The sequence below is a fragment of the Nocardia sp. NBC_01499 genome (assembly GCF_045040275.1).
Classification (GTDB): domain Bacteria; phylum Actinomycetota; class Actinomycetes; order Mycobacteriales; family Mycobacteriaceae; genus Nocardia.
The window spans coordinates 57,672-173,014 of sequence record NZ_CP109426.1 but is presented as its reverse complement, the minus strand read 5'-3'; the positions used below and the strand labels follow the sequence as shown (position 1 = coordinate 173,014).

General features: G+C 66.7%; 104 protein-coding genes and 1 riboswitch (2 of these 105 cut by a window edge). Of the genes, 59 read left to right on the top strand and 45 right to left on the bottom strand.

Features of this window, described 5'->3' with window-relative positions; all coding sequences use genetic code 11:
- Nucleotides 1-59, top strand: the end of a protein-coding gene (locus OG203_RS00715; protein ID WP_405163679.1) for a serine/threonine protein phosphatase. It extends 1,027 nt beyond the left edge of the window; the window shows 59 of its 1,086 coding nt (coding positions 1,028-1,086); the start codon falls outside the window, past its left edge; it ends in the stop codon at nucleotides 57-59.
- On the opposite strand, the gene OG203_RS00710 is transcribed toward OG203_RS00715, so the two are convergent.
- Together OG203_RS00710 and OG203_RS00705 are read right to left on the bottom strand one after the other, a co-directional pair.
- The gene (locus tag OG203_RS00710) at nucleotides 16-1,260 is read right to left on the bottom strand and encodes a glycosyltransferase (RefSeq protein ID WP_405163678.1); all 1,245 of its coding nucleotides are present in this window, start codon (nucleotides 1,258-1,260) and stop codon (nucleotides 16-18) included. The two genes, OG203_RS00715 and OG203_RS00710, sit on opposite strands and share 44 nt — an antisense overlap.
- A 22-nt stretch (nucleotides 1,261-1,282) precedes the next feature.
- Entirely contained in the window at nucleotides 1,283-1,912 is a 630-nt protein-coding gene (locus tag OG203_RS00705) for a TetR/AcrR family transcriptional regulator (protein WP_405163677.1), read from the bottom strand.
- Nucleotides 1,913-2,047: 135 nt separating this feature from the next.
- Between OG203_RS00705 and OG203_RS00700 the strand changes: the two genes are divergently transcribed.
- Nucleotides 2,048-2,899: an alpha/beta fold hydrolase gene (locus tag OG203_RS00700; protein ID WP_405163676.1), complete on the top strand. Its 852-nt coding sequence runs from the start codon at nucleotides 2,048-2,050 to the stop codon at nucleotides 2,897-2,899.
- Nucleotides 2,892-3,494 (top strand): TetR/AcrR family transcriptional regulator, encoded by a 603-nt coding sequence (locus tag OG203_RS00695; protein ID WP_405163675.1) that lies wholly within the window; start codon nucleotides 2,892-2,894, stop codon nucleotides 3,492-3,494. Before OG203_RS00700 ends, OG203_RS00695 begins: the two co-directional genes overlap by 8 nt.
- Before the next feature lie 28 nt (nucleotides 3,495-3,522).
- Here the strand turns inward: OG203_RS00695 and OG203_RS00690 are convergent, their stop codons facing one another.
- The 3 genes from OG203_RS00690 to OG203_RS00680 form a co-directional block, all read right to left on the bottom strand.
- Nucleotides 3,523-5,055, bottom strand: a complete 1,533-nt coding sequence (locus tag OG203_RS00690; protein WP_405163674.1) for a protease pro-enzyme activation domain-containing protein — start codon at nucleotides 5,053-5,055, stop codon at nucleotides 3,523-3,525.
- 303 nt (nucleotides 5,056-5,358) lie between these two features.
- Complete coding sequence (locus OG203_RS00685) at nucleotides 5,359-7,158, bottom strand: HEAT repeat domain-containing protein (protein ID WP_405163673.1); 1,800 nt, start codon at nucleotides 7,156-7,158, stop codon at nucleotides 5,359-5,361.
- A gap of 532 nt (nucleotides 7,159-7,690) precedes the next feature.
- Entirely contained in the window at nucleotides 7,691-8,398 is a 708-nt protein-coding gene (locus OG203_RS00680; protein ID WP_405163672.1) for an SDR family oxidoreductase, read from the bottom strand.
- A 128-nt stretch (nucleotides 8,399-8,526) separates the two neighbouring features.
- Between OG203_RS00680 and OG203_RS00675 the strand changes: the two genes are divergently transcribed.
- A complete protein-coding gene (locus OG203_RS00675; RefSeq protein ID WP_405163671.1) occupies nucleotides 8,527-9,027 on the top strand; it encodes a winged helix-turn-helix transcriptional regulator in 501 nt (166 codons plus the stop codon).
- 59 nt (nucleotides 9,028-9,086) lie between these two features.
- Nucleotides 9,087-9,731 carry a phosphate signaling complex protein PhoU gene (gene phoU, locus OG203_RS00670; protein ID WP_405163670.1) on the top strand — a complete coding sequence of 215 codons (645 nt, stop codon included), beginning with the start codon at nucleotides 9,087-9,089 and terminating at the stop codon, nucleotides 9,729-9,731.
- Between the two features lie 74 nt (nucleotides 9,732-9,805).
- Here the strand turns inward: phoU and OG203_RS00665 are convergent, their stop codons facing one another.
- Complete coding sequence (locus OG203_RS00665) at nucleotides 9,806-11,179, bottom strand: serine hydrolase domain-containing protein (protein WP_405163669.1); 1,374 nt, start codon at nucleotides 11,177-11,179, stop codon at nucleotides 9,806-9,808.
- Nucleotides 11,180-11,375: 196 nt separating this feature from the next.
- Between OG203_RS00665 and OG203_RS00660 the strand changes: the two genes are divergently transcribed.
- The 7 genes from OG203_RS00660 to OG203_RS00630 all read left to right on the top strand — a co-directional run bounded on the left by OG203_RS00660 (nucleotide 11,376) and on the right by OG203_RS00630 (nucleotide 18,002).
- Entirely contained in the window at nucleotides 11,376-11,969 is a 594-nt protein-coding gene (locus OG203_RS00660) for a YdcF family protein (protein WP_405163668.1), read from the top strand.
- A 261-nt stretch (nucleotides 11,970-12,230) separates the two neighbouring features.
- Nucleotides 12,231-12,719, top strand: a complete 489-nt coding sequence (locus OG203_RS00655; RefSeq protein WP_405163667.1) for a DinB family protein — start codon at nucleotides 12,231-12,233, stop codon at nucleotides 12,717-12,719.
- A 245-nt stretch (nucleotides 12,720-12,964) separates the two neighbouring features.
- On the top strand, nucleotides 12,965-13,651 hold the full coding sequence (locus OG203_RS00650; RefSeq protein ID WP_405163666.1) for a hypothetical protein: 687 nt from the start codon (nucleotides 12,965-12,967) through the stop codon (nucleotides 13,649-13,651).
- Nucleotides 13,652-14,360: 709 nt separating this feature from the next.
- A complete protein-coding gene (locus tag OG203_RS00645) occupies nucleotides 14,361-15,371 on the top strand; it encodes a hypothetical protein (RefSeq protein ID WP_405163665.1) in 1,011 nt (336 codons plus the stop codon).
- A 108-nt stretch (nucleotides 15,372-15,479) separates the two neighbouring features.
- Nucleotides 15,480-16,163 (top strand): response regulator transcription factor, encoded by a 684-nt coding sequence (locus OG203_RS00640; RefSeq protein ID WP_405163664.1) that lies wholly within the window; start codon nucleotides 15,480-15,482, stop codon nucleotides 16,161-16,163.
- Nucleotides 16,160-17,383: a sensor histidine kinase gene (locus OG203_RS00635; protein ID WP_405163663.1), complete on the top strand. Its 1,224-nt coding sequence runs from the start codon at nucleotides 16,160-16,162 to the stop codon at nucleotides 17,381-17,383. The genes OG203_RS00640 and OG203_RS00635 overlap by 4 nt, the downstream gene beginning before the upstream one ends.
- Before the next feature lie 97 nt (nucleotides 17,384-17,480).
- Nucleotides 17,481-18,002 (top strand): DUF2231 domain-containing protein, encoded by a 522-nt coding sequence (locus OG203_RS00630; protein ID WP_405163662.1) that lies wholly within the window; start codon nucleotides 17,481-17,483, stop codon nucleotides 18,000-18,002.
- 9 nt (nucleotides 18,003-18,011) lie between these two features.
- Here the strand turns inward: OG203_RS00630 and OG203_RS00625 are convergent, their stop codons facing one another.
- Genes OG203_RS00625 through OG203_RS00615 form a run of 3 tightly spaced genes read right to left on the bottom strand, consistent with a single transcriptional unit; the run spans nucleotide 18,012 to nucleotide 21,041 of the window.
- Nucleotides 18,012-19,109, bottom strand: a complete 1,098-nt coding sequence (locus tag OG203_RS00625) for a glycosyltransferase (protein ID WP_405163661.1) — start codon at nucleotides 19,107-19,109, stop codon at nucleotides 18,012-18,014.
- A 28-nt stretch (nucleotides 19,110-19,137) separates the two neighbouring features.
- Entirely contained in the window at nucleotides 19,138-20,148 is a 1,011-nt protein-coding gene (locus tag OG203_RS00620) for an alpha/beta hydrolase (protein WP_405163660.1), read from the bottom strand.
- Nucleotides 20,109-21,041, bottom strand: coding sequence for a PIG-L deacetylase family protein (locus OG203_RS00615; protein ID WP_405163659.1), 933 nt, complete (start codon nucleotides 21,039-21,041; stop codon nucleotides 20,109-20,111). Before OG203_RS00615 ends, OG203_RS00620 begins: the two co-directional genes overlap by 40 nt.
- Nucleotides 21,042-21,256: 215 nt before the next feature.
- Here OG203_RS00615 and OG203_RS00610 point away from each other — a divergent pair, with 215 nt between their 5' ends.
- Entirely contained in the window at nucleotides 21,257-22,399 is a 1,143-nt protein-coding gene (locus tag OG203_RS00610; protein ID WP_405163658.1) for an alkaline phosphatase family protein, read from the top strand.
- A 169-nt stretch (nucleotides 22,400-22,568) separates the two neighbouring features.
- On the opposite strand, the gene OG203_RS00605 is transcribed toward OG203_RS00610, so the two are convergent.
- The 3 genes from OG203_RS00605 to OG203_RS00595 form a co-directional block, all read right to left on the bottom strand.
- Nucleotides 22,569-23,426, bottom strand: a complete 858-nt coding sequence (locus OG203_RS00605; RefSeq protein WP_405163657.1) for a hypothetical protein — start codon at nucleotides 23,424-23,426, stop codon at nucleotides 22,569-22,571.
- Between the two features lie 175 nt (nucleotides 23,427-23,601).
- A complete protein-coding gene (locus OG203_RS00600) occupies nucleotides 23,602-23,985 on the bottom strand; it encodes a hypothetical protein (protein ID WP_405163656.1) in 384 nt (127 codons plus the stop codon).
- A 456-nt stretch (nucleotides 23,986-24,441) separates the two neighbouring features.
- On the bottom strand, nucleotides 24,442-25,332 hold the full coding sequence (locus OG203_RS00595) for an alkaline phosphatase family protein (protein ID WP_405163655.1): 891 nt from the start codon (nucleotides 25,330-25,332) through the stop codon (nucleotides 24,442-24,444).
- Nucleotides 25,333-25,502: 170 nt separating this feature from the next.
- Here OG203_RS00595 and OG203_RS00590 point away from each other — a divergent pair, with 170 nt between their 5' ends.
- The 4 genes from OG203_RS00590 to OG203_RS00575 all read left to right on the top strand — a co-directional run bounded on the left by OG203_RS00590 (nucleotide 25,503) and on the right by OG203_RS00575 (nucleotide 28,529).
- The gene (locus OG203_RS00590; protein WP_405163654.1) at nucleotides 25,503-26,066 is read left to right on the top strand and encodes a superoxide dismutase family protein; all 564 of its coding nucleotides are present in this window, start codon (nucleotides 25,503-25,505) and stop codon (nucleotides 26,064-26,066) included.
- 46 nt (nucleotides 26,067-26,112) lie between these two features.
- Nucleotides 26,113-26,811 (top strand): histidine phosphatase family protein, encoded by a 699-nt coding sequence (locus OG203_RS00585; RefSeq protein ID WP_405163653.1) that lies wholly within the window; start codon nucleotides 26,113-26,115, stop codon nucleotides 26,809-26,811.
- 188 nt (nucleotides 26,812-26,999) lie between these two features.
- Nucleotides 27,000-27,713 (top strand): GAF and ANTAR domain-containing protein, encoded by a 714-nt coding sequence (locus OG203_RS00580; protein ID WP_405163652.1) that lies wholly within the window; start codon nucleotides 27,000-27,002, stop codon nucleotides 27,711-27,713.
- An 81-nt stretch (nucleotides 27,714-27,794) separates the two neighbouring features.
- On the top strand, nucleotides 27,795-28,529 hold the full coding sequence (locus tag OG203_RS00575; RefSeq protein WP_405163651.1) for a GAF and ANTAR domain-containing protein: 735 nt from the start codon (nucleotides 27,795-27,797) through the stop codon (nucleotides 28,527-28,529).
- A 167-nt stretch (nucleotides 28,530-28,696) separates the two neighbouring features.
- On the opposite strand, the gene OG203_RS00570 is transcribed toward OG203_RS00575, so the two are convergent.
- The 4 genes from OG203_RS00570 to OG203_RS00555 form a co-directional block, all read right to left on the bottom strand.
- A complete protein-coding gene (locus tag OG203_RS00570) occupies nucleotides 28,697-29,431 on the bottom strand; it encodes a hypothetical protein (protein ID WP_405163650.1) in 735 nt (244 codons plus the stop codon).
- Nucleotides 29,432-29,628: 197 nt separating this feature from the next.
- Complete coding sequence (locus OG203_RS00565) at nucleotides 29,629-30,339, bottom strand: hypothetical protein (protein ID WP_405163649.1); 711 nt, start codon at nucleotides 30,337-30,339, stop codon at nucleotides 29,629-29,631.
- Between the two features lie 934 nt (nucleotides 30,340-31,273).
- Nucleotides 31,274-31,414: a hypothetical protein gene (locus OG203_RS00560; RefSeq protein ID WP_405163648.1), complete on the bottom strand. Its 141-nt coding sequence runs from the start codon at nucleotides 31,412-31,414 to the stop codon at nucleotides 31,274-31,276.
- Between the two features lies 1 nt (nucleotide 31,415).
- Nucleotides 31,416-32,264, bottom strand: coding sequence for an IclR family transcriptional regulator (locus OG203_RS00555; protein WP_405163647.1), 849 nt, complete (start codon nucleotides 32,262-32,264; stop codon nucleotides 31,416-31,418).
- 147 nt (nucleotides 32,265-32,411) lie between these two features.
- On the opposite strand from OG203_RS00555, the gene hsaA reads away from it, so the two are divergent.
- Together hsaA and OG203_RS00545 are read left to right on the top strand one after the other, a co-directional pair.
- On the top strand, nucleotides 32,412-33,584 hold the full coding sequence (gene hsaA, locus OG203_RS00550; RefSeq protein ID WP_405163646.1) for a 3-hydroxy-9,10-secoandrosta-1,3,5(10)-triene-9,17-dione monooxygenase oxygenase subunit: 1,173 nt from the start codon (nucleotides 32,412-32,414) through the stop codon (nucleotides 33,582-33,584).
- Nucleotides 33,585-33,683: 99 nt separating this feature from the next.
- Nucleotides 33,684-34,622: a VOC family protein gene (locus tag OG203_RS00545; RefSeq protein WP_405163645.1), complete on the top strand. Its 939-nt coding sequence runs from the start codon at nucleotides 33,684-33,686 to the stop codon at nucleotides 34,620-34,622.
- Between the two features lie 164 nt (nucleotides 34,623-34,786).
- Here the strand turns inward: OG203_RS00545 and OG203_RS00540 are convergent, their stop codons facing one another.
- Nucleotides 34,787-35,263, bottom strand: a complete 477-nt coding sequence (locus OG203_RS00540; RefSeq protein WP_405163644.1) for a MarR family winged helix-turn-helix transcriptional regulator — start codon at nucleotides 35,261-35,263, stop codon at nucleotides 34,787-34,789.
- A 45-nt stretch (nucleotides 35,264-35,308) separates the two neighbouring features.
- On the opposite strand from OG203_RS00540, the gene OG203_RS00535 reads away from it, so the two are divergent.
- Nucleotides 35,309-36,859, top strand: a complete 1,551-nt coding sequence (locus OG203_RS00535; RefSeq protein ID WP_405163643.1) for an FAD-dependent monooxygenase — start codon at nucleotides 35,309-35,311, stop codon at nucleotides 36,857-36,859.
- A gap of 133 nt (nucleotides 36,860-36,992) precedes the next feature.
- Here the strand turns inward: OG203_RS00535 and OG203_RS00530 are convergent, their stop codons facing one another.
- Nucleotides 36,993-37,244 (bottom strand): hypothetical protein, encoded by a 252-nt coding sequence (locus tag OG203_RS00530; RefSeq protein WP_405163642.1) that lies wholly within the window; start codon nucleotides 37,242-37,244, stop codon nucleotides 36,993-36,995.
- Between the two features lie 427 nt (nucleotides 37,245-37,671).
- Here OG203_RS00530 and OG203_RS00525 point away from each other — a divergent pair, with 427 nt between their 5' ends.
- Complete coding sequence (locus OG203_RS00525; protein WP_405163641.1) at nucleotides 37,672-38,682, top strand: hypothetical protein; 1,011 nt, start codon at nucleotides 37,672-37,674, stop codon at nucleotides 38,680-38,682.
- Nucleotides 38,683-39,027: 345 nt separating this feature from the next.
- Here OG203_RS00525 and OG203_RS00520 read toward each other — a convergent pair whose 3' ends face one another.
- From OG203_RS00520 to OG203_RS00510, 3 genes are all read right to left on the bottom strand, one after another.
- Complete coding sequence (locus tag OG203_RS00520) at nucleotides 39,028-39,843, bottom strand: hypothetical protein (protein WP_405163640.1); 816 nt, start codon at nucleotides 39,841-39,843, stop codon at nucleotides 39,028-39,030.
- Nucleotides 39,844-39,865: 22 nt separating this feature from the next.
- On the bottom strand, nucleotides 39,866-40,201 hold the full coding sequence (locus OG203_RS00515; protein ID WP_405163639.1) for an SDR family NAD(P)-dependent oxidoreductase: 336 nt from the start codon (nucleotides 40,199-40,201) through the stop codon (nucleotides 39,866-39,868).
- 337 nt (nucleotides 40,202-40,538) lie between these two features.
- Complete coding sequence (locus OG203_RS00510) at nucleotides 40,539-41,651, bottom strand: FAD-dependent monooxygenase (RefSeq protein WP_405163638.1); 1,113 nt, start codon at nucleotides 41,649-41,651, stop codon at nucleotides 40,539-40,541.
- Nucleotides 41,652-41,785: 134 nt separating this feature from the next.
- Here OG203_RS00510 and OG203_RS00505 point away from each other — a divergent pair, with 134 nt between their 5' ends.
- The 3 genes from OG203_RS00505 (at nucleotide 41,786) to OG203_RS00495 (ending at nucleotide 45,351) form a co-directional block, all read left to right on the top strand.
- A complete protein-coding gene (locus OG203_RS00505) occupies nucleotides 41,786-42,484 on the top strand; it encodes a GntR family transcriptional regulator (RefSeq protein ID WP_405163637.1) in 699 nt (232 codons plus the stop codon).
- A gap of 203 nt (nucleotides 42,485-42,687) precedes the next feature.
- Nucleotides 42,688-44,379: an SMI1/KNR4 family protein gene (locus OG203_RS00500; protein ID WP_405163636.1), complete on the top strand. Its 1,692-nt coding sequence runs from the start codon at nucleotides 42,688-42,690 to the stop codon at nucleotides 44,377-44,379.
- Between the two features lie 555 nt (nucleotides 44,380-44,934).
- Entirely contained in the window at nucleotides 44,935-45,351 is a 417-nt protein-coding gene (locus OG203_RS00495; protein WP_405163635.1) for a hypothetical protein, read from the top strand.
- Nucleotides 45,352-45,637: 286 nt separating this feature from the next.
- On the opposite strand, the gene OG203_RS00490 is transcribed toward OG203_RS00495, so the two are convergent.
- The 3 genes from OG203_RS00490 to OG203_RS00480 all read right to left on the bottom strand — a co-directional run bounded on the left by OG203_RS00490 (nucleotide 45,638) and on the right by OG203_RS00480 (nucleotide 48,542).
- Nucleotides 45,638-46,519, bottom strand: a complete 882-nt coding sequence (locus OG203_RS00490; protein WP_405163634.1) for a cyclase family protein — start codon at nucleotides 46,517-46,519, stop codon at nucleotides 45,638-45,640.
- Between the two features lie 328 nt (nucleotides 46,520-46,847).
- Nucleotides 46,848-47,300 (bottom strand): nitroreductase/quinone reductase family protein, encoded by a 453-nt coding sequence (locus tag OG203_RS00485; protein WP_405163633.1) that lies wholly within the window; start codon nucleotides 47,298-47,300, stop codon nucleotides 46,848-46,850.
- Between the two features lie 315 nt (nucleotides 47,301-47,615).
- Nucleotides 47,616-48,542 (bottom strand): LysR family transcriptional regulator, encoded by a 927-nt coding sequence (locus OG203_RS00480; RefSeq protein ID WP_405163632.1) that lies wholly within the window; start codon nucleotides 48,540-48,542, stop codon nucleotides 47,616-47,618.
- Nucleotides 48,543-48,610: 68 nt separating this feature from the next.
- On the opposite strand from OG203_RS00480, the gene OG203_RS00475 reads away from it, so the two are divergent.
- Complete coding sequence (locus OG203_RS00475) at nucleotides 48,611-49,696, top strand: alcohol dehydrogenase catalytic domain-containing protein (protein ID WP_405163631.1); 1,086 nt, start codon at nucleotides 48,611-48,613, stop codon at nucleotides 49,694-49,696.
- A 153-nt stretch (nucleotides 49,697-49,849) separates the two neighbouring features.
- On the opposite strand, the gene OG203_RS00470 is transcribed toward OG203_RS00475, so the two are convergent.
- A complete protein-coding gene (locus OG203_RS00470) occupies nucleotides 49,850-50,473 on the bottom strand; it encodes a TetR/AcrR family transcriptional regulator (RefSeq protein WP_405163630.1) in 624 nt (207 codons plus the stop codon).
- 58 nt (nucleotides 50,474-50,531) lie between these two features.
- Between OG203_RS00470 and OG203_RS00465 the strand changes: the two genes are divergently transcribed.
- Nucleotides 50,532-51,971: a carboxylesterase/lipase family protein gene (locus OG203_RS00465; protein ID WP_405163629.1), complete on the top strand. Its 1,440-nt coding sequence runs from the start codon at nucleotides 50,532-50,534 to the stop codon at nucleotides 51,969-51,971.
- A gap of 188 nt (nucleotides 51,972-52,159) precedes the next feature.
- Here the strand turns inward: OG203_RS00465 and OG203_RS00460 are convergent, their stop codons facing one another.
- Both OG203_RS00460 and OG203_RS00455 read right to left on the bottom strand, forming a co-directional pair.
- Nucleotides 52,160-52,591, bottom strand: a complete 432-nt coding sequence (locus OG203_RS00460; RefSeq protein WP_405167740.1) for a pyridoxamine 5'-phosphate oxidase family protein — start codon at nucleotides 52,589-52,591, stop codon at nucleotides 52,160-52,162.
- Nucleotides 52,592-52,785: 194 nt separating this feature from the next.
- On the bottom strand, nucleotides 52,786-54,963 hold the full coding sequence (locus tag OG203_RS00455) for a malate synthase G (protein WP_405163628.1): 2,178 nt from the start codon (nucleotides 54,961-54,963) through the stop codon (nucleotides 52,786-52,788).
- Nucleotides 54,964-55,209: 246 nt separating this feature from the next.
- Here OG203_RS00455 and OG203_RS00450 point away from each other — a divergent pair, with 246 nt between their 5' ends.
- The 8 genes from OG203_RS00450 to OG203_RS00415 all read left to right on the top strand — a co-directional run bounded on the left by OG203_RS00450 (nucleotide 55,210) and on the right by OG203_RS00415 (nucleotide 61,960).
- On the top strand, nucleotides 55,210-55,950 hold the full coding sequence (locus tag OG203_RS00450) for an SDR family NAD(P)-dependent oxidoreductase (RefSeq protein ID WP_405163627.1): 741 nt from the start codon (nucleotides 55,210-55,212) through the stop codon (nucleotides 55,948-55,950).
- A complete protein-coding gene (locus OG203_RS00445) occupies nucleotides 55,947-56,996 on the top strand; it encodes an alcohol dehydrogenase catalytic domain-containing protein (protein WP_405163626.1) in 1,050 nt (349 codons plus the stop codon). Before OG203_RS00450 ends, OG203_RS00445 begins: the two co-directional genes overlap by 4 nt.
- On the top strand, nucleotides 56,993-57,676 hold the full coding sequence (locus tag OG203_RS00440) for a TetR/AcrR family transcriptional regulator (RefSeq protein ID WP_405163625.1): 684 nt from the start codon (nucleotides 56,993-56,995) through the stop codon (nucleotides 57,674-57,676). The genes OG203_RS00445 and OG203_RS00440 overlap by 4 nt, the downstream gene beginning before the upstream one ends.
- 2 nt (nucleotides 57,677-57,678) lie before the next feature.
- Nucleotides 57,679-58,968 (top strand): acyl-CoA dehydrogenase family protein, encoded by a 1,290-nt coding sequence (locus tag OG203_RS00435; protein ID WP_405163624.1) that lies wholly within the window; start codon nucleotides 57,679-57,681, stop codon nucleotides 58,966-58,968.
- A 93-nt stretch (nucleotides 58,969-59,061) separates the two neighbouring features.
- On the top strand, nucleotides 59,062-59,286 hold the full coding sequence (locus tag OG203_RS00430) for a hypothetical protein (RefSeq protein ID WP_405163623.1): 225 nt from the start codon (nucleotides 59,062-59,064) through the stop codon (nucleotides 59,284-59,286).
- A 47-nt stretch (nucleotides 59,287-59,333) separates the two neighbouring features.
- Entirely contained in the window at nucleotides 59,334-59,879 is a 546-nt protein-coding gene (locus OG203_RS00425) for an HNH endonuclease (RefSeq protein WP_405163622.1), read from the top strand.
- Between the two features lie 26 nt (nucleotides 59,880-59,905).
- Nucleotides 59,906-60,181, top strand: coding sequence for a WhiB family transcriptional regulator (locus OG203_RS00420; RefSeq protein ID WP_405163621.1), 276 nt, complete (start codon nucleotides 59,906-59,908; stop codon nucleotides 60,179-60,181).
- A gap of 111 nt (nucleotides 60,182-60,292) precedes the next feature.
- Nucleotides 60,293-61,960 (top strand): VWA domain-containing protein, encoded by a 1,668-nt coding sequence (locus tag OG203_RS00415; RefSeq protein ID WP_405163620.1) that lies wholly within the window; start codon nucleotides 60,293-60,295, stop codon nucleotides 61,958-61,960.
- A 137-nt stretch (nucleotides 61,961-62,097) separates the two neighbouring features.
- Here the strand turns inward: OG203_RS00415 and gcvP are convergent, their stop codons facing one another.
- The 7 genes from gcvP to OG203_RS00380 form a co-directional block, all read right to left on the bottom strand.
- Nucleotides 62,098-64,920 carry an aminomethyl-transferring glycine dehydrogenase gene (gene gcvP, locus OG203_RS00410; RefSeq protein WP_405163619.1) on the bottom strand — a complete coding sequence of 941 codons (2,823 nt, stop codon included), beginning with the start codon at nucleotides 64,918-64,920 and terminating at the stop codon, nucleotides 62,098-62,100.
- Between the two features lie 149 nt (nucleotides 64,921-65,069).
- Nucleotides 65,070-65,169, bottom strand: a riboswitch (glycine riboswitch).
- A 254-nt stretch (nucleotides 65,170-65,423) separates the two neighbouring features.
- Entirely contained in the window at nucleotides 65,424-66,017 is a 594-nt protein-coding gene (locus tag OG203_RS00405; protein WP_107656386.1) for a MerR family transcriptional regulator, read from the bottom strand.
- A 206-nt stretch (nucleotides 66,018-66,223) separates the two neighbouring features.
- Complete coding sequence (locus OG203_RS00400; RefSeq protein WP_069160942.1) at nucleotides 66,224-66,697, bottom strand: bifunctional nuclease family protein; 474 nt, start codon at nucleotides 66,695-66,697, stop codon at nucleotides 66,224-66,226.
- A gap of 251 nt (nucleotides 66,698-66,948) precedes the next feature.
- The gene (locus OG203_RS00395) at nucleotides 66,949-67,749 is read right to left on the bottom strand and encodes a MerR family transcriptional regulator (protein WP_405167739.1); all 801 of its coding nucleotides are present in this window, start codon (nucleotides 67,747-67,749) and stop codon (nucleotides 66,949-66,951) included.
- Nucleotides 67,750-67,842: 93 nt separating this feature from the next.
- On the bottom strand, nucleotides 67,843-68,328 hold the full coding sequence (locus OG203_RS00390) for an FHA domain-containing protein (RefSeq protein ID WP_405163618.1): 486 nt from the start codon (nucleotides 68,326-68,328) through the stop codon (nucleotides 67,843-67,845).
- 168 nt (nucleotides 68,329-68,496) lie between these two features.
- Nucleotides 68,497-68,895 carry a glycine cleavage system protein GcvH gene (gene gcvH / locus OG203_RS00385; protein WP_405163617.1) on the bottom strand — a complete coding sequence of 133 codons (399 nt, stop codon included), beginning with the start codon at nucleotides 68,893-68,895 and terminating at the stop codon, nucleotides 68,497-68,499.
- 81 nt (nucleotides 68,896-68,976) lie between these two features.
- The gene (locus OG203_RS00380) at nucleotides 68,977-69,546 is read right to left on the bottom strand and encodes a CDP-alcohol phosphatidyltransferase family protein (RefSeq protein ID WP_405167738.1); all 570 of its coding nucleotides are present in this window, start codon (nucleotides 69,544-69,546) and stop codon (nucleotides 68,977-68,979) included.
- Between the two features lie 257 nt (nucleotides 69,547-69,803).
- Between OG203_RS00380 and OG203_RS00375 the strand changes: the two genes are divergently transcribed.
- From OG203_RS00375 to OG203_RS00365, 3 genes are all read left to right on the top strand, one after another.
- Nucleotides 69,804-71,498, top strand: coding sequence for a GMC oxidoreductase (locus tag OG203_RS00375; RefSeq protein ID WP_405163616.1), 1,695 nt, complete (start codon nucleotides 69,804-69,806; stop codon nucleotides 71,496-71,498).
- A 75-nt stretch (nucleotides 71,499-71,573) separates the two neighbouring features.
- Nucleotides 71,574-72,971: a DUF2252 domain-containing protein gene (locus OG203_RS00370; protein ID WP_405163615.1), complete on the top strand. Its 1,398-nt coding sequence runs from the start codon at nucleotides 71,574-71,576 to the stop codon at nucleotides 72,969-72,971.
- 114 nt (nucleotides 72,972-73,085) lie between these two features.
- Nucleotides 73,086-73,967: a nuclease-related domain-containing protein gene (locus tag OG203_RS00365; protein WP_405163614.1), complete on the top strand. Its 882-nt coding sequence runs from the start codon at nucleotides 73,086-73,088 to the stop codon at nucleotides 73,965-73,967.
- On the opposite strand, the gene OG203_RS00360 is transcribed toward OG203_RS00365, so the two are convergent.
- Entirely contained in the window at nucleotides 73,968-76,367 is a 2,400-nt protein-coding gene (locus tag OG203_RS00360) for an ATP-binding protein (RefSeq protein ID WP_405163613.1), read from the bottom strand.
- 223 nt (nucleotides 76,368-76,590) lie between these two features.
- Here OG203_RS00360 and OG203_RS00355 point away from each other — a divergent pair, with 223 nt between their 5' ends.
- Together OG203_RS00355 and OG203_RS00350 are read left to right on the top strand one after the other, a co-directional pair.
- Nucleotides 76,591-77,271 (top strand): phosphatase PAP2 family protein, encoded by a 681-nt coding sequence (locus OG203_RS00355; RefSeq protein ID WP_405163612.1) that lies wholly within the window; start codon nucleotides 76,591-76,593, stop codon nucleotides 77,269-77,271.
- A gap of 132 nt (nucleotides 77,272-77,403) precedes the next feature.
- Nucleotides 77,404-78,252 (top strand): LLM class F420-dependent oxidoreductase, encoded by an 849-nt coding sequence (locus OG203_RS00350; RefSeq protein ID WP_405167737.1) that lies wholly within the window; start codon nucleotides 77,404-77,406, stop codon nucleotides 78,250-78,252.
- Nucleotides 78,253-78,310: 58 nt separating this feature from the next.
- On the opposite strand, the gene OG203_RS00345 is transcribed toward OG203_RS00350, so the two are convergent.
- The 3 genes from OG203_RS00345 to OG203_RS00335 are packed head-to-tail and all read right to left on the bottom strand — an operon-like array spanning nucleotide 78,311 to nucleotide 81,530.
- Nucleotides 78,311-79,945 (bottom strand): ABC transporter permease, encoded by a 1,635-nt coding sequence (locus OG203_RS00345; RefSeq protein WP_405163611.1) that lies wholly within the window; start codon nucleotides 79,943-79,945, stop codon nucleotides 78,311-78,313.
- Nucleotides 79,942-80,877 (bottom strand): ATP-binding cassette domain-containing protein, encoded by a 936-nt coding sequence (locus tag OG203_RS00340; RefSeq protein ID WP_405163610.1) that lies wholly within the window; start codon nucleotides 80,875-80,877, stop codon nucleotides 79,942-79,944. Before OG203_RS00340 ends, OG203_RS00345 begins: the two co-directional genes overlap by 4 nt.
- A complete protein-coding gene (locus OG203_RS00335) occupies nucleotides 80,877-81,530 on the bottom strand; it encodes a TetR family transcriptional regulator (RefSeq protein WP_405163609.1) in 654 nt (217 codons plus the stop codon). The genes OG203_RS00340 and OG203_RS00335 overlap by 1 nt, the downstream gene beginning before the upstream one ends.
- A gap of 106 nt (nucleotides 81,531-81,636) precedes the next feature.
- On the opposite strand from OG203_RS00335, the gene OG203_RS00330 reads away from it, so the two are divergent.
- Nucleotides 81,637-83,568, top strand: a complete 1,932-nt coding sequence (locus OG203_RS00330; protein ID WP_405163608.1) for an acyl-CoA dehydrogenase — start codon at nucleotides 81,637-81,639, stop codon at nucleotides 83,566-83,568.
- A gap of 32 nt (nucleotides 83,569-83,600) precedes the next feature.
- Here the strand turns inward: OG203_RS00330 and OG203_RS00325 are convergent, their stop codons facing one another.
- Both OG203_RS00325 and OG203_RS00320 read right to left on the bottom strand, forming a co-directional pair.
- The gene (locus tag OG203_RS00325; RefSeq protein ID WP_405163607.1) at nucleotides 83,601-84,902 is read right to left on the bottom strand and encodes an MFS transporter; all 1,302 of its coding nucleotides are present in this window, start codon (nucleotides 84,900-84,902) and stop codon (nucleotides 83,601-83,603) included.
- Nucleotides 84,903-86,165: 1,263 nt separating this feature from the next.
- On the bottom strand, nucleotides 86,166-87,626 hold the full coding sequence (locus tag OG203_RS00320; RefSeq protein WP_405163606.1) for an ABC transporter substrate-binding protein: 1,461 nt from the start codon (nucleotides 87,624-87,626) through the stop codon (nucleotides 86,166-86,168).
- A 255-nt stretch (nucleotides 87,627-87,881) separates the two neighbouring features.
- Between OG203_RS00320 and OG203_RS00315 the strand changes: the two genes are divergently transcribed.
- Nucleotides 87,882-89,240: an LVIVD repeat-containing protein gene (locus OG203_RS00315; protein ID WP_405163605.1), complete on the top strand. Its 1,359-nt coding sequence runs from the start codon at nucleotides 87,882-87,884 to the stop codon at nucleotides 89,238-89,240.
- Between the two features lie 58 nt (nucleotides 89,241-89,298).
- Complete coding sequence (locus OG203_RS00310; RefSeq protein ID WP_405163604.1) at nucleotides 89,299-89,931, top strand: glyoxalase; 633 nt, start codon at nucleotides 89,299-89,301, stop codon at nucleotides 89,929-89,931.
- A 12-nt stretch (nucleotides 89,932-89,943) separates the two neighbouring features.
- On the opposite strand, the gene OG203_RS00305 is transcribed toward OG203_RS00310, so the two are convergent.
- A complete protein-coding gene (locus OG203_RS00305; protein WP_405163603.1) occupies nucleotides 89,944-90,576 on the bottom strand; it encodes a TetR/AcrR family transcriptional regulator in 633 nt (210 codons plus the stop codon).
- Nucleotides 90,577-90,702: 126 nt separating this feature from the next.
- On the opposite strand from OG203_RS00305, the gene OG203_RS00300 reads away from it, so the two are divergent.
- The 3 genes from OG203_RS00300 (at nucleotide 90,703) to OG203_RS00290 (ending at nucleotide 94,755) form a co-directional block, all read left to right on the top strand.
- Nucleotides 90,703-92,343 (top strand): FAD-dependent oxidoreductase, encoded by a 1,641-nt coding sequence (locus tag OG203_RS00300; RefSeq protein ID WP_405163602.1) that lies wholly within the window; start codon nucleotides 90,703-90,705, stop codon nucleotides 92,341-92,343.
- 121 nt (nucleotides 92,344-92,464) lie between these two features.
- Nucleotides 92,465-93,991 (top strand): threonine/serine exporter ThrE family protein, encoded by a 1,527-nt coding sequence (locus OG203_RS00295; protein ID WP_405163601.1) that lies wholly within the window; start codon nucleotides 92,465-92,467, stop codon nucleotides 93,989-93,991.
- Nucleotides 93,992-94,098: 107 nt separating this feature from the next.
- The gene (locus tag OG203_RS00290) at nucleotides 94,099-94,755 is read left to right on the top strand and encodes a heme oxygenase (biliverdin-producing) (protein WP_405163600.1); all 657 of its coding nucleotides are present in this window, start codon (nucleotides 94,099-94,101) and stop codon (nucleotides 94,753-94,755) included.
- Here the strand turns inward: OG203_RS00290 and OG203_RS00285 are convergent.
- The gene (locus OG203_RS00285; RefSeq protein WP_405163599.1) at nucleotides 94,749-96,260 is read right to left on the bottom strand and encodes a sugar transferase; all 1,512 of its coding nucleotides are present in this window, start codon (nucleotides 96,258-96,260) and stop codon (nucleotides 94,749-94,751) included. The two genes, OG203_RS00290 and OG203_RS00285, sit on opposite strands and share 7 nt — an antisense overlap.
- A 493-nt stretch (nucleotides 96,261-96,753) precedes the next feature.
- On the opposite strand from OG203_RS00285, the gene OG203_RS00280 reads away from it, so the two are divergent.
- From OG203_RS00280 to OG203_RS00265, 4 genes are read left to right on the top strand one after another with little or no spacing between them, the layout of a single operon-like run.
- Nucleotides 96,754-98,040, top strand: coding sequence for a class I SAM-dependent methyltransferase (locus OG203_RS00280; RefSeq protein WP_405163598.1), 1,287 nt, complete (start codon nucleotides 96,754-96,756; stop codon nucleotides 98,038-98,040).
- Entirely contained in the window at nucleotides 98,037-98,813 is a 777-nt protein-coding gene (locus tag OG203_RS00275; RefSeq protein WP_405163597.1) for a glucose-1-phosphate cytidylyltransferase, read from the top strand. The genes OG203_RS00280 and OG203_RS00275 overlap by 4 nt, the downstream gene beginning before the upstream one ends.
- Nucleotides 98,810-99,460, top strand: a complete 651-nt coding sequence (locus tag OG203_RS00270; protein ID WP_405163596.1) for a PIG-L deacetylase family protein — start codon at nucleotides 98,810-98,812, stop codon at nucleotides 99,458-99,460. Before OG203_RS00275 ends, OG203_RS00270 begins: the two co-directional genes overlap by 4 nt.
- Nucleotides 99,461-99,462: 2 nt before the next feature.
- Nucleotides 99,463-100,509 carry an NAD-dependent epimerase/dehydratase family protein gene (locus OG203_RS00265; RefSeq protein ID WP_405163595.1) on the top strand — a complete coding sequence of 349 codons (1,047 nt, stop codon included), beginning with the start codon at nucleotides 99,463-99,465 and terminating at the stop codon, nucleotides 100,507-100,509.
- Between the two features lie 13 nt (nucleotides 100,510-100,522).
- Here OG203_RS00265 and OG203_RS00260 read toward each other — a convergent pair whose 3' ends face one another.
- Entirely contained in the window at nucleotides 100,523-101,074 is a 552-nt protein-coding gene (locus tag OG203_RS00260; protein ID WP_405163594.1) for a dTDP-4-dehydrorhamnose 3,5-epimerase family protein, read from the bottom strand.
- 55 nt (nucleotides 101,075-101,129) lie between these two features.
- Between OG203_RS00260 and OG203_RS00255 the strand changes: the two genes are divergently transcribed.
- Together OG203_RS00255 and OG203_RS00250 are read left to right on the top strand one after the other, a co-directional pair.
- On the top strand, nucleotides 101,130-102,242 hold the full coding sequence (locus OG203_RS00255; RefSeq protein WP_405163593.1) for a class I SAM-dependent methyltransferase: 1,113 nt from the start codon (nucleotides 101,130-101,132) through the stop codon (nucleotides 102,240-102,242).
- A 194-nt stretch (nucleotides 102,243-102,436) separates the two neighbouring features.
- Entirely contained in the window at nucleotides 102,437-103,075 is a 639-nt protein-coding gene (locus OG203_RS00250; RefSeq protein ID WP_405163592.1) for an MspA family porin, read from the top strand.
- A gap of 67 nt (nucleotides 103,076-103,142) precedes the next feature.
- Here OG203_RS00250 and OG203_RS00245 read toward each other — a convergent pair whose 3' ends face one another.
- Nucleotides 103,143-103,982 carry a glycosyltransferase family 2 protein gene (locus OG203_RS00245; protein ID WP_405163591.1) on the bottom strand — a complete coding sequence of 280 codons (840 nt, stop codon included), beginning with the start codon at nucleotides 103,980-103,982 and terminating at the stop codon, nucleotides 103,143-103,145.
- A 2-nt stretch (nucleotides 103,983-103,984) separates the two neighbouring features.
- Nucleotides 103,985-105,358 carry a polysaccharide pyruvyl transferase family protein gene (locus OG203_RS00240; protein ID WP_405163590.1) on the bottom strand — a complete coding sequence of 458 codons (1,374 nt, stop codon included), beginning with the start codon at nucleotides 105,356-105,358 and terminating at the stop codon, nucleotides 103,985-103,987.
- A 527-nt stretch (nucleotides 105,359-105,885) separates the two neighbouring features.
- On the opposite strand from OG203_RS00240, the gene OG203_RS00235 reads away from it, so the two are divergent.
- The 8 genes in view from OG203_RS00235 to OG203_RS00200 are tightly spaced (at most 6 nt apart) and all read left to right on the top strand, a layout consistent with a single transcriptional unit that may run on beyond the window.
- A complete protein-coding gene (locus tag OG203_RS00235; RefSeq protein ID WP_405167736.1) occupies nucleotides 105,886-106,947 on the top strand; it encodes a glycosyltransferase family 4 protein in 1,062 nt (353 codons plus the stop codon).
- Complete coding sequence (locus tag OG203_RS00230; RefSeq protein WP_405163589.1) at nucleotides 106,944-108,125, top strand: glycosyltransferase family 4 protein; 1,182 nt, start codon at nucleotides 106,944-106,946, stop codon at nucleotides 108,123-108,125. Before OG203_RS00235 ends, OG203_RS00230 begins: the two co-directional genes overlap by 4 nt.
- The gene (locus OG203_RS00225) at nucleotides 108,118-109,494 is read left to right on the top strand and encodes a lipopolysaccharide biosynthesis protein (protein ID WP_405163588.1); all 1,377 of its coding nucleotides are present in this window, start codon (nucleotides 108,118-108,120) and stop codon (nucleotides 109,492-109,494) included. The genes OG203_RS00230 and OG203_RS00225 overlap by 8 nt, the downstream gene beginning before the upstream one ends.
- Nucleotides 109,491-110,495 carry a glycosyltransferase gene (locus OG203_RS00220; protein WP_405163587.1) on the top strand — a complete coding sequence of 335 codons (1,005 nt, stop codon included), beginning with the start codon at nucleotides 109,491-109,493 and terminating at the stop codon, nucleotides 110,493-110,495. Before OG203_RS00225 ends, OG203_RS00220 begins: the two co-directional genes overlap by 4 nt.
- A gap of 6 nt (nucleotides 110,496-110,501) precedes the next feature.
- On the top strand, nucleotides 110,502-111,905 hold the full coding sequence (locus tag OG203_RS00215; protein WP_405163586.1) for a hypothetical protein: 1,404 nt from the start codon (nucleotides 110,502-110,504) through the stop codon (nucleotides 111,903-111,905).
- Nucleotides 111,896-113,176, top strand: coding sequence for a GNVR domain-containing protein (locus OG203_RS00210; RefSeq protein WP_405163585.1), 1,281 nt, complete (start codon nucleotides 111,896-111,898; stop codon nucleotides 113,174-113,176). Before OG203_RS00215 ends, OG203_RS00210 begins: the two co-directional genes overlap by 10 nt.
- Nucleotides 113,173-114,534, top strand: coding sequence for a glycosyl hydrolase family 28-related protein (locus OG203_RS00205; protein ID WP_405163584.1), 1,362 nt, complete (start codon nucleotides 113,173-113,175; stop codon nucleotides 114,532-114,534). The genes OG203_RS00210 and OG203_RS00205 overlap by 4 nt, the downstream gene beginning before the upstream one ends.
- Nucleotides 114,535-114,540: 6 nt before the next feature.
- Nucleotides 114,541-115,343 carry the 5' portion of a GNAT family N-acetyltransferase gene (locus OG203_RS00200; RefSeq protein ID WP_405163583.1) on the top strand. Its footprint extends 568 nt past the window's final position, so the window shows 803 of its 1,371 coding nt (coding positions 1-803); its start codon is at nucleotides 114,541-114,543; the stop codon falls past the right edge of the window.

Genomic DNA, 115,343 nt, shown 5'->3' with positions numbered 1-115,343 from the left:
GGTCAAGTGTGAGGATTAGCGCGGCTTCGGTCTATCGACGAGTTTCTCGACCGCGGTGACGACCGCTGCGGCACCGTCCTCTTCGGCGATCCGCGCGGCGAGTTGTTGCGCGTGTGTGCGGTGGCTTGGCTCGGTCAGCGCGGTATCGATAGCGCGGGCGAGTCGTTCGGCGGTGAGTTTCGGTCGTGGCAGCGTTGCCGAACTGACTCCGAGTTCGTGTAGCCGTCTCGCCCAGAACGGTTGGTCGCCGCCTGGCGACGGGATGGCGACGGCGGGCAATCCGGCGCGCAGGCCTGCGGCCATGGTGCCCGCTCCGCAGGAGTGCGCTACTGCCGCAACCTTGCTGAACAACCAGTCGTGCGGGACAGAGCCGATGGTGATGATGCTGTCGTCGACCACGTCGAGACTTGCCCCGCCAGCCTGAACCACTCCGCGCACTCCCACGGTGCGCAGGGCCTGTCGCACGATTTCCGATACCCGCGTCGCCTCACCCTTGGCGAGCATGAGACTGCCAAGGCCGAGAAATACTGGTGCAGAACCGGATTCGAGGAATGCAGCGAGTTCGATCGGCGGTTCCCATCCGATTGGCCGCCGCGGCCACCAGTAGCCGGTGACCTCGAGGCCTGGTCGCCAGTCGCCGGGGCGTGCCACGACATTGGGCGAGAAACCGTGCAGGACGGGCCATTCGGGGTGCGTGCGCTGGCGCCGCAGTGCGCGCTGCGACCGCCTCGGCACACCCAATCGGTCGCGAAACCCCGCGATGGTTTTGCCATAGATTCGATCGAACATCGCCGTGGCGAAGTGTCCGGCATTGCGATTGATGATCGGGCCCGCCGACCAGGCGCCCAGTAATGACGGCGGGAAGGCAGCGGTCGTCGAGAGGGGTTGCAGGCGCACACCGATACTGGGGATGTCGCGTGCTTCGGCGAGCGGATGCCCGGCGAGTTCGGCGAACGGCGACAGCAGCAGCAGCAGCAGCACATCGGCGAGTGCGGCGAGCACATTCCCGCCGAGCTTGCGCATGCCCTCGGGAGACACCATTTCCATGGCGGCTTTGCGGGGCTTGTCCGGGTCCATGTCATGGTCGAGTTCGAAGTCGACTGGTCTGGCTTGAAGTCCGCAGGCTGTTATCTCGTCGACGAGGTCCGGGGTCGCGGTCATGACCACGTCGTGTCCTGCCTCGCGGAGGCGGACCCCGAAGTCGGTCAACGGAACCAGGTCCCCGCGCGACCCGAACGCCGCTATCACCACGTGTGCCATGGTCACTCCCCTGTTGTGCGCGTTATCTGTTCTCGGCGGCGAGAAGGAAAGCGGTGACGAGCTCCTCGCCATAGGCGCGGACGTCGAAGTCCGGGTCGGTGGTCGATTTCAGTAGCGCGCCGCCGATTGCGCTACGCACCGCCAACGCCATGGAAACCGTTGACAATGAACGGAACTCACCCGAATCGACGCCGCGTTCGAAGATCGTTTCCAGTTCCAGTTTCGCCAGGTCGGTCAGCTGCTCGGGGGCCAGCTCCACACTCAGTTCGTGCAGGCGTCGCCCATCGCGGCTGCGGTAATTCGAGGCGATCTCGGTCAACGCGATTTGGTGCGAGCGATGGGTGGTGATGTGTTCGGCATGAGCTCGAATGTGGGCCGTGAGTTTTCCGGCCGCGGTCGTTTCGCACGCAACGACGGGCAGCATGATCTCGATGACGGATCGGTAGCACTCGGCAACGATCGCGGCGACGAGTTCGTCCTTGTTCCCGAAGTGATACAGCACCACGCTCATCGCGACACCGACCCGGTCGGCGATCTTACGGACCGACGCCTGGTTATAGCCGAGTTCCGCGATCGCCTCGATTGCGCTGTCGACAATCTGGGAGCGGCGCGCCACCTCGGTGAACGTGGCCTCGCCCTCTCTAGATCGCATGATCTAACTATAGATCGCATGATCTAGGAGCATCGTGCAATCGGCAGAAGCGGCCCCGGCCAGGGGTTGACGCCCGCGGCTAATGCGATTAGCTTTGGTGGCTAATGCAGTTAGCTTTTCTCGGAGGGTAAGACCATGACGCAGTATGTGGACATCGACGGCGGGCGGATCGCGTACGACGAGATCGGCACCGGCCCGCTGGTGGTGTTGTCACACGGGATGGGCCTGGACCGGCATGCCTATCGGCAGCTGATCCCGCTGCTGATCGGCGCCGGATACCGGGTGGTCAACACCGATATGCGCGGCCACGGCGAGTCGAGCATGAACTGGACCTCGGTCACCGGCAAGGAGGCCATCAGCCGGACCGACGTGGCCCAGGATCTGCTCGCGGTCATCGAGAAGCTGGGCGGTGGGCCTGCGGTCATCGTCGGGAACTCGCTCTCGGGCGGATCGGCCACCATCGCTGCCGCGCGGCGGCCGGACCTGGTGCGGGCGATCGTGGAGATCAACCCGTTCACGCTGACCCAGAAGACCGATATCGCAGCGCTGCTCACCAACTCGCGCCACCGGCGCGGCATGGTGCCACTGATGGGCACGATGATCTTCAAGAGCGTCGGCCAGTGGCTGAAGTACCTGAGCGTGGCCATTCCGGTCAGGCCCGCCGACTACGACGAGTACCTGGCCGCGGTCGCGACGAAGTTGCGCGAGCCGGGTCGGATGGCCGAGTTCATGAAGACCGGTAAAACGACGCCCGCGGACGCGGAAGCTCAGGTGCCCAATGTAACTCAGCCCACGCTGATCATCATGGGCGCTGCCGACCCCGACTTCCCGAGCCCGCAGGCCGAAGGCGAACGCATCGTCGCCGCACTGCCGGCCGGGTTGGGCAGCCTCGCCGTGATCGACGGCAGCGGACACTACCCGCAATTCGACGCCGCCGAGCGGACCGCCGAGGTGATCCTGCCATTCCTGAAGGAACACCATGCCTAGGGTTGGCCTGAGCAAAGCCGACGTCGTCGCCGCGGGCGCGACCCTCGCAGACGACGTCGGTTTCGCCAACCTCGCGCTCGGCACGCTGGCACAGCGACTTGGTGTGCGCACCCCCTCGCTGTACAAGCACATCGACAGCCTCGCCGACCTGCGGCACGGCATCGCCGCCCTGGCCATCACCGAACTCGACCAGCGGGTCCGCGACGCCATGCACGGTCGCTCCGGAACCGAGGCGCTTGCCGCGTTCGCCGACGCCTTCCGCGACTACATCGTCGCGCATCCCGGCCGCTACGCCGCCACCATCGGCGAGGCCTACACCGGACCGGAAGATCCCATGCTGCACGCGGGTTCACGGATACTCCAGTCCCTGGAAGCAGTCCTGCACGGCTACGGCGTCGACGAGGCCGACATGGTGCACGCGATGCGCTCGCTACGCGGCGCCCTGCACGGATTCGCCACCCTGCAAACGTCCAATGGCTTCCAGTGGAGCGAAGATTCCGACAACAGTTTCGACTGGATGATCCGGTTCATCGACCACGGGCTCACCCAAATCGGCTCGCGCCGAACCGATCTCCACGGACAGATCGCCGACTGATCCGTGCTTGCTGGCCGCTCGGTGCGCGCTATTCGCCCAGCACCCTCAGCAGCTCGGTACCCACCGGAACGCCGAGTCCGCTGCATGCGTCCCAGCCGGGGCCTGCCGAATAGGAGCCGTTGCTGCCTTTGGTGATGTCGCGGAAGCCCGGCGCGGCTCGGCCTTGGGTCGCCCCCTTGTAGATCGCCGTTTGTAGCAGGCCCTGCTTGCGGCCGAGATCCTGGGCGAACCGGCACACCAAACCGGCCCACAGCGGGGCGGACGCGCTGGTCCCACCGACGACTTGGGTGGCGCCGTTCACGTAGATCCGGTAGCCGGTCTGCGGATCGGCATCGGCGGCGACATCCGGTACACCACGCCCGGAGCCCGGCACGCCGACGTTGCTCTGCCAGGATGGCACGGGATAGATGGTGCTGACGCCACCACCGGTAGCTGAGCTCGGTCCGTCGTTCCAGACGGTCTCCGACTTCACGCCACCGCTCGAGTCGAGTTGTAGCGTGGTGCCGCCGACGCCGAGCACATAGGGACTCGAGGCCGGATAGTCGACGTGATCGGCACCGTCGTCGGCACCGTCGCCGCTGCCGCCGTCGCCCGCCGCGACGGACACGGTGACGCCGAGTGCGTTGCCGTCACTGAAGGCGGCGTCCATTGCCTGACGGCCCTGTGTGGACCACGATTGCTCGGGGCCGCCCCAGCTGATGCTCACCACGGTCGGCGTGGGAGTGGCATGTACCGCCTGGCTTATCGCGTCGATGAAACCCTGTTCGCTGTTGGGCGCGAAATAGACCAGCTGAGTTGCCCGGTTCGCCATGGCGCCCAGAACCTCGATATCCAGGGTGGTCTCGATGGTGGCACCGTCGGTTCCCGGGCTGTTCGCGGCACCATCCACGCTCACCGCGGTGACGCTCGGCGCGTCGAGGCCGGCGCTGGTGAAAAAGGCGCTCAGGTCGTCGGTGGAGAAGCCGCCGCCGAATTCGAGGATGGCTGCCGTCTGGCCGGAGCCGTCCCCGGTGGGGAAGCTGTATACCGTCGCCAATTGCGTTGGCACGTAAGACGCCGCCGGACTGACGGCAGTCTGCACATGCGGTCGGGCCACTGGTCGGGTGTCCATGCCGAGTACAGCGACGACGACACCGTCCAGCACGGCGGGCAGACGCAGGTCTCCGATACGAACGCGGAAATCGATGGCGTTTCCGGTCACCGGATCGGTGCCGCGAACCGTACGCAGTTCGGTGTCGAACAGCTGCTGTGCCACCGAGGTCGCGGCCACCGCCTGCACGCGGCGCGACGGGATGTCCTGGTCGACGATGCGCGCACCCGCGGCCGTGAGTGTCGAAGCGACCAGCGTCATGTCGGCGGGATCGGCCCCGTACTGCGCGGCGAACTCGGCCGAGGCCACCGTCTCCGGACCAGAGATCAACCGGTCGGGCAAAGGCTCTCGACGCCGCAGCACGAGGGTGAATCCGATCGTCTCGTCCGGGGCCACCGGACCGAGGTCGGTGACACCGGCGATCGAGGGAAGCGAGCTTCCGGGTAACAGCACATCAGTGGAATCTGTCATGATTTCTTTCTTTCCAAAAGATTCCGGGATCCTGACAGAACCGGTTGTCCTGCAACAGGATCCACCAAGTCGGCAGGGCTTCCGCGCAGCCAGGTAAATCGTGAGTTGCCATGCTTCCGAACAGAAGAAGAACAGATAACATCACCTTACAACTACGCGGCACGTTGGCACCCCGATCGAGCATTTGCCTATCAACGAATCCAGCTCGACCACAACATGTTCCACCATTGCGCGGTAGATCACCGGCCGGTCGCGGCGGCGCCTCGGCGTCGGGCGCGCTGAGGCCGTGCCGGCAGCGCAGAGTCAGCCGTCGAGGCGGCGTGCCGCCTTGGCGGCCGCGTTCCGCACCCGGGGATCTGGGTCATCGAGCAGGCGGTCGAGTACTGCGCGTTGTGTGTGGATACCGCGTGTCGCGATCACATGCGCCGTCGCCGACCGCACCTTGGGGTCGAAATCCTGTGCTGACCGTTCGATACGGTGCGGCATGGTCCAGTCGCGCCGGTGGCCGAGCAGCCGGATGAAGGCGCGGCGCAGTCCGGGGTCGGCGTCCCATGCGCCATGGCCCGGAGATCGGAACGGCCCGGTCATGTCGGCGATGGCACGTCCGGCCGCACTCCGGACCCGCGGCGCACCAGTACTGAAAAGCCGCCACAGGGTCGGCTCGGTGCTCGGATCGGCGATCCGGCCGAGCGCACGCGCCGCATCCGCGGCATGCCGGGTGTCGCACAGCCGGATCAGCGCCGTGCGGGCGCGCTGGTCGCCGTGCCGCACCAGGATCCGGGCGGCCCGGTCACGGACGACCGGGTCGGCATCGTCCATGGCGACGATCGCGGCCCGCACCGCCGCTGTGGTGCTGATCCGGGTGAGTGCGCGCAGGCTGTGATCGCGGGCCTCCGCCACCCCGTCGACGGCCGTCTTCGTCAGAGTCTCGACCGCGTCAGCGGAACCGATCCGGCCAAGGGCGTCGATCCCGGGCGTCCAGTCCGGATGGGCACGCAGTCGTCGGCAGATCGCCGGTTCGGCCTGTGTCGCACGGAGTTTCCCCAGCGCATAGGGTGCCTCATACCACCATTCGCGCTCATCGAGTTTCGCGATGAGATCCGGAATGTGCGCCGCGCCGTAGGTAACCAGCCACTGCGGATCCTCGCGCCACGGCGGGTCGAGGGGCGACAGTGGTCGTTCGCTGAGGGCTTGCTCGGCAGCGGGTCCGCCGATCGTGTACAGCCTGCGGGCCGCTGCGACGCGACACCAGCGCCAGTGCGGCTCGGCGCGCCGCACTATCCGGCCGAGAGCGGCGGCCTCGGCGGACTCGGCAATGGTCGGTGGCAACCCGGTGATCGCGGCTTCTACAACCCCGGGTCGCTCGTCGGTGAGCCGGCTTCGGCGGCGGTCGGCGTCGGGGGTCGCCCTCGTCGCGATCATCGCCTCCCAAAGGTCTTGCGAATCCCACCATTTGTCGGCGAGTCCGGCAGCGTGCGGCGCGCCGCTGGCGGTGTAGATGGCGCCGCGGATCGCGGTGCGGCAGCACTGGCGAAGTTCGGTCTGATAGCCGATGAGCAGCGTGTCGAGAACCCACGGATCTCGTTGCGCCGCAACCTGTCCAGCGAACTCATGCCAGTGCTCTGCCGACCCGGTCGGCGCTGGCACGATCGCGGGTGCCGCGGCGAGCGTGTCCGGTGACGAGGGCGGCAGTCCCAGTTTCTCGCCGAGCAGCCGGTGAGCAGCACACCAGTGCCGATATCGAGACGGCGCGGCGCTGGCCAACTCCGTCAACTCCACGAACCGGATCACCGCTGCCGCGCGCCGGGCGCAGATCCGCCCGATGTACTGGATCGGTAGCTCCTGGGGCCGCTGCCGCAGCATTTCCACAATCTCGACCACGCTGGGCGGGACCCCCCAACGCAGCAACTCCGCCGCACGAACTCCGGCGGTGGGGGCCGCCGACAACCATGCCGCCCACCTGATCGTGGTCGCATCAGCTTGGCTTATCGCGCTGGCTCCGTTGGCAACCCGCCCGACGTACGCCAACAACAGTTGTCCGTCGTACCACAGCCAGCCCTCGTAGATGCGCGCCGCGATGCGCCGTATTCCCTTGTCGTCCACAAGTTCCCATTCAACCCGGTCTCGCGGAATCCGGTACTGCGCTTCGTCGCATCACGTAATCGGCATGCGCGGGCGTTGAGAAGCTGTGCCAGCCAAACCATTCCGGGCACGCGCGCCACACGGCGATATCGCATGTTTTGTCGCCGCGCCGCGTTCTGTTGTCTACGTCGGGATGGCGGGGTTGAGCCGCGATCAGCGATGCGGTGGGTACGGCCGCCTCGGAAGCGCTCAGGTGGCAGACCGGCGCCGATACTTTCGCCATGGATCGTTCTGGCCGAAGTCCTCCCCTACCGCTGCTGCCTCGCCCCCGTGCCTGTTCACGACGTCCCCGCCGACCTTCGCGCGAACGTGCTGGTTCGGCCACTCAGCATCGAGTTGCTCGGCTTCGATGACGGCACCTGAACTGCGGCGGCCACCCTCGCTAAACCCGCGTAAAGGTCCGGACATGCGCGCCTCCAATGGAGATAGACGACTGATGGGTAGTGAGCGCGTACCCGGCGGAACGGATTCCAACCAGTTCAGACGACGTAGTTCAGCCCACGACCAGTTGCGGGTACATGGTTTCGATCGGCGCCGCGAGGTTCTGCTTGACCTGCGCGCTGAGGTCGTCGGCGAGGATTTCGAGTTCACCCGCTTCGACGCCATCGAGCGCGATGCGCACGATATCGGCCGGGTCGTTCTTCGGCACGTCGAGGCGGGCGGTCATCGGGGTGTCGGTGTAGCCAAGGTGCAGTCCGACGACCAGCGTGCCGTGCGGTGCGAGTTCGAGGCGAAGGGAGTTGGTTGCCGACCACAGGGCGGCCTTCGAGGCGCTGTAAGCGTTGCCGATGCCGATCCAGCTGAGCACAGACAGCACGTTGACCAGTACCCCACCGCCATTGCGGCGCAGGATCGGCGCAAGCGTGGTTGCCACGTCGAGGGCGCCGAAGAAGTTGGTGTCGAACAGGCCGCGGATATCGTCGGCGGCGGCTTCGGACAGCGCGCCGGGAGAGCTGGCGCCCGCGTTGTTGATGACGACGGTGACATCGGACGCGATCTCGGCGGCGGCCGCGACCGAGGTGTGATCGGTGACGTCGAGGGCGAGCGGCACGACGCGAGAATCGTTCCACCCGCGCGGATTCCGGGCACTGGCATAAACCTTGCTTGCGCCGCGAGCGAGGGTCTGAGCGACGAACTCTTGCCCGAGTCCGCCGTTGGCACCGGTGATGAGTACGACGGAACCGTCGATGTTGTGCGTCATGACCACGCTTCCCTTTGTCAGCCGATCGACCAGATTCTCTGACTTGCGCTTTGCAAGTCAGATATCGGACGCTAACATGGCTACTTGTCACTTGCAAGTAGCAAGTCATGAGCCGGTGGAGGTGCGAGATGCCCCGTAAGGACATGTCGTCCGGCCCCTGCCCGATCGGGCGTGCGGCCGACGTCCTCGGTGACCGATGGTCGCTGATGATCATGCGCAACGCCGTGCTCGGCCGGACGCGCTTCGACCAGTTCCGCGGCGATCTGGGGATCGCCGACAACATCCTCTCCGCCCGGCTCGCCCGTCTCATCGACGCCGGATTGCTGACGAAAGAGCCCTACCTCGACGGCAACCGGACCCGCCAGCACTACGTCATCACCCCGGCGGGCGTTGCCTTGCGCCCGGTCTTCGAGGCCTTGTCGGTGTGGGCCTGCGAGTTCGTCAATCCCGAGGAACCGGCGACCATGGCCAACACCGTGCACATACCGTGCGGTCAGATCAGCCGGGATCGGCATTACTGCGACACCTGCGAGACCGACATCGAAGACGGCGACGTCGCATGGTTGATGCCCTGGCTCTCCGCATCACCTGTTCCGCTGGCAACCGCCGGGCCGTCCGCAGCGGGCTGAGACACCGGGTGCGACGTCCTGCCGAGGCAGGTCGGGCCGGGGCGGGAGAAGATAAAGGTATGCGCACTCAGTTCCACGACAGTTTGGATCAACTCGCCGCGCAGCTGCAAGTGCTGTGTCGGTGCGCCAGGAGCGTGCTCGAGGCCGCAACCAGCGCACTACTGGATGCCGACCTCGCCAAGGCCGAGCACGCCATCGATATCTGCCGCGATATCGATACCCAGCGCGACGATTGTGAAGCCGCCGCGGTTTCGCTGCTGGCGTTGCAATCCCCCGTCGCCGGCGAGCTGCGTCAAGTCGTCACGGCCATCCAGGTTGTCGGTGACCTGGCAAGGATGGGCACGCTCGCCGAACACATTGCCAACGTCGCCCGCCGCCGCCACCCCGAGCACGCGGTCCCCGAGTCGGTGCGCCCGATCGTGGCGCGGATGGGCGCGGCCGCGATCGCCATGGCCACCAGCGCCGACGAGATCCTGTGCTCCCTAGACCCCCATGACGCGGCCGGTCTCGACGACCAGGACGACATCATCGACCGGCTGCATCACGATCTGCTCACCGCGGTACTCGCCGACGACTGGGCCGAAGGCACCACCGCCGCAGTCGATCTCACCCTCGTCGGGCGCTACTACGAACGCTTCGCCGACCATGCGGTGCAAGTCGGACGCCGCACCGTCTTCATGGCCACCGGCCAGACCCCGGACTAACGGCCGACGGATCAGCAACGCGCGAGCTTTGGACGAATCCGCGCCGACGCCAGCGTCGCGCGACCGCTGATGCCCTAGCCCCGAGCCTGCCGGCCCGCCGGGTCGACACCACCGGGGATGGGTTCGGCCGGTTCGTAGGGTGCGCGGGTGAACACATAGCTCACGAGTTCGAGGCGCTGTGCGGCGTTGTCGGGGCCACGCACGACCTCCATGCGCTCACCGGCGTAGTAGCCATCGAGTCCGGTCCACGAGCCGTCGGCCTCGGGGCGGAACCGGGACTCCCGCCCGCCATGCGAGAGGGCCTTGAGCTCCAGCAGGCCATCGGCCCGCAGGTGCAGCGCGATCGAGGCGGTGCCCCAGTACCAGGTTCCGGTGAGCGCCAACAACTCTGGGTCAACGGTGGGGGCGGGCAGCCATTCTTCGGGCAAGGCCGGTTCGTGCTCGGCCAGGATGTCGAACATCGCGCCGTCCAGTTTGCCCCGGATGCCGCCGTAGGTGGTGTTGGACAGAAACAGCACGCCGGTGCGGTCCTTGGGGTCGGCCCAGACGGTGGCGATGAAGCCGGGCATGGCGCCGGTGTGGCCGGCCAGCCGACGCCCCTTGCGGCGCAGCAGCTGCAGGCCGAGTCCGTACCCGGACTGCCACTCGTCGCCGTCCTGGACCGTGGCGGGCTCGCGCATCTCCGCCACTGTGTCGGCGGCGAGCACATCGCCGCCGTCACCACCGACGAACGCCGCCCAGCGGGCCAGGTCGGCCACCGTTGACCACAGCTGGCCTGCCGCTCCCATCGCCCCGTTGTCGTGCGATGGCTCCGGCAGCGCCACGTCCGCCCACGGGTGCACCGCCCTGCCGGTGGCGTGCGGGGCGGCGGGCAACACTGTGGTGCGGTCCATGCCGAGCGGGACGAGCACCTCGGCACGCAGTGCCGCGAACCAGCTTTCGCCGCGCAGCTGGGCGACCAACTCACCGAGCGCGGCGAAGCCGACGTTGGAATAGTGGAACCGCCGGCCCGCCCGGTGCAACAGTGCTTTGCTGCCCGCGTCGCTGTCCAGGCTGTCGGCGAGCTCGGCCCAGTCCCCGCCCTCGGTGCGCTCCCACCAGTCGCCGGGCGACTCCGCGCGCAGGCCGGAGGTGTGTGAGAGCAGTTGTGCGACAGTCCGATCGCCCAGCGGTGCGCCGGGCACATGTTTGTCCAGTGGGTCGGCCAGGTCGAGTTTGCCTTCGTCGCGCAACCGCAGCACCACGGCGGCCACCATCGACTTGGTGATCGATCCGATGCGGTACTGCGTGTCGGTGGTCGGCCTGCTCCCATCGACCCGGCCCCTGGCCCCCGACCAAGCCAGCTGTCCGTCCCGCACCACCGCGGCGATCAGCGAGGGCACCCGGTACTCCGCTTGCTCGACGGCGACCCGGTGCAACAACGCCCGCTCGGTCGATGGCAACAGCATCCTGCGATATCCCTTCACTCGGACGGACCATCGGGCCGCTGGGCGATATCGGCAGCGCCGTGGTGAGTCGTCCTCAGCGTAACGCCGGTCCGGAGGCAGTTCCCCGCGTGCCACCGGCGATAACGTTGTGCCGATGGAGGGTTCGGCTACCGCGACAACACGGCTCGGAGCGGGATTCGGCAAGTAGAGTCGCCGCATGAGGCGCGGGACGGCATTGGCGGTGGCCGGGGCGACAGTGCTGGTCTGGGGCGAATGGTTGAACTGGCGCTGGTCGCACGCTCTCGTGGCACACAAGGGGGGCAGTTCCGAGGCCGTGGTCGTGTTGGGGTTCAAGAACCGGCAGGCGAGGGCGAACCTCGTCAACCGGTGGCGAGTCCGTGCCGGTCTTCGCTCCATCGATGGGCTGGACACTCGCGTGATCTTCAGCGGGGGTGCGACCAGCGGCGGCGCTACCGAGGCTCAGTTGATGGCCGACTACGCGAAATCGGTGCTCGGGTTCGACGGCACAATGCATCTCGAAGAGCAAAGCAGGACAACGTGGGAGAACATCACGAACGTGATCCCCTTGCTCGAGGACGTCGACCGCATCAAGATCGCCTCCCAACCAGCTCACGCACTCAAGGCCCGCGTGTACCTGCGACGGCAACGCCCCGATCTCGCCGAGCGGCTCGTGCTCGCGAACGACTACCGCCCCGGTGAGTGGTTGATCGTCAAACCGCTACTTGCCCTGTACGGGCTTTGGGCATTGCATGGTCTCGAGGCCGACGATCGTTCATGGTCGAAACACTAACCGTCAGAACAAATCCCGCGCGGTCGGCAGTTCTGCAATCCGGGCCGGAACGGCAAATCCCAATGGGCAGCGGCCGGGCCGAACGCACCACAATGCCGCCGTACGGGCGATCCGCCGGGCCGCCGTCGAGGCTCCAGAACGATTGGCCGCCAACCTATCTCGGATGTCCGGAGCTGCCGAGTTGCGGAGAATTTCGGTGCCGCCATATCCTTCGCCCGGCGAGCTACGCCGATTCAACCCGACCACAGGATCGAGTCGACAATGACCTGGTCGAGACCACGAAACACCATCGGCGATGAACGTCGGCTGCTCGAGCAGATGCTCGACCGCAACCGGGCCGAATTGGCCAACACGCTGCGCGGGCTGTCGGAAGAAGATGCCCGCCGCCGCCTCGTCGCATCGCTGACCACCCCGATCGGACTACTCAAGCACGCTGCGGTCGCTCAGCGGATCTGGTTCCAGCACATCCTGGCGGGACTACCCGAGAGCGAATGCGACGGGGGTACGACGCCGGGCGATGCCAGTTTCGTCGTCGGCGAGAACGAAACGGTGGCCGACGTGATAGCCGAATTCGACCGGGGCAGCGAGCGTTCCCGAGTGATCGCCGCCGACTTCGACCTCGACGACATCCGGACCCACCCTCGCCTCGGCGAGGTAAGCCTGCGGTTCATCTACCTGTTCCTGATCGAGGACTTCGCACGTCACGCCGGGCACGGTGACATCCTGCGCGAGCAGATCGAACATCCGTAAGCATTGTGCGACACGGCAATCCGACTATGGATCGAGGATGGACTTCCTGCCGACGCGCTTGTGTGCAATGTGGCGGGTGCGAGGATTCGGATGGAGTATGGCGGGTTATGAGAGACGAACTGCTACAGCACTGTTGGCGGCTGACGAAGTATGACCCTGCCGACCGCGACGAGAACGGCGCATACATCGGTTCGGCGGACGTGCACAGCGATCATGGTCCGGTGGAGGCGGCGTACTTGGCCGCTGTGGCGGCGTTCGCGGAAGACTCGCGCGTGCACGAGCTCGAAATCCGGGAGCCCGAGGTGGCCTGGATGGTCACTTTCGGCGTCGAGGCCCCCGTCGCGGACTTCGGCCTGAATGGGCTGTTTCCCGACTGGCGGTCCGGGTTCTACGACGGCGCACGGGTTTCGGTGCCGGTGGCTGTCGAACTGGTTCGTGCGATGTTGCGCGACAACGGTGCCTGGTGTCGGCTGGAAGTCGAAGACCGGTTTCTCGTCCACGTGGGTTACGACCAGTACGTGTACTTGGGCAGTGTCGATCCGTGCGAACGAGCGCAGGCGCGGGCGGTCGATCTGGGACTTTTTGTAGAGCCGATCAAGCAGTCGCCGTACGCGGCAGACGACGCGGACTACGCGAATACCGTTGTGGCAGACGATGAATTCTGGAACCGGGTGAAGGCTGCTGTTCCTGTCGGCGGCTCGCTGATGCTCGCGGAGGCGCATGTTGCGAACGACTGGCGTCGGCATCGCATCACCTCGCAGAACCTAGCCCAGGTCCGATCCGAGCTGGGTCCGCGGGCAGAGGTACGAATTTGGGAGCCTTCACCCGACGATGACGACATCGAAACCCCTTGGCCCTTACTGTTCATCGGCGTTCTGCCGGATGCGGATGGGGTGCTGCGGCGCCGCCGAGCGCGGTTGCTGGACGAATGAATCTCGGCTGCCGCGGTTGTTTTGCGCACGACTTGTCGAGCAGCGTCGCCCGCACGAGCCGCACAGCCGAGCTGCTCACTACGGTGCCATGCCCCACCGTCCGCTGAATCCGGGCTCGATCCTGATCACAACGCTGAGGCGACGCATGCATTTCGTGGCTGGAATTCTGCCGCTGTAGCGCGCCATTCGTACCATGCTGCGGCGCGAGTGGCCGAGCGCTCGTTCGAAGCTCAGCCACAACCGCAGGACTTTGGCCGCGGTGGGGTGCACGCGGCAACAGGATTGTTCCACGAGTGATTGTTAGGTCAGCTCCATGCGAGTTAAGGAGCTGGAATGCGTTGCGTCACAGGGCAGTTAACCGTCCGCTGGTTTTTCTGATCAGTCCCGTCGGTACCTGATCAACGGTGCGTCGCCGATCGAGACCGCCGATGGCAAGTCCGCTACTGCTGCGACAGACCTTCGATTCAGCTAAAGACGAAGCGGCAGTTGCCTTTTAGCTCACCTCTCCGACTACGCAGGTCTGCCGAACATCCCCGATGTCGCGTCCCGTGCGGGCCCGGAACGGCCGCGCGACACGCCGGAAGGCAACGCGCAGAGATCATCTCGACAGCGGCAGTGGCGCTCGTCACGTCCCAGCAACGAGCTGGCGGTCCGCACGGCTTATAACGTTGAGGAGTCGAAACGGTAACGATGCGAGCAGATAGGAACGATGAACGAAGAGCAGAAAGGCACCACTGACAAGAAGGACGGCATCAAACCGTCGCAGGTCACCGCGGCAGCCCTCGCGGCGGTCACCGCGGCTTTTCTGGGATCGACGCTGGGTGTGGCCGGCACGGTGGCGGGTGCCGGGATCGCGAGCGTGGTGTCCACGGTAGGCGGCGAGCTGTACCTGCGCTCGCTGAGCAAGACGAAGGCGGCGGCGCAGCGCACCAAGGAGGCGGCGCTGGCGCTGACAGACTCGAATACCCGGCAGCAGGCCGCGCCGGTCCAGCAACCACCGCAGATGCCCGGACAGCGCTCCCGTCCGATACCGCAGAACTGGGCGGGGCGTCCGAACGACATGCCGCCGGGAGTCAGGCAGCAACCCCCGTGGGTGCAGCGGCAGCCCACGTACCACCGGGCGCCAGGAGCCAGTGCCGGACGGTCCGTCGACGGTGAACGCACCGTGATCATTCCCCAACTGAATCCCCAGTCGCCGGGCAAGGGCACCGAAACCGGTGAAGAGCAGGCGCCTCGCCGGAATCGCCTGCACTGGCCGCTGATCATCGGCACCAGCGTGGTGGGATTCGCCATCGCGATCCTGGCGATCACGGGCTTCGAGGGCGTCACCGGGAAGTCGATCTCGGGCGACCAGGTCACCACCGTCGGCCACCTGTGGAGTGGCGTCGGGGGCGGCCAGCCCGACACGCCCCCGACGACCGGAGACGAGACCGTGCAGCCAACCCAGAGCCGGGTGCCGACGACCACGACCGCGCCGAACAGCAGCGACGGCAACAAGCAGCCGACGACGAGCCCGACGAAGTCATCGACACCGTCGACGAGCGCACCGACATCATCGACACCCTCGACAAGCGCACCACAGTCATCGGCACCCTCGACAACCGCGCCGGAGCCATCGAACACATCGCGGACCCCGAACTCACCGCGGAGCAACAGCAGCACCGCCCCGGACGGTGGAAACCAACGTCCCGGCTCGGATGGCGGCACCGGGGACTACTGAGCTGCCCGAATCCCCCTCGTGCGTACCTATTCTTGGAACGCTCTGAGAATTCGCTCCAGGGACTCCGCATGAGAAACGTTGCGGGGGAATCGGTGAGACGCTGGCAGCATGCTCGCTACGGACATCGCCGGACCTCGGGTGTTACTGGTCGAAGACGACCTTCGACTCGCCGAGCTGGTGTCGATGCTGCTTGTCGATGAGGGGTACCGGGTGGAAACCGCCTCGGACGGCCAACGCGGCCTGCACCACGGGTTGACCGAGGAGTTCGAGGTCATGATCATCGACCGGGGACTGCCGGTGCTGGAGGGATTGGACCTGTTGCGCGTACTGCGCGAGCGCGCTGTCACCACGCCCGTCCTGGTGCTCACGGCTCGCGGTGCGGTGGCCGACCGGGTGGCGGGCCTCGACGCCGGGGCGGAGGACTACCTGGTCAAACCGTTCGAGATCGCGGAATTCCTTGCGCGGGTGCGGGCTCTGCATCGTCGGCACCTCGCTGTCGCGGCGTCGATTCCGATCGGTGCGCGTGCGCTGGTGCTGGCGAATCGCACGGTGACTGATCCGCGCGACGCCAACGACGAGGTCACATTGTCCGAGCGCGAGTGCGGACTGCTCGCGATTCTCGCCCGGTCACCCCGGCAGGTGTTCACCCGCGCGCAGCTGCTCGAGCTGGTCTTCGATCGGGCCGACACCATCGGCACGGTCGACACTTACGTGCACTATCTGCGCCGCAAGCTCGGCAGGGAGGTCATCGACACCGTGCGCGGGATCGGCTATCAGCTCGGCCGCCGATGAAGCCTCGCCGACGCGATAGGCAGGCCGCGATACCGACCGAACGAACCGTGCTACGACGCACCGCGCGGGCGGCCGCCGTGCAGTCCGCGCTGACCCTCGCCGCGGTGCTTGTCCTGGTCGGCGTCGTGCTCTACGGCGCGGACGCACACATCCAGCACCGCCAGATCGATGACCAGCTCTCGCAAGTCGCCGCGACCGTCGACGATGTCGACGACCCGCCGCCGGGAATGGCGATCGCTATCGGCGAGCCGAACGGCCGGATCGCCGTCAGCCCACACGCGCCACCGCCGACCGCCGCCGCGGCGACCGAACCGACCGGCTACCGAAACGCGCACGCCGACGGGGTGGACTACCGGGTGCTGGTGGTCGACCAATCCGGTCAGCGAATCGCGGTGCTGCTCGATCTGACGCCCTGGCAGCAGGGCAGGCAGCGGCTGCTGCTCGCCCTGTTGGCCGCCGAGCTCGCCGGTCTGGCCGCCGCTGCCGGTGTGGCCGTTGTGCTTTCGCGCCGCGCCATCCAACCCTTGGCCGACGCGCTCGCCGTGCAACGCCACTTCGTTGCCGACGCCTCACACGAACTGCGCGCACCACTGACCGTGTTGCACACCCGCGCCCAGCTACTGGCCCGCCGCACCGATCTCGACGCGGCGTTGCGCACCCAATTGCGCGGGCTGGTCGTTGACACCCGCGCGCTCGCCGACGTCGTCGACGACCTACTGCTTGCCGCGTCCGCGCGGCACGAGCCAGGCCGCCGTGAGCGGGTCGATCTGGTCCTGCTGTGCCGTGAGGTCCGCGAAAGTGTTGTCGCAGAGGCTGATTCCCGCGGTGTCGCCGTCGATATCGTTGGCCGTCCGGCTGCGGAACTGGTTGCCGACGGCGTCCGCCCGGCGCTGCGGCGTGCGGTCTTCGCGCTCGTCGACAACGCACTGAACCACGAAAAGCGCGGGGGCACCATAACTTTGCGCATCGATCGAGCCGGGGACGAGGTGTGCGTGACGGTCGCCGACACCGGCGCGGGGCTCGACCCCCGCAACGCCGAACAGCTGTTCCGCCGCTTCGCGCACGGTGACGGGCACAGCGCGGGCGTCAGAGCCCACGGGATCGGCCTCGCGCTGGTCCGCGAGGTCGTCGAGGCGCACGACGGGTACCTCACCGTCGGCGGCGCCCCCGGCCGGGGCGCGGCGTTCACGATGCACCTGCCCGGCGCCGCGGCAGGTTGAGCATCGGGTTGTGTTGGTTCCCAGAATCTTCGAAGAACCGGGCAATACGCTGCGCTCGACCGACTGTCATGCATCGCGACCAAGGAGTTGTGCCGTTGTGGGACCCACCACGATCAACGGGCTACCTGCCCACGTCCTGTTCGTTCACATTGTCGTGGTGATGGTGCCGCTCACCGCGCTGCTGCTGGTCCTGTCGGTCCTGTGGCCCGCCGCGCGGCGGCGGCTCGGTGTCATCACTCCGGTGGCGGCGTTGGTCACGCTCGTCTCCGTCCCGTTGACCACCAACGCCGGTGAGTGGCTGGAACACAACACCGCCCGCGACCCGCTGATCCGAGCGCACGCCCATCTCGGTGATCAAATGCTGTACTGGTCGGCAGGGGTGTTTCTGCTCTCGGCCGCGTGGTGGGCCATGCACAACGAGCAGATCCGTCGCCGGCTGCGGCGGCCTGCCGATCGGTCGACGCACTCCGCCGCGAGCAAGACCATCGCCATTGCGGTGGCGGTCGTCGCGGTCGCGGTGTCGCTCGGCTCGGTGGTCGAGGTCTACCGGATCGGCGACAGCGGCGCGAAAGCCGTTTGGCACGACCGGGTCGACTCGGTCGGATCGGCCGATCAATAGCGGTTGTGATCAGTGTCCGACTAGACCTGCCAGCCGGGTGGCGACGGTCGCAGGGGCGGGCATCGCGGCGATTTCAGCGGCGATGAGCTGTGCGTTGGCGGCGAGGGTCGGGTCGGTGATGAGGGTGGTCAGGTGCTGGTGGGTGATGCGCTTGGCGGGGATCGCGAGTCCGGTGCGGCTCGAGGCCACCAGGGTCGCGTTCCAGCCGCGGTCGCCGGGGGCTGGCGTCGCGATCTGCGGGATGCCCGCGGCCAGGGCGGCGTAAATAGAGCCCGCGCCACCGTGATTGAGCATGCCGGTGCAGTACGGGAGGACATCGCTCAGGACTGTCCAGCCGACGGTGCGGACGTTGTCGGGCAGCCGGTGGGCGCGTTCGAGTGGGCGGTTGGGTCGGACGACCACGAATTCGGCATCGACCTGCGGTGCCGCGCGGATCAGCGAGGTCAACATCGCGTCGGGCCCGTCGCCGAGCATGGTGCTGCGAGTGACGAGGATGCGCGGGCGTGTCGGTCTGATGCGCAACCAGTCAACGGAGTCCGGCGCCGGCAGGGAGTACGGCACGTAGCGCATCGGCCAACCGGGGACCGTCACCAGGCTCGGCGGCGCGACCGACAGCACTGCGACGCTTCCGGGCACCTTGGCGCCCAACACTTTCAGCGTTTCGCACGTGATGTCCTCGCCACGGTCGAGTGCGATGTTGTGCAGCACCGTCGGTGCGCCGACGGCAGCGGCGGCGATGGCACCAGAGGCGGCGAAGGGTTCGTGGATTACCAGATCCGGCCGATAGCGGCGGGCAAGCGCGATCAACGCGGCGCTCATCGGGCGGTTGATGCGCGCGAACAGTCGAGCGCCCGCGCGGGCGTCGGCCATGCCCGACAGCGAACGCAGTGCCGCGTGCGGATGCACAAGGTAGGCGCGCACCGACGACCGAGCCAGATTCACCGCGGGCGCCACCGACTCGACGGCGAGTTCGGTGCGCAACGCGGTGGCGGCGTCGCCACCGGTGGCCAGCAACACATCGTTGCCGGTCGATTGCAGATGCAGGGCGAGCGCCATCATGGGGAACGCGTGACCGATCAGCGGGGTGGCGACGAATAGTACACGCACACTTGCCCTTTCGTCCGATCGCGGATAGCTAGCGAGGTGGCGCCAGCGCGCCAGACAACGTCGGCCAACTAGCGGCGAGCTGATCTACCCAATACGGCCAACTGTGCGTCCCCTGCGGGGTGTAGTCGTAGGTGGCCGCGATCGCGGCCTCTTGCAGGTGGGCTTGCAGCGTTCGCGTGCACTGCGCGGTCACGGCTTCGAGCAGTCCACCATTGACAGCGACATCGGGCAGGTTCGGGGTGTCGAGGGTTTCGTGCGGACCCGAAAGACCGGAGCCCGCCGACAGATACACCGTTTTACCACGCAGCGCGGAGGCATGGGCCACGACGTCGTGCGCTGCCCAGTCCGCGTCGTCGGGCGGTCCCCACATGTCCTCGGCATCGCCGCGCTTGGACCCGACGATATACCGCGTCGCAGTCTGCCCAAGCTGGTCGCTGGTTTGGTAGCAGCCGCTGAAGGCAGCCACCGCGCGGTACAGCGGACCGGAGCGCTCGGTCAGCGCCAGCGCCGCGTGTGCGCCCATCGACGGCCCGGCGATCGCATTGACACCATTGCCGTTGAAGGCTTTGTCCAACAGAGGTGGCAATTCGCGCGTGAGCAGCGTTTCCCATTTCTGCCGTCCGTGGACCGGGTCGTCGTTGTGCCAATCGGTATAGAAGCTGCCCGCACCGCCCACCGGCAGGACGACGGCGACGTCTTTGTCGGCAAAGAACTCGACAGCACCGCCCTGCGTAGTCCAATCGTTCTCATCCGGCCGGAGGTTGTCGCCGCCTTCGAGCAGATACACCGTCGGATGCGGCCGCGTTTGATCCGCGGGAAGCAGCACATCGACCTGCACATCGCGACCCATCGCCGGCGAATCGACATACACCCGTAGCCACCGGTCGGTGACGGCGTGAATCCGATCGATGCGCGCCTCGAAGGTATCGGCGTGGCCGACCGGCGCCACGACAAACGCCGCGCCGAACACCACCGCGGCGAGCGGGCGCAACCAGCCTGTCACGGTGTGCGTTGCCCGGCAGTCGAATACCGGCGCCATATCAGTTCACCGCCGCGTCGTTCATGGCTACGTCGAATCATCGACACAATGGCATCTTCCCCGCCGAGCACCGCGGTCTGCGACCGATACTGACGGACCGCGTCGAACTTGATGTCCGCTACATCTTTGCTCAGCACGACAGCGACGGCACTCCACCGCGTCGCGCCGACCCGACCCGACCGTTCGACGAGTGCGTCCGCGGAAGGCCCTCGCACCAGCAGCGACATCGCTTCGAGGGTGATTCCGCTGCCGGGCCGGGCCAAGCCGGGCGCGCCGCGCCAGCCGAACCGAGCGGTGCGCGCGACCGGATGGCGCCGACGGCAGCATTCGGAGAGTGCGTTGAAGTCCTCGTAGTACACGACGCGCTCGTCACCATCGGTGCTGGCCGCGGCCGCGCACATCGCGGCGGCAGCCACCGTGACATGGTCGATGTGATTGCCGATACCCAGCGGCGCGAAGACCACAATGTCCGGGCGAGTAAGCAATTCGATGATCACCGCCTCGATCTCCGCAACGTAGGACAGATCTGCCAATCGGCGGGGAGAACGAAACAGCGGCAGCGGACCCGACGGCAGCGGTTCCCGAAACAGGCGCTCCCGGAAGCCGAGCCGTCGCCCGGCTATCCCCCACACCGCCAGCGCGCGATCGTCCTCGGCCCGCCGGACACCGTAATCGGTGAACGCACGCCGACGCTTACCCTCGACCGATATCGGCGCGCCGTCGGTGAACACGGTCACCACCTCGACCGGAATCCCGGCGCGAATACCTTCGGCGATCAGGCCGCCCACCGCGAGAGCCGCGTCGTCGAAATGCGGCGACAAAACCACGATTCCCGCGGCGCCACAGCATATTTCGGACAGGGACACTCGCAACGGGCGACTACTTCCGGGCATTCGTGCCCTCCCGCCGCCGATCCTGAACACTTCGCTACCAGCTGCCACGGCCGATCCCGGTACCGGCTTCGAAACGGCAGCCGGAAACTGAACGCGACAGCTCCACAGCCAACCGTACCGGCCGCGACCAGGGCTCGAGGCCGGATGATCGACGTGGTCGCCAAGGTTATCCGCAGCGCTGTCATCTGCAGCCATTCGCGACTAGGCTTGCGTGTATGTCGCCCGCCAGTTCGGCAGCACACGTGGTCATCATGGTTCAGGAAAACCACACCACCGACAACTACTTCCGATCAATGCGACCCTTCGGAGCGAATGTCGCAAATGATTGGCCGGTCTCCCCGAATCCACCCGCCGCGGACCATCCGCACGACCGCCACGCCTACGGGAAATGGTTGGCGGCTCAACGCGCAGGCACCACCACCCCGGCGCAGCATCTCCAATTCGACACCACCGCGGTGCTGCCGTTCTATGCCTATCTCGCCGCGACGGGGGCGTTCCTGGAAAACCATTGCTCGGGGTTCGGCACGAATTCCACACCCAACCACCTGCTCCTCGTTGGCGGGCAGTCTCCCACCCTGCGCAACCCACCCCAGGCGGGCACTCAGCCGGTGTGGGATATGCCGTCACTGCCTGGCCACGCCGCCGACCACGGCCTGACGTGGAAGGCATACACCGGCAATTCCGGCTACCCGGTCGAGTTCTACAGTCAACTCAAAGGTTCCGCGAACATCGTGCGCGACAACCGATTCGCCGCCGACGCCGCCGCGGGCACGCTGCCTCGACTGTCCATGATGTGGCACGACACCCCCGCCGACGAGCACCCACCCGCCGATGTGACCCTCGGCCACAACGCCATCTGGCAGGCCGTCGACGCCGTCGTCGCCGCCGGGCTGTGGGACGACACCGTGTTCCTGCTCACCTGGGACGACTGGGGCGGCTACGACGACCACGTCGCCACCCCCGACCTGGAGCACACCGCCGACGGTGTGCAACTCGCCTATGGGCCGCGGGTTCCGCTGCTGATGTTCGGCGGGCACGTCACCCCGGGCATCGATAGCCGCTGGTGCTCACACGTCAGCGTCACCAAAACCGCGCTCGACCTGCTCGGACTACCCCCGCTCGGGGTACAACGAGTCGACAACGACCTCGGCCTCGCCGACCTGGTGAACCCAGCCAACCACGCACCCGCACCACCGCGCTACGGCACCACCATCACCCAACCGACCCCGCCAACACCGCCGCCAACGCCCAACCCCCTCCCGCCGCCGGGCGGCCCGAGCACACCCGTCGGCCCCGTGCTGCTACGTGACGGCACCACTCTCCCACCACCCGACGACGTCCACCTAGGGTCGCCATAACCCCGGCACCAAAACCCTTAGCAGCCAGACGATTCCACCAGCCGAGGCGCATGGTGCAGGACGGCGGCAGCGAATACGACGACGCCGGCCCACGCCACCAAGTCGCCCGGGACGGTATTCACAACGTCCGCACCCCCGGATTCGAACTGGGCTGCTGTTCGAGACTGTATTACCCGGTGCCCGGCGCCCCCTTTGTCGTGTCGGAACTACTCACGAGCGCGGCATCGGAGGCGCGGACGGTCGTTGCGGTGCGACGGGCGCGGTAGGCGAATCCGATGCCGCCGATCAGAATCGCCAGCAGCACGGCCGATGTGCCGTAGGTGCCGAACCCGAGCCCGCCGCTGGCACGCGGTTTGGATAGGAAGTCGCCCATCGTCGCGCCCAGCGGCCGGGTCAGCACGAACGCCATCCAGAACAGCAGCACGCCGGAAACAGGGGTGAGGTAGTGCGCGGCGAGGATCGCCGCCATACCCGCGGCGATCAAGGCGCCGCTGCCCCAGTAGCCCAGTCCTGAACTGTCGGAAAGGTAGTCGCCCAACGAGGTGCCCAAGGTGTTGGACAACAGGATCGCGGCCCAATAGAGGACTTCGCCACGGAAGGTGGTGATGTTCTCGACATCGAAGGTCTGCCTGCTGACCTTCCAGACGGTGAAGACGAGCGTCAGCCCGGCGATGAGCACGATCGCGCCACCGCCGTAGCCGAGCCCGCCGTCGGTCGACGTGCCCGAGCCGGGCCCCCGGTTGATCAGGTCGGACATGGTGGTGCCAGCGGTGCTCGTCGCCGCGATCACCGTCCAGTACAAAGCGGGATGAAATCGGTTGGCCCGCAACTGCGTTGCCAGACTGACCACGAAAAGCGCCAGGAACAGCAGCGACGCCTGCGCGTAGCCGAGCCCCAGTGTCTGCGCGAGCAGGTCACCGCCGGTCTCGCCCAGCGTGGTCGCGGCGATCTTGAGTAGCCAGAACATCGCCGTGATCTGCGGCAGTTTGTAGTCGACGAGCAGTGTCCGAACCGAACTCCGCACCATCCACGCGCTCCATCCCTAGTGCCGGAACTATCCCCTGGACCAAACTTCCGCGTGCAGTGTGCAGTAGCTCCGCTGAGAGCACGCTGAAAGTGTGCCACCCGACACTCAGGTCACTCGGGCAGGTGCTAGCCGAGCCGCGGATGGTTTCGATACTGGGCGGTCCGGTAATTGGTCACTATTTGCCGGTGGGATGGCCGACTGTCGCCAGTGCGGCGGTCCAGTCGGTCGCGATCGCGCTTTGCGCCTGGGCGAGCGGCACTTTCCCGCTGCAGACCAGCGCGTGCAGGCTGTTCTCCACCTGGTCTTTCGGATTGTTCACGCCATCTTTGGACTGGTGGCCCGGCGACGGTGGCTCGACCCAGAGGTTGCGCGCGTCATTGGGATCGCCGCCGAGTTCGAGCGAAATCAGGTGGTCGTACTCCGCCTGGCGTGGATCGCCGGTGTAGCTGTAGGACTGGGCGTTGGCCTTCTTCTCCGCGTCGGTGATCGCCTCGGAGGGACGAATCGACTTGGTGTACCCGGATTTACAGATCGTGTTCGCGAGATTCGACTGCGTCACTTTCGGATTCGACGCCCCCGGTGTACACGCGGGATCCGGCAGCGGTTGACCGGCCGGTGTCAACCGAACGTGGCAACTCCCCGGTGCGGGCTGGGGCTGCACCGTGTAGTTCGTCGGACCTGGGCCGACCGGAATACCTGCCGCGGCAGGCGCCGCCGGCGAGGGGCCCGACCCGAGTTCAGGGGCTGGCGCGGAATTCGTTGGTGTGCAAGCGCTGATCGACAACGCGACCGCCAGCGCAGCCATAGCCAGGACCGGAGGAGGGAGTCGCCGGGGTATGGGAGCGAAGGACCAGCCGTTCGTTGCGCCGGTGTATTGCCCACTGTTGAAACCCATATCATCCTCCGGCTCAATTATGCGATAGCCGAGGCAGATTCGCGACATGCCAGCTGCGCCGAGGTGCCGAAACCGGGAACGACACGCACCGGTCCTGGCGGGCGGCCGATTGGGCATCGTTTATCGTGGCGCGCCTGCGGCGGTCCGCCATACGTCGGTGATCGGGGTTGCGTTGGCCGCGTTCGCCAGCGGCGGTAAGCCGTAGGCGTTTTCGAAGGTGCGTAAGACCGAGTAGTGGTCGATTCGCTCGTTGTATCGGCCGGGATTCACGCCCGCGCCGTAGAAGATGGTCGGGATGCGGTTGACGCCGGTGCCTTCGTCCTCGTCGAAGGTGACGACCAGCAGGCTGTTGTTGGCCTTGGCCCACTCCGCGTAGCCGGACAGGTTCTGGTTCAGCCACCCATCGCCGGTGGCCACTGGGCAGTCATGGATGTCGTTGCACATGTTCGGCGATACGAACGAGACGGTGGGCAGCTGGGCGTAGTCCGAGGGAAACGCCGAGTACGGCACATTCGACGTGGCCGCGACATTGTCGAAGTTCACCCAGCCGTTGTGTTTGCGCCGGTAACTGCCGCCGCTGCCGCTGCACCCGGTGTAGCCGGCGTTCGGCATGTCCTCGGAGTAGCCGATGAACCGAAGCCCGGCCTTGCCGAGCTGGTTGCCGAGGTTGTCGACGCCCTTGAAGTTGTGCGGGCAGCTGTCGCTGGTGACGCCCTGGGTGTCGCCGGAGAACAGTGCGATGTAGTTCGGCTGGCTGGGGTGGGTGATGGCGTGCGAGTCGGTGAACAATGCGCCGTTGTCGGCGAGCTTGTTGAAGTAGGGGGCGTCGGTGCTGCCGATGACGGCGTCGTACCCCTTGTTCTCGAACATCACCATGACGATGTGATCGAACGTCGGGACGGTCGTGGCGTCCGCACCGGCAGCGGCCGGGTTCAGGGCGGCCGATGCGGCCAGGGCCACGGCCCCGGCGAGGACGGAAAACACTTGGGCGAGTTGGGGAATCCGTACCATGACGCTCCTCGCGACGGTGGCGATCCGCGATCGCCGTAACCAGCCTCGCGCGTCGCCACTTCCGCGTCCAGCCCGGCTCGAGTGGGGAAGTCGTGTGGTGCCAGTCCGGTGCGGCGATTCCCCAAACGGACGCATTGACGTGGTCTGTTCCCTCGGCGGAGCCTGATCGCATGAATTACAAGCCATTCGTCCTCGGCGCCATTGCCGCCGCTCTGCTGACTCCTGCGATACCCGCGGGTGCCTGCGGACCCGTCGTGACCGAGGGCACCTTCGCGCCCTGGCAGGACGGCGCCGTCGCCGTCACCTACGATCAGACGCTCGCCCCCGCTGGCAGCCATGCCAAGGTCGTCATCGACAGTGACGACGAGCAGACCACGGCCACCCTGACCGTCACCGGCCTGCTCCCCAATCGCGTCTACGGCTCACACGCACACCTGAAGTCCTGTGGCGCGAAACCAGCTGACTCCGGCTTCCACTATCAGAACGTGGAGGACCCGAACGCCAAGGGCAAGATGTCCATGGACGCGAAATACGCCAACCCGCACAACGAGCTCTGGCTCGACTTCACCACCGATGAGCACGGCAACGCCACCCAGGTATCCACCGTCGAGTGGACCTTCCGCAAGAGCGAACCCGCCTCGATCGTCGTGCACGAGAAGAAGACCGACACCACCGACGGCAGCGCTGGCATGGCCGGCGCCAGGGTCGCCTGCCTGAGCATCCCGCTCCCCTGAGTCAGCGCCGGGCGTGGGTGCGTCAGCGCTCTGCTAGCGTCGCCGCATGCGGGCGAAGCTGGATCGACGGACCATGTTCGCGGCGTTGGGCGCCGGGGCCATGACGATCGGGCTGACCGCCTGTGGTGGTGGCGCGAAGCCTGCGCGGGGCACCCCGGCACCGATCCCGGCGGGTGTGGGTGCGCTGCCGGATACGGTGATGATCATCCGGCACGCGGAGAAGCCGACCGGTTCGGGCGGCCCGCGCGGCGTCACCGAGGACGGCGACAAGGACAAAGAATCCCTCACGGTGCGGGGATGGGCTCGGGCCGGGGCGCTGGCAGAACTGTTCGACCCCAGGGCCGGAGACGGCTCCCCCGCTCCGCTGCGTGTGGGGTTGTCCAGGCCCGTAACGCTTTTCGCTTCGAATCCGGGTGGTGACGGCAGTAAACGTCCGCAACAGACCGTGACCCCGCTCGCGCAAGCGCTGTCCGTCTCGGTGGACACCCGGTTCGCGAAGGGGCAGGAGGCCGAACTCGTCGCGGCACTGCCTGGTACCAACGGCCCGGTGCTGATCGCCTGGCAGCACGAGAGCATCGGCGCGATTGTCGAGCACCTGGGTACGGTCGATCCCACTCCGCCGAAATCCTGGCCGGGCGAGCGTTTCGACATGGTGTACGTCTTCACCCACCGCGGCGATGGCTGGGGTTTCACCCAGATCCCCGAAATGCTGTTGGCCGGAGATTCCCCGACGCCGATCTCGTGACCCGGACGGAAGCCGTCGGCGCCGGTTCTGCTGGGGGTAACATCAAGGCTGCTGTTGCCACGACTGCCCGCCCGGCGTTCGATGTCGCCGAATGGAGGCGCGTTTGACTTGGCCGGTCCATACCCGATAGTAATCGGCGGAGGCATCACGAAATCCGTTGGGGCCATGACGATCTCCGAGTCGGCGTCATGACTGCCGTTGAGCCGTCACGATTCTTCGCGGCGTTGGCGACGGTGCCGGATAACGTCGGCGGGGCGGGACGGATATGCCAGGCATGCTTGCGGGTGCTGGCGTTCGAGCGGGCGGCGATCGCGGTGAACGTCGAGAGCACCGGATGGGAAGTGTTGTGCGCCAGCGACTCTGTCGCCGAGCGGATCGAAGGGCTGCAAGCGACAGTGGGTGAAGGCCCCGGTATCGAGGCGGCGATCAGCGGGATCCCGGTGTTCGTCGACGACTTCGCGCTGATCTACCGGCGGTGGCCGTTACTCGGTGCGGCACTGGACCTTTCGGACCGCGGCGCAATGTGCGCGTTGCCCTTGCAGGTCGGCGCGGCGCAGGTGGGCGTGCTTGATCTTTATCACCACGAGCCAGGGCTGGAACGCGCGGATTGGGCAGCGGCGTTTTCGGTGGCGAGGATGGTCACGGTGATCCTGCTCGGGGACGGCCACGCCGACGGAAACGGCGCGGATGTGGCGTTGGGATCGTGGTGGGATCCGCAGCCGCGCGCTCAGGAGATCCACCAAGCCAGCGGGATGATCGCCGCCCAGCTCTCGATTTCCGTGCGGCAGGCGTATGGGCGGTTGCAGGCACGCGCGTTCGCCGACGATCGCACGCTGGCCGACATCGCCCACGATGTGGTGACGCGCCAGTTACGGTTCGACCCCGCCGCCGAGGAGTCCTGATGAGCACCCATCGTGCCGAGCGGCACGCAGACCACCTGCCGGAATTCCCGCAGGCCACAGCATGATGTAAAGGAGGATCTGATGGCGGAGCGCGAAGGTCCGTTGGTAAAGGCGTTCGTGGAACTGGCAGACACTCTCGTCGCCGACTACGACGTGATCGAACTGGCACAGCGGCTGGTCGACGACTGCGTGCGACTGTTGGCAGTCGACGCTGCGGGCATCCTGCTGCGCGCGCCCGAGGGTGGATTGCAGGTGCTTGCCTCGACCAGCGAGCAGACCAGGCTGCTCGAGCTGTTTCAGGTGCAGTCCGAGGCCGGACCATGTCTACAGGCCTACGGCACGGGGAAAGTCGTTGTCGTCGAAGATCTTTCGGAGCTGGTTGACCGGTGGCCGGCATTCGCCGAGCGTGCGCTCGCGGAAGGGTTTCGCGCGGTATGCGCGGTGCCGATGCGGCTGCGCGACGAGCGAGTCGGCGCGTTGAATCTGTTCTCCACCGCCACCGGGGCGCTGACGGCGGCGGATCTGACCGTTGGGCAGGCACTGGCCGACGTGGCCACGATCGGGATCCTGCACCAGCGTGTGGTGACCCGCACCGAAGTGGTCAACCGGCAACTTCAGCTGGCGTTGAACACCCGGATCATTATCGAACAGGCCAAGGGCGTGCTCTCCGAACGCAGCGGACTGAACATGGACGATGCCTTCAAGCAGCTGCGGACCTACGCGCGCAGCAACAACCTGCGCCTGTCCGACTTCGCTCGTGGCATCGTCGACGGCACCGCCGATGCGGGCATAGTGATCCACCGACCGGCACCGTAACTTCGTCCCGGCGCGAATCATGTTGACACGCAGCGACTATGACCGGTCGGCGGTGTGCGGGTAGCACCTGCCCAGGTGGCCGGGTTGTGAGCCAGGCGACGCCGGTTTCGGTCACACCGCACGACCAGGCGGTGTGACCGGGGTCAGGTTGTCGATCGCCCTCCTACTCAGCCGTGTGTACCGGCCACGCATCCGGAGCCGGCACCCGGTAATCCACCGTTGCCGCCACCGAGGGAGCCGTGTCCGCCATTGCCGCCATTGCCGCAACTACCGGCGATGCCCGCGCCGGTCCGGGTGCCTGAGGCGCCGCCCGTACCGCCGTCGCCGCCATGGCCGGTCGTGACGGTTCCGCCATTGCCCCCGGTTCCGCCGTTGCCGCCATTGTTGGAGGCACCGGTTGCGGCACCCCCAGCTCCGCCGATGCCACCGAGGCCGCCTTGACCGGCATTGGCAGCTCCGCCTGCCCCGGCTACGCCGCCGGCGGCACCGGGTCCGCCAGCGGCTGCTCCTGCCCCGCCTGCCCCGCCGATGCCCCCTTTACCGCCGGGGCCCGAGGCACCGGATCCGCCGATACCGCCTGCTCCGCCTACTCCGCCGAGGGATCCAGCGCCCGCGCCGAGGCCACCGGCGCCACCGGCCCCACCGGCACCACCGGTTCCGAGCAGGATGGCAGCGCCGCCGTTGCCGCCGCGGCCGCCAGGGCAGCCGAGGCCGCCTGCGCCACCAGGTTGGCCGGCCTGGCCGTTCGGGTTGACTGTCGTGCCCGCGGCGCCGTTGGCGCCGTCGAGGTTCGGGCACGCGGCAAATGCCGGTGGCGCCACGGCGAGCATGGTTCCCGCGCTGAGTACGAGGCCGCCCACGAGGGCGGCGATGCGGGTTCGGGTGGTGCGAGTTGTGGTCATGGTGGTACTCCATCTGGTTGAAAGTTCGCGTTCTGCATGCCGTGGCGAAGTTCGCCGCAGGCGATGCAATTCGGCACAAAATGTGGTTTCGCTGATTTTCAGGACCGTCATGCGATGGCCTGTTGGAGTCGCCGACCGGCGGTGCCTGGCCACACCGCGTGGTTGCGGTGTGGCCGGCGTTATCTATCTGGGCCGAATCAGCAGGAACCGCTGCCGCTGCCGCCGCCGCCCGGAGCGCCGTTCGGCACGCCTATGCCGCCCGCGCCGCCCGCACCGCAATGTCCGAGGGTGCCGGTGCCGGTTTTGGCTCCGCCGTTGCCGCCGCCACCGCCTGCGCCGCCGGTCCCGGCGGGACTAGCTCCGCCGTGACCGCCGTTCGCAGCGGCACCGCCGTTGTTGCTGACACCGGAGGCGCTGCCGCCGTCACCGCCACGGCCACCTTTACCGCCGGTATCCGGTTTTTGGGCGTCGCCGCCGATCCCGCCGGCTCCGCCGGGAGCGCCGCCGCTGCCTGCGACAGCGCCTGCGCCGCCAGCACCGCCGTCACCGCCAGCACCGCCGGATCCCGCGGTGGGTCCACCGAGTCCGCCGTTGCCGCCGAGCCCGCCGTTGCCCATGAGCCCGAGCCCGCCGACGCCGCCGTTGCCGCCGGAGCCACCTGCTCCGCCGCCGTAGCCGGCTCCGCCATTACCGCCGTTGCCGCCCGGACAGTTGGCGGTGCCGGGACTGCCGTTGAGTCCGGCGTTGCCGGCTGGGTGCGACGCCGTGCCTGGGGCGCCGTTGGCGCCGTTGATGGGTGAGCAGGTGGCGAATGCCGGTGGGGCTATTGCGATCATGGCGCCTGCGCTGAGTACGAGACCGCCGAGGAGAGCGGCGACGCGTGTTCGGGTGGTGCGGGGTGTGGTCATGGTAGTGCTCCATTGCTAATGCGGATGTCGGCGTACCGGCACCGGCTTGGTGCGCGCTCTTTCTCATGCCGAGGCGAAATGTCCGGCATTTCGGGGAATTCTCCGATTCGATATGGAGAAGTATGTGAATACGCCGCGCTAGAGCGTATTCACCGGCTTGTCCCGTTCATCTGACGAGCCGATCCATGCCGAGTCGTCTCCGTCAGCGTTGCCGGAGAACGGAATTCGTCATGGGATGTCGTTCGCTGATGTTCAGCACTGCCCTGGCCTGATGGCATTATCGAGGCCATTTCGGACGGCCGCTCGGCCGAGTGTGCGCTTGCCGCACACCTCAGGTGGGGATCCCTTCGAGGCGGGAGCACCACAATATCGGCGAAATGAAGTACTGAATTTACGAATTAACCACCCATGCTCGAACTCCTCTGGCGACAGCGAAAACAAGCCTGATACGGCCGAGGTCTGGGGCGGTGAACTCACCCTACGCCACCCAAGCCGAAATTACTATGAAGTCGGCACCAGCACAGCCACTTCCGAGCTCATATCACCAATTCCATGTGGACGCAAATAGTTTCATACCACTGAAGGGCGGCGAACCTGTTCGGCAAATATAAGAGGCGTCCCTGCTTCGAGTCCGCCCATCGCACCGCTATCCCCCGCGGCACCGCCGCCGTAGCCGGCACCGCCTCTACCGCCGTTGCCGCCTGGACAAATGAATTCACCGGCCCGCCCGGTTAGCCGACGAGTCAATTCACGTTCGCCAATTTCATCAGCGTTGCGGGATAATAGGATTCGGCGATTGATGGTCGCAGATGTTCAAGAATATTATGCCGGGTAATGTCACAGCATAGGCATATCAAGCACGGACATTTACGAATCAATCACTCAAACTCCTCTGCCGACAGCGGAACAAACCATACTTTGCCGGGGTCTGGAGCTAATGGTCCCGCTCCGGCATGCCAGCGACCGCCAGACCCGGGTCCTCAACGAAACGGGCGATCTCGGCGAGACCGAGCGGCGGCAGCGTGACTGCGCGCACCGGCTCCGGCTCGATGCCGCGAAGCCCTAGGGCCTGCACGCTACTGCCACTCTCTGAAGCGCAGCCAGGTCAGCGCCGCGGCGATGTCGGGATCGGCGGGCGGTGTGGTTTCGGGTTGGTGCTGCCCGTATCGGCGCCGGGATTCGAGCAGCGACGCCCAGATCGTACGGGCGCACTGCCCGGCCAGGGTCCCCATGCGCGCGAGGTCGACGTGAGTCCCCTTCCAGGACAAGGAGATTGCGGCCAAGGCCGGTCCGGATCCGCGCAGCGGTGCGGCCGCGCACAGCACGCCGTGGAAGGTTTCCTCGCGGTCGAAGGCTACACCTTGCCGGTGAGCTGCCGTCAGCTCGCTGTGCAGCGAATCGGCCCGGACAATGGTGCGGCGGGTGCGCGGGACGAGGTCGCCGGCCGGTGGTCCGGCGGTACCGCGATGGCCGAAGGCGAGCAGGATCTTGCCCGCCGCCGTGCAGTGCACGGGCAATCGGGTGCCGATCTCCACCGGCAGGGTCGAGCGGCTCGGATCGCCGATCTGATCGAGATAGAGCACCTCGGCGCCGTCGATGACCGACAGGTGCGCCCAGTGGCCGGTGGCGTGGTGCAAGGAAATCAGGTGCGGCAATGCGGCGCGGCGCAGCTGGTTGTGGCGGGAAGCGTAGGCGCCGAGTTCGAACAGGCGCAGCCCGAGGTGATATCGGCGCCCCTCGCGCTCGAGCCATCCGAGGGTGACCAGCTGATCCAGGAGCCGGTGCACCGTGCTCTGGGACAGCCCCGTGCGGCGCACCACCTCGGTGAGGGTGAGCGTGGCCACCGAACCCTCGAAGCAGCCAAGGATCTGGGCCGCCTTGTCCAGCAAGGACGGTGCGGCCGAGGGGTCGACTGATCCCGACATCGTTGTGCCCCTTGCTCTTCCGGTCAGTGGGAGAATACCGGTCTTCCGCTGACCGGGAGAAAACCATTTCGTGCCGTCTGCACGATCCGTACCGTTCGCCTGGCTCGCACTTCGCGAGCGGCGGTAACGAGCATCCGGAGCAGACCTATGAGTGAACACGACGTCCTATCCGCGGTTCGCGGGCTGACCCCCGCGGTACGCGAACGTGCCGCCGAGGCCGAAGCCGCACGCTGCATCCCCGTAGCGACGATCAAGGAGTTGACCGAGGCGGGGGTCTTCCGCCTGCTGCAGCCCCGGCGCTACGGCGGCTACGCGGCCGACCCGATGATCTTCCTGTCCTGCCTGCGCGAACTCGCCCGCGCGTGCGGTTCCACCGGCTGGGTGACCGGTGTGCTCAGCGTGAACACCTGGCAGCTTGGTTTGTTCGACGTCCGAGCCCAGGACGATGTCTGGGGCACCGATCGTGATGCGCGGATCTGTCTTTCGCTGGCGCCCGTGGGAAAGGTAGCCGTCGTGCCGGACGGCTACCTCCTGTCAGGGCGGTGGAGTTTCGCCTCCGGATGCGATCACGCCGACTGGGTGCTGCTCGGCGCCATCGTGCGCGACGATGCGGGCAACCCGGTCGGCATGCGTACCTTCCTGCTACCCAGCTCCGAGTTCCGCATCGATCCGGTGTGGGACACCGTCGGGCTGCGGGGCACCGGCAGTAACGACATCGTCGTCGAGGAGGTCTTCGTGCCAACGCACCGGACTATCTCCGCCAGCCAGGTGACCGCTCCGGTGCGTCCGGGGCACGCCGTCAATCCCGAGCCGGTCTACCGGCTGCCGCTGGGTTCGCTGTTCACCACGTCGATTTCGGCACCGATCGTCGGCATGGCCGAGGCGGCCTATGAGTCGTATCTGGCCGCGATGCGGCACCGCATCCGGATCAGCGGCCGGGGCACACCGGCCGCCGAGGACCCCTTCGCGCAGATCCGGGCCGGCCGTGCGGCGAGCGAGATCGACGCCGCGTGGCTGCAGCTGTCGCGGAACATATCCGAGATCTACGACTGCGCCAAGGAGGGCAACGAGCCGCCGATCCGGTTGCGCACCCGGTTGCGCCGTGACCAGGTGCTGGCCACCGAGCGCGCGATGGCCGCCGTCGATCTGCTGATGGCGAACGCGGGCGGCGGCGCCATGCGCACCGGCGACCACGTGCTGCAGCGGGCCTGGCGCGACGTGCACACCGGCCGCGGGCACACCACCAACGATCCCGAGCGGGCGCTGGTGTTGTTCGGCCGCAGTGAGTTCGGGTTCGACGTCGAAGACCCGATGCTGTGACGGCGCGGCATCTATCAGGAGACCTGATGCATGGGCGCAACTCCGGCCCCGGCAGCGAATCGCCGTCCGTGCGACAAGCGAAATAACAAGGGAGACACCATGACACAACGCCTGCTCACCCATCTCCGGCACGTCGATCTTGCCATACCCGACTACCGGCGCCAACTCGAGTTCTTCTCGACGCTATGGGGACTCACGACGGTCGCCGAGGACTCCGGGATCGCCTTCCTGGCCGCGGCGGGCTCACCCGAGCAATACGTCGTGCGATTGCGCCAGGCCGAGGACAAGCGCCTGGATCTCATTTCCTTCGGTGCCGCGACCACGGCCGATATCGATGCGCTCGCCGAACGACTGCTGGCGGCCGGCGAGCGGTTGATCTCACGGCCGGACACCCTCGGCACACCCGGCGGCGGCTACGGTTTCCGGTTCTTCGACATCGACGGCCGGACCGTGGAGGTGTCGGCGGACGTCGCGACGCGAGCGCATCGCAAAATCGAAGAGCGCGAAGCCATTCCGGTCCGGCTGTCGCACGTGGTGGTGAACAGCCCGGACATCGTCGCGACCCGGACCTGGTACGAACGGCACCTGGATTTCGCGCTGTCGGACGCGATCGGCTCGCCGCATACCGGCGACGTCATGAACTTCCTGCGCATCAATCCGCAACACCACAGTCTCGGCATCGCCGCGGGTCCACACGCCTCGGTGCACCACGTCTCCTTCGAGCTGCGCGGGTTGGACGAATTCATGCGGGGCACCGGCCGGCTGCTCCGCGCGGGCACGCACCTGACGTGGGGACCCGGCCGACATCTGGCCGGGGACAACACCTTCTCGTACTTCACCGATCCGCACGGCAACACCATGGAGTACACCACCGAGATGGAGGAGCTGGACGAAGACATCTGGCATCCACACCAGTACACCTTCCTCGACGAGGAAGTGAGCGATCAGTGGGGCACGGCGAATCCGATGAACGAGGCGCTCGGTAAGGAGCTGCACAACGACGTCGACCGCGGCGTGTTCGTTGCCCCGCCCGTGTAGGCCATGACCGTCCCGAGCCTGCCGCGTCACACCGGCACCGAGGAGCTCACCGGCGCGATCGCCATCCTCGACGCCGTTCACCATCGACTATCCCTACGAATTCACTTGGCAGGCCGTGGAATTCCTCCGTACGGCCGAACTGACCACCGAGCAGCCGGAAGAGATCAGCCATCGGAACGCGGAGCGGCTGCTCCATCGGTAGCGGTGCCTTTCGTCCGGTCGAGGTTGTTGCCGACCCTCGTCAGCAGGTCCTTCAGGATCGCGATCTCGTCGGTGGTGAATCCGGCGACGGCCCGGTTGTCGAGGGCGGCCAGCCGGTCGTGGGCGTCGATTACCTGCGCGCGCCCTTCGGGGGACAGCGCGATCGTCTGGCTGCGCGCGTCGCGGGGGTGCGGCATCCGGCGGATGAGCCCGTCGCGGTCCATCCGGGTGAGCAACTGGGCCATCGAGGGCTGCTCGATGCCGGTGGCCTCGGCCAACTCCTTCTGGGTCAGCTCCACGTCCTCGCGCAGTAGTGCGAGGACGGGCACTTGGGCATAGCGCAGGCCGAGCGGTTTCAGCGCGGCGTCGCCGTCACGCGCGAGCGCGCGAGAGTTGCGGTTGATCAGCTGGGCCAGGCTGGGTGCGGCAATCGGATCCATATCCATCCTTTACATAGGTTCCTATCTAGTGTTACATAGGAGCCTATGTACTCTAACTCTTCAGTATCGGAAGCCCAAGTCGTCATCGCCGGCGCCGGTCCGACCGGCCTCATGCTGGCCGCCGAACTGCGGCTCGGCGGCGCCGACGTCATCGTGGTGGAGCGGCGCGCAGTCGGCACCGTCGGCGAGTCGCGCGCACCCGGCATCAACGCCCGCAGTATGGAGGTGTTCATCCAGCGCGGGCTCGGCGCGGAGTTCCTCAGCCGCGGCAAGGTCCTGCCGGGTGTGCTGTTCTCCGGAATCCCCATGGCCCCACACGATCTCGATCCCGGCTGGCCCGCCGCGCTGATTCTGCCGCAGCACGAGACCGAGTGGATCCTGGCCGCCCGCGCCGTCGAACTCGGTGTCCGATTCCTGTGGTCCACCGCCGTGGTGGACCTGCACCAGAACGACAACGGGGTCGACGTGATCGTCGAGGGACCTTCGGGCCCGGCCGAGATCCGTGCCGACTACCTCGTCGGCTGCGACGGCGGCCACAGCGCGGTGCGGCGGATCTGCGCGGTCCCGTTTCCCGGGTACGAGCCCGTCTCCTATTGGGTAGTCGGCGATGTTCAGCTGGATTCCCCGCCCGATGGCAACGGAGTCTTCGGCCGCAACGAGCGGATCGGCACCTATCAGATCTCGCGGGCCGAACCGGGGTGGTTCCGCCTGAGCCTGATGCGGGCCACCCCACCGGCCGACCGCAACGCGCCGGTCACCCTAGACGAATTGCGCGAGGTCATGCGCGACGGTCTCGGCACCGATTACGGCCTGAGCGCAGCGCGGTGGATGTCGCGATTCTCCGACGGCTTCCGTCAAATCACCGAATATCGCCAGGGCCGGGTCTTCCTGGCCGGCGATGCCGGGCACACTCATTCGCCGATCGGTGGGCAAGGCTTGAATCTCGGGATACAGGACGCGGTGAACCTCGGGTGGAAACTGGCCGCCGTGCTGAACGGTGCCGCGCCCGACTCGCTGCTCGACACCTATCACGACGAACGGCACCCGGTCGCGTCCGCCGTGCTGCAACTGACCAAGGCGCAGACAGCGCTGATCAAGCCCGGAGCGCAGCTGGACGCACTGCGCGTCGTCGCGGCGGACATGCTCGCGGTACCCGAGACCTGCCTGCGGCTCAGCGGGATTCTCAGCGGACTGAATCTGCGCTACCCGCTCGGCGACAGCCACCCCTTGCTCGGCCGTCGCATGCCCAATCTGACCCTGTCCACCGACCAGGGCAGCACCGAGGCGTTCGACCTGTTGCGCCAGGCACGACCCGTGCTGATCAACCTCGGTGCCGACGGATTGACCGGCACGCCGGCCCCGTGGACGGACCGCGTCGACTACATCGAGGCCCGGCTCGACCCCGCACCCTCGACAAGCAGCTGGGACCTACCCGTTTTCGGTGACGTCCCCGCCTGCGACGCGATATTCGTCAGGCCCGACGGCTACGTCGCATGGGTCAACCCCGCCGGAGCACTCGTCGCCAACGACGCCCTCAACGGCGCCCTCGGCCGATGGCTCGGCACCGCCGACAGCGCGGTGGCCGGCCGCATCTGAACGGCCAGCAGGAAGGCCTTGTTCGCGGCGAGGCAATACGGAATACGGAAGTCTCCGGAGGTCGAGACTGTCCCCGTACGCGAGTCTCGATCACGCCGAACAACTCGCACAGGCACGAAACAGGGACAGCAGTTCAGCTGGCGACGACCCGAACCTTCTCGCCGGCAACATAACTCGACTGCCGCTGCATTCCGGTAACGGTATCGGTCGTGCGAACCAGCACCTTCACCGAACCATGCTTACCCGCCTTGAACGAGCTGACATCGTCGACCCGCAACTGCTGGCCGACGTCGGCGACAATCACATCCCCGACACTCAACTCCGACGCCTGCTTCGAGGTCACCGGCAGCTCAGCCTCCGGCGATCCATCCGATACCTCAGTCACGAATTCTCCTCCCGAATCCCGCACTGCCTCGGCCCAGCGCGCACTACTCAGGCTACGTCGGCCACCCGACCGACATGCCGGAATGTGGTGCGCGCTGGCCCGCACGATCGCGTTCGTCGCGTGAGTTCCTCAGCGAGGCAGTCAGTTCGGGCGGATCGCAGCAAGCACCGGGTGGCTGAACGAACACCACCGAGTCGGGAACCGCGCCTACCCGGGGCGGCGTCCGCGGCTCGGATTCCTGAGCATCTTCTTCAGGAACGGTGCTGCGGCATGACCACCACAGCAACAGGCCCGCTTCTCGGCCTGCACGCATGCCGAACTTGTCGGTGGCTGATCGTAGGGTTCGCGGAATGAACTGGAGACCGCAGTTGGCGTTGTGGAGCGAGGACTGGATCTCCAGCAGAGATCTCGAGGAGCTGGTCGTTGTATGACTCGCACTACCCCGCCCCGTCCGGTCGATCTCGAGGCCGTCTTTCCTGAGCTGGCGCCGCTGGCCCGCACCGCGACTCGACTGCACCCGCGTCCGGGAGTCCCATCGCCCCAAGACAGTTCGATCGGCGGCCCACTGTTGTGGCCGGCGAACGAGCCATGGCCGCACTGTCGCGAGGACGCCCACCACACAGGACCGGTCCCGCTGATGTCGTTGGCGGACGTCAGGCTGCGACGGCGCCTCGAATTGGCCAGAGGCATCAGGGAGGCAGTAGCCAGACCCAGCAGGGAGGGCTGGGGATACACCACCGAGGAACGGGAGCTCCTCGAACGGATCCAGCCGCCGGACAAACCCGAGGGCCCCATCGCGATGCTGCCGGTCGCCCAGTTGTCCCTGCGTGATGTGCCCGGTCTGCGTCCACCCGAGGGTACGGATCTGCTGCAGGTGTTGTGGTGCCCCTTCGAACACGCCGACGGAATGCCAACGACCGCGGTGTTCTGGCGGTCCGCGGCAGCGGTCGACGAGGTCCTGCTCACCCCGCCGGAACCCGCGGCAGTATCCGACGCGGCCTACGTACCCGAGCCGTGCTTGATCCACTCGGAGCAGGTGATCGAATACCCGAACTCGCCCGAGCTCGAGAAGGAGCTGGGGCAACGACTGGACCGGTGGGCCATCGCCGAGTTCGGCGTCGAGTACCAGAAGTTGTGTATCGCGCCCGGCTTCAAGGTCGGCGGCTATGTCAATTGGGGCATGACAGATCCTTATCCGAACCTCTGCCCCACCTGCGGCACCCAGACCGAGCCGCTGCTGACCATCTCCGGCAGGGAGTGGTACTTCGACGTCCACCACTGGATCCCGTACGAGGACCAGGCCGCCAACCTCGCGTGGGGTCCCGTACAAGGCGGCCCGAAAAGCCCAACCCGGATCTGTGTCTCCGACGACAACGCCCAAATCATCCGAATCTGCCCGACATCACCTGAGCACTCACACACCCAAATGATGCAATAGGCAAACCCCGACCGATCGGTTCCACCTACCCTGCGCAACCCGCACATCGGCTACTACCGCTCACTCGTCCCGACTGAAGCCAGCGTGGATGAGTGCGATACAGAACGTCTTACGCTGATCTACAAATGTTGTCCGACGCGTCAGGTCAGGCCTGATCACGATCAATTTCACGACGTCATAGGGTCGCCGTATGCCACAGAGGTCCCGCCGCTCACGCTTCGTACACACGTACCCGGCAGTGTGAGCGCGCGACCATCCGACCAGCTGACGACACCAGAATCCGAACCGAGCCCGCAGCCGGAGCAGACGCGCGCAAGTCGGCTAGTTAGCCATTTGCTGTCAGGATCAGATCCCGGCCAGGATTTGATTTTCAGCATCCTGGGTCCAGCTGGCCACGAACAGCCCCGCATCGTGGGACACCGGATCGGATATCAGCTGCCCCGTGAGGTGTTGTCCTTCGGTTGCGCCAGCCAGTACCTGCCAGGGTGCCCTGCCGGAGGCTTTCAAAGTCTGCGACAACCGGGGATCGAGTTGGCCGAGGGCTGTGGCGTCCGCGCGCGCGAGGGACTGCGCGAGCATGGTGTTGTAGGTCCGCGCCTGGCCTGCCGCGCTGTCCTGAAGCTGCTCGGTGGCGGCTCCCTCTGCCAGGACGAGCATGACGACCTTTTGTTTTCGTTCGGCCAGTTCCTTACCCAGTGCCGCACATTCGCGCGGTGATGCGTCGAACGAAATCGACTGATACTCGAATCCTTTGACATACAACCCATCCGGACCGCTGGCAGTGGCCAGCCACAGCCCGATCGACAGCGACATCGGCAGTGGTAGTGATCCCCGGTTGCCCATGCACCAGGCGATATCCCAGGACCAGTCGATGCCGTAACGCCCAAGGCTGCCATACGCAGTGGCGCTGTCATACGCCATGGTCGCGTCGTCGCCGCCGACGATCACCAACACGTCCGGCAAGGTCGGATCGGTATGAAATTCCTCCGTCCTGCCGATCGCCCAACCGTCGGTTTCGTCACCGAATTTCGGGAACCGCAGTCGGCGGATCGATTCGACGCAGGCGGTGCGCAGCCCACCCCACAGGGCGGCCGCCGAACCGGCGACCTCGGGTATCAACATCGGCGGGTGCGGGCAGATGGCGGCAGCGATCAGCGGCACGGAACCTCCTGAAGATCTTGAGCTACAACCACCCTGGCACAGGCCACAGGTCGTCGGTGATATCGAGAAATCCGCCGAGATCGATTCTGTCCGCGTCCAGGCTGCCGACACTGTTGATCAGGATGTCGATCCCGCCCAGTTCGGTGAGCGCCGCGTCCATCAGGGTGGTCACGCCCCCCGGTGTGGCAAGGTCGGCGGAAACTGCTGCGACGGTGGCCTTTTCGAGTTCCGGCGTGATCGTTCGAGCACCCCCGACCACGAGGGCACCCTCGTCGGTCAGTGCCTGCGCAATGGCAAGCCCGATGCCACGGCTGGCACCGGTAACGACGGCGGTCTTGCCGGTCAATTCGAGATCCATGGGGTTCCCATCTTGAACTACAGGTGAAAATTTGCGCACTGCAACGGCAGCTAGCCGGGGTTGGGCGAGACCGGTATGCGCCAGGCGGTTCGATCAGCCGCGCCGCACAATCTACACTCCGATAGATAAAATTGACACTGTGTCAAAAATGGTCACCCGAGGTGCTCGAGGTCGCGAGCGGCGGAGCGGATGTCGGCGAGCACCGGCGATTGCGCGGACATCGCGTCCTCCACCGGGATCGCTGGCTTTCGAAGCGCTGAACGTCGCGCCGGGATCGACCGATCACCGCCGCCGAGATCGTTGCCGCTTCCATCGCCTTGTCGGTGCCCGACCGGAATCACCGCACCGGAGGCCACTGGCGGTTGCGGGCCTCGATCGCTTCCCTTGTTGCCGGAATGACCCGGTCCCGTGCCTGCGGAACGCCTTCCTGAGCGCGGTGCACCTGCGGTCGCATCGCCTGCTCGTAGCGGCCGAATGCTTGGCCGAGGTCTCCGTCGCAGGTGGCCCATTCACGGGCCAGGACGTCGGCGCCGATCATGGCCAGCGGCGTTCCCCGGCCGGAGAAGAACGACGGTGCGAATGCCGCGTCACCGAGCAGCACCACCCGTCCACGCGACCATCGGTCCATGTGCACCTGGCTGGCCGAGTCGAGGTAGAAGTCCTCGGACTGCTTCAGCGCATCCAGTAGCTCGGCGACCTTCCAGCCTTGCACGGCGGAGTACGTGTCGAACACGAGCTGCCGTTGTTGCTCGATGTCGTGGTAGTCGTAGGCGATCTCCGGAGACAGGAAGAGGAAGCCCCCGTACGTCCGCTCCGGGTAGTCGCCGATCAAGACCGACCGGCCGGGCACGCTGTACAGATAGGCCTCCCCGTCGGAACCGAGTTCGGCAGGGAGGGAAAGGATTCCGTAGTACACACCGAGGTGCCGCCGGTACCGGTCCTCCGGCCCGAAGACCAGCCGCCGGGTGTTGGAGTGGATCCCGTCCGCTCCCACCAGCAGCTCGTAGCGGCCGGCCCGGCCGCTGGCGAATCGGACCTCCACCGCATCGCCGGTGTCGGTCACCTCCTGGATGGAGTCTCCGTACACGAATGTGACGTTCGGGCCGATCGAGGCGTGCAGGACGTCGATGAGGTCGTTGCGGAAGATCTCCAGGTCGTCCGGGCTGTCCTGGGGAAGCTCGGTGGGCAGTGCGCCGACCCGCTCGCCGTTGTCGTCCACGATGTGGGTGAAAGCGCTCCGCTGGGCGGCGCCGGTCTCGTGTGCGGCGAGCGTGTCCCGGATGCCCATGTCGGCTGCCACGTCGAGTGCCGTGCCGCGCACGTCGATCGGCGCTCCGTTGCGGCGCAGCGCTGGCGCCCGTTCTACCACGGTGACCTCTGCGCCCCGCGCGCTGAACCGCTGCGCCGCGGTGAGGCCCGCGATGCTTGCTCCGCTGATCAGAATAGACATACTGACAACTCCTTCCAAGAATTGCATGCGATCTTATCTATCATGCATGAAACTGGTAGTGTGGTCGACTGTGGATGCCAGGGCGGAGTCCAGGCACGGCCGATACTCGAGTGGCGACCGATGGGAGAGCGATGATGTCGGACAGCGACCACACACGGCAGAACGTGCAGATCGTCGAAGACCTGACCACGTCGCTGGCCGACCGGATCGCAAACGGCGAGTTCCCGCTCGGTACCTGGCTGCGCCAGGCGAAGGTGGCGCAGGACTACGACGTGAGCCGGACACCGGCGAGCCTGGCACTGAGCAGGCTCGAGGCGATGGGCATCCTGGAACGGGTGCCCAACCGCGGATTCCGGGTCCGCTACCCGTCACCCCGGGAGATCATGGAGGTCTTCGAGGTACGCGCGGTGCTGGAGGGACACGCTGCCTACCTCGCGGCGACCCGGATCAGCGAGGCGCAGCTCCAACAGCTCTCGGAGCAGGTCGCCGGTTTCCGCCAGGCCGTGGCGAGGATTCGGGACGGCGCGGACCCCGAGGCTGTCAGCGCGTCGTGGCAGCAAGCACACAACACCTTCCACCAGATGGTCTTCGCGGCGGCAGGCAACAGCCAGCTGCACGAAGCGGCCGACGCGTTGTACCGCAAGCTGCCGCGCAAGACCTCCTGGCGAGTACTGCGGGGCGACCCGAGAGCGCTCACTCAGCACGCCAACGAGCACGAGTACATCACCACGGCCATCGAAATGCGCGACGGGGCAAAGGCCAGGGAGCTCACCATCGCGCACATCGAGTCGGCACGCGAGCTCATCATCGCCCACCTGTCGACTCCGGACTGAACCTTCCGGATCGGCACTGCCTGTTTTCAGGCAGTGCCATATCGTCAAGCTAAATCACATGCAATAGTGCACAGACTGCACGCGAGTGCCGCATCTGGGCCTACCTGACAGGCCCCGACAACACCCTGGTGTTCGAGAACGACCGTGTGCATTACCGGCCTCGAGCGGGCAACGGTGTCAGAGGTGGATGTGATGATCGGACGATGCACGTTAGCCCCATTGAAGAGTCCTGGCGACGGATCGACTCATGGCTCGCCGCGCACGCGCCGCGTACCTTCTCCTCTTTGCGCCCACCCGCCTCACAGGAGGCCATCAGCGCCGCCGCTACCGAGTTGGGGGTGGAGTTCCCCGCGGATCTGGTCGCGTATCTGCGCCACCACGACGGAGTCTCGCCCGGGGAGCGGGGTTTCGTCTCCCCGGAGGAGGGGGGTTTCAGCTTCCCCGGTTTTGAGCCCTACACCCTCGCCCAGATCCTCTCCTCGGGCCGGAGCCACCAGGAGTCGTGGGCCAGGTGGGAAGGGGACCCGCTGATGGAGGGCTTCTGGCATCACGATTTCGTACGCTTCGCCCGCGATATCAGTGCGGACGGGCTGGTCGTCGACTGCCGTCAAGGCGAGTCGTTCGGCGCGGTGGGCCACGAGCAGGAGGCCGAGGGCGTGAGCTTCGGGAACTGGGAAAGCCTCGCAGCCTTCCTGGAACAGATCGCCGACTCTCTCGAGCACGGAACCGCCATAACAGTGGTGCTACCGTATGTGCCCGTCGTCGACGACGGGATGCTGCTGTGGGAGTACGCCTTCGAACGGCGAGCCGAGCCTCGGTCCCTGTTCGACCTCGCGCTCGCCGACCCGGTCATCGCCGCGCCAGGCCGGACGACTTCGGACGCCACGCTGAACAAGACCTGGCCCAGCGGTTACGACAATTTCTGCCTGACCTTCGCGCAGGACTTGGACGAGACCGAACTCCTGCGCCGGTTCGGCGCGTTGCCCGAAACCCGGCGCCCACGATGGAGCGAGGTCGCAGCAATTCCAGACCAGCGGCAGGACCCTTGCGTGCGGCTGCCGGTGGTCCGCGTGGGAACCCACGGCGGTTGGGCGTTCGGCATCGAGGAAGGCCTTCTTCTTTTCGAGGGCACACGCGAGGAGGTGCTGCGCCGTGTGTCCCGTGGCACCCGCGCGGTGTCGGTAAGCTATCGAGGCGACGGCACGACCTCGCTATTCCTTTTCGACAACGGCGAACTGGTGACGAGGTACGACACCCGACCGCCCGTCCCCCACGGCGCGCGCGACCCGTTCGAGGTCTTCCCCGGCCTGCCGGCGCCCGTTGCGGAACCCACACCCGAGCAGCGGCGGGAACAACTGCTTGCGGTGTGTGACGCGGTCGTTCGCCACTGTGGCATCCCACTGCCACCGCCCGGCCTGGACGGTGAACTCGACAGCGCGCGGATCCTTCCCCTGCTCCCGGACAACAACTTCGGGTACCCGGAGAACAACTTCAAGACACCCGTGCCTGACCGGTTTGCCTCCCTCGTCGAGGCCGCGACGCCCGAGCGACTGCGCCGCGTACTCGCCACACAGATGTCGTCACTGGCCGCCGAGACCGGACTCGACACCTATGACGAGGTCACGGCCGCACTGGCCACGCTGAGCGAGGAGGATCACCAAGGCGTTACCGACGATTCCGCCCTTGACCTGCGGCTGCGCCGCGTGCTCGCCGAGGCCGAGGTGATATACGCCGACTGGAAAGACCGGTCCCTCTGGCAGGACCGCGCCATGGCCGCCCGCGCCCTGGTCGACGCGCTCAACCTGTCGGCCAGGGAAGCCCTTGGCTTGGTCGTTGGGCTGCGTCAGGACCCCCATTGGCGGCAGGAGTTTCGCAAGCAGTTGACCGACGACTAGCTTTGCTCATCGGACCCGCACTCTGTGTGACCGTTTGAGCGTGACGGACCGGTATTCGAGCTTCCGACGACGCAGCAGCGCAAGACATTCCGACCCAGCCCGGAGCGTCCGCATGGATTCCCGCGTCTTCGTGAACGGCTGGCGATATGCGATACACACAACGTGTCATCCCTGAAGTTCGGCCAGCCTCGTGGGACACGACCTCATCGTCGGCGAGCTCGAACTCCTCTAGGACATACTTGACCTGATACACCCGGAGCTCGGTATCGATAATCGTTCCAGAGAGCGTGACCGTGCCCGCCTCGAAATCGATGTCTTCCCAACGGACAGCGAGCGCCTCGCCAGGCCGGGCCGCCAGTTCATACGCCACCGCGCTGGTTCGGGAGGCGGCTCGGAGAAACCGCCGGTGGCAACACCGGCACGGCGCTCCGAGTCGACCTCACTTGGGCGCGGCGGTTCCTTCGACACTCCCATCCAGAATCATCTCAGGTTCGAATACGGACGTACGGTGAGCCAGACAGGCTGGTCCACCTCTCCGGAAGGAACGTTCTGTGAGTGTTCGTGGCGGTTGGAGTGGTCCGTGTTCTGCTGGGCGGTGCGGCAGTCGTGGCGGTGCTCGCTGGGGCTGGTCCGGCGTCAGCTAGGCCGATCTCTGAGTTCGAAGGCATCACGCTGGAGGTGGCTGAGGCGAAGCTTGACGGCTTTCAGCTCACTGTCACGGTCTCCTACACGTGTAATAGCAAGGCCAGGGCCCCGCTGTCGGTGGATGTCGAACAGCAGGGCGTGCAATTCAGTGACCTCACGTATGACGTGACGTGTGACGAAAAGCCTCGCTCTTGGACGGTCACACCCTTCGGTGAATCGTGGAAGGGTTTCAAGCCTGGTGATGCGCAGGTCACCATGAAACTCAATGAGGCCACCGGCGGCAGCGGTACAGGGATCGTGCAGACCAAGGTGGTCACTCTCGGCTGACCTCATCCGCCTGACAAGCGGAAGGCCGGGGGTTCGATCCCGGCCCCGGCCACGAAATCCCCTCGACCTATCGCCAGGTCGGGGGGATTCGGCAATCAGCGACCGAACAGGCGGTAATCGGCTACCGCGCGTTGGAAAGCCTTGTCCGCCAATATTTCTGGTCGATTGACCAACGCGCAGTATTCGGCATGTGAGTGTGTTGACGAGCTGCCTGACGACGGACCCTCGGAACGCAAAATGTGTCGATCGGTCCGTGACTTCCGCGGTGATCGACGCGGTTGCGCGATCAGAACACGGCGAGGGGATTGACCATGACGCCGGTCAAGCCATGGACGCGCGGCGGCCCGACGGTGAGCAGGAAGCTGTAGCGCTCGAGCTCCGCGCACAGCGCCGCAAGGTCGTCGAGCTGTGACCCGTCGATCAGCGGCATCGCCATTCGACCCAGTGCGACGCCGTGCAGCGGGGACGGTCCATCAGGGTCGAGTGCCGGGTAGGCGTCGCCCCTGTCGCCCGTGTAGAGGGCGACCCCGCGACGGTGCATCCAGCGCACCGCGTCGAGGCTGATTCCCGGAGTCGGTCTATCTGCAATCAGCGGGTCGGCAGGCCAGCCGAACCGCACCGCCAACGCATCACCCGACCGTACCTCGACGCCTTGCCGCTGCTCGGCGTCCTCGAAGTCGCGCGATGTCACCGCGTGCCCGGCCGGGAGCGACTCTTCGACAGCCAGATCGAGCAAAACCCCTCGCGTCACGATTCCGGCGGCGAAGGCCGTTGTCGAGGAGAAGGTAACGCCTGCGGCTGTCACGATCTGGTCCCTCGGACGACCGGGGTAGACCTCGTTGCCGGTCGACCAGTGCGCCAGCGCGTCGATGTGCGTCGACTTCGCGTGATGGTTCGTGACCAGCATCAGGTCGGCCGCGACGCCTACCCCGGTGTGGGACATCATCTGCTGTACGGGAGAGATTTCCACCGTCGTGGGCGCGAACGGACTGCTGATCATCGGGTTGGGCGTGATCGGCTGGGCCAGCGACGCCCATCGACCGGTCCGCACCTCGGCGGCGGCCTTCGCGCGCACGTCGTCGGTGATGAGGTTGAGTGTGCCGAGTTCGTCGTCGGATCCCCACCGGCCCCAGTTGTCGGGCAGGTCAAGGTCATTCGGATCGGCCATGCGGTTGGGGCCCCTCTCATCACGATCCACCAGGACGAGGTCGTCTGCCGTCGCGGCGCGCCACCCCGCAAGACAGGCGGCTCCGCGCGGCAAGATCGACAGTACTTCATCGAGCACGACCAGGATCGCGGCGGACGATCCTGCCGGACAACATGTTTGGCAGGATGGCGACTTCGGCCAACATCTTGTCGCCTGGCCTGGCCGCGGAGATCGCGTACGCCACGCTCTTCCTCTCCAGTGCCGAATCCTCTTGCATCACAGACTCCCGCTGCCTTTTCTCGATTTCGCGCACGCTCGAAACGCCCGCCCCGCGCGGCCAGGCCACGAATCAACTGATTCGGGTGATCCGCAGCACCGGGATCTGTCGCCGTGTCTTGGCCTCGAACTCGGCGAAACCCGGTTCGACGGTTATGGCCTTCGCGAGCAGCCGGGTACGCTCTTCACCCTCGGTGGGCGTCGCTTCGGCCCGGTAGCTGTCGGCACCGACCTCGACGGTGAGTTCCGGGTTGGCGACGAGGTTGTAATACCAGGCCGGATTCCGGTCGGAACCGGCGGCGGAGGCGACGACGAAAATGTCGCCACCGTCGGTGAAGTACACGACAGGGCTGATGCGCGTCAGGCCGGTCCGGGCGCCGACGGTGGTCAGCAATGCCAGATCGAACGTGGCGAATCGGCCGCCGACCCGGCCGCTGTTGGCACGGAACTCGGCGATGACTTCAGGGTTGTACTCGAACATTCCGTTCCTATCGTCGATTCGGATGTTGTTGCGGACAACGAGCATCCATCTCCTTGAGTGTCCTCACTGGACATCGCCCCGTATCCGGAGGGCGAGCCGGCCAGCGGACGGGACCGGTCCGGGACACGGCGTCGGTCATCAAGCATCATTTCCGACGGGCGGGCATTTGCACCAACTGGCGATTGGGCTTCAGGCAATCCAGCTTTCACCGTATCGCGCGGGTCCCCCGAACGCACCGCCCCGATGCTTGGGCACAGCTGCCGGTTTCCTGGCATGCTCTTGTCCCCGTTAACCTTTCGGCCTCGGGTAAGTCAGCGGAAGATCGACTCGAACGATGCTACGAGGACGAGCCGGCGGTCGTCACGGCCCGACGATCGATGTGATCGCCTGGGTGACTGCCGTGATCGCGGGTGTGGTGGCGCCGGGGAGCCGGGCCACGAGAACCCGGCGGATTTCCGGTGGCGCCCCCTGGACTCGTAAACCGATCACACCGGGTGGAAAAACCGGCGATAGACTTTCCGGAACGGTGGTCACACCGAATCCGCCGGCGACCAAATGCAGTTTCGTCAGCCAGTCGCGGGCACTGTGCACGATGCGCCCGCGCCCTGGCAAACCCGGCCAGACACCGAGCAGTGGTTCCGCGCTCGACGAGGGGGTGGCGATCCAGGATAGGTCGACCAGTTCGTCGACATGCACCCACGTGCGGCCCGCGAATATGCCGGTGGCCGAAGCCGCTACGAGAAGTTCGGTGTCTTGGGCTGTGGTGATGTGCAGGCGTGGCGACTCGCCGTCCGGTGGCCGGTGCGGTGGACGCGAGGACAGTACGGCGAGGTCGATCGAGCCGGTGCGCAACGCGCGAGTCAAGCTGGGTGTAGTGCCTTCGCGGGTGGTGACCCGTACCTGTGGCGCGAGCGCGGCAAGCCGGGCGAGCGCGCCGGGCAGGACCACCGCTCCGGCGCTCAGGAACAACCCAAGTCGCACCAACTCCGCGGGGGCAGCCTCGCCGTTCAGGTCGCGTTCTGCCGCGTCGATCGACGCCAGAATCGTTCGCGCATAACGCAACAGCGTCAGTCCGGGCCGAGTGAGCTGTACCCCGTCGGGCCGTCGTTCGAACAGAGTGGCGCCGGCGCTGCGTTCGAGGGCGATCGCCTGGCGGGAGACCGCCGACTGGGTATAGCCCAGCCGTTCGGCGGCTGCGGTGAAGCTGCCTGATTCGGCGATCTGGCAGAGCACCCGAAGATTCGCGCTCGACATGTCCATGCTGACTACGCATACCAGAGATGCCATATCCTCGCTTCCCGCATGCCCCTGTGCTGCCTAGCGTGGTGGAAAAGCGAAACAGGAAAGGCTTTCTCATGCGCGCAGCGACACTGACCGAGTTCGGTTCACCACTCACGGTGCACGACGTGCCCGATCCGGAAACCGGCAGCGGCGAGGTATTGGTCGAGGTCCTTGCGACCTCTGTGCCGCCATACGCGGCCGACGTGTTCAGCGGCGAACGGCGCTATCCACTCGAACCGCCCGTCGTGCCGGGAGTCGGCGGCATCGGTCGAATAGCGCGGGTGGGTCCGGATGCGACCAAGCTGCGCGTAGGGGACCTGGTCTGGTGCGACTCGACGGTACGAGCGCGCGACGACGCCCTGACGCCGGACATCACCCTGCAGGGGTGGAGTTCCCGCGGACCCGGCGGTGCCCAATTGGCCCGGTACCTGCACGATGGATCCTTTGCCGAACTCATGCGAGTTCCCACCGAGAACGTGTATCGGCTACCCGCGAGGGCGGCGCTCGATCCCGCACAGTGGTCAAGTCTGGCCGTCTACACCATTGTCTACGGTGGCTTGCTGGCCGGCGGGCTCGAGGCAGGCGAGACGATCTTGATCAGCGGGGCGACCGGCAATCTCGGCAGCAGCGCGGTAGCCGTCGCGCTCGCCATGGGTGCCGGGCACGTGGTGGCCCCTGGACGTAACCGGGCCGTTCTCGACCTGCTCGCCGATCGGTTCGGCCCGCGGGTGAGCCCGGTCGAACTCAGTGGACACGACGACACCGACCGCGCCGCGATGAGCGCCGCCTCCGACGGCCCGATCGACATCGTCCTCGATCTCCTACCGCCCCAAGCGCCCAGCGCGATTACCCAGATGGCAGCCATGACGGTGCGTGAGTATGGGCGGGTCGTATTGATGGGCGGCGTCGGCATGCTCGGCGGCGCCGACCTTGCCCTGCCCTACCCGTGGATCATGCGCAACTCGCTGACCATCCGCGGGCAGTGGATGTATCCACGCACCGCGAACGTGGGCATGATCCGCCTCATCGCATCGGGCGCGCTGGACCTCACCGCCGAACACCTCACCCGATTCGACCTCGACCAGGTCAACGACGCGGTCACGCACGCCGCAACCCACGGCGGCCCCTTCGACCGCACCGTCCTCACACCGAGTGTCTGAAGCCGCTGAACGCACTATTCCGCCGCGACCCGCGCGATCCTGGGGGCCGCGGCACCAGCCGACGAACACACTCGACTGCCGATGAGTGATTGTCCCGAATATTGCCCAGGGCCAGCGTTTCGAGTTCTCGGCTCGAGTTTGAGAGCGTGGGCTTCACCGGTTGACCGTGCGCGCGACGAAGCGGGTGATCACCATGGATGCTTCGGCCGGGTCAATGTCGCGGCGTGTCAGTTGCACCAGGAGGCCCTCGACGAGGGACAGTAGTCCACGCGCGTCGCGCAGCGCATCGTCGCGAGAGTGATGGGGAGTGCTCGTGTGCAGGGCCGTGGCGATCGCGCCGGCGAGTCGATCGGAACCGGCAGACAGGCGGGCCGACATCTCCGGGTTCCGGGCGGCTGTGTTCACCACGGCCAGCCATGCCATCACCTGTATCCGCCAGCTGTCATCGGGCTGGCCCGAGGCCGCTGGGTCGACGATGGCTCCAGGGATCATGCTCTGAAGCACTTCGCGCACAGTCGATTCGGCGTCTTGCGGGTCGGTGAGCGTGCTGAGTTGCTCGACGAGCCGCTCGTCGAGGACGTCGAGCACGCCCGAGACGGAGTAGTCGAGAAGGTCGTCGATCCCGGTGAAGTAATGCTGTAACGAACCGAGCGACAATCCTGCCTCCGCAGCGACTCGACGCATGCTCACCGCGTTCCAGCCTTCACGGAAGGCCAAGCGCCACAGCGCGGCCGCCACTTCCTCGCGTCGCTGCGTTCGATCGACGATCTTCGGCATCGAACCTCCTTTTTAGTACAGTGACTTATATCAGAGTTCTGTCGAAGGGAGAGACACGATGGGTGTCGTCGTCCGCACAGCGTGTGGTGCAGTACGCGGCGAACAGCGACAGGGGCATTCCGCCTTCTTCGCCATTCCCTATGCCGCGTCGCTGGTCGGTGTCCGCCGCTTCCAGGCTCCGGTTCCGCCACGGCGATGGGATGGTGTGCGCGACGCACGCGGGTTCGGCTCCTCGGTTCCGCAGCCGATTCTCTGGCACCCCGGCGACGACCCGGAATGCCTCACCCTGAACGTGTGGACCCCCGATGTCGGCACCTCCGGGATGCCGGTTGCGGTCTGGGTGCACGGCGGTGCTTGTATGGGCGGCACCGCGGCAACGACCGATTTCGATGGTGCGGCTTTCGCCACTGCGGGGATCGTCCTTGTCACACTTAATTATCGGGTGGGATATGAGGGGTTCGGCTGGGTCGAGGATGCACCGTGCAATAGAGGCGTGCTCGATCAGATCGCCGCGCTCGGCTGGGTGCGCGACAACATCGCTGCCTTCGGCGGAAACCCGGACGCGGTAACCCTGATCGGACAGTCGGCGGGAGCGTCGTCGGTCGTTGGTCTGATGGCCGGTGACCGCGAGCCGGGCCTGTTCCGGCGCGGGATCGCGCAGAGCCCGGGAAAGATCTTCGTGCCCGCCGACGAGGCTCGTGCCGTATCGGCGATGATCACCTCGCAACTGGGCATCCGACCCACGACGGAGGCGTTGGCAGCGCAACCACCCGAAGCGATTCACGCGGTACAGATGGCGCCGGTGGCCGCCATGGCTGCCGAACCGGACCGATGGACCCATCCGAACGCGCCCTACTCGATGATCATCGACAACGAATTGTTCGATGCCCCACCATGGCTCAGCTACCGAGCATCCGGAACCGGCCGCGAACTCGTCTGCGGGTTCACCACCGACGAAGCCCGAATGTTCACCGTGGATGCGGACCTGTCCGGGTCCGACCCCATCGAGACCGCCCGCTCCTGCGGCCTCGACGCGAGCGCCGTCCGGACTTACCGAACCGCGAATCCAGCCATCACCGACGACGAACTACACGCTCTGATCCTCTCCGATGCGCTGTTCCGGATGCCCTCACTGTGGTGCGCCGAGGCCGCTGCTGACGCGGGAAACAACACCTACCTCTACGAATTCGCATGGCCGAGCCCCGCCCGCAACGGCACACTGCGGGCCTGCCACGGCCTCGACGTCCCCTTCACCTTCGACACCCCACGCGGCCCGCTCGCCGCCGACCTCATCGGGCCGCGGATTCCGCCCGACTTCACCGACCTCTCGGCCGCAATGCGCAACGCGTTCACCGCCTTCGCCACGACCGGCGACCCTGGGTGGCCACGCTTCGACAGCACCGAACGAACCCGCCGCATCTGGAAAACCCCACCCGAGCTTGGCACCGACTCGCTGTCGACCTCCCGCCAGATCTGGCAGCGCGAACCCCGTGCATGACGCACCGCCACGCCACCGACCGCGAGCCGAACGCATCTCGTCGCGCTGACCGCCTGACGCGGCACCGACTACCGAATGGCACAGGAGCGCTCATGCCGCTATTCCTCCTTGTGCCTGGCCGCCCGTGCCAAGTCCTGGTCAGCTGATGACGTAGTCGGCGTCTCGTCTCGTCGCTGGCCGTGCGAGTATCACGGGCCCGTCATGAGTCGATTCGGTGTAATCACCAGCGGGACTGTGAACAGCTCAGCGAAGTCGCGTGGGGTGCCGAACAACGCACCGATGCGCTCTAGATACTTCGCGATATAAGCAGGATTCTGGTCGGCAGGCAGCGTGTCCATGCCAACCTGAGCGTCGCCCGCGATCCGGACGTTGCTGCGACCGATGTCGGTCACGTCCAGGCCGAATGCGACGTGCGGATTCGCCGCCAGGTTGCGCAGCTTCTTCTTGCTCGCCTGACTGTAGACGAGCACGGTCTCGTCGTCCTGGAGCAGGAACCAGACTGGCACGCTAGACGGCCGTCCTCGAGGGTCGACTGTCGTCAGCCATGCTATGAGGTTCGATCGAAGCCTTGCCTCGACTGTCTCGCGCTCGGGTGATGCCAGATGCTCTGTTAGCTTCATGGACGACAACTTACGTAAACAGACCGACATGAGTCGTGGACCAGCCTCTCCAACGCCGAGCGCGATTCCATCCCTTGATGATTCGTCACAGATGGAGATACGGAACCCGAAGAGGCCCCGCACTGGATATCTCCGGTGCGGGGCCTCGCGCTGAAAAGTGCTGCTACACGCTACTTTTCAAGCATTGAACGGCACTACTTGCAGGCCGCCTTGGCCTCACGGCGGCGACGGTGCAGGATCGGCTCGGTGTATCCGTTGGGCTGCTTGGTGCCCTCGAGGATCAGCTCCTTGGCCGCTTGGAAGGCGATGCTGCCCGCGAAGTCCGGTGCCAGCGGGCGGTAGCTCGGGTCGCCGGCGTTCTGCCGGTCAACCACCGGCGCCATCCGCTCCAGGCTGGCCACCACCTCGTCGGCGGTGACGACGCCGTGGCGCAGCCAGTTGGCCACGAGCTGGCTCGAAATACGCAGGGTGGCACGGTCTTCCATGAGCGCGATGTCCTCGATGTCTGGCACCTTGGAGCAGCCGACACCCTGGTCGATCCAGCGCACCACGTAGCCGAGGATCGACTGCGCGCTGTTGTCCAGCTCCTGCTTCTTCTCCTCGGCCGACCAGTTCGGCGCCGCGGCGAGCGGGATCTCCAGGATCTGGTCGACGGTCGCGCGGGGGCCGCCCTTGGCGATCTCCTGCTGCCGCTCCAGCACGTTGACCTGGTGGTAGTGGGTCGAGTGCAGGGTGGCGGCGGTCGGCGACGGCACCCACGCGGTGTTCGCGCCGGCCTTGGGGTGGCCGATCTTCTGCACCAGCATGTCGGCCATCAGGTCCGGCATGGCCCACATGCCCTTGCCGATCTGCGCCTTGCCAGGCAGCCCGGCGGCCAGACCGGTGTCGACGTTCCAGTCCTCGTAGGACTTGATCCACTGCTGGGCCTTCATATCGGCCTTGCGGACCATCGGCCCGGCCTCCATCGAGGTGTGGATCTCGTCGCCGGTGCGGTCGAGGAAGCCGGTGTTGATGAAGACGACGCGGTCGACGGCAGCCTGGATGCAGGCCTTGAGGTTCACCGTGGTGCGGCGCTCCTCGTCCATGATGCCGACCTTGAGGGTGTTGCGCGGCACGCCGAGCACGTCCTCGATCCGGCCGAACAGCTCGGTGGTGAACGCGACCTCGTCGGGGCCGTGCATCTTCGGCTTCACGATGTAGACCGAGCCGGTGCGGCTGTTCTTCAGTTCGGTGTCCCCGCGCAGCGAGTGGGTGGCGATGAGCGAGGTGACCAGGCCGTCGAGGATGCCCTCGGGGATCTCGTTGCCGTCCTTGTCGATGATCGCGTCGCTGGTCATCAGGTGACCGACGTTGCGCACGAACAGCAGCGAACGACCGTGCAGCACAAGGTCACTGCCGTCGAGCGCGGTGTAGACGCGGTCGGGGTTCATGGTGCGGGTGAAGGTCTTGTCGCCCTTGCTCACCTTCTCGGTGAGATCGCCCTTCATCAGGCCGAGCCAGTTGTGGTAGCAGAGGACCTTGTCCTCGGCGTCCACGGCGGCGACGGAGTCCTCGAAGTCCATGATGGTGGTGATCGCGGACTCGAGCACCAGATCCTTGACGCCCGCGGTGTCCGTGCTGCCGACGGGCGAGGCGGGGTCGATCTGGATCTCGATGTGCAGACCGTTGTGCTTGAGCAGCACCGAGGTCGGCGACGACGGATCACCGAGGTAGCCGACGAGCTGCGACGGATCGGCGAGGCCGATCTCGGTGCCGTCCTCTAGGCCGACCTCGAGCTCACCGTCAACGATCTTGTAGGAGGTGGAGCCGATGTGCGAGCCGGTGATCAGCGTCGCGGAGTCGTCGAGGAAGTTGCGGGCCCACTCGATGACCTTGTCGCCGCGAATCTTGTTGTAGCTCTTGCCCTTTTCCGCGCCGTTGGCCTCGGAGATGGCGTCGGTGCCGTAGAGCGCGTCGTAGAGCGAGCCCCAGCGCGCGTTGGCGGCGTTGATCGCGAAGCGGGCGTTCATCACCGGCACCACGAGCTGCGGGCCCGCGGTGGTGGCGATCTCGGTGTCCACGTTCTGGGTGGCGATCTGGAAATCGGCGGGTTCTGGGCGCAGGTAACCGATTTCGCCGAGGAAGCTCTTGTAGGCCGCCTTGTCGTAACCGGCGCCGGGGTGCTCGGCGTGCCAGGCATCGACCTTGCCCTGGATCTCGTCGCGCTCGGCGAGCAGCGCGCGGTTGCGCGGTGCGAGATCGTTGATGACCTGCTCGGCTCCGGCCCAGAACGCGGCGGAATCTACGCCGGTTCCGGGGAGCGCCTCGTTCTCGATGAACTCGTGGAGAACGCTGGCCACCTGAAGCCCGCCGACCTGAATCCGCTCTGTCATCTACTGCCTCACTTCTGAGAAAGCCGGGTGGGAAAGACGCATCCATGTTACCCGTGGGTAGTGATACCACCGCGTAGCGGGTCGAACGCGGCGTCTCGCCGTTGGAAATCCGGCGCGCCGAGCGTGAGGGGGTCTATCAGTCGGCGCGTTGCGGGGTGTCGGCGGTCGGCCTAACAACCCCTTGATTGTATCGTCGCGGGGATTTAATGTACTGATCGGAACATTTTCTGATCTGCAGGAGTGTGTGTGTCGCTCACGGACAAGGTCGTCGTTGTCACCGGCGGCAGCCGGGGACTCGGCAAGGAGATGGTGCTCGCGTTCGCCGCGGCGGGCGCGGATGTGGTGATCGCCAGCCGCAAACTCGACGATTGCGTGGCGCTGGCGGACGAGGTGAAGAACGCTCACGGTCGCCGCGCGCTACCGGTGGCGTGCAATGTCAGCGATTGGGCGCAGTGCGACGCACTCGTCGAGACCGTGTACGCCGAATTCGGCCGAGTAGACGTGCTGGTGAACAACGCGGGCCTCTCGCCGCTGTACCCGAGCCTGGATCAGGTCTCGGAGGCACTGTTCGACAAGGTGATCGGCGTGAATCTCAAAGGGCCGTTCCGGCTTTCGTCGCTGATCGGCACCAGGATGGCGGCCGACGGCGGCGGCTCGATCATCAACATCTCTTCGATCGAGGCGGTCCGCCCCGCGCCGTTCGCGCTGCCCTACGCCGCGGCCAAGGCCGGATTGAACACGCTCACCGTGGGTCTGGCGCAGAGCTTCGGACCGACGGTGCGGGTCAACACGATTCAGTGCGGCGCCTTCGCCACCGACATCTCCAAAGCCTGGCCCGACGAGGTGCGCACCCAGATCAGCTCACTCAACGCGCAACGACGAGTCGGTGAACCCAACGAAATCGTCGGCGCCGCAATATTCTTCGCCACGGACGCCGCTGCCTTCTGCACCGGCGCCACCCTCGCACTGGACGGTGGATGGCGATGAAAGCACTGACTTACCAAGGCCCGCGGCAGATCTCGTACTCCGACGTGCCCGATCCAACCCTCACCGCGCCGGACGGCGCGATCATCCGGGTCACCGCGAGCGGTATCTGCGGCAGCGACCTGCATATCTATGGCGGACACGGGTTCACCGACACGATCGGCTATAGCGTCGGGCACGAAGCCGTCGGCGAGATCGTCGAACTCGGCCCCGAGGTGCGCCGACTCTCGGTCGGTGACCGGGTATTGGTGTCCGCGTCGGCCGGGTGCAATCGTTGTGCGAACTGCCGAGTCGGCATTGTCGCCGCCTGCGAGCGAACTCCCGCGCCGATCGACGCCTGCTACGGCCTCGGCGGCTCGCTGCCCGGCGGGCAGGCCCAGCTGCTTGCCGTCCCGCACGCCGAAGGAAACCTGGTGCGGCTACCCGAGGGCGTGAGCGACGAGGCCGCCGTCGTGCTCACCGACAACGCCCCGACCGCCTGGTACGGGGCTCGGCGCGCCCGCATCGCACCCGGTGAGACCGTCGTGGTGATCGGACTCGGTCCGGTCGGGCTGATGGCGATCCAGTCGGCGTTCGCGATGGGTGCGGCCCGAGTGCTCGGCGTCGACCTGATCGCCGAACGACGCAAGCAGGCAGCCGAACTCGGCGCCGAGCCGATCGAGGCCGACGATCCGAAGCTCGCGATCCGCGAAATGCTCGGCGGCGGCGCGGATGTCGCGATCGAGGCGGTCGGCGCCGACGCCACCATCAAGTTGGCCATCAGCGCGGTCGGGCATCGCGGGCGGGTGAGCGTCATCGGCGTCAACCAGAACCGGGCCTACCCGTTCCACATGCCGCTGGCTCAGGTCAAGGAACTCGAATTCCACATCGGCCTGTGCTCCATCCAATACGAGCTGCCGACCTTGCTCAAGCTGACCGCGGCCGGTCGACTGCGCCCGGAAGTCGTTGTCACCCATCCACTCCCGATGTCCGACGGCGCGAACGCCTACCAGCTGTTCGCCGAGCGCGCGGACGGCGTGAGCAAGGTAGTGCTGGACCCGGCCCGATGAGTACGGCGGCGCGCAACGATGCGAGGCGAGGCGGTGGATCCGACATCGCCCCCGCACGCAGGCGCGGCCGCCCGCCCGCCGCCGAATCGACAGCGGGCGATACGCGCGAGCGCATCGTGCGCGCGGCGGTGGAACTGTTCGCGGAGAAGGGATTCCACGGCACCGGCGTCGCGGAGATCGGCGACCGTGCCGACGTGCAGCGCGGCGCGCTGTACTACCACATCGGCTCCAAAGAAGAACTGCTCTGGCAGATCCTGCACGACTACATTCAACTGATGCTGGTCGATGCCGAAGCCATCGCGGCCAGCGCCGACGACCCGATCACCAAGCTGCGCAAGCTGATCCACAGCCACGTCGGCCTGATCATCGATCACCGCCGCGAGGTCGCGATCCAGCTGCGCGATGTCACCGCGCTCAGCGGCGAACGCGGTACGCAGCTGCAGCAGATGCGTGATCGGGTGCAACACTGCTGGCAGCGGGTGATCGACGCGGGCCACGCCGCCGGGCTGCTGCGCACCGACGACCATGTGGTCACCAACAGCGTGCTCGGCATGCTGAACATGGTGACCTTCTGGTATCGACCGCACGGCGGGCACTCCCCCGCCGAGATCGCCGACATTCTCGCGACCACGTTCCTCGACGGCGTGGTGACCACGACCGACACCCACACGAAAGGCTGACCATGGCTTGGGATTTCGAGACCGACCCGGAGTACCAGAAGAAACTGGACTGGGCGGCGGAATTCGTCCGCACCGAGGTGGAGCCGCTCGACCTGCTGTACCCGAACCCCTACGACCGCACCAACAAAGAGGCGATGGCGCTCATGCGCCCGCTCAAGGAGCAGGTCAAGGAGCAGGGGCTGTGGGCCTGTCACCTCGGTCCCGAACTCGGCGGCCAGGGCTACGGGCAGATGAAGCTCGCGCTGCTCAACGAGGTGCTCGGCACGTCGGTGTGGGCGCCGTCGGTATTCGGTTGCCAGGCACCGGATTCCGGCAATGCCGAGATCCTCGCGCACTACGGCACCGCCGAGCAGAAGGCCAAGTACCTTGAGCCGCTGCTGGCCGGTGAGATCGGCTCCTGTTATGTGATGACCGAACCCACCGGCGGTTCGGATCCGACCACCTTCAAGACGCGCGCGGTGCGCGACGGCGACCACTGGGTGATCAACGGCGAGAAGTGGTTCAACTCCAACGCGCAGTTCGCCAGCTTCCACATCGTCATGGTGGTCACCAACCCCGAAGTCAGTGCCTACCAGGGCATGTCGATGTTCATCGTACCCGCCGACACCCCCGGCCTCGAGATCGTCAAGAACTTCCACGTGCACGGGTTCAGCGAACACGAGGGACACCTGCGGTTCACCGACGTCCGCGTGCCCGCCGACCACCTGCTCGGCGCCGAAGGCCAGGGCTTCATCGTCGCGCAGACCCGGCTCGGCGGCGGCCGCGTGCACCACGCGATGCGCACAGTCGCGTTGGTGCGCAAGGCCTTCGACATGATGGCCGAACGCGCCGTCTCCCGCCCGATGCGCAAGGGCCCACTGGCGGGTCTGCAGATGACCCAGGAACGCATCGCGGACAGCTGGATCGAGATGGAACAGTTCCGCCTGCTTGTCCTGCGCACCGCATGGCGCATCGACAAGGAACAGGACTACCTCAAGGTGCGCAAGGACATCGCCGCCATCAAGGTAGCCATGCCCAAGGTCATGCACGACATCGCCCAGCGCGCCCTGCACCTGCACGGCGCCATCGGCGTCAGCACCGACCTGCCTTTCGTCGACATGATGAACTACGCCGAGGTGATGGCGATCGCCGACGGCCCCACCGAGGTCCACAAGATCACCCTCGCCAAGGAAGTCCTCAAGGACTACGAACCGGGCGACCCGGTATACCCGAGCGGATACCGCCCGGCCCTGCGCGAAAAGGCGCGCGAGCTCGTCGCCCAACGCCTCGAACACATCGTCGGCAACCTGTAAAGCACGAACAACCGGACCTCGACGTGTACGTCGAGGTCCGGTGCCGTTAGCGCATTGGCAATATCGAAGGACCCTTCGGCGCAGCCGAAATAAATGACCCGACAGCGGCAGGTCCGTTATGTCACCATGGGATTCTACGACGATCACCGGGTAGAGGTGATCAACGAGCATGCGGAAAGGAGGAGGTGGCAAATGATTCCGAAGGACCCGATCCGGGCGAACATGGATGCGACACAACGATTGTCGACCGCGAAACCCGCATTCGGCCGACAGCTGTGCGGCGGACGCGAAGACGGCCACCTCCTGGCCGGTCACTGACCCGCCCCACCTCCTCGCTCGACTCCTCCCGAAACATGGTGATTCCCATGCCCTTCCGTCATGCCGCCACCCCCGCGGCACTCACCGCCGACAACTGGATACACACCGCAGTGCTGGTGCTCAACGCCTCCTACGAGGCGCTCACCGAGATCAGCGCCTACCGCGCCGTCGTGCTGCTGGTGGCCGGCGCCGCGGAGTCGATCGCTGACCGGGCGCCGCACTTCCAGATCCGATCCCAACACCACGAGCTACTGCTACCGGAGACCATCCGCCTGCTGCGCTACGTCTACATCGAGCACACCGCGCTGGTGCACGACGAGAGCCGGGCCACCCTGGCCGCAGTACTGCGCCGGGACAACCACCGCTGCGGCTACTGCGCCGCCTGGGCCCGCACCGTCGACCACATCCGGCCACGCAGCCGGGGCGGCCCGAACACCTGGAGCAACCTCGTCGCCTGCTGCGGCCCCTGCAATACGACCAAAGCCGACCGCACCCCGGAAGAAGCCGGTATGCGGCTGCTGTGGCAACCCAAAGCACCCAACCACCAGGTCAAGCAACAGCGGCGGATCTGGAAGCAGCTCGCCACCACCTGAAACAGCCGAGAAAGGAGAGGATCGTGATGACCGTTCACACTGAGACCACCGCGGTCGTGCAGCTGACCCTGGCGGAGCTGCTCCCGCTCTCGGACTCCCGAGAGTGGCATCGGGCCGCCTGCCGCGGTGACCCGCACCACGAGGCATGGTTCCCGTACCCGTCGCAGGACTTCGACTACGCGCGCGGTATCTGCGCGGGCTGCCCCATCCGTGCGGCCTGCGGCGAATTCGCCGCCCGCACCGGCCAGTCCGGGGTCTGGGGCGGCCACGAGTTCGACCGAGGACAGCTCGTCCGCCCATGAACGCCGCCGCCGTGTCCCGCCAGACACGGCGGCGGGCAGTTCAGCGCGGCTCGCCGCCGCACGCAAGACTCGCCGAGCCCGCAAACCGCAGGTGAACATAGACTGTGCACCGTGGGCACTCATCGCAGCGGAATCCGATCTCGGGGCGTCAGCAAAGGTCCGGTTATCGCAGTAGTGGCCATCTTGCTGCTCGTCGCGGGGGTCGTCGCGTGGTTTCAGCTACGCGACAGGGCAGCTACCGAGGACAGCGCGGCCGCGGCGGAGTGCGTTTCCGGTCCCGCGACGCTGTACGTGACCGCGGATCCGGACATCGCCACGCAGGTCAGAGGCATCGCGGACCGATACAACGCGACCAAACCCAAGGTGCGTGACCACTGCGCACAGGTGGTGGTGACCGCGCAACCGTCCGCGGCGATCGTCACGGCATTCACCAGCGGCAAGCCATGGGACCAGAACCTCGGCCCGCAGCCGGTGCTGTGGATCCCCGATTCGACGCGCTCGATCGAGTCCATGCGGGTGCCCGGGATGATCGAGGGCACGCCGGCGCCGATCGCGGTGAGCCCGATAGTTCTCGCGGTGCCTGACCAATTGCGTGGCGCGCTAGAACAAGCCAAGACCACCTGGGCGGATCTTCCACGCCTGCAACAGGGTTCGCTCAACGATGTCGGCCTGCCCGGCTGGGGTGGCCTGCGCATGGCACTGCCGCCCGGCGACTCCTCCCTGGCCGCCGCCGTAGCGGTGGGGTCCGCCGTATCCGGCGCCGAACCGCTCAGCGAGCAAGCCGCGCAGTCCGGACAGGCGGTCTCCGCCATCTCCGGACTCGCCGCCACCGCACCGGACGCGACGGACACCGCGGCCGCGTTCGGCATCATCACCGGCGCGCCGCAATCGGCCACCGTACACGCGGTCGCCACTACCGAACAGCAAGCGAAAACCCAAGCGGGACTTACCGTCTTCCATCCGGCCGGTGCCACGCCGATGGCCGACCACCCGGCCGCGCTGATGTCGGGACCGTGGGTCGACAAGACCCAGAACCTCATCGGCGGACTCTTCGCGGACTACCTGCGCGCACCCGAACAGGCACAGGCATTCACCGCCGCGGGCTTCACCACCGCGCCCGCCACCACCCCGGTACCGCCGAGGGCAGCGCTCGACAAAGTCCGTGCCACCATGGCCAATCCGGTGCTCGGCGTGCAATCCACTGTGCTGGTGGACGTCTCGGCGTCCATGTCGACCACCGACGGCTCGACGACCCGCCTCGCGAATGTCCTTGCCGCACTGAACTCCACGTTGACCGTGATGCCGCCGGACTTCGGCCTCGGCCTCTGGACCTACGGCAAGAACCTCGACGGCACAACGCCTTACAAGGTGCAGGCCGCGACCGCCAAACTCACCGACGATCAGCGCACCAAGCTCAGCAACGCACTGGACGCGGTCAAGGCCAGCGATGTGCGCTCCGATCAGGCGTACCCGACCCTGATCGCCGGTTACAAGAGCGCGATCAACGGCTACACCGCGGGCCGCACGAATTCGGTGCTGCTCATTACCGATGGGCCCGACGACGATTCGACCGTCACCGGCGCCAAACTGGCCAGCGACATGGCCGCCGCGATGGACAAGGCGCACCCGGTCCGCGTCGACATCATCGTGATCGGCGGGCAGGGCACGCAGACCCTCAAGAGCATCTCCGACCAGACCGGCGGCACCTACACCCGCCTCGCCACCTCCGACGACATCAGCTTCGGCTCCGCCGTCGTCCAGTCGCTCACCGCGCCGTAAAGCCGCGCGCCTCTTGATGTCCCGCACCGAGTTTCGCATGCGATTCCAGGTGCGGGACATCAGAAAGCGTGCGGCGACTCGCAACGCGCAAACGCCCTCCGGCTGATGTCAGCGGAGGGCGTCTGCGGTAGATGCCGTCAGTCGGCGTACGCCTCCAGCGGCGGGCAGGAGCAGACCAGGTTGCGGTCGCCGTACGCGCCGTCGATACGACGGACGGGCGGCCACACCTTGGCCCGCGCGTGGCCGAGACCCCGTGGGTAAACGGCGGTTTCGCGGCTGTACGGGTGCTCCCACTCACCGACCAGGCTCGCCGCCGTGTGCGGCGCGCCGCGCAGCGGATTGTCGGTGACCGGCCAGACACCGGCCGCGACCTGATCGATCTCCTTGCGGATAGCGATCATCGCCTCGATGAAATCGTCGAGCTCGGCCAGGTTTTCGCTCTCGGTCGGCTCCACCATCAGCGTGCCTGCGACCGGGAAGCTCATGGTCGGCGCGTGGAAACCGTAGTCCGCCAACCGCTTCGCGACATCGTCGACGGTCACGCCGGTCTGCTTGGTGATCTCGCGCAGGTCGAGGATGCACTCGTGCGCGACCATGCCGTGCTCACCGGTGTAGAGCACCGGGAAGTACTCGTCGAGCTTGCGCGCGATGTAGTTGGCCGACGCGATGGCCGTCAGCGTGGCGCTGCGCAGGCCGTCCGCGCCCATCATCCGGATGTAGGCCCAGGTGATCGGCAGGATCGAGGCGGAACCGTAGTTGGCCGCCGACACCGCGTGCGAGTCGGTCACCAACGGGTCGCCGGGCAGGTAGGGCGCCAGGTGCGAACGGACCGCGACCGGACCGACACCGGGGCCACCGCCGCCGTGCGGGATGCAGAACGTCTTGTGCAGGTTCAGGTGGCTGACGTCGCCGCCGAACCGGCCCGGACGGGCAAGCCCGACAAGGGCATTCAGGTTCGCGCCGTCGACGTACACCTGACCGCCCGCGTCGTGCACCAGCGCGCACAGCTCCGAAACCTCGTGCTCATACACGCCGTGCGTGGACGGGTAGGTGATCATGATGCAGGCCAGCCGGTCGGCGTGGTCGGCGATCTTGGCGCGCAGGTCGTCCAGGTCGACATCGCCGTTCTCGCGGCATTTGACCACCTCGACGCGCAGCCCGGCCATCGCCGCCGAGGCCGCGTTGGTGCCGTGCGCGCTGGACGGGATCAGGCAGGTATCCCGGTGCGTGTCACCACGATCCAGGTGGTAGCGCCGGATCGCAAGCAGCCCGGCGTACTCGCCCTGGCTACCCGCGTTGGGCTGCAGGCTCACCGAGTCATAACCGGTGATGTCGCACAGCCACTGCTCCAGATCGTGGATCACCTGCAGCAGGCCGGGGGCGTCCTCGACCGGCGCGTACGGGTGCACGCGGGCGAAGCCAGGCCAGGTGATGGCCTCCATCTCGGCGGTCGCGTTGAGCTTCATGGTGCAGGAACCGAGCGGAATCATGCTGCGGTCCAAGGCGATGTCCTTGTCGGACAGCGACCGCAGGTAGCGCAGCATGGCGGTTTCGGTGTGGTACTTGGTGAACGCCGGGTGGTCGAGGAACTCCGAGGTACGGTTCTCGATCGCGACGGCCGGAGCCGGTTCGGTCGGCTCGGCAGACAGTGTGGTGCCGAAGGATTCGAGCACCGCCGCGACGTGCGACTCGGTCGTCGCCTCGTCGCAGGCGATGCCGACATGATCGGCGTCGACCAGGCGCAGGTTGATCCCGCGCGACTTCGCCTTCGCCACAACGGCTTCCGCACCACCGGGCACGTGCGCAAGCACGGTGTCGAAGAACGTGTCGTGCACGACCGCGCCGTCCAGCCCGGCGGCGATGGTGGCGGCGTGCCGGTGCACGCGGCGGGCGATATCACGCAGGCCGTCGGCACCGTGGTAGCTCGCGTACATCGCCGCGACGATCGCGAGCAGCACCTGCGCGGTACAGATGTTGGAGGTGGCCTTCTCCCGGCGGATGTGCTGCTCACGCGTCTGCAGCGCCAGCCGGTAGGCGACGTCACCGTCCGCGTCCACCGAGACGCCGACCAGCCTGCCCGGCAGCTGCCTGGCATACGCGGTGCGCACTGCCAGATACCCCGCGTGCGGGCCGCCGAACCCGAGCGGCACACCGAAGCGCTGGGTGGTGCCGAAGCAGACATCAGCGCCCTGGTCGCCCGGCGAGGCGATCAACGTCATCGCCAGCAGATCCGCGCCGACCGCGACCAACGCGCCGCGCTCGTGCGCCGCGCCGATCAGCGATGTCCAGTCCACTACCCGTCCGGACGCGCCGGGCGCCTGCACGAGCACACCGAAGAATTCACCTTCGGGCAGCTCACCCGACGACAGATCCGCCGAAACGAGCTCGATACCGAGCGGCTGCGCGCGAGTGGTCAGCACGGTCTTGGTCTGCGGGAACAGGTCGGTATCGATGACAAGGCGCGAAGACTTGGACCGGCTGGCCCGCTGCAGCAGCGTCATCGCCTCGGCGGCCGCGGTGGCCTCGTCGAGCATGGACGCGTTGGCCACGTCCATGCCGGTCAGCTCCGACACCATGGTCTGGAAGTTGAGCAGCGCCTCGAGCCGTCCCTGGCTGATCTCCGGCTGGTACGGCGTGTAGGCGGTGTACCAGGCCGGGTTCTCGAGCAGGTTGCGCACCAGCACCGGCGGGGTCAGCGTGTCGTAGTAGCCGAGCCCGATCATCGAGGTGGCCACCGTGTTGGAGTTGGCAAGCCCGGCGAGTTCGGCCAGCACCTCGTGTTCGGTTGCGGCAGGCGGCAATCCGGCCAGGCCGGATCCGTCCAGGATGCTCGCGGGCAGGGCCTTCGTGGCGAGCTCGTCGAGCGAGTCGACGCCGACGACGTCCAGGATCCGGGCGAGTTCGCCACGGTCGGGTCCGATATGGCGATCGGCGAATGAGCGAGTCACGGAAGCTCCCATTGGGTCGGGCGGGTCGACGGGGGGTCGACGGGTACCAGCCCTCCCCCTCTGTCGTGTTGCCTGAGAGATTCGGACGCGCGACCGCGATGAAGGTCGAGCCCCTTTCCCCATGGGCGGGCGGCCCGAAGCCACCGCTTTCCAGAGGCGCCCAAGCCCGCACGGTCCCTGATGCCTGAGAGATTGACGGGGAGGTGCTGCTCCTTCGGCGCCCGGACTCTATAGAACCCGGGACTCTCCCGCACGGCGTTGGCGCGCTACCAGTTTAAGCCGACGACACGCCAGAACGTGGCACCGGTCCCTTCCTTGCGGTGTCGCGCTCGTCACGCAAGCTCCGCGGGCTTGTGGCCATACAACATAGATCGATGCGCATATCTACTTAACGCAATGTTTTAGAACCGCTCCACACGAAGTGGTCCATTCAGGAAAATGAAGTGCCACGCAGCACAACACCCCGCTACCCTCTGTTTATCGGGGAGGCGGGGTGTTGTGTCAGCTGTCTACTTTTAACCAGTCTTGCGGCTCATCCGAGCCTTGCGCCGGTAGGAAAGCTCGTCCTCCGGCCGTTCCGTCACCGCGGACGCGCGCTCCGCGGGGAAGTTGGCGATCGCGCCGGTGAGCTCGTGCATGGCACCGCTGATGGCGATACCGAAAACGCCCTGCCCGCCCTGCAGTAAATCGACTACCTCCTCGGCCGAGGTGCACTCGTACACCGAGGTACCGTCGGAGAACAGGGTGATCCCCGCGAGGTCCTGCACTCCCCTGCTGCGTAGGTGATCGACCGCGATCCGAATGTTCTGTAGCGAGATGCCCGCGTCGAGCAGCCGCTTCACGATCTTGAGGACGAGGATGTCCTTGAACGAGTACAGCCGCTGACTCCCCGAGCCCGCGGCGCTGCGGATGGAGGGCACGACCAACCCGGTGCGCGCCCAGTAGTCGAGCTGCCGGTAGGTGATCCCGGCCACCTGGCATGCGCTTGGCACTCGGTAGCCGACCAGATCGTCGGGAACCGAGTCGTCCGGGAACAGGCCTGGCTGTACCACATCCTGCGATTGCTCTGCCACTGACCACTCCCTTGCTTCGCCGACGGCTAGCCTCATCGATGACCCGGCTCCGTTTCGACCACTGCGGTGCTGACGACCTGGCCAAAACGGACGTGGCCCAACTATCGAGATTACTCCCCCTGATTGTCCAGGGAGCACCATCGTCAGGCCAAACGCGACGCGCGGTTAAACTCTCAAGCTCTGGTTAAGGGCTGATCCCCCGGTCATCCCGCGAAAACGCCGGATTGCCGGAAAGATCCTGTTCAGCTATCCGTGGCCTTGAAATCGTCGGGCGAGACCGACTCCAGGAACTCCTTGAACTTCTCCACCTCGTCCTCGCGCTCGTCCGGCATGACGAGCCCGGCTTCCTCGAGCACCGGCTCCTCCGCGTAGATCGGGCAACCGACCCGCAAGGCGATCGCTACCGAATCGGACGGGCGCGCCGAGATGTGCAGATCGTTCTCGAACACCAGGTCGGCGTAGAAGGTGCCCTCCTGTAGATCAACGATGCGCACTTCCTTGAGGGTGTGCCCGAGCTCGGTGATCAGGATCTTGATCAGATCGTGGGTCAACGGACGGATCGGCGTCACCCCCTCCTGCTCCAGCACGATCGCCGTTGCCTCGGCCTGCCCGATCCAAATGGGTAGGTACCGGTCCCCCGAAACCTCACGGAGCAACAGCACGGGCTGATTCTGTGGCTGTTCGACACGAATGCCGATCACACGCATTTCACTCATGCCTCCACCTCGCTAACGCTCAGTTCCGGCATGCGCGATGCACGCTGTGACATGATTCGTTCGCTTCGCTCACTCACCGCACTGCCTCCCATAATCCTCCGGCCACCCGGCACGACCACCGCCCAGCTCGCCGTACCAACGAGTCTAGGCGAACCCACGCGGGTGCAGCGATCGGTGTGCACAGCCGAAATCGGCGTGTTGGATGACTGAAACATGACACGGATTCCGCATCAGCGGTTTGTGCGGGATGTTCAGCCGCCCAGCGACGTCCGCACCGACGACTTCACCAGACAGGCGTGCAACGTCAGCGACAGCGCCGCGAGTTCGCGCACCGTTTCTTCGGCTCTGGCGCGCGCACCGGCGTCGCGGCTCTTCGCGATCGGGGCGGCGATCTGCGCGACCAGCGCGGCCTCGCGATCGGCGGCCAGCTTGAACGCACGCAAATGCCGTGCCTCCAAACCGAATTCGGCCATCGCCTTGGCGGTCTTGGCCAGCGTGACGGCGTCGCCGTCGAAGAATCCGGCGGCACCCGGGGTAATCAGGTTCGCTCGGATCAGATCGTTGAGAAAGGTTTCGTCGATGTCGGCCTGCGCGAGCAGATCGGCGCGGGTGAGCCGGATTTCGTGATCGAAACGCAGATCGTCGGGGGAAATCTCGCTTGGCACCACGCCGAGCCTCCTCGGCGCCGCGGCGCCGTTCCTGTTCCCGCCAGGCGCGGTCGGGTGCTCGGAGTCGGACACCGTAGGTGCCGACTCCGACGCACCCGCACGGCCGGAGTGCGCCCGGGCGCGGGCTTCCCGCACACCGAGCGTCGCCGCACCGCTGTCGATCGCTTCGAGTTGTTCCTTGATCACCTTGAGCGGCAAGTACTGATCGCGTTGCGCGGTCAGCACGAACCGAAGCCGTTCACAATCGGCGATGGAGAATCTGCGGTAGCCCGAGGGCGTGCGCTCCGGCCGAATCAGGCCTTCCGCTTCGAGGAAGCGGATCTTCGAGATGGTGACGTCCGGAAAGTCCGGACGCAGCAGGTCGAGCACGGAGCCGATCGACATCCCTCCGCGCGCCCACTGCGCCGCGCCGGTCACAGCGCTGAGTCCTTCATGACTCCGAGCCCTTCATGAGGAGAAAGAACCCAGCGCCGCTGCTCATAGGCTCCCTGCACCCGCAGAGGAGTCGTTGGCCTGGGCCCGCGGTCCGGTGAGGAACACGAGACGGAACTTACCGATCTGTACCTCGTCGCCGTTCTGGAGTTCCGAGGAGTCCACCGGCTCCCGATTCACATAGGTGCCGTTCAGGCTGCCGACGTCGACAACCTGGAACGAATCGTCGTCCTGACGGAACTCGGCATGCCGACGGCTGACGGTGACGTCGTCGAGAAAGATGTCACTGTCGGGGTGGCGGCCCGCCGACGTAGTCGGCTGATCCAGCAGGAACCGCGAGCCCGCGTTCGGACCGCGCTTGACGACCAGGAGGGCCGCACCAACAGGCAGACCCTCGACCCCTTGCACCGGCTGCTCGCCGGCCGGCTCTCCGGAGCGCGACGCGTCGACCTCGTTCAGGAAATCCGCGCGAAAGACCGACGTCGTCTCGGCCGCGGTCTCCCCGTAACCCGGGTCTTTGTTCTCGCTCACCGTTTCTCTCCTCCTCGAACCTGATTATCCATGCAAGCAGGTGATACCTGTGGCACCACGACCTGCCGTCGAGTCCCTAGATTCCCGACAATGACTGTCGGCGCATCTGTTGGCATTGACCGTACCCTGCCAGGGCGTGCCCGTGCAGGTAGAACCGGGAAGGCTGATTCAGCCCCCGATAACTCCTTGATAACCTGCCGCATCCAACAGTTCACCAAGGGTCTTGTCGAGGTCGCCGGCGTCCGCGACCTCCAGTTCGAACAGCCACCCCGCGCCGTACGGATCGGTGTTCAGCGTCTCCGGCTGCTGCACCAATTCCTCGTTCACCGCAACAACTTTCGCGCCGAACGGCGCGTAGATGTCGGACACGCTCTTGGTCGACTCGACCTCGGCGATGCTGTCCGCCGCAGCGACATCCTTGTCGGTTTCGGGCAGCTGCACGAACACAACGTCACCGAGTTGAGACTGCGCGTAATCGGTGATGCCGACCCGAACCCGGGTCGGGGCGATCCGCTGCACCCACTCGTGCTCTTCGGTGTAGCGCAGCTCTTCGGGGGTCTGGGTCACAGGCCGTCCGTCCTTTCCGTCGTGATCGTGTGGGCGCAACTCTATGCGAGGGTTGAGACAATGTTCGACTCGACGCCTCGGTCAGGTCGAGCGGTGTGGCACAGCCGGTATCGAGCGAGCGATGGCGATCGCCTTACCGGTGTAGAGCAAGCCGGTCCATACATACACCGCCGTGCCCCAGACCAGTAATGCCCCGCCGAAGGCACGGCCGAAACCGGCCAGCGCCCAATCCATCTCCCCGGCCAGCAGCCAGACCAACGCGGACATCAGCGCGAAGGTCGCCGCCTTGCCCAGATAGATGACCTCGGGCGGGGGTAGGTCGCGGCGTTTGTAGACCGGCAGCAGCAGCGTCAGGATCAGGTCGCGACCGACCAGGATCACCGCGACCCACCACGGGATGAGGCCGCGGATCACGAACGCCGCCAGGGTCGTCACCAGGTACAACCGGTCGACGAACGGATCGAGCAGGGCGCCGAGGCGGGAGGACTGATCGAGCAGGCGGGCCAGCTTGCCGTCCAGGAAGTCGGTCAGGCCGCTGGCGAACGCAAGCACGAACGCCCAGCCGTCGGCATGCTCGACCAGCAGCAGCCACAGGAACAGCGGAACGCCGAGCAGGCGCACGAAACTCAGGACATTCGGGACGGTGAGGATGCGGTCGTCGAAGACGCCGCCGGTCGCGCCGTCGGTATCGGCGCGCTCCTCCGGTTCCGTTGTGCCCGATTCGGTTGTCACGCCCCGTGCTTACCGCACCGACCCCGGTCACCGCCATCCGGGCACGCCGGTTTTCTCGATATCTCCGTGCGAGGATGGTTTGTGCCACAGCCCGGCGATGACAGAATGAGTATGAAATCATCTCATCTGTCGGTACGGTGAGCTACTGGCCGGTGGCCGGTTAGTGAGAGGAAGTCATGCCCGCATTCGACTACGACGTGGTGGTGATCGGCTCCGGTTTCGGCGGCAGTGTGAGCGCGCTCCGGTTGACCGAGAAGGGATATCGGGTCGGTGTGCTCGAGGCGGGCAGGCGGTGGAATGCCGAGGACATCCCTAGCTCGAATTGGAATGTGCGCAAGTCGATTTGGGCGCCGCGACTGGGTCTGACCGGTCCGCAGCGGATCAGCGTGCTCGGCAAATGCGCGGTGTTCTCCGGCGCAGGCGTCGGCGGCGGCTCACTCATCTACGGCAACACCCTCTATGAGCCGCTGCCGGACTTCTACACCGACAAACAGTGGGCGCACATCACCGACTGGCGGGCCGAATTGGCGCCGTACTACGACCAGGCGCAGCGGATGCTCGGCGTCGCGCCGAACCCGCGAATGACCCCTGCGGACGACGTGATCCGCGAGATCGCCGACGATCTCGGTGTCAGCCACACTTTCCATCCCACGAATGTCGGCGTGTTCTTCAATGAGGACGATCCGGGCACCGAGGTCGACGATCCCTACTTCGGCGGCGTCGGTCCGCGCCGCAACGGCTGCGTGCATTGCGCGCGTTGCTTCACCGGCTGCCCCAACAACGCCAAGAACACCACCACCACGAACTACCTCTACCTGGCCGAACAGGCTGGCGCCGAGGTACATCCGCTGACCACCGCGACCGTGGTGCGGCCGCTGCCCGACGGCGGGTATGCCGTCGACACCGAGCGCTCGGACCGCTGGATCCGCAAGCAGCGCAAGACCTTCACCGCCGAGCAGGTGGTGTTCGCCGGTGCCGCGCTCGGCACCCAGAAGCTGCTGCACAAGATGCGCGATGACGCGGTGCTGCCGCGCCTTTCGCCCCGGCTCGGCGAGCTGACCCGCAGCAACTCCGAGGCGATCCTCAACGTGGTGAGCCGCTCGCGCCGCGATTTCGCCGAGGGCATCGCGATCACCTCGTCGATCCATCCCTCCGACGACACCCACGTCGAGGTGTGCCACTACGGCAAGGGGCAGAATGCGCTGTTCCCGTTGTCGGCGCCGATCGTGGATGGTGGCGCGTTCCGTTTCCTGCGCTTCCTGCTCGCGATGCTGCTACATCCGCTGGTCTTCCTGCGCAGCCTCAACGCCAGGCACGCCTCGGAGAAGTCGGTCATCCTGCTGATCATGCAGTCGCTGGACAACTCACTGACCTCGTTCCGCAAGCGGGGCCTGCTGAAGACGAAACAGGGCACCGGCGAACCGAATCCGACCTGGATTCCCATGGCGCACGAGATCGGCCGCCGCTTCGGCGAGAAGGTGAACGGCGACACGCACGGCCTGGTGATGGATGTGTTCAACATCCCGGCGACCGCGCACTACATCGGCGGTTGTGTCATCGGCGACACCTCGGAAACCGGTGTGGTCGACCCGTATCAGCGGATATTCGGCCATCCTGGCCTGCATGTGGCGGACGGGTCGGCGGTGACCGCGAACCTCGGCGTCAACCCGTCGCTCACCATCACCGCGCAGGCGGAGCGGGCAATGGCGTTCTGGCCCAACAAGAACGAGGCCGACCCGCGGCCGGAACTCGGGACGGCCTATCAGCGCATCGCCCCGGTGCGGCCGAAGCAGCCGACGGTGCCCGAATCCGCGCCAGGCGCGCTGCGCCTGCCGATCACCCCGGTCGACCCGCCGGTGTCAGCCAAGTGAGTGGCATACCCGACGGCACTGAACGTGGTGTAGCCGACAGCGTTGCGGGCGCTGGCACCCGCTAGCGTCAGCAACGTGTCAGACAGTTTCATCGATCTTCGTTCCTATGTCCCCGCGGCGGACGTGCGTGCGCGCGGACAGGCCTTGCGCGAACGGGTTCCCGTCGACGCGCGTGATCGGGTCGCCGAGGGCACGCGGCGGCCCGGCGTGCTCGACTTCGTCGAGGCGAGCAACGTGGGTCGGCTCCCCCACCTGGTGCCGCTGCGGATCGGCCGGATGATCGCGTCCCCGTTCACCTTCTATCGCGGCGCGGCCGGGCTGATGGCCGCCGATCTGGCCGACGGACCGGACACCGGGCTGACCGCGCAGCTCTGCGGCGACGCGCATGCCGCGAACTTCGGCCTGTACGGCACGCCACGCGGCGAAATCATCATGGACATCAATGATTTCGACGAGACCATCGTCGGCCCCTGGGAGTGGGATCTGGACCGGCTCGCGGCCAGCCTGGTGCTCGCTGGGCGGGAAAGCGGTGCGGGCGAGGACGACTGCCGCGCGGCCGCGCACGACGCGGCGCGCGCCTACCGTCTGGCCGCCGCGCACTTGGCCGAGCAGCCATTCCTGGAATCGTGGAGCGCGTTGCCCGACGAGTCGGTACTGAATCAGGCGGCGGCACATGACCTGATCGATGACTTCAAGAAGGCCGCGAAGAAGGCCCGCAAGAACACCAGCGCGAAGGTGGTGGCCAAGTGGACCGAGCACCTCGAGGACCATCAGACCGGCATCACACAGCACCGATTCATCAGCGACCCACCGATTCTCACGCCGGTCGATGAACAGGTCGCGGCGGCGATCACCGACGGACTGCAGCGTTACGCCGAAACGCTGCGTTCCTCGCGGCGCACGCTGCTCGCCCGATTCGCGGTGTCCGACATCGCTTTTCGCATCGTCGGTACCGGCAGCGTCGGCCTGCACACCTACGTCGCGTTGCTGCACGGTAACGAGGGTGAGGCGCTTGTGCTGCAAGTCAAGCAGGCCAATCCCTCCGCGCTCGCCCCGTACCTGCCCGTACCGTCGCCGAAACACGAAGGCGAGCGAATCGTGCAGGGCGCCAGGCTTGTTCAGTCGGAGACCGATATCCTGCTCGGCTGGACCAGCGTCGACCCGACCGGCGACGGCACCGAATTGCCTTTCATCGTCCGCCAATTCCGGAATCTGAAGGGCAGCATCGACCCCGCCGGACTGTCCGCGTCCGACCTCGACGACTACGGCAGGCTGGCGGGCGCGCTGCTGGCCCGCGCGCATTCGCGCTCGCTCGATCCGCGCCTGCTCGCTGGCTATCTCGGTGACGACGAGCGGTTCGACAACGCGGTCGCCGATTTCGCGGTCCGCTATGCCGATCGCACCGAAGCCGACCACGCCACACTGGTCGAGGCGGTCAAGGCGGGCAAGATCGCGGCCGAAGAGCCGCAGTGATCGGGGCACCAACACGCCGACTATTGCCGTGAGCGCGGCGAACTCGGCCGTGCACCTCGTATCCTGTGCACTGTCGAGTGTCGACGTGAAGGGCGGTCGTTAATGCTCGTGCGAGTGCAGAACGCCGCAGGCACCAATGCCGAGCGGGCGCTGATCGATTGGCTACGCACCTGGAAGGATCCGGGCAGCCCGAAGGGCGTCGCCACGATCAACTGCAGTCTGTTCCACAAGGATCGGCTGCACCAGTTCGACGCGGTGGTGTGGACGCCGACCAGTTGTGTGGTAATCGAGGCCGAGGCGCTGGTCGCCCGGCAGGACGGCGTGCTGGAGATCCCGCTCAACGGCCAGTGGACGATCAACGGCGACCCGGCCGCCATGGAGGGCCGGGACCGGCGCACCCCCTTGGAGAAGTCCCGCGAGCACACCTTCGCGCTGCAGAACTGGCTGGCCGCGCGCGGCCTCGGCCAGCGCGCGGTGCACGGGCTCGCGCTGGTGGTCCCGCTACGCGGCGCCGAGCTGAAGATCCAGCAGGCGTGGAGCGACCCGAGCTTCGACGTGATCCTCGGCGACGACCCAGGCAGGCTGCGGCACTACTTCGACGCACTCGCCGAGCAGGAGAAGCACCTGTGGACGGCCAACGACGTCGCCATCGCCTTCCGCGGCCTCGGCATCCTGCCCTACCTGCCCGCCCCGCAGGAACTGCTGAACGAGGGCTTCCTCGGCCCGATCGACATCACGCTGTGGCACGGCGGCCCGAACCAGGCGCAGGCCGAGGCGTACGCGGACGAATTGGCGCAGTCCGAGCGCGCGGGGAACCGGCCAGCCTACGCGGTCGAGGCGCCCTGGTACAGCCCGTGGAAGCTGTATCCACGGGAAACCCGCGACATGGATTTCGGTCGTGCGTTCATGCGGATCACCCTGGCGGTCGGCATGCTGATCGCGTTCGCCTGGGTGCTGTGGTTCGTCATCAGCGCGATCTTGACCTACGGCCCCTGATCATGCCTTGCGCGCCACGGTGATTCGCGGCAGCTCGGTGGCCGGCGGATCGTCGTCGGGTGCGGGTTCGGTGCGGCCCGTAGCGTCGGTCGCGGTATCGCGTTGCATCAGCAGCGCGACGTGCAGCCGCGACGGACAGTCGAGCTTGAGCATCACCTGCCGCACGTGGTTGACGACGGTCCACTCGGAAATCCCCAACTGGGTCGCGATCATGCGGTTCGTCATGCCGGTGGCCACCAGTTCGGCGATTTCGCGCTGCCGGTTGGTGAGTGCGGCCAACGGTGATTCCTCGGGATCTGGCAGCGTGGGAGCGGCCAAGGCGTAGGCCACCGCGCTCGCCAAGGTCATCTCCGCGGCCATGTCCTGGAGCTCGCGGAACCTGCTCTCCCCCACCGCATTCCGGTGCTCGATTGCGCGCGGAGCCGGATCGCCCTGCCCCAGTGGGGGTATGCCGTGCGCGGCACGCAGGTGGCGGGCGCTCAGTGTCAGCATGAGCGTCGGCTCGGCGTACTCGACCCCTGCCGCGTCATAGGCCAGGGCGCAGCCTTCCAGCGCGACGATCGTCTGCAGCACATGGGTGGTGAGATCGTCGTTGGCCAGATTCTCCCGGTAGAGCGATTGCGCACGGTCCGCCGTCTGCGGCCCGATCTGGGTGCGCGCCAACGTATTCAGGCCGATCAGCCGAGCGGTGGCGTCCAATTGCCTGACCCGGTCCCTGATCCGCGACCAGGTCCCGGCGTCCCGGCGCGGCGGGTGCGGTATGTCGAGCAGCGCGAACGAGATCTCGATCCGCATCGGCCACGGCCCGCCCAGCTCGCCACCATGGCGTGCCGCCGCGCGCAGCAGGTCCGCGGCGCGGTCTCGATCGCCCACCGCGATCAGCACCACCGCGAGCGGTACACCGGCCTTGGCGGCGTCCAGGTGTTTGTCGAAACGCCGGTACGCGGCAACAGCATTCGTGAGCAGTTCGACGGCCCGGTGCAGCCGCCCGGACCGGCCCGCCCAGATGCCGAGCACCTCGAGGCACAGCGGCGCCGTCACTCCGGGCGCCAGCGTCGTGCGGTCGCTCATCTCCAGCGCCTTGGCAAGCACCGACTCCAGCTCGCTCTGATAGCCGTGCTGTATCCACGCCGATTCCAGCAGCGCCGCCATCAGGACGGCACGCTCGGGCTGCCCGGTGTCGATCAGATAGTGCAGTGCGGCAAGGAAATCCACGATCCGCCTGCCGCCGACGTCCAACGCGGCGGCGCGGTGTTCGTACTGATCGAATTGCGGTCCGATGACCTCGGCCAGCTGGCAGAGGCGGTCCACATGATCCTCGCGAATCGCCTTGGCGCGGGCCGGATTCGCGGCGAGCACCTGTCGGCAGTACGCGCGCACGGTGGCGAAGAATCGGTAGCCGTTGCCCCTCGGCCCGCTGTCGACGTGGCCGAGCAGGCTGCGGTGCACCAGGTCACCGAGCGCGGCCGTGGTCGCCTCCTCGGTGGTTCCGCCCGCCAGACAGGCGATGTCCGTGTCGATCACCGACGCGAAAAGCGACAGGCGCAGCAACAGGTCGAACGTCGCGGGCGCGATGTCGTCCAGACCCCATTCGACCGCGCCGTGCAGCGTCCGGTGCCGGACCGGAACATCGACATAGGGCAATGACCGCAGATCCGCGCCCGCCTCGACGCGGTGCAGGGTGCGGACCGGGCCGATCCTGGCGATCGAACCCGCGGCCAGTTCGAGGGCGAGCGGCACACCGTCGAGCTCGCGCACGATCTCATCGAGGACGAGCCGGTCGGCCACCGCGGCCGTGCCCCGGTAGTGGCTGTCGATGCTGTCGAGCAATAGCTGGGCGGCGGGCGAGGAGCCGGGGTAGTAGTCGCCGTCGTCATAGCCGGTGGGTAGCGGTGGCACGCACAGCACGCATTCGCGATACAGGTTGAACGGGACGCGGCTGGTCGCCACGAGCATCAGCCGCGGGCAGTGGTCCAATAGCCGGGCGATATCGGTGGAGATCCGTGCGACCACCCGATCACAGTTGTCCAGCAACAGCATCGCGTGGCGGGTGTCGATCCTTGCGGCCAGCGCCGTCAACGCGTCGGCGGGATCGAGCGGCTGGCGTGCGGGGCCGAGCGGCCCGTGACTCGCGGCGTCGAGCACCGCGTTCCACGCGCTTGCCCGATCCGTGCACTCGGCGAGATCGACGATCGCGTCGAGGCGTTCGTGGAATGTGCTGTGCGACAGGGCTTCTCGAGCTAGCCTGGATTTACCGACCCCGGCGGTACCGGTGAGCGTGAGCAGCCTGACCCGAGGATCGACGAGCAGGCTGGCGAGCTCGGCGAGTTCAGCCGCCCGCCCGACGATTGTCGGGAGCCGATATGTTCCGGCCAGCGAAGGCCGGACGTCGTCGCCCACCATCGGCACCTCTCAGTCACTGCCACAGCCCAGCCGACCGAAAGAGATAAGCCCGAGCCACATTGCGTGCAGGCCGACCGAGCCGAGATTCCGATCGGCGAACCTAAATGTTCACCGATCGGCTACGACCATACCAAGACCTTGCCGCGTCCCGTCGGGTTAAGCAGGTCTCCGAGTTGACCTGGGGCTACGGCGGTTTCCTTTCAGTCGTTATGGTCGACCGGTGTTCGGACTACGGCAAGACCTCAGCGTCGGGGGCGCGTACCAGCTCGGCGGCATCGCACTGGGCGGCGCGGTCGCCGGACTGTTGCCCGCGACCTTTCCACCCGACGGCGGCCCGACCGCGCTCGACCGCACCCTCGCGACGCCGATCCACTCGGCGCTCGACACCCGGCCCGGCATCTATCAGGCGCTGGTGATTCCCAGCAACGGCTACATCCTCCTGCCGCTATTGCTGCTCGCGGGCGCGTGGTTCGCCTACCGCGGCGACCGGTGGCGTGCCGCGATCATGGTGATCGTTCCCGAACTCGCCGTCGGCATCAATGCCGTGCTGTGGAAACCGCTCTGCGACCGGCACTTACACGACTATCTCGCCTACCCCAGCGGGCACACCGTGCATCTGGTCGCGGTCGCTACCGCGTTCATCGTGCTTGTCGATTCGGTCCGCGCCCGGGTCATCGCGCTCGTGGTGGCGGTGCTCGCGCTGTTCGCGGCGGCCGTCGGCATGGTCGGGCTGGGCTATCACCTGCCCACCGACATCATCGGGGGCGCCGCCGCTGCCATCGCGATGGTGCTCGCGCTGTGCTGGGCGGCGCAGCGGCTCACCTCACGCGCGCGGCGGCACCGGGCGAGTCCTGCCGAACCGAATTCGGCCCAGTCCGTCGCTCGGCCCGGCGGCCCATGACCTCAGCACACTCGTGACACGCATGCGGCGGGCGGACAGTTCAGCGAGTCGGGCCGATGCGCGGCAAACCCTTGGTACCCGCCCCGAACCATGGTAGAACTTGTTCTAGTTTAGCCGATGGGAGAGCGTACGGTGCGGTACGGGATTGTGTTGTTCACCAGCGATCGAGGCATTACGCCCGCGGACGCGGCGGTGGCCGCCGAGGGTGCCGGTTTCGACACGTTCTACGTGCCGGAGCACACGCATATCCCGGTGGTGCGGGCAGCGGCGCATCCGAGGACCGGTGATGCGAGCCTGCCGGACGACCGGTATCTGCGCACCCTCGATCCGTGGGTGGCGCTGGCGACCATTGCCGCCGTGACGACCAGGATCGGATTGTCCACGGCGGTGGCGTTACCGGCCGAACACCACCCGATCACGCTGGCCAAGACCATCGCCTCGCTGGACCACCTGTCCGGCGGCCGGGTCAGCCTCGGCGTCGGATTCGGTTGGAACACCGACGAACTCGCCAACCACGGCGTGCCGCCGAACAAGCGCCGCACGGTGCTGCGCGAGCATTTGGACGCGATGCGCGCCATCTGGACCGACGAGGAAGCCAGCTTCGCAGGCGAATTCGTGAACTTCGGCGCCAGCTGGTCGTGGCCGAAGCCGAAACAGAAGCGGATTCCGGTGCATCTCGGCGCCGCGGGCACCGAGCAGTCGTTCACCTGGCTGGCCAAGAACGCGGACGGCTGGATCACCACCCCCACCGAGGACGGCGTGGACGACAAAATCGCACTGCTGCACCGGATTTGGCGTGAACACGGCCGCGAAGGCACGCCGGAGGTCATCGCGCTCGCGGGCAAACCCAACCCCGCACAGTTGGCGCAGTGGGCCGAATCCGGTGTCACCGAAGCCGTTTTCGGCATGCCAGACCGGTCGACCGACGAAGTGCGCGCCTACCTCGACCGGCTCGCCGGAAAGCTCGGCATCACAGCCTAGTCCTGGATACGACAGCGGCCCGCGCGTAGACCTCACGCGCGGGCCACTGCGTTGCGGTTCAGCGCAGGTCTCGCCTGCGGAAGGCGGCGATGCCGACCCCGAGCAGTGCGGCGGCGGTCACCAGCAGCCAAAGCACCGGCGCGACTTGGAATTCCGCACCTGGCACCTTCGGCGGATGGACGAACGGCACGACGTCGACGACCCACTGCGGCAGCCCGTTGAGCGAACCGACGAAGAAGAGCACGACCATAGCGCTCAGGACACCCCAGGCAACCGGAGTGAATCGGGGGGCGAAACCGAAGATGGCCACGGCGATTCCGGTCACCACCCAGACCGCGGGCACCTGCACCGCCGCCGCGCCGATCGACTGTGGCAGTTTCGCACCGAGGTCACCCGAGACCGTGCCATAGACGAGGCCGACCGCGGTACCGGCCACCAGTAGCGCTATCGCGGGGCCGAGCAACGCGAATCCGATGTGGCTCAACGCATATCGGGTACGCCCCACCGATCCGGACAGGGTGGCCTCGGCCCGCGAGCTCGACTCCTCTTCGTGCAGTCGCAGCGTGGCCGAGATCGAGTACGCGGCGGCGGCGATGGCGAGCATGGTGACCGCGGCGCTGATGAACGAGTTCTGCAGCATCGCCGACCCGCCCATCCTGCTGATCACGTCACGGACCGCCTGACTGCCGTTGAGCATGTCACCGACGCTGTGCACGGCGCCGCCGATCAGCATCCCGTACAGCGCGAAGCCGATCGCCCAGGCCAGCAACGCCCCCCGTTGTAAACGCCAGGCGAGCCCGAGCGGCCCGGACAGCGCGGCATCGGCGACCGGCGGGCCGAGGCGTTCGGCAAGCAGTCCGGACCCGGTGTCGCGGGTGCGCAGCAGCCGATAGGCCACGCCGGTCCCGACGATGGCCACCAGCACCAGTGGGAGCAGCGTCCACCAACGCTCGGTGGCGAACGGCCGCAGCTGCAGGCACCAGCCGAGCGGTGAGAACCAGGACAGCACACCGTTACCCGCATCACCGACGGCGCGCAGCGCGAAGGCGATGCCGAGCGCGCCGAAGGCGATGCCGCGCGCGATCCGCGCACCGGAGCTGACCTGTGCGGCGACCGCCGCGACCGACGCCCAGACGATGCCGGACATGGCGAGTACGCTACCCCAGCCGAGCGAGCCCGCCCCGGCCAGCTTGTCGCCGTACAACGAAGCGGCGCAGACGATTCCGGCGATCACGCAGCCCACATAGGTCAGCACCAACGCCGCGGTCAGGCCGGCGTAGCGGCCGATGCTGGTGGCGCCGACCAGTTCCGCGCGGCCGGTTTCCTCTTCGACCCTGGTATGCCTGATCACGGTGAGCACCGCGGCGATGGCGATCACCGTGTACATGGCACCCGCTTTCCAGGTACCGATGGAACCGAGCTCGGTGCCGAACACCGGCCCGTACATGGCAAGCAGCGCAGGACTGTTCGCGGTGGTCTTGGCGAAACTGTCGAGCTCGGCCTGGGTGCCGTAGAGCCCCTTGATGCTCGCGACCTGGAACGCGGGCATCACACCGATCAGCAGTACCCACAGCGGCAGCACTATCCGATCCCGTCGCAGGTATAACCGCAGCAGCTGCCCGGTGCCCGCGAAGTCGGATGAACCGCCGAAAGCCGGTGCCGCCGAGGCACGGTCGGCGGTGATCGTGGTCATGCCCCCACCTTCTCGACCTTGCCCGCAGCGTGCTTCGCCGTTGACTCGCCGTCCACGTGATAGTGCCGCATGAACAGCTCTTCCAGGGTCGGCGGCGCGCTGGTCAAGCTGCGCACGCCGGTGTCGCCGAGCACTCGGATCAGCTCGCCGAGATGTTCGCTGTCCACCTGACAGCGCAGCGTCTTACCGTCCCACTGGATATCGTCGACACCCGAGATCCGTGCGAGATCGCCTGGGTCACCGAGCAATTCGGCGGTGATCGAGGTCCGCGACAGGTGCCGCATCTCCGACAGCGAGCCACTCTCGACGGTGCGTCCGGCCCGGATGATGGTCACCCGGTCGCAGAGCGCCTCCACTTCGGAGAGGATGTGGCTCGACAGCAGCACCGTGGTGCCGCGCTGCTTGGCCTCCTCGAGGCATTCCCGAAATACCTGCTCCATCAACGGATCCAGGCCCGAGGTGGGCTCGTCGAGCAGCAGCAGTTGAACGTCGGAGGCGAGCGCCGAGATCAACGCGACCTTCTGCCGGTTGCCCTTGGAGTAGGTGCGGGCCTTCTTGCGCGGATCCAGATCGAACCGCTGGATCAATTCCGCGCGGCGCTCCTTGTTGATGCCGCCGCGCATCCTGGCGAGCAGATCGATCGTCTCACCACCCGACAGCGACGGCCACAGCGTGACATCACCTGGCACATAACCGAGTTCGCGATGCAGCGCGACCGCGTCGCGCCATGGATCACGTCCGAACAGCTCGGCCTGACCGGCGGTGGCACGCAGAATACCGAGCAGCACGCGGATGGTCGTCGACTTGCCGGCGCCGTTCGGCCCTAGGAAGCCGTGGATCTCCCCTTCTCTGACAGTCAGATTCAGTCCGTCCAGCGCGGCCACGTGGCCGAACGTCTTTCGGAGATCGTTGATTCGAATGACCTCGGACATCATTGCTCCTTGATGAAGGTGTCCAAAAGCGTGGGGTCGGTGAGCAGGCCCTGGGTGTAGAACTCCAGGGCGGGGGGTGTGAGCTCTTCGGTCAGCTCACGGATGGCCTTACGGAAATCGAGCTTTTCGCCGGGTCGCTGATTCATCTGCACCCAGAGCAGGGTCGCGCCGACGTTGAGCATCATCAGGTATCTGGCACGCGCCGCCGGGTCGCGACTCGGCTTGATCGCACCGGCCTCGATGCCCTGCTGGATGTAGACCTCGGCGTCTTCGGCCATGTGATCGAACAGCGACCGTGCCATCGGACCGCCCGCCTGCAGGCTGCGCACCATGTAGGCGACCAGCGGTCCGTACACCTCGATCTCGGCCAGGGCGGCAAGCATGCCCTTCGCGAGGCTGCCCGCGGTGATCGCCTTGAGCTTCTCGTCGCGGATCAGTTGCAGCACCCGCTCATCGCAGGCGGCACGCAGGCCGTCCTTGGAGCCGAAGTGGTGATTCACCAGACCCGGCGAGACACCCGCCGCCTTCGCGATGGCGCGAACGCCGACCTGGAACCCCTCGTTGCCGAAGACCTCGATCGCGGCGTCGCGTATTCGGGCCGCCGTGGTCAGATCCGTGGCGGGTCCTTGCGGTACGGGCTGTTCGTTAAACACATGTTCAATATACTAAACACCCGTTCAATGCACCACAAGAGCCTCGCCCGGTATGTCGTGTCAACAGTCACGGTTTGGTCGGCGCGGCGCGGGCTAATGTCGAGTTATGACTACCGGCATCGCAACGACGGCGGATCACCTACGCGCGGCACTGGACGGACCGTGGGGCGAGATCAGGGAGCAGGCCCGAATCCAGCTCGCGGACGACAGGTTCGCCGCGGACTCCTACCTCGATTACAAGGGCGCCCGGGCGCGGGTGCTCGATCAGATGCGGGTCATTGCCACGATGGACTACGCCGAGCGCGGTTTCCGCCGGGAAAACGGCGGGACCAGCGAACCCGGCGGGGCGGTGACCGGGCTGGAGATGCTCGCCTACGCGGATCTGTCGCTGTGGGTGAAGGCCGGCGTGCAGTGGGGGCTGTTCGGCGGGGCGGTGGAGAACCTCGGTACCGAGCGGCATCGTGACTACATCAAACGGCTGATCTCGCTGGATCTGCTCGGCTGTTTCGCGATGACCGAGTCCGGGCACGGCAGCGATGTCGCCCACCTCGAGACCACCGCGACCTACGACCCGGACACGCAGGAGTTCGTGATCCACTCGCCGACGCCGTCGGCGCGCAAGGACTACATCGGCGGCGCCGCCGAACACGCGCGAATGGCAGCGGTTTTCGCGCAGTTGATCACCAAGGGTGAGGGTCGTGGTGTGCACTGCCTGCTGGTACCGATCCGCGACGAGAGCGGTGCCGATCTGCCCGGCGTGACCACCTTCGACGACGGGCTCAAGGGTGGTCTGCCCGGCGTCGACAACGGTCGCATCGTGTTCGATCAGGTGCGCATACCGCGGGAGAACCTGCTCAATCGGTACGCCGACGTCGAGCCGGACGGCACCTACTACTCCGAGATCGAGAACCCGAGCCGTCGCTTCTTCACCACCCTCGGCACGCTGGTGCGCGGGCGGGTCAGCGTCGGCGGCGCCGCGTCGGCGGGCACCCGGGTCGCGTTGAGCATCGCCCTTCGGTACGCGCTCAAGCGCAGGCAGTTCTCCGACCCCGACAGCGGGCAGGAGACGGTGCTGCTCGACTACCGCAGCCACCAGCGGCGGCTGTTGCCTCTCGTCGCCAAGACCTACGCGCTGGCGTTCGCGCAGAACGACCTCGTGCGCCGGATGCATCTCGTGCAGACCGGCCAGGATCTCAACCCGAGTTCGCAACGGGCACTGGAGAAGCGGGCCGCCGGCCTGAAGGTCGCGCAGACCCGCCATGCCACCCGCGCCATCCAGGAATGCCGCGAAGCATGCGGCGGCGCAGGCTATTTGACCGAGAACCGGCTCGTCACGCTCAAGGCGGACACCGATGTGTTCACCACCTTCGAGGGCGACAATGTGGTGCTCACCCAGCTGGTCGCGAAGGAGCTGCTCACCGCGTACTCCGACGAGGTACGCGACCTGGACGCGCTCGGCTGGGTGAAGTTCGCCGCGACCATGGCCGGGGACGAGGTCCGCAAGGTGACCGGTGTGCGGCAGCTGATCCAGCGCCTGCGCGACGGTTCGAACGATTCGGTCGACGACGGCGATCTGGCCCGTCGCGCGGTACAGCTGCAGCTGTTCGCCGACCGCGAGGAGTACCTGGTGCGCACCGCCGGTCACCGGCTGCGCGCCCGCGCCGAGGACACCACCCCGTTCGAGGCCTTCAACAACGCCCAGGACCACATCCTCACCGCGGGCACCGCGCACATCGACCGGCTGATCCTGGAGGCCTTCATCGAGGGCATCGAGGGAATTCAGGATCCGGACGCCCGCGCGCTCGCCGAAACGGTCTGCGACCTCTACGTGTACTCCACCCTTGAGGAGAACCAGGCCTGGTACATCATGCACCGGTTCATGTCCGTCGAGCGGGCGAAGGCGGTCCGGCGCGGTGTCAATGAGCTGGTCGACCGGCTGCGTCCGGAGGCGCTCACCCTTGTCGAGGGCATGGGTGTGCCGGAGTCGATGCTGCGGGCGGAAATGCTCAGTGACGCAAGCGTGTTCGAGCGGGGGTAGTCGCCGCTGGATCGGCATCCACGTCCCGATGTTCAGGACGTGGATGCCGATTTGGGCTGCTCGGTCGGCGCGCTGATCGTCGCGTCCGCTTCGACCTCGCGTAGGTCGCGTCCTCGGGTCTCGCCTGCCCAGAGGAACGCGGCCGCGGTGCAGGCCAGCATCAGGCACAGCAGCACGGTGATGGGGACGGTCGACGGATAGCGGTGCAGCAGTGCGACTCCGATGATCGGGGCCAGTGATCCGCCGACGATGGTCGCGAGCTGGTAACCCAATGATGCTCCGGTGTAACGGACTTCGCTCGGGAACAGCTCGGCGAAGAATGGCGCTTGCGCGCCCGTCAGCAGGCCGTGCAGGGTCAGGCCGATCGTGATGACCATGGTGATCCGGACCGCGCTGCCGCTGTCGACCTGTGGGAGTGCGGCGAGTGCCCATGCCGCGATCAGCACCGCGAGGATCACGCTGGTCACGCGTCGGCCGTAGCGGTCGCCGATCGCGCCGCCCAGCACGATCGCGATCGCCTGGAACACCGATGCGATCGTAATCGCGGTCAGCGCAGTGGATTTCGGTACGTGCACCACTTGAGTGAGGTAGGCGAGCAGGAAGATGCTGAACGTGTAGTACGTTGCCTTCTCCCCGACATCCGCGAGCGCAGCCATCAGCACTTGCTTGCGATAGCGCCCCACAACGATCCGGACCGGCGCCTGCCCATCCTGAGTTGTCCTGCGCCGCTGCGCCTCCAGGAAGATCGGCGACTCCTCCACCGAGTGCCGCAGCCAAATCCCCACCACCACAAGCACTATCGAAAGCAGGAACGGAATCCGCCAACCCCAGTCCTGGAATTCGCTGTTGGAAACACCGAGACCAAGGGCGGCAAGCACTCCGGTGGCAAGCAGATTCCCCAGCGGCCCACCCGTCTGCGGCCAGCTACTCCAGAACCCGCGATGCGCCGCCGACCCGTGCTCGGCCACCAGCAAAACCGCGCCACCCCATTCCCCACCCAACGCGAGCCCCTGCACCAACCGCAGCAGCACCAACACAATCGGCGCCGCCACCCCGATGCTGGCATACGAGGGAATGAGACCGATCGCAACCGTCGCACCACCCATCACCACCAACGTGACCGACAACGTCCGCCGCCGCCCCAGCCGATCCCCCAGGTGCCCGAACAACACCCCGCCGAGCGGCCGCGCCAAAAACCCGACCGCATAGGTAACCATCGCCAGCAACACCCCGGTCAGCGGATCACCGGCCGGAAAGAACACCTTGTTGAACACCAACGCCGCAGCCAGCCCATACAGGAAGAAGTCATAGAACTCGATCGTCGTCCCAGCCACACTCGCAGCCACGATCCGCGCAAACCGCATCCCAGCAGCTGCCCCCGGATTCCCCATCGTCGTATCCCTCGCTCGTACCGAATTGCCCGGTATGAACTATCGCTCAGAGATCGCCAACGGTAAGGCGTTTCGGTGGCAGACACATGCCGCCAACGCTATCGCGCAGATGGGTACATCGCTGCTAACTCGCTGCAGAGCGGCGGGCCGCAAATGCCGAGACATCCTCGCGTGACGAACGCCTGTGGTTTGCCAATACTCGTTCGGCAGCATCGCCATCGCAGTGTGGCCGGTGTAACACTCTGCGGGGAATTGCCGACCATACATATAACTGCGCAGGGTGGGCGCGCTACCGTGAAGGCTGTTCCGTGAATAGACTCTGGATAATCGTTGTCCCCGCCCTGGCATTGCTCGCAAGTTGCGCAGGGCAGGATCAGTATGGAGCGACACCAACGACTTCCGATCCTGCCAGACCCACGGCGCCAGAAAATTCCTTTCCTGCCGCCCCTGCTGAACTCGTAGCGCCGGAAACAGTCCCTGTTGCACCCTCGGGATCGCCTTCCCTCGCGCCGAAGGGACTGCCCCAAAATGGCATTCTCAAGGTCGGCACCGATATTCAGCCTGGTGAGTACGCTGTCCATCTGACCAGTTCATCCGGCGGATATTGGGCGCGTCTCTCGTGCTTGACCGGCGAATCCGAGTGCATTATCGCCAACGAGATCGTCCAGGGCGACGGATATCTCACGATTCCTCCGAGCGACGTAGCAGTAAAGGTGAACGACATCCAGCTCACCTTGACGGCATCCGCTGATCAGCAGAAAGCCGTCATCCCAGTGCCACAGTCGTCGGGCACCGATAGTCAAGGGTCGGTGGACGTTTCGGGGGTACACTGCAACTCCACGAATCCGGCCGTCGCTACCGGACGCACCGCCCAGTCACTTGTCTTGATCTGTGAAACTGGAGTAGGTCGCTTGTACTACAAGGGAATGCGTCTCAGCGACGGGTCGTCGGTAGAGATCGATGATCCGGTACGCACCGAGACCGGATTTACCGTGACAAACGCAGGAGTGCGGTACTCACTATCGCGGGACGCACTTGTCATAACTCAGGGTTCAACGCAACTAGCCAGTGAACCGATGTTGCAGTACTGGTCCAACTAGGAGCTCATCGAACGACCGGGCGGCGGACCGGATCTCGATTCACGCGTCCGCCCTTCAACCGGTTCCGTCAGCCCTGACCGGGAGGCGGGCAGGGGTCTGGTCGGCGTCACATCGAGATCAAGGGAAGGTCTATGCCGCGCAACGGGATTGCTGTCACGTTACGGAGCCGCTTGGACCAGACTGCGTGTCCGTGGCCGGACCATAGGGGTGCTGCTGGGAGGTCGCGGAGTAGTTGGTTTTCGGCGATTCGGTATAGCTGACCGCTTTCTTCTGGTGTGCCGGCGGAATCGGCGGCGGTTAGGAGTTGGGTGAAGCCTTCATCGGTGTATTCGGTGGTCTTTCCCAGTGCGGCGAGTAGTTCGTGCGGGCTCGGTGTGCTCAGCGAGCGGGTGATCAGGAAGGGGCCGTCGGTGGGTGGGGTTGGCTCGTCGGCGCGCTGTCTGGTGGTCACCTCGACGGCGAGGGCGGTGTGGAGCTGGTCGGCGAGTTGGCGTGCCCATTGTTCTTGTCCGGCGCCGAAGTACATCGTGACGGGGCCGGTGAAGGGGACTTGGCTGAGCAGTGATTTCGCGGCGGCCTGGTCGTGGGTGCATGGTCGGCAGGTGCCGGAGCGTTCGCCGGGGGCTATGCCGGGTGGCAGGATCGCGCGGGCGGGGTCGACCTGGTCGGCGAGGGGGCCCGATGCCAATGCCGTGCGATCCACTGCCATGGCGAACGCGTGCCGCACGGCCGCGTCGTCGAAACGCTTGTCGGCCAAGGGAAACGCTAGGTAGCTGGCCTCGGGCAGCGGCCACATCGCGTGCCGGTCGGTGAAATCATGGTGCATGGCGTCGTGTCGTGCGCCGGGGACCTCGCTGGCGAGGTCGAGCGAGCCCGCCTTCACCTGATCGTATTGCGCGGCGGAATCGCCCACCCTGAACTGGATTTCGCGTGCTTTGCCGGTCGCGTCGCCGACTCGCACGAGCCGACCGCCCGAACCCGGCCGCCACGCCTCGGCCATCCGGTACGGTCCATTGCCGATCGGGTTGACGGCGAAGCCCGCCCAGTCCCGTGATGCCAGTACCGAGGCCGGAAGGGGTAGCAGCGCAGGCGAAGCCAGCACGGCGAGCACCTGGCCGAACGGCCGGTCGAGCACGATCCGCAGGGTGTGCTCGTCCTGCGCGCTGATCTCCTTGGCGCGCAACACTTCCGTGAGCACACCGGAGCCAGTCCACCGCTGGTCCGCGACCGTCCGCCAGGTGTCTACATAGGATTGCGCGGTGACCGGTGTCCCGTCGTGGAACTGGTTGTCTGCGGATAGCCTGATCTCCCAGGTCATTTGGTCCGCGCTGGCGACCGATGCCGCGGCACGTGGTGTGCTCTTCCCGGTCGCCGCGTCGTAGTCGACCAGCGGCGTCCACAGCGCGCCGACAATCATGCGGCCCGCCTGATCGCGCACGTCGGCGGGCAGCAGCGTGGCCGGTTCGCGAACACCGACGGTGAGCACACCAGGCTTCGCCGACTCGGCCGATTCAGCGCAGCCGGTGATGCCGAGCAGGAGCATGGCGAACGCGGCGACAAGGCGCATGCTGCGGCTCCCCCACCCGCGACGAGCCGCCATTCTCAGCCGTGGATCACCCGTCATATCAACATCATTCACTGGCGAATGCGCGAATTACATAGCCCTGCCTGCCATCACGCGCCCGACCACCCGAAAGCCGTTCCCCAGTTACGGGTATCGCAGTGTGGGGATCGCGACACAGCCGCCGACATTTACAGTGAGGACATCTCGGCGACCAGAAATCCCTGGTCATAAACGGTCATATCGCGCTGGGAGGTAGTTGTGCGCCGCTGGTTGCTCCGGTCGTCCCTGCTGTTGTTCACCGTCACGGCGACCCTCACCGCCACCACCTTGCCCGCTCTCGCCTGCGGCGAGGAGGACGGCCCGCACGGCGCCGCCGCGCAACTCACGGGCACACCCGGCGCGGAGAAGAACGTCAAGGCGGTCGGCAACGTCCCCGACGCGAAAGGCGCGATCTCGCTGCAGTTTCTGCAGTACGGCGCCAGGGACGTCATGGTGGTCTCCGGCGAGTTCGGACTGAAAACCTATGACATCACGGCGAATCCGGCCGCGCCGAAGCTGATCGGGCAGTTGAGTATGCCCGGGATGTGGGAGACCGAGGACACCGAGGTCGACCCGGTGCGCAAGCGCGTCTTCCTGTCTCGCGACCCACGCGCCTTCGGCGGCAATGTGCACAACGGCGAGTCCGGCATCTACGTGGTCGACCTGGCCAAGCCGGAGAAGCCGGCCGTGCTCAGCTACGTCAAGGTGCCTGCGGGCCACACCACCACCTGCATCAACGACTGCCAGTACCTGTGGACCGGCGGACCGGCCAAGGCGGACAACATGCCCGCCGAGTGGGGCGGTCGCCCGATCTGGGTCACCGATGTCAGGGATCCCCGCCACCCGAAGGTCTCGCCCAATCCGATCGAGTTGGCGCGCAACGACGGTCAGACCGATTACGTGCACGACGTGCAGGTGGACGAGACGGGCGTCGCCTGGGCCTCCGGTCGCGGCGGCGTGCGCGGGTACTGGACAGCTGGCAGGCACAAGGACCCGCTGACCGGCAAGCTCCGGATGGCGTCGCCCACTGACCCGGTTCCGTACGCGGGCGGCGGGATCAAGGAGACGGCCGCGCCGTCCAAGTTCATGCACAACAGCTTCCGCCCGATCGGCGACCGCGCGAAGGACGGCGGCAGCACCGGGCATTTGGCCGACGGAAACCTGATCTACGCCACCGAGGAGAGCTTCGTCGACGGCTGTGCGGGCGACGGCGTGCTCGTCATCGCGTCGCTGGAAGGCTCCTACGGCGGCGAGGGCTGGCGCTCCACCCCGGAAAAACCGTTCCGGCTCAACACAATTGGCACCTGGGGCGTCGCCGGGCAGGAGGGCAGCGACCCCGCCTCCGCCGACTGCTCGGCCCACTACTTCGACGTGCAGGACAAGGTCCTTGTCCAGTCGTTCTACGCGCAGGGCACCCGATTCCTCGACGTCAGTGACCCGACCAACCCGAAGCAGATCGCCTACTACCGTCCCGCCGACGCGGCATCATGGGCACCCTACTGGCACCGTGGCCTCGCCTATGTGGCCGACAACAACCGCGGCATCGACATCCTCGACCTCACCGCCGACCGCGCCTGAGCAGACCGGTCAGGAATCGAGAAGCGCCGGTCATCGCCCAGCACATAGCGTTATCGGCATGAACATAACCACTGATCAGGCCACTATCGAAGCCGTCACCCTGGAGGCGACCGACCCCGCCGCCACCGCGGATTTCTATGCCGCGGCGTTCGGCCTCGGCGACAAACTGCGCGTCCGTGCCGCCGAGACGCCGACAACCGGCTTCCGCGGCTACCTGCTGTCGCTGGTGGTGTCGCAGCCGAGCACCGTCGACAGCCTCATCGGCACCGCCCTCGACGGCGGCGCGACCACGCTGAAGCCCGCCAAGAAAAGCTTCTGGGGTTACGGCGGCATCGTCCAGGCTCCGGACGGGGCGATCTGGAAGATCGCGACGTCGTCGAAGAAGGACACCGGCCCGGCCACCCGGGAGGTCGACGATTTCGTGGTGTTGCTCGGCGTCGACAACGTCAAGGCGACCAAGCAGTTCTACGTCGACCGCGGCCTTGCCGTGGCGAAGAGCTTCGGCAGCAAGTACGTCGAATTCGAAACCCCGCCGTCCACGGTCAAGCTTGCCCTCTACGGCCGCAACGCCGCCGCCAAGGACGCGGGCGTCCCGTCGGAGGGCTCCGGCTCGCACCGCATCGTCCTCGGCGGCAATATCGGCCACTTCGCCGACCTCGACGGATTCGCGTGGGAGGCCGCTTCAGCGTGAGCCGATGAATGCCTAGCCGCTTTCGCGCCCGAGCAGTCGAACGAGCAGGGCGACCTGGTCGGCGAAGTGATCGACGAATTCGGGTGCGCGCGGGTCGGTTCCGCAGACACCCTCGATGACGTGCGGCAGCGTGGTGGGTGCCATGGCCGCGGCCATCAGCATGACCAGCAGCGCGGCCGGGTCCAGTTCGGCGGGCAGGCGACCCTCGGCCTGCAGCGTGCGCAACTCCTCGACGCTGTGCTCGAGCATTTTCGCGCGCGGCGCGTGGTCCGGATCGCTGTCGGGGCCGGTGTATTCGAGTCCACCCCACGCCATCAGACGAACACCGTCCGGGTTGTCGCGCGCCTCGAGCGCGTAGCGGCGGAACTGTTCGGGCAGCGGCGTTTCCGGGGGAACGAGTTCGCGGCGGCGTTGCTGCCAACGCTGCGACATCGCCTGGTACAGGCCCTCTTTGCCGTCGAAGTAGTACGAGATCAGCTGCGGGTTGACCCCGGCGCGGGCGGCGATCGCGGCGGTCCGCGCGCCCTGGAATCCGTGCGCGGCGAACTCGGCCTCGGCCGCGTCCAGGATCAGCTGACGGGTGCGTTCGGGATCGCGCTGACGCTCCTGCGGCTTGGGTGACCTGCGGGGTTTCGACGACGGCACGCACTGATTCTACATACGCATAGCAGTTTCAGCCATCAACGCAAGTTAATCAATCATATGATTGACAGAGCAGTGCAATCGATTGAATGATGGGAGGACCGTACCGCCAGTCAGGAGAAACCCGTCGTGAACACACATTCAGCCGACACGCAGACCAAGGTCCTCATCGTTGGCGGAGGCATCACCGGCCTGTCCACCGCGCTGTTCCTGGCCAGGGCGGGAATTCGCCCAACGCTGGTCGAACGGCACGCCTCCACCGCACTGCAACCGCAGGCGCGGGCCTTCAACCCGCGCTCGATGGAGATCTATCGGGCGCTCGGCTTGGAGCGGGCGATCCGCGACCGGACCTCGATCCTGGCCGACTTCCCGGAGATGATCGGCGCGGACACCCTGACAGGCCAGGAACGTTTCCGGGTCGACATCCTCAGCCAGGTCCGGCCGCCAGCCACCCTCAGCCCGACCGACTGGACCATGATCGATCAGGACGAACTCGAATGCGTCGTGCGCGCCGATGCCGAAAACCACGGCGCCGACGTGAGATTCGGCACCGCGCTGATCTCCTTCGACGCCACCGAGGACGGTGTGACAGCTCTTGTCCGCGACCTCGCGACCGGCACCGACCATCGCATTCACGCGGACTACCTGGTGGCCGCCGACGGCAATCGCGCGGGCATCCGCACCCAGCTCGGCATCGGCGCCGAAGGGCCTGGCGAGCTGATCAAAGCCGCGAGCTTCGTCTTCGACGCCGACCTGAGCGCGGCACTGCGCGACCGCCGGTTCCTGCTCGGCTATTTCGATCAGCCGACGAAGGGCACCGCCCTCGTACCCGGCCGCGAATTCGGCCGATGGTCCCTCGGCATCCCCTACGGCCCCGAGTCGGGCGAGACCGCCGACGACTTCACCGAGCAGCGCTGCATCGAACTGGCCCGCCGCGCGATCGGCGATCCGCGGCTCGAACTCACCCTCGTGCCCCTGATGGCCGGGTCGGATCAGAAGGTCGCCACCACGAGGATCGGCGCGTGGGTCGCGGACCGGTACCGGGTCGGCCGGATCTTCTTCGTCGGCGACGCCGCACACGTCGTCCCACCCACCGGTTCCTTCGGCGCGAACACCGGCATCGCCGACGCCAACAACCTCGCGTGGAAACTCGCCGCGGTCCTCAAAGGGCAAGCAGGCGAGTCACTTCTGGACACCTATCAAGACGAGCGCCGCCCTGTTGCTCTTGTCACACTCGATCAGGCGATGCAGCGACTGCAGGGCCGCCACAGTGGAACCGGCGACGACGCGGCGACTATCGATGACCTCACCATGATCCTCGGATACCGCTACCGCTCCGCCGCCATCCACGCCGAAACCCCGCTCCCCGACGAGCCCGTCGAGGACCCCCGCCACCCCAGCGGCCGGCCGGGGCTGCGCGCGCCACACGTCTGGCTGCACCAGGACGGCGCGAAACTTTCCACCCTCGACCTGTTCGACGGCGCGTTCACCCTACTGGCCGGCGCGGCCGGTGTGGAATGGGCCGATGCGACGGAAAATGTCTCCGCCGCAATGGATCTCGACCTGCGCGCCTATCGCATCGGCACCGATTTCGACGACGCCGACGGCCAGTTCCTCGCCGCCTACGGCATCACCGCCACCGGCGCGACACTCATCCGGCCGGACGGCTTCATCGCCTGGCGCGCGACGGACCTGCCCGCCCAGCCGGACCGAGAACTGCGTCGCGCACTGACCCGACTGCTCGCCGAGCAAGACAGCTACGCCCGCTGAACTCCGTGCCGGACGGCCGCCCCCGCCGTCCGGCACCTCGGACGTTCCCCGACACGCGGTCGGCGCCCCGTTGTGCCAGCCAGGATGCGAAGATCGCCGAAAGGTGACTACGTTCGCGTGCATGGATTCAACAACGCTGCCGGGAGGCGACAGCACGGAGACGCGGGTCGATCATCTCGGTCGGCGGCGACTGTTCCGGCGGGGGCGGCGAATCCCGGTGGTGAGTCAGGCGGTCGGCAAGCTGGTCGCCGATCGTCCGGCGACCGCGGACACGATCATCGCGGCACCCTCACCGCTGCAACCGATCGACCTCACCGATGACGCGGCGGTCGCCGAGGTGCTCGATCTCGCGGTCCGGGTCGGCGAGGTGGTGCTCGCCTCGGGCACCGGCGTGATCGATACGACCACCCAGGTCCGTTTCATCGCCGCCACCTACGGGCTGGTCCGCTGCGATGTCGACGTCACCTACGACTCCATCAGGATCTGGACCGATCGCGGCCCCCGGCTGCCGCCCGCAAGCAGCATGCGCATCGTGCGCTACCGATCATTGGACTTCACCCGGCTCGCCGCCGTCGATCGACTCACCCGGCGCATCCGCAACGAGGTGGTCGCGCCGGAAGACGCACGCACCGCACTGGACGCGATCACCACCGCACCGCACCCCTACCACCGCTGGACGGCCACCTTCGGCTGGTCGCTGCTCGCCGCGGCCATCGCCGCACTGCTCGGCGGCGGAATCGTCGTCGCCGCGGTCAGTTTCGCCACCACGCTCGCCATCGACCGGTCGAACCGCGTGCTCAATCGCTACGGCCTACCGTTCTTCTTCCAGCACATGGTGGGTGGCCTGATCGCCGCGACACCCGCCGTCGTGCTGGCCACACTGGCGGGCCCGCTCGGCATCGACGTGGATCCGTCGCTGATCATCGCGGCCGGAATCACGGTGCTGCTCAGTGGATTACAACTGGTCGGCGCGGTGCAGGACGGGATAACCGGAGCACCGATCACCGCGACCGCCCGCATGCTCGAGGTCATGATCATGACCGGCGGCATCATCGCAGGCATCGCCATCGCGTTGCGCATCGGCTGGTCGCTCGACGCCACCGTGCCGCCGTTCCTGTTGAACACGCGCGATATCACCGACCTGCCCGTCAAGATCGTCGCCGGTGCGGTCGCCGCGCTCGCGTTCGCGCTCGCCTGCTACGCGGAGAAGCGGGCGCTCGCTGCCGCGGCGCTCAGCGGCGCGGCGGGCACGATCTGCTACCTGATGGTGCAGCAGTCCGGCTTCGGCCCCGTGCTCTCCTCGGGTGTCGCGGCGACGGTCATCGGCATGGCCGGTGGTCTGATGGCCCGGCGGGCATTGACTCCCCCGCTGGTCGTCGCGGTCGCAGGCATCACTCCGCTGCTGCCGGGTCTCAAGCTGTATCGCGGCCTCAACGCGCTGCTCAACGATCAGCTGGTGATCGGCGCCAACCAGTTGCTTGCCGCGTTCGGCGTCGGGTGCGCGCTGGCCGCGGGCGTCACCCTTGGCGAATGGTTCGACCGTACTGTTCGGCGGCCGCGCATCCTGCGCCGCTTCGGTGCGCTGCGCCGCCCGATCGTGCGACGGATCCGGCCGAGGGGCTGGCGCAGACCGCCGCCCATTCAGTGAGCCAGTCAGCTGCGGTCCGCACGCGGAACCGGTATCGTCAGATGAGTTAGTTAGGGTAGCCATACTCCATGGCCGCCCGGCCGGTGATCAGGTGAGGTGGTTCGGACATGACAGAGGCAGCACCGTTCTCTACGCAGATCCGCAGTGCCACCACCGAACAACACGTGGCCGCGAACACCTCGCGGTTCATGACCGACATGCTCGGCGGCGCACTCGAGGTCGACTCGTATCACCGCTACACCGGTCAGCTCTTGTTCGTCTACCGCGCACTCGAACACCGCTGGGACACCCTCGCCGCCGACCCCGTCGCCGGACCGTTCATCCGCCCCGAGCTGGCCCGCACCGCCGAACTCGAGCGCGACCTCGATCACCTCGTCGGACCGCGCTGGCGCGACGAGCTGAAGCCACTGCCCGCGACCGCGGCCTACGCCGCGCGCATCGACGAGTGCGCGCGCGACTGGCCCGCCGGGTACGTCGTGCACCACTACACCCGCTACCTCGGCGACCTGTCCGGCGGACAGATCATCGGCAAGACCGCCGCGAAGCTGTGGAACCTGACGCACCGCGGCGACGGCGTCCGCTTCTACGTCTTCGACGCCGTCGCCAACCCCGCCGCCTTCAAGCGCGAATACCACGCCCTGCTCGACCAGCTGCCGCTCGACGATCTCGAACGCCGCCGCGTGATCGACGAAGGCAAGCAGGCCTTCGCGATGAACACCGCCGTGTTCCACGAACTGGCACAGGAGATCCCGGCCGCTCAGTAGGCGCCCGCGCCCCGCGTCACCGCGCCGATCGTCCTGGCGATGAGCAACAGGTCGAGCACCATGGACCAGTTCTCCACGTAGGAAAGGTCAAGTCGCACCGAGTCTTCCAGCGACAGATCCGATCGGCCGCTGACCTGCCACAGCCCGGTGACTCCCGGCTTGACCAGCAGCCTGCGCCGCATCTCGCCGTCGTAGCTGTCCACCTCGCGCTGCACCTGCGGGCGCGGGCCGACCACGCTCATCTCCCCGCGCAGCACGTTGAAGAACTGCGGCAGTTCGTCCAGGCTGAACTTGCGGATCACCTTGCCGACCGGGGTGATGCGCGGGTCGTCTTTCATCTTGAAGAAGACCGGGTTGCCGCCGTTGCGTTCGATGAGCGCGTCGACGCTCGCCTCCGCCTCGGTGAACATGCTGCGGAACTTGATCATCCGGAACGGCTTGCCGCCCCGCCCGATTCGCTCCGACAGATAGAACACCGGACCCGGACTTGTCAGCTTCACCGCCAGCGCGATGGCAAGCATGGTCGGCGCGATCGCGACCAGGATGGCGGCCGCGAAGCACACGTCGAACACCGCCTTGCCGGTCGACTTGGCCCGATCGTATTGCGGTTTGGCGATGTGCAACATCGGGACCCCGGCGACGAAACGATTCGTCAATCGGGTGCCCGCGATATCGACCACGCCCGGCGCGACGATCAGTTCGACGCCGAGCGGGTCGAGTTCCCAGGCCATCCTGCGCAATTCGATCGGCCCGAGGTGATCGGTGGCGGTGACCGCGACGGTGTCGGCGCCGCTGCGGCGGACCGCGTCGAGCACCGTGCGGTCGCTGCCGACCACCGAGAACGTGTGCCCCGAGGGTTCCCGGATGTACTCGGTGATCTCGTTGAGGCCATTGGGAATACACACACCGACCACCCGGTATCCGGAGGCCGGGTCGCCCGCGAACGCGTTGGCCATCGCCTGCGCCGCCTCCGCGCAGCCGACGACGAGCACCGAGGTCCGGTACTCACCCCGCCCGCGCCGTTGCCGCGCGTGGATCCGCCAGAGCAATCTGCTCAGCATCAACCCGAACAGACCGAGCGGTAGTGCAATAGCCAAGTAGCCACGAGCGAACTCGATCTGGAAAACCAGCGACAAGATCGCGAGCACGCCGAACAGTCGCAGCGTCGCCGAGACCAGTCGCCGGTACTCCTCGCTGCCGCTGCCGACCACCTGCGGCGATCGGGTGTGGCCGACCGCGAGGAACGCGGCCCAGGCGAGCGCGAGCGCGCCGGAAACCACCGTGTACCCAACCTCATAGGGCAGGTGCCACGCCAGCGGTGGCGCGGCGGGTCCGCCGAAACGGATGATCTGGGCGAGCACCATGGCCGCCACGATCACGCCGAAATCCGTTGCGCCTAAGCGCCTTACATACTCGGCCTGCCATCGCTCACGTTCGGAGCGCGGCAGGATGTGTGGCGATCGACGGTAGTCCAGATCGTCGTCGTCGGCGAGCTCGAAGCTCATGAAAACGCACCTCCCCATGGGAGAGAAGAAAGTAGCCCCCCGATCTGCGTTGATCGGTCCCCACGGCACCAGCCTGACCGCCTCGGGTGTCCCGTCCTTCGGCGGTCAGAAGCCGATTGTTACAGAACACAATCCGTTTCACATGTCGAATCATCAGGGCCGCAGAGTGTTCCGAGCGGTAGCCGATAAGGGAACGGTCGGTTTGCCACCCCGGTATGCTTTCGGTGCGCAGAGCCGCATGAGGCCAGGTCGCGAACCTTCGCTACCCACAGGCGAATTCGTCCCATGAACCCCGATCCACTAAGCCCCTCGGTAGCGGCCGGGAAGCTACTCGCCGGAAACGGTTGAAAAGTACCGGAAATTACTTCTCGGCCAGCTGGTTTCGACTACGACACGCGGGGCTTTCGTTGTAACGTCTCACTGGATCGGGTCGACGTCAGGGGTGCGCCGGCAATGCGCCGGAAGTATGACTCTCGGCAGAAGGTGGGCTGCGTTGCTGTGTCGACTGTGTGATTCCGAACGTTTGACGAGTGTGCTCGACTTGGGGGCGACGCCGCCGTGCGAAAAGTTCCTCGCGCCCGGCGAACTCGATCTTCCCGAAACAACGTACCCGCTCCATCTTCGGCTGTGTGCGGACTGCCTGCTGTTACAGATCCCGGCGTTGATCACGCCGGAGGAGACGTTCACCGAGTACGCGTACTTCTCGTCGTACTCCGACAGCTGGGTGCGACACGCGGAAACCTTTGTCGCGCAAGCGATCAAGCGACTCGAACTGGACGCTGACTCGTTCGTCGTCGAGGTGGCGAGCAACGACGGATATCTGCTGCGGCACGCGGTGGCCGCTGGCATCCCCTGCCTCGGCGTCGAGCCGTCGGTGAACGTCGGCAACGCCGCGCGCGCGGCGGGCGTGCCCACCGAGACCACCTTCCTCGACGAGGAGGCGGCCGCGAAGATTCGCGCGGCGCACCGGCCCGCGGATCTGGTGGTGGCCAACAACGTCTACGCGCACGTGCCCGACCTGCGCGGTTTCACCAGGTCGCTGCGCGAGCTGATGGCCGATGACGGCTGGCTCTCCATCGAGGTGCACCACGCGCTGAACCTGCTGCGACTCGGCCAGTTCGACACCATCTACCACGAACACTTCCAGTACTACACCGTGCACTCGGCGCAACGCGCGCTCGCGACGGCCAATCTCTCGGTCGTCGACGTAGAACTGCTGGACACGCACGGCGGATCGATCCGGCTGTGGGCCCGACCGACCGAACTGGGTGCCGTACCCAGTAGCCGAGTCGCGGAAGTGCTTCGGCTGGAACAAGATACGGGCCTGCACCAGGTCGACGGCTATGCCGAGCTGCGCCCGCGCACCGAGGCGGTCCGGCACGACCTGCTGCGTTTCCTGCTCGACCAGCGCGCCGCTGGCAAGCGCGTGGTCGGCTACGGCGCGCCGGGTAAGGGCAACACCCTGCTCAACTACTGCGGCATCCGCACCGACCTACTCGAGTACACCGTTGACCGAAACCCGTACAAGCACGGACGATTCACCCCGGGCACCCGGATCCCGATCCACGCACCCGAACGGATCGAGCTGGATCGACCCGATGTCGTCCTGGTGCTGCCCTGGAATCTCGAAGCCGAGATCACCGAGCAGCTCCGCCACATCGCCTCGTGGGGAGCCGAATTGGTCTACCCACTGCCGGCACTGCATCGTGCCGACCTCACCAGTCACAACGACGTGAACAGCGCTCGACATTCAGAAATGACAGGGAGGGGAGCACGATGAAGGTTGTGCTGTTCTGCGGTGGATACGGCATGCGGATGCGTGATGGCACCGATGACATGATCCCGAAACCCATGCAGCTGGTCGGTCCGCGACCGCTGCTCTGGCACGTGATGCGCTATTACGCGCACTACGGCCACAAGGAGTTCATCCTGTGCCTCGGCTACGGCGGCCTGCACATCAAGAACTTCTTCCTCACCTACCAGGAGTCGGTGTCGAACGACTTCGTCATCCGGGACGGCCGGGTGGAGATGCTGCGCTCCGACATCAGCGACTGGAAGATCACCTTCGTCGACACCGGCCTGGAATCGCCCATCGGCGAGCGCCTGCGCCGGGTCCGCGAGCACGTCGCCGGCGACGAACGCTTCCTCGCCAACTACGCCGACGTGCTCACCGACGCACCGCTGGATCACATGATCGAGAAGTTCACCGAATCCGGCGCGGCCGCCTCGATGATGGTGGTCCCGCCGCAGTCCTCGTTCCACTGCGTCGACATGAAACCGACCGGTGAGGTCAAGGAGATCATGCCGGTGTCGCGCATGCCGCTGTGGGAGAACGGCGGCTACTTCGTGCTCAACCAGGAGATCTTCGACCTGTTGCCGCCCGGCGGCGATCTCGTCGCGGACGCCTGCGGCACGCTCGCCGGGCAGGGACGGTTGTTCGGCTACCAGCACCTCGGCTTCTGGAAGCCAGCGGACACGTTCAAGGAGCGGGCCGAACTCGACGCGGGCTACCAGTCCGGCGCACGGCCGTGGATGGTCTGGGAGAACGCGTGATCCAGCTGAGCGTCGGGGCGGTCGCCGAGATCGCCGTGCTCGGTGCGCATTGCGACGATATCGCCATCGGGATGGGCGCCACCCTGCTGACGCTGTCCCGCGCGCACCCGGGGCTTCGGGTGCGCGCGCTGGTGCTGTCCGGCGGCGGCTCGGCGCGCGCGGACGAGGAAACCCTTGCGCTGGACGCGTTCTGCCCCGGCGCCGAGATCGAGCTCACCGTGCTCGACCTGCCCGACGGCAGGGCACCCGCCCACTGGGACCGAATCAAGAACGAACTCAACACCTTTCGTGCCAGCACCGATCCCGATCTGGTCTTCGCACCGCAGCGCGGCGACGCGCACCAGGATCACCGGCTGCTCGCCGAGCTGGTGCCGACCGAGTTCCGCGATCACCTGGTGCTCGGTTACGAGATCCTCAAGTGGGAGAGCGACACACCCGCCGCGAGCATGTACCACCGGCTCACCGCCGAACTCGCCGAGGAGAAATCGCGGCTGCTGCTGAAGCACTATCCGTCCCAGGCACACCGGGACTGGTTCGACGAGCAGGCATTCACCGCGCTCACCCGGCTGCGCGGCGTGCAGTGCCATACCGGGCACGCCGAGGCATTCGTACTCGACAAGGCCGTCATCGATTTCGGAGGTGTGTAGCCATGCGGGTACTAGTCACCGGACACCAGGGCTACCTCGGCACCGTCATGGTGCCGATCCTGCGCGCCAACGCGCACGAGGTGGTCGGTCTCGACGCGGGCTTCTTCGCCGACTGTGTGCTCGGCGACCTGCCGGGCGATCCGACCGGGCTGACCATGGACCTGCGCGACGTGACCGTCGAACAGCTGCGCGGCTTCGATGCGGTCATCCATCTCGCCGCGCTGTCCAACGATCCGCTCGGCGCGCTGGCGCCCGAAATCACCTACGCCATCAACCATCACGCGTCGGTCCGGCTGGCCCAGCTCGCCAAAGAGGCCGGCGTGCGACGTTTCCTGTACGCCTCGACCTGTTCGGTCTATGGCGCGGCCGGGGCGGATCTGGTCACCGAGGACGCGCCGCTGCGTCCGATCACCCCGTACGCGGAGAGCAAGGTGCGCGTCGAGGACGATGTCGCCGCGCTGGCCGACTCCGGCTTCTCCCCCGTATTCCTGCGCAACGCAACGGCATTCGGGTTCTCGCCACGGTTACGAGCCGATATCGTGCTCAACAATCTGGTCGGCTACGCGACGCTGACCGGCGAGGTGAAGGTGCTCTCCGACGGGACACCGTGGCGGCCGCTGGTGCACGCCCGCGATATCGCGTGGGCCTTCGCCAACTGCCTCACCGCGCCACCGGCGGCAATTCACTGCCGCGCCTTCAACATCGGCACCGAGGCCAATAACCTGACCGTCGCCGACATCGCCCGCGCGGTGGTGGAGGCGGTGCCTGGCTCCCGGTTGAACATCACCGGCGAGAGCGGCGCCGACCCGCGTTCCTATCGGGTCGACTTCTCGGCGGCCCGCTCCGCCATCGGGTTTCGCGCGCTGTGGACCGTGCAGGCCGGGGCGGACGAGCTGTTCCAGGAGTACACCGCGCGTGGCCTCACCTACGACGACTTCTTCCAGAAGTTCACCCGGCTGCCGCATCTGGAAAAGCTGCGCGACACCGGGATGCTGGACGCGTCGATGCGCCGGGTGCAGCCCGGAACCGCTCGTGTTCCGGCTACCTAAGCAGAGGCCGCCGTCACAACGCCGCGAGCAGCTGCTGCCAGCTGCCCGCGGCGGCGTCGCGCGCGGACACCAGGGTGACCGGCAGCGGCCAGGCGATGGCCAGGTCGGGGTCGTGATAGGCGACGCCGATATCCTCGGCGGGATCGTGCGGGCGATCGATGCGGTAGCACACGTCGGCGATCGGGGTGAGCGCCTGGAAGCCGTGCAGGAAGCCGGGCGGCACATACAGATGCCGGAACGTCTCATCATCGAGCAGGAACGCCTGCTGCCGCCCGAACGTCGGCGAATCGCGCCGCAGGTCGACGAGCACGTCGTGCACCGCGCCGTGCGCACAGCGCACCAGCTTGGCCTCACCACGCCCGGACCGTCCGTGCATGCCGCGGATAACGCCGCCCGCCGAACGGGATTGGGAGTCCTGCCCGAACGCGGCGGCGGTACCCGGCGTGCCGAGGTGGGTGTCGAATTCCGCCGCGTCGAAGGTTCTGGTGAACAGTCCGCGTTCGTCGCGGAACGGTTCCGGTATCAGCACGAGGACGTCGGCCAGATCGGTCTGCTCGATGCGCACCACGCCATGGTGCCATGCGCGCACGCCGCCACGGGCCGCCGCGGAAGGGCCGGTCGTGATTCTCCCCGATAGCGGGCACGTGTGCCGAGGCTGCGGGAGCACCGGGCTCAGCCCGGTGCTCGATCTCGGCATGGTCCCCGCCGCGGACTTCTTTCCGCTCGCCGCAACCCCGGTCGGGCTCGCCGAGTCCGCGTACCCGCTCCGGATGGACCTGTGCGCGTTCTGCGGTCTCGCGCAGCTGGCCGAGGACGACACCCGCGCGGAGGAGCCGCGCGGCATCGAACCGGCGGCGCTGCGCGAGCAGGCCGCCGACGCCGTCGCCAGGGTCGCGAAAGCCGGTCTGCTGCGGGGCAATTCGGTGCGCGAGTTCGGCAGTCCACACGGGGGCACCTGGGTGCCGCTGCTGACCGAGCGCGGCTACGCTCCGACCGACGGCGCCGCCGATGTGGTGCTCGATTGCTTCGGCCTCATGCACGAGCCCGATCAACGCGCGGCCTTCGCCGAGCGGGCCGCGGCGACCGCACCGGACGGCCTGCTGCTCATCCAATTCCATTCGCTGGCAACCATTGTCGCGGCCGGTCAGTGGAACGCGCTTCGGCACGGCCACTTCGCCTACTACTCGCTGTCCGCGCTCGGCCGGTTGCTGGCGACGGCGGGCATGAGCATCACCACCGCGTGGCGGTTCGACCTCTACGGCGGAACCGTGCTCGTCGGCGCACGGCACGGCACGCACCAGCCCGATGCCGCCGCACGCGAACTCCGTACGCGGGAAACCGAATACACCGAACCCGCCGCGGTCCGCCGCCTGCAGCAGGCCGCCGACGAACATGCCGAGGCCTTGCGGCGCTGGCTCACCAGGCATGCGGCGCAAGGCGATCGGGTCTTCGCCTACGGCGCGGCCTCACGCGCGGTGGCGTTGTTCAGCCTGGCCGGCGTCGATCGCGGGCTGATCACCGCCGTCGCCGACGCGTCGCCCGCCAAGCAGGGCCACCGGATGCCAGGCACCGACGTGCCGATCATCTCGCCCGACGAACTCGTCGCCGCCCGACCGGATCTCGTGCTGCTCACGCTGCCGGATCTGCTGCCCGAGGTCCGCGCCCGCTACCCGGAACTCGACGGCTGCTGGATCGTCGACGACCCCGCCGACTCGACCGTCAAAGGAGGATGATGTGCCTCGAATTCGCTGTCCCCCAGCGCATTAGTTGCCCGTTTGCTCTATGCGCTTGAACTGACATGATTTCGATTACCGAACACCTGATCGCCACAAGTTGTTGGATGAGTTCTACGCTCCCGCGTGCCGGGGAGCGGGCGTCGAGCGAACGACCACGCTCGGCCAGGTGTGTGTGCAGAGGGGACAACCTGATGAGGGATATCACGCAGCAATGCGGCCGAAGCGTCCGAATGTTCGCGATCGCCACCGTGGTGGCATCTGGGCTCGCTTTGGGAACAGGCACCGCGGGAGCGGTCGTCGACAGCAGTAGCCAGATCGTCGATCAGCAGGATCGTACGGTCGAGGCAATCCAGTCCGACACGCGGATCGACTTCGTGCCGCCACTGGACGGAAATCCATTCACCCGCGAGTGGTTTCACAACGGCGAGGCCGCGTTCAAGGTCTCCGGGCCCAACGCCAGCGACTGGCGTGGGCACATCACCATCGGCTATCAGGTCGGCTATCCGGCGACGCTGACCGGGCGGTTGAAGTTCGGGTACTCGACACCGGACGTCGGGGTGGATCTCGGCGGTGACAACGCCTCGCTCCTCAAGCTGAACGGACTGATCCCCCGGGCCGGCATTGAAATCGAGGTCAACGTCGGCCCCGGCATCCAGACGGTCGAATGCGCGGGCGGCGACGTCTCCGGCACCGCGGGCATGATCCGGATGTCCGGTTTCCACGGCACGGTCACGGGCGTGATCGGGCAGACCACGATTCGGCCGTTCGTCAAGGTGGTCACCGCCAACGGCGACACCGTCTACACCTACGGGCGGCTCTGGACCATCTGAGCCGACAGTCGTCGAAGCCGCCCCGGTGGTCCGGGGCGGCTTCGGCGTCTTTCAGGCCAGCAAGCTTTCAGACCAGCAGATCCGGCCGGTTCCGCACGGTCGCCACCGTGCGAACCCGCAGCCGGTACAACGCCGCCCGCGCCAACCGGGTATCACCGGCCAGCACGTCACCGCGGCTCACCAGGTGTGGATAGTCGCCCTTGATGCGGTGATGGAACCGGTACATGTCGGTCAACTTGCTCACCGTCGACGTGCGGCTGCACAGGTTGAACGACGAATTACGCCAGGCGGCAAGGATTTCCGTCATGCCGAAGAAGACACCGAACGACGACACCCTGGCGAACAGGTCCACATCCATCGGGAACACCAGGTCCCCGCGCAGTCCGCCGACCAGGTCGAAGTGCTTGCGGTAGAACATCGCCGCCGCGGTCGGCCCGAAATCGGCGGGCCCGCGCCGCACGATCACCCGCGCCAGCGCCCGCGCGCTCTGCCTGCCGAGCAATCCGGCCAGGCCGAGCCCGCTCTCGAGCAGCAGGCCGTCCTCGTCGATCACCTCGAATCGGCTCGACGAGATGGCGATCGACGGGTCACCGACCATCACCGCGAGCTGTGCGGCCAGCGCGTCCGGCCGCAGCACATCGTCGGCGCAGACGACCTTGACCAGGTCCCCGGTCGAGGCCTCGATCACCTTGTTCCAGTTGGCCCCGATGGGCAGCACGGTGTCGTTGCGCAGCACCCGGATTCGCGGGTCGTCGACCGCGTGCGCGATATCGCCCGTCTCGTCGGTGCTGGCGTTGTCGAGCACCACCAGTTCGAAATCCACGTCCTGGTCGAGCACCGAGCGCAGCGTCGTGGCCAGCGTGCGCCCCGAGTTATAGGCGGGAACGCAAACCGACAGTCTTGTCATACCTATCCCCCTAGCTGATGGCCCGGGCGTACCGGTCCGCTTTCCACCAGGCGAAAGACTCGTTCGAGCCCGGCCCGGCTTGCTTCGATCTGTTCGACTGCTTTCTGCTGCAAGACATCTCGTACCTGCGGCGCCTCGGCCCACGAGGCGCGCACCGCCGCGGTGAGCGTCTCGTCGAGTGCGGGGTCGTTGAGGTGCACGATCCGCATTCCGGTGCCGAACATCTGGCTCAGGCCGTGGAACTTGTCGTCGTAGTACTCCGATGCGGTGATGCCGACCGCCGGAATCCCTTGGGAGAGTGCGAATACCGCGAGATGGTAGGCACTGGTGACCAGTACTCGGCAACCGGCGACCTGTCGGGCGACATCGTGTGGCGTGCCGCCTCGGCCGACGGCTGGCCGCGCGTCGGCGGCTCCGGCCAGCAGCGGCAGCGTGGAAAGCCGGTCCTCGGAGGCGTATTCGGAGATGATCAACGGCACCACGCCCGCACCGACCTGCCCCGCGCAGGCGCGGACCACCCGGCCGAGCGTCGCCTGCGCGGACGCGCTGACGCGCGAGTAGTCCGCAACCCGCAGGCACAGTCCGATGTCGGCGCCGATCTTGGCCTGCCGCAGGCGATAACCGAATTCGACCGCGTCGTCGCCGGTGACGAGCACCCGTTCCGGTGCGACGCCGAAGCGCGACAACAGTTCCGGGCCGCGCCGTCCTTCGCGCAGCGCAAGGAAATCGACGTCGGGCAGCACCTCGGCCGCCCGCCGCACCAGGGACGGGTCGCGCAGCGGACCGAGCCCCTGGCCGACCAGTGCCGTCGGAATGCCCCGCGACCGAGCGTGTTCGAGCAGGTTCAGCGTGCGGTGCGCCTGGTAGCGGTCGACGTCGGTCATGTAGCCGCCGCCGAGCGCGAGCACCAGCGATGCCTGTTCGACGGCGGCCGGTATCTCGACCGGGAATTCGGTCTCCGCCGGCGTCGCGACGTGTTCGGTGCCGCCAGGCCCGGCGGCCCGCCGGCGAGCGGCGGAGCGTAATGCCCGCAACCGGTCTTTCGGCCCGTCGGTCACCGCCCGCCAGCGCAGCGCGGCCGGACCGACCAATCGTGTTCCCGCAGTGCGGGATAGCCGTCCTGACCAACCGTCGCGGCCCCAGCTCCAGTCGGGACCGCAGAGCGGCTCCGCCTCGGGCAGCAGCGCCCGCAGGATGCCAGGCTGATGGGTGAGCACACCGATGCGCGCACGCGGCCAGCGTGCGCGCAACCGCTCGACCGTCACGGCCATCATGGCGATATCGCCGCGGTTACGCAGCCAATACTCACCGTTTTCGACGAGCACCCTGATATCGGCGATATCGGCGCGCTCGGCCTCGGAACCCAGGGTCCCCACTGTCCATGTCCTCCCGCCAGTCCCCCGCGGGTCGGTCCGTGCCGAGCACGAACTCGATGTGAAATCTACCGCACGCTATGCATCGCGGCTACCGCACGAAGAGTTACCCAACGGCGTCGAGCCCCTTACTCCGTTGGACGGGAAAGCACTTCGTGCCGACCGGATTGTTTGGTTACCCGTCCGGTATAGAGCGCACCGAGCGACGCACCGGCGAATGCCGTGCAATAGTCCACCAGTTCCTCCATCGGCACATCCAACCGCCCGCCCTGTTTCTCGACCAGCGTCGCGCCGCGACCCGATCCGCCGCACCCACCTGCCGTGGGGGGACGCGCCACAGGGTGTGCGTTTCGAACTCCGAATCTGTTCGATCTGGGTTGACTCTTCGGTTGCTCGCCGACTGCCGACCAGAAGGGGCTCGGTCCCCTAGACTTTTGCGGGAGAGGCGGGTTCACCGATAGCGACTCGTCCGCCATCACCGCCAGTAGGGGGCATGGGTGACGGGAGGTACCGAGATAGTCCGGGTGCACATGACGGGATCGGAGTGGTTCGCGTCCGCGCCGGGCGGGCTCAATCGGTACTTCACCGAGCTCTACCACGCGCTCACCAGACAACCCGACGCCGAGGTGTCCGCGGCGGCCTTCGGCGCGGCGGCCCCCGGCGCCCAATCATGGGGCGGCTTAGGCGGTTCCACGCTGCGCCGGGCCCGCACCGCGTTCCTCGATCGCGCCGAACTACACCGCGACACCGTCCTAGATAGGCACTTCTGCCTGTACGGGCCCGCCGCCATCGATCGGCGCGGACGGCTACCACTGGTGATCCACTTCCACGGGCCGTGGGCCGCCGAAAGCAGGCTCACCGGACAGGGCGCGGCGGCGGTGCGCGCGAAGTATCTGCTCGAACGCCTCCGCTACGCGGGTGCGGACCGATTCGTGGTGCTGTCCAACCACTTTCGCGATGTACTACATACCGACTACCGGGTTTCCTTGGACCGGATCGCGGTCATCCCACCCGGTGTCGATCTGGATCGCTTCCACGCCTCCCCACTTCGGCCCGATACCGACACTCGCACCGTGCTGTGTGTGCGCAGGCTCGAACGCCGGATGGGCATCGACACCCTGCTGCGCGCCTGGCCCGACGTGCTCGCCGAACATCCGGCGGCGCGGCTGGTGATCGTCGGCACCGGCACCGCCGAGGCCGAACTACGCTCCGCGGCAACACCACTCGGTGATACCGTCGAATTCGCCGGGCATATCGACGATCACCGACTCACCGAACTCTACGAACAGGCGGAGCTGACCGTCGTGCCGACCACCGCCCTCGAAGGATTCGGCCTGATCGCGCTCGAATCGCTGGCCGCAGGCCGCCCGCCCATCGTCACCGACTGCGGCGGACTACCGGATTCGGTACGCGGACTCGACGCCTCGCTCATCGTGCCTGCGCGCGACGCCGACGCACTCGGCGCGCGCATCACCGCCGCCCTGCACGGCACCGCGCCGACACCAGCGCAATGCCGGGCGCACGCGGAAACATTCTCCTGGGATGTCACAGCGGAGCGGCATCTCACGATGTACCGGGCAATCAGGCAATGAGCAGGGCCCTGTTTCTCGCGCACACCGCGGCGCCGTCCGGCGCCGAACTCGCCACGCTGCGGCTGGTGTCGGCCTTACGCGACCAGGGACAGCTAGGTGTCGCCATGGTCTATACGGAGGACGGCCCGATGGTCGAGCGGATGCGCGCACGCGGGGTCGAAACCCGGGTGCTGCGCGGTCGATTCGATAGCCGGGCGATGACCATCGGCTCCGGCCCGGTGCGCCTGATCGCCGGGTTTCTCCGGTTGCTGCGGCTCGGCTGGACCCTCGGCGCCACCGCCACCGAGCTCGGCGCGAACGTACTGGTGGCCGAGAGCAGCAAGGCCCTGGTGATGGGCGCGGTCGCCGCGCGCCGGGCCAGAATTCCCCTGGTCTGGCAGGTGCATGACCGCATCTCCACCGACTACTTCGGGCGACTACCCACCCTCGTGCTGCGCCTGCTCGGCCGACTCTTCAGCCGCGGCTATCTCGCCAACAGCCGAACGACCGCGAGCACCTTGCCGATCGGACGCAGGCCCGCGCTCGTCGCCTATCCGGGCGTCGAACTCGGTATCGACCTGCCGCGTCCCGACCAGCGTGCGCCCGCCGACACTGTGGTCGCCGTGGTCGGCCGGTTGTCCCCCTGGAAGGGCCAGGACGTGTTGCTTCGCGCGCTCGCGGCGACGAAAGTTCGTCCGCGCCAAGTGTTTCTGATCGGCGGTACGTTCTTCGACGAGGAGCCGTACCGCGCCGAACTCGAACGCCTCGCCCAAGAGTTGGCACTGCCGGTGACTTTCACCGGCCACGTCGACGACCCCGCCGAATACCTGCGCGACGCCGACATTCTCGTACACAGCTCGGTACTCCCCGAGCCGTTCGGCCAAGTCGTGGTGGAAGGCATGCACGCGGGCTGCGCCGTCATCGCCTCGATACCAGGAGGTCCCGCCGAAATCGTGCGGCCCGGCGTCGACGGACTGCTCGTCGACGGCGGCGACGAACAACAACTCACCACCGCACTGGACACCCTCATCGGCGACCCGGCACTGCGCACCAGGCTGGCCATGGCGGCCCGCCTGCGCGCCAAGGACTTCGACATCACCGAAACGGCGCGCACGGTCGCCACCTTCCTCCACGACATCGCACAACGCAACGACGCTGCGGGCACACGACATTCATCGGAAAGAACCCCGCATGGCTGAACACACCGTCCCGAAAGTTCCGGATCAGCCGCCAGCGCCAGGCGGAACACATCGTCGAACTCCGCACCGGCGCATCGGCTTTCTCGGGATCATCCGCGATATCGGGTACGTCAGCTTCGGCAAGTACGGGCAGTACGTCGTCACCATCGTGACCGTGCCGCTGATCGCGCGGGTGCTCGGCACGCACGGTCTCGGCCTGCTGGCGATCGGCATGTCGGCCTATTTCATCGGTTCGCTGCTCGTCGACCTCGGCATCACCTCGTATCTGGCCGCCCGGGTGCACGACGCCAACGTCCCCGACCTCGGCGGCGACCGCTTCCGGCACATCAACCAGTTGCGCGGCGACTACCTCGCGATCCGTGCGGGCACGCTCACCCTCCTCGGGGCCGCGCTGCTGCTCAGCTACGCGGTGGGCGCACCCATCCATCTGGAGATGATCCTGCTCGGACTGTTCGCCGGTGGGCTCTGGTCGGCCTCCGAAGACTGGTTGCTCATCGGGCAGGGCCGCTTCGGCGCCTCCACCGCCTACCAGGCGGTCGGCCGGATCGGATATCTCATCCTGCTGGTCGCGGTGCTGCCCCGCATGCCGAACGCCCAGGTCGCGCTGCTGTGCCTGCTCGTCTCGTCCATTCCCACCGTCGTACTGACCTGGTGGGATTCGCTGCGCACCTTCGGACCACCGAGCCGACCGCGCGGCGTACGGACCGTCTTACGTACCGGCGCACCGGTTTTCATCTCCCGACTGCTCGTCACCACATACGGGCAGGGCGCGGCGGCGGTGTACTCCGCGGTGCTTGACGCCGTGTCGCTCGGCCTGTATTCCGCCGGAGACCGGTTGGTCCGTGCCATCCAATCCACCTTGGACCCCATCGGTTTCGCGCTACTGCCACGGATGGCACGCAAGAGCGCCGACGACAACTTCTGGCGGCACGCGCTGCAGGCGCTGGTCGCCTGCGTCTGCACCGCGACGGTGGCGGCCGCCGCGGTCTGGCTGACCGCGCCGCTGCTGATCCACCTGGTGTTCGGCCAGGACTTCACCGCCGCGATCGGACTGCTGCGGGTGGAGACCTTCGTGCTGCCCGCGACCGCGGTCACCTCGTTCGTCACCACCGCCGTGCTCCCGGTGCGCCAGGACACCACCGGCGTGCTGATCGGCGCGGTGCTCGGCACCTGCGTCGCGGCCGCGGCGCTGGCCATCGCGTTCCGCACCCACTCGGTGTGGACGCTGGTCTACGGCGCGGTGGTCGTCGAATTCACCGTCGCCTCTTGGTATCTGCTCCGCATCCGCACCCTGATCAACAGAGAACGGGTAACGCCCGCCCCTGGTCCCGCGATTGTGCTCATGCGGGAGGAGGGCGGGACATCATGAGGATTCTCTATCTGGGCGATGACTGGGTCGGCAGCAACGCCCACTCACTGGCCGACGGTTTCCGGCAGGCCGGGCACGACGTGGTGGTCATCGACACCACGCGGGTCACGTTGCCGCCCAGGCTCTCGCCGCCGTGGGTCTATTCGAAGCTCGCACGACGACGCGCGCCATGGAACGTCGCCCGGCTCCACGCCGAAATCGATCGGGCCGCAGCGGAATTCCGGCCGGACATGGTATTCGCGTTCAAGGGCATCCACCTCGATCAGCGCAGGCTGCTCGACCTGCCCGCCCGGCTGCACGTGCACTACAGCCCCGACGACGTCGCGAACCCCGCGAACACCAGTGCGGAATACCTTGCGCACGAACCGGAGTGGGACCACGTCGTCACCACCAAGCGGCACAATGTCGCCGAGCTGCGCGAGCGCGGCGCCCGCGCGGTCACCTTCGTGCGCAGCGCTTACGACCCCGCCTGGCACCATCCGACCGCGCGGCGCGGGACCCGGCAGTTCCTTGTCGGCTTCATCGGCGTCTGCCGCCCGGACCGCCGGGCCGAGATGATCGGCTTGGCGCACACCCATGGCACCCGCATGCTCGTGCGCGGGCCCGGATGGCGGCGGGTGCCCGAATTGCGTTCCACCGGAGCCGAAGTCGGCGGTGCCGTGTACGGCGAGCGATACTCGGAAGTGGTCGCGAGCGTGACCGCCAACCTGGTGCTGCTCAACTCCGACAACCGCGACACCCACACCTGCCGCACGTTCGAGGTACCGGCGGCCGGTGGGCTTTTCGTCGGCCAACGCACCGACGAGCACGCCGAGCTGCTGCAGGACACCAGCGAATGCTTCCTGTTCGCCGACGCCGACGAGCTGTTCGCCATCCTCGGCTGGTGCGCGGCTCATCCGGACAAGGCGGCCGCCGTCGCCGAGGCCGGATATCAGCGGATCGTCGCTGGCCAGCACCGCTACGTCGACCGGGCCAGGGAGATCATTCATGCGATCGGCTGAGCAGTCATGACCGCCGATACCGAGGTGCTGCTGATCGCCCTCGCGCTCGCGACCATCGCGGTGGCGGCAACGACAATCCCCGGCGTCGCCAGGGTGTTCCTCATCGCGCAGGCGGCGTTCTGGTCGCTGTCGTATCTGGCGCGACCGCTGGTGCTGCTGCTGGTGCAGCCCGAACCCCACTTCGGCGACAACGTGCCGGATCCGCGATTGGCCCAGATCGGGTACGACCGCGGCATCGCGCTGGTGCTGCACCACATCGTGTTCGGACTCTGGATCTACGCGGGACTCGTTGTCGCCTATGCCCTTTGGGCTCGGCGGCACCCACCCCTTCGGCTGCCCGCGCTGACCAACGACCCGGATTTCGTGCCGACCCTCGTCGCCATGTACGGCGTCGGACTGCTCGGCCGGGCCGCGGCCGTCGCCACCGGAACCATCGGCAGCGCGGGCGATGTGGACAGCGCCAACCCGATCCTTGCCTTCGTCGCCATCCTGGCGACCATCGCCGCCCTCGGACTGATCATCTTCGTCCGGCCCGAACGCACCGCACTGACCTATCTGATCATCGGCGGGTTGCTGCTCGGCGAGCTGGTCTGGACCGCGGTGGTCCAGTCGAAGACGCCGATCATCGGCGCCGCGATGGCCATCGCCGTCCGCTTCGCGATTCTCGGCTGGACCAAGGCGAAGGCGGTCTCGGTCGCGGCCATCGCGGTGCTCGGCATCGGCGGGTTCGGCTGGCTGCAGTCGCTGAAACAGACCAATTACGCGAAAGCCGAATCGGCACTTGTCGATTCGAGCTATCCGCCGGTCGTGCAACCCTTCCTCAGCATCTTGCGACGGTTCGACCTACTCGAGGCCGCGACCGACGCCTACTACCACCAACCGGGCCTCTGGCTCACGCCAACCGAAGCGCTACAGCATGCCTTGTCCAGCCTGGTCCCCGCTCAGCTACTCGGCACGGCCAAGTTCCAGTCCGGCACCGCGTGGGCACAGGACGTGCGCGGCGCCTCGGTCGACATGAGCAAGGTCTCGGTGTCGCTGGCCGAGGGCAATCTCAACGAAGGCTATGTCCTCGGCGGCTACGTGGGCGTGGTCATCTGTGCCGCCTTCACTTTCCTGCTGCTGCTCGCCTGGGCCAAGGCGCTCTATTCGCGCTTCTTCCCGATCGTGATCCTCGGGCTCGCGATGACCGGCGCCTCGGCGCTGTTCGAACGCGGAATCCTGGGCAGCATGGAGAATCTCGGCAAATTCCTGCAGGCCGCCGTGCTCTCCTGGCTCATCATGCTGCTGGTACGCGAGTACCGGCGGCGCACCCGGTCCGAACCACTATCCACCGCGCGGACAACGCTCACCGCGGAGCCTGTCCTCGTCGGGGCGCTCACCATCGAAAAGAAAGCATCCCCATGGGACTGATCGACTACTGGCATATCGCGCGCAGGCGCTGGGTCATCATCATCGCGGTACTGGTGTTGTGCTCGGGCGCGTCGGCCGGATACCTGAGCACCCTCCCGACCACCTATGTCTCCACCAGCAGCATGTACGTGGGAATGGCGACCGGAACCTCGGTCAACGACTCCTACCAGGGTGGGCTCGCCGCCCAGCAGCGCGTCCGCTCCTACCTCGACCTGGCGACCAGCGCCACCGTCGCCAAGAGCGTCATCGACGACCTCGGCCTGAAGATGTCGGTCAGCGAGGTGCAGAGCAAGATCAAGGCGTTCTCGCCACCGGCGACCTCGAACATCCTCATCACCGTCCAATCGTCGACCGCCGTCGGCGCGCGCGATCTGGCCAACTCGGTGGTTGCCCAATTCCGTAAGCTCGTCGACGAATTGGAGACCATCGAGCCCAATGCGGCACCGGCGGCCCGCCTCACCGTCGTCGACCGCGCCGAAGTGCCCACCGCGCCGAGCGGACCGCAGTCGAAACGCATTCTGGCACTTGGCCTGCTTGCCGGACTCGTGCTCGGCTGCGCGGCCGCGTTCGTCCGCGACCGCACCGACCGCACCCTGCGCACCTCCAACAACCTGGAAGCCATTCTGCCGGTGCCCATCCTCGGCATCATCGACGCGGGCCGCCCCGGCGCACCCGACGAGACGCGCAGGCTGCGCACCAGGCTGCTCCGCGAAGGCGAGGCAAGCAGCATCATGCTGACCAGTCTCTCGCCACGTTCCGAGCCGGAAGTCGCGGTGGCACTGGCGAAGTCGTTCGCCGACATGGGCAGCAGTGTGGTGCTCATCGACGCCGACACCTCGGGCCAGGGTAGCTCGCACGCCCTGACGCCGACGAGCGTCGGACTCGCGGCGGTGCTGCAAGGTGCCGCGCCGGTGCACGAGGCGCTGACCGCGTGGCCCGAGACCGGCGTTACCGTGCTGCCGCTCGGCGAGGCCGATACCAAGACGCCCGACCTCCTCGCCTCGAACCGTTTCGCGGCGATCATCGCGAAACTACACACCGACTACGACCACGTCGTGGTGCAGATCGCGCCGATCACCCAGGCCGCCGACGCGATCGCACTGGCACCGCTGTGCGAGCAAACCATCGGCGTCGTGTTGCTCGACAGCACCAGTGCTCCCCAATTGCGTGGCGCACTAGCCACATTCGGCGACAACAAGCTCACCGGCGCGGTAGCGTACAGCAAGCCGGGCACCCGGCTGCAGCGACTTCGTGGGAGGCTGCGGCTTTGAGCAGTGAAACGGTTCGTCGGCGGAGCATGCTTGCCGCGGCGCTAGGCGCGGCTGGTGCCGTGCCGGTGATGGCGGCGTGTAGCTCCCCGGAAAGTCCAGGCATCGAGTTCCGTTCGCCGCACGTCACCGACGCGCCCGCCGCACGCAACGTGCGCGACTTCGGCGCGGTCGGTGACGGCGTCGCCGACGATACGGCCGCGATCGCCGCCGCGGCCTCGGTCAAGGGCGCGCCGCTGGTGATGTACCTGCCCGCGGGCCACTACAACGTGACGGCCTGGCCCGAATTAGGCGACTACGCAACGGTTCTCGGTGACGGCGCCGATGTCACGGTGATCAGCTGCGAGATCGACACCACCCTCATCACGCTGCGCAAACGCAGCCGGGTGCGGTTCGCCCGGATCGGCTTCTATCTGGCCGGGCCGAAGGCGACGGCGATCGTGCTCTCCGAATGCTTTCGGTGCTCGTTCGATTCGGTGGTGATCCGCGGCAACCACCTCAGCGACAACCATCCGCGCTACCTCGCCCAGCGCGGCGTTGTGCTGCAGGACAATACCGGCGGCACCGCGTTCCTCAACTGCGACATCAACAATTTCGGCTACGGGATCGTCACCTCCTGTATCCAGAACTACGTGACCTCGTCCAAGCTCACCAGCAACTTCGTCGGCGTGCTCGGCACCGGCAACGACCACAACGCCGGATTGGCGCTCACCAACGTCGAATTCGTGTCCGACGCCGACCCGCGCACCACCGACAAGCACATCATCATCGACGGCGCGGCGAACGACTGGTGGCTCACCAACGTCTGGTTCGAGGGCGCCGATATCGCGCTGTCCGTCGGCCAGGTCAACCGCGGCGGACCGGCCCAGTTCGGCATGATCAACTGCAAGGTGGCCGCGCGCACCGTCGGGCTCGATATGATCTATTGCCGCCAGCCGTATCTCGCCAACGTCCAGTTCGACAAGGACCTGGACAAGCCGCCCATCGAGCTGCGCATCGATCCGGCCAATTGCCCAGAGGGCACCGCGGTGAACCTGATCTCCACGGCGGAAGACGATCTCAACCCGGCCATCTTTCCGCCGCACTGGCACGTGCTCGGCCGCACGAGCACGCACGCACCGTCGTTCACCGGGACCATCGTCGCCAAGGCCGGGCGCGGCGACACCGCCGATGTCTTCCAGGCACAGTCGGCCGACGGCACGCTGCGCTCCGCCGTACTGGCAAGCGGCACATGGGTTTCCGAACAGAGCGAGGGAGGAATCGTCCTCAAGGACACGACCGGGACATACTGGCGGATTTCCGTCTCCACCGAGGGCGCGCTCAAGACGATGTCGCTTGGCAAGACGCGACCGCGCGAGTAGGCGCCCATGTCGATCAGCCCGAAGTCGTTGGCGCGCATCAGTCTCGGTCCCGTGTCGCTGCACGGTAACACCGTCGTGCTTCGGCCGCCGCAGATCGCGGACTACCAGCACTGGCGGCGAATTCGACTGCGGGACCGGCGTTTCATCGAACCGTTCTGGTACAGCTCGACGCTCGACTGGGCGGCCCGCCATTGCGGAACCCATTGGGTACGTGAGTGTTTGACGAGTCGTGCCGAGGCGAGGGCTGGGCGTCGGCTTGCCACGGTCATCGAGGTCGACGGCCGCTTCGCGGGTCAGGTCGAACTCGGCTCGATCGACACCACCACCGGCGCTGCCGAATTGGGCATCTGGGTGGACGCCGAAGTCGCCAGGCACGGGATCGGCGGCATGGCGGCGGCGCTGCTGCTCGACTACGGCCTCGATCAGCTCGGACTCGAACGCATCACCGCGCCGATCTCACCGGAGAATATCGCCGCCGCGCACGGCGCCGCCGAGATCGGGTTCCAGCGGGAAGCGTTGATGGGCCACTACTTCGACGTGGGCGGTGCGCGTCGCGATCACGAGCTGTGGGCGGTCACCAGGGCGGATGTTCCGCCGAAGGGGTTTGTGCGTTACTGGCTCGACCGCTATGACACCCATGCCCCGCAACCGCCCGCCACGGGCGACGACACGACCGACGGCGGGTTCCCCAGGAGCGCGGTGCTCGTCGCTACGGCGCGCCACTACGCGGGGCGGATGCTGCATCTGCTCGATCCCCTGCGTACCGCTCGGGCGATCCGGCTCGTCGATCCCGATCACCCGGAGGTGGT

Coding starts and splice junctions, on each gene's coding strand:
- OG203_RS00710 (WP_405163678.1), bottom strand. CDS start 1,260: ATGGCACACGTGGTGATAGCGGCGTTCGGGTCGCGCGGGGACCTGGTT.
- OG203_RS00705 (WP_405163677.1), bottom strand. CDS start 1,912: ATGCGATCTAGAGAGGGCGAGGCCACGTTCACCGAGGTGGCGCGCCGC.
- OG203_RS00700 (WP_405163676.1), top strand. CDS start 2,048: ATGACGCAGTATGTGGACATCGACGGCGGGCGGATCGCGTACGACGAG.
- OG203_RS00695 (WP_405163675.1), top strand. CDS start 2,892: ATGCCTAGGGTTGGCCTGAGCAAAGCCGACGTCGTCGCCGCGGGCGCG.
- OG203_RS00690 (WP_405163674.1), bottom strand. CDS start 5,055: ATGACAGATTCCACTGATGTGCTGTTACCCGGAAGCTCGCTTCCCTCG.
- OG203_RS00680 (WP_405163672.1), bottom strand. CDS start 8,398: ATGACGCACAACATCGACGGTTCCGTCGTACTCATCACCGGTGCCAAC.
- OG203_RS00675 (WP_405163671.1), top strand. CDS start 8,527: ATGCCCCGTAAGGACATGTCGTCCGGCCCCTGCCCGATCGGGCGTGCG.
- phoU (WP_405163670.1), top strand. CDS start 9,087: ATGCGCACTCAGTTCCACGACAGTTTGGATCAACTCGCCGCGCAGCTG.
- OG203_RS00665 (WP_405163669.1), bottom strand. CDS start 11,179: ATGCTGTTGCCATCGACCGAGCGGGCGTTGTTGCACCGGGTCGCCGTC.
- OG203_RS00660 (WP_405163668.1), top strand. CDS start 11,376: ATGAGGCGCGGGACGGCATTGGCGGTGGCCGGGGCGACAGTGCTGGTC.
- OG203_RS00655 (WP_405163667.1), top strand. CDS start 12,231: ATGACCTGGTCGAGACCACGAAACACCATCGGCGATGAACGTCGGCTG.
- OG203_RS00645 (WP_405163665.1), top strand. CDS start 14,361: ATGAACGAAGAGCAGAAAGGCACCACTGACAAGAAGGACGGCATCAAA.
- OG203_RS00640 (WP_405163664.1), top strand. CDS start 15,480: ATGCTCGCTACGGACATCGCCGGACCTCGGGTGTTACTGGTCGAAGAC.
- OG203_RS00635 (WP_405163663.1), top strand. CDS start 16,160: ATGAAGCCTCGCCGACGCGATAGGCAGGCCGCGATACCGACCGAACGA.
- OG203_RS00620 (WP_405163660.1), bottom strand. CDS start 20,148: ATGGCGCCGGTATTCGACTGCCGGGCAACGCACACCGTGACAGGCTGG.
- OG203_RS00615 (WP_405163659.1), bottom strand. CDS start 21,041: ATGCCCGGAAGTAGTCGCCCGTTGCGAGTGTCCCTGTCCGAAATATGC.
- OG203_RS00610 (WP_405163658.1), top strand. CDS start 21,257: ATGTCGCCCGCCAGTTCGGCAGCACACGTGGTCATCATGGTTCAGGAA.
- OG203_RS00605 (WP_405163657.1), bottom strand. CDS start 23,426: ATGGTGCGGAGTTCGGTTCGGACACTGCTCGTCGACTACAAACTGCCG.
- OG203_RS00595 (WP_405163655.1), bottom strand. CDS start 25,332: ATGGTACGGATTCCCCAACTCGCCCAAGTGTTTTCCGTCCTCGCCGGG.
- OG203_RS00590 (WP_405163654.1), top strand. CDS start 25,503: ATGAATTACAAGCCATTCGTCCTCGGCGCCATTGCCGCCGCTCTGCTG.
- OG203_RS00585 (WP_405163653.1), top strand. CDS start 26,113: ATGCGGGCGAAGCTGGATCGACGGACCATGTTCGCGGCGTTGGGCGCC.
- OG203_RS00580 (WP_405163652.1), top strand. CDS start 27,000: ATGACTGCCGTTGAGCCGTCACGATTCTTCGCGGCGTTGGCGACGGTG.
- OG203_RS00575 (WP_405163651.1), top strand. CDS start 27,795: ATGGCGGAGCGCGAAGGTCCGTTGGTAAAGGCGTTCGTGGAACTGGCA.
- OG203_RS00570 (WP_405163650.1), bottom strand. CDS start 29,431: ATGACCACAACTCGCACCACCCGAACCCGCATCGCCGCCCTCGTGGGC.
- OG203_RS00565 (WP_405163649.1), bottom strand. CDS start 30,339: ATGACCACACCCCGCACCACCCGAACACGCGTCGCCGCTCTCCTCGGC.
- OG203_RS00555 (WP_405163647.1), bottom strand. CDS start 32,264: ATGTCGGGATCAGTCGACCCCTCGGCCGCACCGTCCTTGCTGGACAAG.
- hsaA (WP_405163646.1), top strand. CDS start 32,412: ATGAGTGAACACGACGTCCTATCCGCGGTTCGCGGGCTGACCCCCGCG.
- OG203_RS00545 (WP_405163645.1), top strand. CDS start 33,684: ATGACACAACGCCTGCTCACCCATCTCCGGCACGTCGATCTTGCCATA.
- OG203_RS00540 (WP_405163644.1), bottom strand. CDS start 35,263: ATGGATCCGATTGCCGCACCCAGCCTGGCCCAGCTGATCAACCGCAAC.
- OG203_RS00535 (WP_405163643.1), top strand. CDS start 35,309: ATGTACTCTAACTCTTCAGTATCGGAAGCCCAAGTCGTCATCGCCGGC.
- OG203_RS00525 (WP_405163641.1), top strand. CDS start 37,672: ATGACTCGCACTACCCCGCCCCGTCCGGTCGATCTCGAGGCCGTCTTT.
- OG203_RS00515 (WP_405163639.1), bottom strand. CDS start 40,201: ATGGATCTCGAATTGACCGGCAAGACCGCCGTCGTTACCGGTGCCAGC.
- OG203_RS00510 (WP_405163638.1), bottom strand. CDS start 41,651: ATGTCTATTCTGATCAGCGGAGCAAGCATCGCGGGCCTCACCGCGGCG.
- OG203_RS00505 (WP_405163637.1), top strand. CDS start 41,786: ATGTCGGACAGCGACCACACACGGCAGAACGTGCAGATCGTCGAAGAC.
- OG203_RS00500 (WP_405163636.1), top strand. CDS start 42,688: ATGCACGTTAGCCCCATTGAAGAGTCCTGGCGACGGATCGACTCATGG.
- OG203_RS00490 (WP_405163634.1), bottom strand. CDS start 46,519: ATGGCCGATCCGAATGACCTTGACCTGCCCGACAACTGGGGCCGGTGG.
- OG203_RS00485 (WP_405163633.1), bottom strand. CDS start 47,300: ATGCTCGTTGTCCGCAACAACATCCGAATCGACGATAGGAACGGAATG.
- OG203_RS00480 (WP_405163632.1), bottom strand. CDS start 48,542: ATGGCATCTCTGGTATGCGTAGTCAGCATGGACATGTCGAGCGCGAAT.
- OG203_RS00475 (WP_405163631.1), top strand. CDS start 48,611: ATGCGCGCAGCGACACTGACCGAGTTCGGTTCACCACTCACGGTGCAC.
- OG203_RS00470 (WP_405163630.1), bottom strand. CDS start 50,473: ATGCCGAAGATCGTCGATCGAACGCAGCGACGCGAGGAAGTGGCGGCC.
- OG203_RS00465 (WP_405163629.1), top strand. CDS start 50,532: ATGGGTGTCGTCGTCCGCACAGCGTGTGGTGCAGTACGCGGCGAACAG.
- OG203_RS00460 (WP_405167740.1), bottom strand. CDS start 52,591: ATGAAGCTAACAGAGCATCTGGCATCACCCGAGCGCGAGACAGTCGAG.
- OG203_RS00455 (WP_405163628.1), bottom strand. CDS start 54,963: ATGACAGAGCGGATTCAGGTCGGCGGGCTTCAGGTGGCCAGCGTTCTC.
- OG203_RS00445 (WP_405163626.1), top strand. CDS start 55,947: ATGAAAGCACTGACTTACCAAGGCCCGCGGCAGATCTCGTACTCCGAC.
- OG203_RS00440 (WP_405163625.1), top strand. CDS start 56,993: ATGAGTACGGCGGCGCGCAACGATGCGAGGCGAGGCGGTGGATCCGAC.
- OG203_RS00435 (WP_405163624.1), top strand. CDS start 57,679: ATGGCTTGGGATTTCGAGACCGACCCGGAGTACCAGAAGAAACTGGAC.
- OG203_RS00430 (WP_405163623.1), top strand. CDS start 59,062: ATGACCCGACAGCGGCAGGTCCGTTATGTCACCATGGGATTCTACGAC.
- OG203_RS00425 (WP_405163622.1), top strand. CDS start 59,334: ATGCCCTTCCGTCATGCCGCCACCCCCGCGGCACTCACCGCCGACAAC.
- OG203_RS00420 (WP_405163621.1), top strand. CDS start 59,906: ATGACCGTTCACACTGAGACCACCGCGGTCGTGCAGCTGACCCTGGCG.
- gcvP (WP_405163619.1), bottom strand. CDS start 64,920: ATGGGAGCTTCCGTGACTCGCTCATTCGCCGATCGCCATATCGGACCC.
- OG203_RS00405 (WP_107656386.1), bottom strand. CDS start 66,017: ATGAGGCTAGCCGTCGGCGAAGCAAGGGAGTGGTCAGTGGCAGAGCAA.
- OG203_RS00400 (WP_069160942.1), bottom strand. CDS start 66,697: ATGAGTGAAATGCGTGTGATCGGCATTCGTGTCGAACAGCCACAGAAT.
- OG203_RS00395 (WP_405167739.1), bottom strand. CDS start 67,749: ATGTCGATCGGCTCCGTGCTCGACCTGCTGCGTCCGGACTTTCCGGAC.
- OG203_RS00375 (WP_405163616.1), top strand. CDS start 69,804: ATGCCCGCATTCGACTACGACGTGGTGGTGATCGGCTCCGGTTTCGGC.
- OG203_RS00345 (WP_405163611.1), bottom strand. CDS start 79,945: ATGACCACGATCACCGCCGACCGTGCCTCGGCGGCACCGGCTTTCGGC.
- OG203_RS00340 (WP_405163610.1), bottom strand. CDS start 80,877: ATGTCCGAGGTCATTCGAATCAACGATCTCCGAAAGACGTTCGGCCAC.
- OG203_RS00330 (WP_405163608.1), top strand. CDS start 81,637: ATGACTACCGGCATCGCAACGACGGCGGATCACCTACGCGCGGCACTG.
- OG203_RS00320 (WP_405163606.1), bottom strand. CDS start 87,626: ATGCGCCTTGTCGCCGCGTTCGCCATGCTCCTGCTCGGCATCACCGGC.
- OG203_RS00310 (WP_405163604.1), top strand. CDS start 89,299: ATGAACATAACCACTGATCAGGCCACTATCGAAGCCGTCACCCTGGAG.
- OG203_RS00295 (WP_405163601.1), top strand. CDS start 92,465: ATGGATTCAACAACGCTGCCGGGAGGCGACAGCACGGAGACGCGGGTC.
- OG203_RS00290 (WP_405163600.1), top strand. CDS start 94,099: ATGACAGAGGCAGCACCGTTCTCTACGCAGATCCGCAGTGCCACCACC.
- OG203_RS00285 (WP_405163599.1), bottom strand. CDS start 96,260: ATGAGCTTCGAGCTCGCCGACGACGACGATCTGGACTACCGTCGATCG.
- OG203_RS00275 (WP_405163597.1), top strand. CDS start 98,037: ATGAAGGTTGTGCTGTTCTGCGGTGGATACGGCATGCGGATGCGTGAT.
- OG203_RS00265 (WP_405163595.1), top strand. CDS start 99,463: ATGCGGGTACTAGTCACCGGACACCAGGGCTACCTCGGCACCGTCATG.
- OG203_RS00250 (WP_405163592.1), top strand. CDS start 102,437: ATGAGGGATATCACGCAGCAATGCGGCCGAAGCGTCCGAATGTTCGCG.
- OG203_RS00245 (WP_405163591.1), bottom strand. CDS start 103,982: ATGACAAGACTGTCGGTTTGCGTTCCCGCCTATAACTCGGGGCGCACG.
- OG203_RS00235 (WP_405167736.1), top strand. CDS start 105,886: ATGACGGGATCGGAGTGGTTCGCGTCCGCGCCGGGCGGGCTCAATCGG.
- OG203_RS00230 (WP_405163589.1), top strand. CDS start 106,944: ATGAGCAGGGCCCTGTTTCTCGCGCACACCGCGGCGCCGTCCGGCGCC.
- OG203_RS00225 (WP_405163588.1), top strand. CDS start 108,118: ATGGCTGAACACACCGTCCCGAAAGTTCCGGATCAGCCGCCAGCGCCA.
- OG203_RS00220 (WP_405163587.1), top strand. CDS start 109,491: ATGAGGATTCTCTATCTGGGCGATGACTGGGTCGGCAGCAACGCCCAC.
- OG203_RS00215 (WP_405163586.1), top strand. CDS start 110,502: ATGACCGCCGATACCGAGGTGCTGCTGATCGCCCTCGCGCTCGCGACC.
- OG203_RS00210 (WP_405163585.1), top strand. CDS start 111,896: ATGGGACTGATCGACTACTGGCATATCGCGCGCAGGCGCTGGGTCATC.